Below are 112331 nucleotides of genomic sequence, written 5' to 3'. Positions count from 1 at the left end.
GGAGGGATGCTTCGACGGCTTGGCCTGGGCGCCCGGCTTGCCTTGGTTCTTCCCTGCTTCGCGGCTTTGTTCGTCTTCGTCGGCGCCGGGGTGGCCTCGTCGGCCAGTGCCGTCAACTGGGCACAGTAGGCCGCCACATGCTCTTCGCTGCTCGCAGCCCTGACGAGACCCTGCCATGCCGCGGAGTCCAGGGCGTGGCCACGATTCCTGGTCAGAGCGGGCTGCCGGTCGAGGAGCAAGCCGAGCTGCTGTGTACGAGGAGACGGAGCAGCTCAAGCAGGCCTTGTGGCCCGCAGCGTGCTGATGGCGACATGGTCGTGCGGCGAGGAAGAGGCTCGGCAGATCCTTAGTACGGATGTCCCAGCACTCCAACACCAAGCTCCACAACGTGGCGGAAGCCGTGGTGGCGACCACGCAGCAGGAGCCGATGCCGACACATCTTCAAGACCATCTGGCGGCGGCATTGGCCGTATGGCGCGCTCGCCGAGCCCGAGGCGCGTAGGGCGCAGGCCCTTGGGTAGACGTTCCGGGCTGGCGGGAGGCGGCGCAGCGCCTGGGGAGGTCCGCGCCGTCTCCCGCCCGCGAACCGGCGTGACGGAGAAGAGATGGAGATCCGGATTGCGGCCGGTGTGGCTGGGGCGAGCGATCGTCGCGCGGCACGCGCCGACTGTTCCCCGCTTCGGGTCCGTGCGGGGCTTTGCACGTCGGTGGTGGGTTCAGCCTGGCCAGGTGCCGGTGAGGCGGCGGGTCGCTGCGGCGCCGCCTCGGTCGACCACGGCTTTGACTCCGGCGAAGATCGCTCCTTGCAGGACGGCCGCCGACAGCACCTCGCGCCAGGTGCGCTCCTCGTCGGTGGCGTCGGGGGCCTCCTGTTCGTGTCCGAGCTTCTTCCAGACCTGCTTGAACAGTCCACCGGCCAGCACGCCGCTGACAGCCCCCAAGGCCAGGCCGACCGGCTTGTAGGCGATCTTCGCGGCTTTCATGGCCGCCTCCTGGCGCGACGTACGAGCAGCATCGCGATCAGCGCGCCTGCCGCGGCGAACAACGGTGTGCGGTTGGCCCGGGCCATCCGCATGCCCTGGCCGGCCTTCTCGCGCAGCGGCTCGGGAGCCTTCTCGTGGGCCAGCTCCGAGACGTGCGCGGCCTTTTCGCGGACCTGTCCGCCGGCTGCGGCGGCTTTGGCGCGTACCGGCTGAGGGGTCTTGTCCTGCACCGCCTCGGCGGCATGTGTCGCCTTGTCCCTCAGCTGGGCCGTGACCTGGGTGGTCTTCTCCGCGAGCTGCCGCTTCACGGCGGTCGTCTTGTCATGGGCACGGGTCTTCACATCGGTCCTCGCCGCGAGAGCCTCGACGGTCTGGCCGAGTTCCTCACGGGTCGCCTCGACCTGCTCTCGCAGGTCCTGCGGGGACGGTGTCGGCTCTTCGCCAGTAGGCGGTTTGTCCTGGGTCATCGCTGTGCCTTCTCCCTGATCTCGGCCACGTCGGCCTTCACGCTGTCCACCGTCTGCTCCGGCGTCGGCGGGGACGCCTTGCTGATCTGCTTCTTGCCGAGCGCTGCCATCAGGGCGGTGATGACGGCGAGGGCCGCGGTGACGATCAGCGCCGCCAGCCACACATCCATGACGAGCGACAGTGCGGCGATCACGGTGGCCACCAGGGCCTGCAGGGTGAGGACACCCACCAAGCCGGCGCCGCCGAACAGGCCGCCGCCCTTACCGAACCGCTTGCCCTTCTCGGTCATCTCGGCCTGCGCCAGCCGCATCTCGTCCTTGACCAGCTGGGAGAGCTGCTGCGTCGCGCGCTGGACCAGTTCACCCACCGCTTCCTGCCCTGTTTCGCCGGTGCGGGGGGAGCCGTCTGCTGTCATTGGTGCTCACCTTCCTTCGTCGGTGCCTTGCGGCTTGTGCGGCAGCTTCCTCGGAGGTTCCATCAGCCGATGGCGTGCGTTGGGAGATCTTGCCTTCCGCCATCCGGCCGGAGGCCCGAGTACCCCGCCATGGCGCATCACCGCCCTTGACCCTTCAGAGCGCGTGCCGTCGCAGCAAGTACGGCGCGGCACGGACCAGCCCGGCCGCAGCCAGTCCGATCAGACCGCCGACGGCCACGTCGGTGGGATAGTGCGCGCCGCTGTGCACCCGCTGCGCGGCCACCATGAGCGCCGCAGCCCCGGATACGGCGCCGGCGGCCGGCCAGAGCGGTGCGGCGGCCGCGGCGAAACCGAAGGCGGCAGCCGCGTGCCCGGAGGGAAAGGAAGAGCTGTCCGGCCGGTCCTGGAGATCGTCCGGTGGCACCCATTCGGGGGGCGGGCGGCGCCGCCGGTACAGCCGCTTGGCGACGCAGCTGGACAGCAACTCAGCCGTCGCCATCGCGGTCACCCCGGCCGCAGCAGCCGTACGGCCCCGCAACCGGCCGGCGGCGGCCATCACACCTGCGACCGCCCACCACAGCTTGGTGTGCTCAGCCGCTTCCTCGACCGCGGGCGCGATCTGCCGCACCCAGACCGGTCCCGACGCGATCGCCCGCCTCGCCAGCCGACGATCCCGGTCGCGCAGGCCCGCTCTCACTCCCATGACCAGCTGACTCCCGTCGATCCCCGCTCACACCGACGCCGTGGCAGACGGTGGTCCACCGCCTTCAGGATTCGAGGCGGCGGCGGTCCTCCTCGTCCCACTTGCTGGTGTCGCGCGGCTGGACGTACGGCTCGTCGTCGGCCGGGTGGCCACCCGCGACGGCCCGCTGGCGGACCAGCTCGGCGTCGAACTCCAGGCCCAGCAGGACCGCGAGGTTGGTGATCCACAGCCACACCAGGAAAATGATCACGCCGGCGAGAGCGCCGTAGGTCTTGTTGTACGAGGCGAAGTTCGCCACGTACAGCGCGAACCCGGCGGAGGCGATCATCCATATCAGCAGTGCCAGGAAACTGCCCGGCGTGATCCAGCGGAATCCGCGGACCCTCGCGTTCGGAGTCGCCCAGTACAGGACCGCGATCATGGTCGTGACCAGGACCACGAGCACCGGCCACTTCGCGAACGACCACACGGTCAAAGCGGTGTCACCGACTCCGAGAGCCGTGCCCACCTGCCGTGCGAGCGCGCCGGTGAACACGACGATCAGCGCGCTGATCACGGCCATGATCATCAAGGCCACGGTCACGCCGACCCGCACCGGCAGCACCTTCCACACCGGACGGCCCTCAGGGACGTCGTATACGGCGTTGGCGCTGCGGATGAACGCGGCGACATAGCCGGAGGCCGACCACACCGCCAGCACCAGACCCACGATCGCCATGAGCGAGCCGAGCCCGGCGTTGCCCTGCATCTGCTGCACCGCGCTGCGCAGGATGTCCTGCGCCGCACCCGGAGCGAGCTTCTGGATGTTGTCCAACACCGCCTGCGTCGCCGACTGCCCGACGATGCCCAGCAGCGATACGAGTGCCAGCAGCGCCGGGAACAGCGCCAAAATGCTGTAGTAGGTCAGCGCGGCCGCCCGGTCGGCCAGCTCGTCCTTCTTGAACTCCTTCAGGGTGCCTTTCAGCACCGCCCCCCAGGAGCGCTTGGGCAGGTCCGTGGGACTGTCCGGCGCTCGCTGCTCCACTTGCTCATCCGGCCCGGCGTCCGGAGCCTGCACGGTTTCGGCCTCACGGCCGGCCGCGGAACGCTCGCCGTGCCGTCCATGCTGTTTCAGTGTCCGCACCATTCCGCACGTGTATCCGATACATCAGCACCTATACATAAATTGGCGGAATGTGCGATTTCATCCTGAATATCCATACACTGCTGTGGAAGTGGATGATCGCGAAGCGAGGATCAGCCCCGTTTCGGGCGCTGGCTGTCGCTGTGGTGCCGGAGACCGTCGGTGTGGCGGGTGAGGGCACCGACGCGCGCGGTGAGGCCGGAGCGGCCCGCGTTCTCGACCTCGTGATCGGCTCTGCCTCACGAGAAGGTCTGTTTCCTACCGGCGCCAGTCGCACGGCGGGACTCAGAAGGTATTCCTGAACTTCCCGTTCGTGATCAGCTTCGTGATCAGCGGAAGCACCATCCACTAGAGCGATGCGTGGGCCGTGACTGGCGCTGAGGTGGAGCACCACCGGGGAGCGGTCTGACGAATCGGTCGATGCCGTGCGCCTGGGCGAGTGGTCAGCGACGCCTGGAGGCGGCCATGTCCCAGACACAGACAGCCCAAATTATGGATGGCGTTGGGCTTGCCCGACGCATCCTCGAGACGGCATCGGGCGGGGCGGCAGAACTTTCGCGGCAGGTCGGCGTGACGCCTTGCCTGGCAACGGTGCTGGTGGGTGAAGACCCGGCTTCGGTGACGTATGTCCGGATGAAGCGGGCCCGTTGCGCGAAGGCGGGCATCGAATCCCGGCTCGTCAGCCTGCCCGCCACCACAACCACCGCCGAGCTGGTGGAGACCCTCCAGTCGCTCTCGCAGGACGCAGCCGTGCACGGCATCCTGCTTCAACATCCCGTGGGCCGTCACATCGATGAGCGGGCGGCATTCGAAGCCATCGCGCCGGAGAAGGACGTCGACGGGGTCACCATGAGTTCCTTCGCAGCGATGAGCTTCGGACTGCCTGGTTTCGCATCGTGCACCCCGGGCGGGATCATGCGGCTCTTGGACGAGTACGACGTCGAACTCGCAGGCCAGCATGCCGTGGTCGTGGTCGAAGCGCCATCCTCGGCAAGCCCGTCGGAATGCTCTTGCTGGCCCGGGACGCCACTGTCACCTACTGCCACTCCCGTACGGCCGACCTGGCCGCAACCTTGCGAGACGCGGACGTTGTTGTGGCGGCTGTTGGAAAGCCTCGGCTCATTCGCGGCCAACACATCAAGCCGGGGGCTGTCGTTATCGACGCCGGATACAGCCCCGGCAACATCGGCGATGTCGACTTCGACACCGCCCGCACGCGCGCCCGCCTGATCACACCGGTGCCCGGCGGAGTCGGCCCCATGACCATCGCAACTCTGCTGGCACAGACAGTCGACGCTGCTATCAACCAACTCAGGCCGGCCAGTCAGTGAGGAGACCACCAGTCCGGGGATCGACGACGAGCATGTCGGTCAGCTCCGATCCGAGCTCGACGGCATGCCCGCCCCCGTCCGCCGCCCGGTGTGGATCCACGCCACCGCCCTGAAGTCCTTGGCCTCGACGTGTATTTCGGCGCGGTCGAAGCCTTCGCCCGACAGCCCTTCGTAACCCGTGGCGACGAGATCCTTGTAGAGCGTGTCGGAGAAGGCGACCACCAGTTGTGTGGAGGGGGTCCTGGCGAGCGCCTGGCGTACCGGGCCGGAGTCGAGGACGCGGAAGAGGGCGACCACGGCCGATCCCGCGTAGCCGCTGTCCGCCTCGTGCACGATGCCCTGGTGCAGGCTGGCCCGCATGCGGATGTCGAGGGGGGTGGTGGTGCCCGGGGTCGGCGCTGCGGAAGGGTAACGGGGTGCGGCGTTCGCGGCATTGGCCTTTGCCAGCCCTTCGGCGAGTCCCTCCAGCAGCATGGGGACGACCCTGGCCTCGTCGATGCCTGGCTCCATCACCAGCAGATAGCCGTCTCCCTGGGCCTGGCGACCGCACCGCTCCCAGTCGACGCCCGCCTTTGCACAAGCCGTCCGCAAGGTCCGCAGCAGGACACGTTGCAGCCGGACCATGTCGGCGTTGCCGCGGATGCTGTACTTCTCGATGTCGACGGCGAGGCATAACCGCCGTACACCCGGGGGCAGTTCCTCGCCGCTGCCGGGGCCGCCGTGGCTGTCGCCTTCGGTGATGTCGCCGTGGAGCGCGCCGCCGCTCTCGTCGTCGCCGTCAGGTGCAGCGCCGACCTCGTTTCCGGCGAGTGCCCACGCTCCGGGGAGAGTCCCGTCGTGCGCGAGGGGCGCGGCGGACCGCCAGGCGTCGGCCCGCTTGACGGAAAACCGTGTGTCGTACGGGGTTTCCGCCTCCCTGCGCACGAACGTCCCTCCGAGCAGCGGCTGCACGGTCACCGTGGCCAGGCTCAGTCGGCCGGACACCTCCGCCGCGGTCCTCGGCACACGGACTACAGCCTGAGCCCAGCGGCCGTCGGGACGTAGCGTGCCGCCACGGCCCGGGGCGCGGAAGGTCCAGCGGAGTCGGTTCTGGCCGAGCCCGAACGCGGCGACCCGCGCTCCGTCGCTCGTGGTCGTGCCGGGCCCGGGTTGCAGGGTCAGCGCGTGTGTCTCGTCGTCGAGTCGCACGCCGAGGGTCACCTGCTGGTATCCGCGGCCGTCCGGCAGTTCCTCCAGGTCGAAGGGGAAGCAGAGCAGCATGTCACAGTGGCCCGAGGCCTCTGCCTCGCTGCCGCCGTTCGTTCTGGGCAGTACGTAGACGAGGGGCCGGCCCAGGGAGGCTCCCGCGACGCGGTCGCGCACGGGGTGCCCTCCCCCTTTGGGCACCACGCCGTCGAGGGCGACCAGGTCTGTGGTCGCCAGTACGTCGTCGTGGTCCTCGTGGCCCTCGTGGTCGTCGTTATCGTCGTGGTCGTGACGCCCTTCGTCAGGATCGCCTCTTCGGCCCAACTGATGCGCCCCGTCGTGCTCGTAGTCCCCCATGTCCCGCTCCCCCAAGCCCCGGTCCTCCATGTCCCGCTCCCCCATGTCCCCCTCCTCCACCTCCCGCTCCCCCGCGTCCCCCCTCATTGGTCCGGCCCCGTCAGCCGAGCCGCATCCCGCAGACCGGCAAGGGAGACGACAGTGACTCGGCTGTACCCGACCTGGATGATTCCCCGCTCCGCCAGCGCGCCGAGAACGTGGTGGACCCGCCGTTCCTTCGCACCGACCAACCCCGCGATCTCCGCCTGGGTGAGACGTGGCCCGATCAGGACCCGGCCGCGCCACTGCTGCCCGTAGTCCTCGACCAGGTCGACAAGCACCCTGGCGACCCGCGTGGCCACCGGGCAACCGCTGAAGTCGCCCCGACGCCGCACCGACCACCGGTTCTTGCGTACGAGCATCCGGCTGACCGCCAGCGCGGCCACGGGATAACGGTCGAGGCAGGCGAGGAAGTCCCGTTGGCCGATGCGCCGGGCCGTAACTCTGCCCGCGGCCGTGACCGTCGCCGAGCGGGGTCTGTTGTCGAACGCCGCGAACTCGCCGATGAGATCCCCGCCTATCCGGACGGCCAGCAGCGCGGTGTCGCCGTTCTCCATGAGGGCCGTCACCTTGGTGACACCCTCAAGCAGCAACAGGACGAACGTCTCGTTCAGCCCTTCGGCCAGCAGCGTCTCGCCTGCCTCGTACGACCGCGGAGTCCCCAGTGAGAGCAGGGTCTTCACGGCCTCCGAGGAACCGGTCAGCTCTCCCAGGAGGGTGCCGTGCGGCCAGCGCTCGGCGGAGTGCTTGCCTTCCGTGTACCCCTCAGGCATCACGGTACCTCCCCGACTTCTCGGGCTTCTCGGGCATCGGTGACGTACGGCATCGTAGTCGCTGGGCCCGGGCGAACAGCCGCTCTCCTGCGGTCAGTTGGCACGCCGCCACGATATTCCGCACTGCTGCGGGGACGTGGTCGCCGCGAGTGCCGCACAGTGGTGGGCACGGGGAGCAGTGCGGGGGCCTGGCGGCGGTCGGTGGCCAGGCCCCCGTCGCTCTCTGCCTCTCGGGCCTCATCCATGGGCGCACTCACCCTCGCGCCGCCGGGGCGAGCCGGGAATCGGCGGAGCCCAGCAGGCTGAACCCGGCCCAGTCCTCCAGTCGCGGGTGCTGCCGCCTGGCCTCGCGCATGGCGCGGCCCAACGCCTCCCCCGTGTTCGCCCCGGTGACGAGGTGCCGGTGGAAGTCGGTCATGAGGTCGGCGGTCGCCCTGTCGTCTACGGACCACAGGGCGACCACCACGGAGTTCACCCCGGCGGCCAGGAAAGCCCGGGCCAGGCCCAGATTGCCCTCCGGTGAGGGCCTGCCCCAGCCGGTCTCGCAGGCGCTGAGCACCACCAGTGGGCAGCCCGAGAGGTCGAGCGGCTCGATGTCGTCGGCCCGCAGGTACGAACCGTCCGCGTCCTCTGGGTACTTCTCGCCGGCAGAGCCGGTCGGGGGGCTCGGGGCGAGGCACAGTGCGCCCGGGATGCGCAGGACGTCCTCGCCGGCGAGGGCGTGCGTCGCGAAGTGCGCGAACCGGGCTCGCGGCAGCCGGGCGAGGACGGCCTCGCGGGTGGCTTCCGCGCCGATGAGGGCGCGGGCTCCGTACAACGCGGCGACGGTCCGTGCCTCGTGTTCGGCCGCGGGCAGGGGCCGTAGGACGGGAGCGGGCAGTCCGGGCAGCAGGGGTTGTGTCGGCGGGTCCGGGTTTCCCACCACCAGTGCCTCGGAGGGTGAGACGGTGGCCGGGCGGGTGCCAGCCGTCGCCCGGGGGTTCGTCCTGGCGGACGGCGCCACGGCCACGGTGTACACGTCCGCCAGCGGAGTGGTGTCCTTCAGGGGCAGCGCGTTGAACGGGACGTGGTGCAGGAACCCGTCGGGTACGACCACCAGCCGCCGCGTCCCGGCCGCCGTCAGGTCGTCCTCCACCGGCCGCAGGAACGCGTCGGCGAGCAGGCGCAGCTCCGCGTCGGTGATCCGGCCGAGGTCCGGGCCGGCGAGCGGGGCGCTGTCGCGGGAGTTTGCGACCGGGACCGGGACCGGGGCCACGGCGCCCTGGGACAGGGCTCTCAGGAGCCTGGTCTCGGGAGGCTCGGCGGTTGCGGTTGCGCCGGGACCCCCGGCGGTCGTGGCACCGTCCGCCGCCACCGCGCTCGGCATCGCCGCGCGCACGGCGGAGAGGTCGACGTCGTGGTGCCGGCGTGTGCCGTCGGGAGCTATCACCCAGATGTAGGCGGTGGTGGCGCCGCTGCGGACGCTGGGGCGGGCGGGCCCGAGCAGGCTGTACACCAGTGTGACCGTGTTGTTCCGCGCGGCCTGTTCGGACAGTTGCCGCGCCGTCCTCGGCACCGGACTCGCGGCGGAACCGGCGGAGCGTCCTGCGAGCAGCCGCTGTTCCAGGAGCAGGCCGCGGACTCGCTCCGCCGCCTCCAGCGCGCCGTCGGTGTCGCCGCCGGCGACTCGGCAGCGCTGCAGGGCCCGGTACACCTGGGCCTGTTCACCGAGCAGATCGATGTGCTCGACCTCGCTGCGTGTCGTGGCCCGTAGCTGCTCCCACAGCGTGACCGCTTCCAGCAGACGGCTCTCGGCGCGTGCGTGCTCCTCACGTGCATGCAGCACGGTCCCCAGGTTCAGGAGGGCTGCGGCGACCATGTGTGGCCCCTGTCCGGCGCGCCTTGCCGCGTCCACGGATCGCTCCGCCCAGGCCAGCGCTTCGTCCAAGGAGTCCGACACCGCGTGGGCGCCTGCGAGGTTGGCTGCCGACGAGACGATGAGGAGGGCGTCGTCGCGCTCGACCGCCTCCGTGTGGTTGAGCCGGAGCAGCCCGATGGCCTCGGCGGCCTTCTCCGGCTCGTCGCAGGAGAGCAGGCAGGTCGCCAGGCGCTCCCGGGACTGTGCGAGTACGGCTACGTCCTGCCGGCCGACGGGACCGGTCAGCAGCGACAGGGACTCACGTGCGTGCGACACGGCCTCCTCGTCGCGCCGTTCGCGCCGCATGACCAGCGCCTGGAAGCTGAGGGCGGAGGCCAGCACCGTGGTGCGTTGTCGATCGGTCGATGTCCGGGCCAGACGTTCGGCCTCGGCCGCGCAGTCGCGGGCGGTCGGGTCGTCGCCCACCATCGCGGCGGCGACGCCGAGACTCACCAGTTCCTGGGCGATCTCGAGACCTGATCCGCCGGCCCGTGCGGTCTCGGCGGCGCGGGCGAAGGCCGTGAGTGCGCCACCGATCTCGCCTTGGAGAAGGAGGGCCTGTCCGAGCCGGTGGAAGGACTCGGCGGTGAAGTCGGGGTCCGAACCGGCGGCCAGGTCGTAGACCCGCCGGGCGACCTCCGCCCCGCCGGTGAGATCACCGGTGCGATACAGCGATTCGGCCAGGGCCAGCAGCGCCCTTATCCGCGTTCTGCGTACCAGAGGCGTGTTGAGCACCGAGTCCTGCAGGAGCGAGAGACTGCGCCTGCTGCACTCGGCCTGCTCCGAGTAGCGTCCGAGCCGGCCGGCCATCCCTGCGGCGTCCTGCCAGCAGGCCGCGGCCAGCACCCGCTCGGGGTAGGCGCTCGCCGCCGCACGGTACAGGTCGTACGCTTCCGCCCAGCGCTGCTGCTTGACCATGCGGTCCGCCTGTATGCGGCGCACCATCGGGGGCAGGGGGATCATGCGCGGGGCCCCTCCGGGTCGGTGGACGGCAGCTCCGGCTCGGTGGAAGGCAGCGCGTCCGCGTGCACGGTCCACAGGCGGTAGCGGAACTCCTGGCCCACGTCGAGCATTTGGTCACGGGTGCCCTCCCAGACCTCCTGCAGCAGCGCCTGCACGGTGGGGCCGGCGGTGCGCACGGACCGCTTGCAGGCCTCACGCGAGGCGAGTCCGCCGAGGTCCATGGCCCGGTCGCCGACAAGGACGTGGATGGTCTCCGGGCGGGGGCCCTGCTCGGGAACGTCGGACGGCCAGTAGATCGTGACGGCCGGGGTCGTGCGTGTGCCGTAGTGCTCGTCCCCGTAGGGTTCGAGACGGTAGCCACTGGGCTGGTCGTTGGTCACCAGGGCGGTGCGACCGCTCAGCCCGACGCCGATCACCCAGAAGTACAGCGGCACACCGGAGTGGTTCGTGACCGTGACCCGGTAGTGGTCGCCGTCGTAGAGCTGTTCGCCCGCTGTGCTGAGCTCGCGCCAGTCACCTCCTGGGGCGGGATGCCGGGCCTCGATCCGCACGTCCAGGTCCGCCGCGAGGCGGCTCGGCCCCTCCGGGTCGCGCAGCAGCCGTACGCGTTCGCCGCGGGCCAGCTCTTCCAGCAGAGCGATCAACTGGGAGGGGACGGCTTGTGCCGTTACGGACGGGGCCCGGAAGGGCAGTCCGTCCGGGTTCAGTACCTCGCAGGTGCCGTTCTGTGCGCGGACGGTGGCGAACGCGTCCTGCGCGTCTTCGGTCACCGCCAGCCGTGGGCAGCGGGCGATTTCCTTGCGCAGCGCGTCGGCGAAGGGAGCGTCGGCCTCGATGAGCACATGTCGGCGGTCGTGCACGCGTACCGCCAGCGCGTATGCGCCGAGGGGCAGCTCTACGGTGTGCAGGTCGTCGGCGGAAGGGCGGGCATCAGCAGGTGGCGTCGGGCGCAGCAGGGCGTCCCCGGCCTTCATCTCGTCCACGGTCGCGGGTATGGAGGTCTCTGCGCCCCGGTGCGTCGCGCTGCCGCCGGGGAACACCATGCTGACCCGGTCCGCGGCGCCGAGACCGAAGACGGCGCCGCCCGGGACGACGAACCGGCCGTTCCGCCGTACCAGCGGGAGCCGTTCGAGGCCGTCGGGCTCGTCGAGGGAGAACGGCAGCCGCCCCGAAGGCCCGCCCGCGTCGGGCCACTGCCGTACCTGTTGCTGCTTGATGCGGTCGCGGACCCGGGCGATCAGCACCGACCAGGGCACGCCGGGGCGCGTGTTCGGGCCGAGCAGCTCGGCCAGGGCCGCGGTGAAGACGCCCTGCCGCCCCTTGCCGGGGCGCAGTACGGCCTCATACGCCGAATCATGCTGCTGACTTGCCGTCAGCCGGACGACGCCGGGGACGAGCGGGTCGCCGGGCCGGGCGAGCACTGCCGCCCGGGCGCGTCCCGCGTCCTGAGCGACGGCCCGCGACTCGACCGACTTCAGGACCCATCGGCCTGACTGGTACGCCACCTCTCGCACGGCTCCACCGGAGTGGCAGCAGTCGAGGATCACGGTGAGGTTCGGCGTACGCTGCCTCAACTCACGGACCGCTGCGGTGAGTTCCTCGGCCAGATAGCCGCGGAAGTCGGTGGGGGTGGTGTCGTCCAAGTCGACGGGGACGAGGTACTGCAGGTCGCCCAGGAGTGCGCCGTGCCCGGAGTAGTACACCACCACGCCGTCACCCGGCCGGGTCTCCGTTCGCAGGCGGCTCATCGCCTCGGTGATGCCCCCGTACGTGGCGTCGCCTTCGGTGCACGTCCGCAGGTCGGTGAAGCCCCTGGTCCCGAGGACGTCCGCCATGAGTGCCACATCGGCGTGCACACCGCTCAGGCCGTAGGTCTGGGCGCCGATCAGCAGCGCTCGCAACGTCATCTCAAACCCCCACGTGGATGAAAGGCGCCCAGTGGTACGGGTGCCGGTCCTCTGCGTCCGGGCGCAGCGGTTCGCTGTCCCTCGCCGCCGCCCAGGAGCGGGCCCGGGACGGCGGTCCCGGACGGGTTCCGGCCCGGTGGGCCAGCGCGTCGAACTCCTCGTCCCGGTCTGCGCCGGACAGGTCGCGCACGGCGCGCTGGGCGCGTGCCAGCGCCGCACCGACGCCGGCGGTGGGGTCCTCGAGGAGGTACTGGTAGGTCTTGGTGATGACCAGGCAGCCCGTACGGTCGCGGACCGGCCACAGCGATACGACGGCATGGCGGGCCCCCGTGATCAGGGCGGCGCGGGTCAGCCCCAGGACGTCGCCGCCGGCGGTGGCGGTGCCGCGGCCGGTGTCGCAGGCGGAGAGCACCAGCAGTTGCGGCTCCTGGGCGACGCGCAGGAGGTCGGCGATGCCGAGCACGTCATCACCGGCGAGGGGCAGCCGGCTGCGGTTGGGAGCGAGTTCGTCGACGAGCCCGTGGGTGGCGAGGTGGAGTACCTGGCAGTCGGGGGCGGCCTCCAGCACACGGGCCCGGGTGGCGTCGGTCCCGGTCAGCAGATGGTGGCGGGGTAACAGGCGGGCGAGTTCCGCGGTTTCGGCCACCGTTCCCGGCAGCTTCCGCAGACCGTGGCGGGGATCGGCCGCGGGATCGCCCACCAGGAGGGCGTTCAGCTCCGCCCACGGCCTGTCCTGCGTGCCGTGGAGGCGGGTGAGCAGGGACGCCGAGGGGAGGTACGACACCTCGTGGCGGGCGCCGAGGACGTCCCCGTCCCAGGGAAGGGCGTGGAAGGGCAGGAGGGAGAGCAGGGCCGGGGGAACCACCAGCACGCGCCGGTGGTCGCGCAGCGGCTCGGCGAAGGGCCGCAGCAGCAGTTCGGCCAGCTCCGGTCCGTCGGCTTCGCCGTGGCTCCCGGCGTCCGCCATGGCGCACCAGCCGTGGAAGCGGCGCACGGCCGCCACCACGGAGTGCGCCCACCCGGTGTGGCGGTCGCTGAGCAGCGTCCGGCGGGTCATCGCCCAGCCGACGAGGGTGTCGTCGTAGAGGTGGTAGGTGAGCAGCACGGTGTCCGGGGGCAGGGCCTCGGACAAGGTCGCGGCGTCCGGCAGCGTGCCCCTGCCGGATGCGGTGAGCGCGGCCGGGACGAGCCTTCGTACCTCGGCCTCGGCGGCGTCCAGGGCCTGCTCGGCCTCCGCGATGCGCGCGCGTCGGCCGTCGCGGCGCGCCTGGGCCGTGCGTCCCGGCGTTGGGGAGGCGCCCGGCGCCGGTTGTTCTGAGACCACCGGGAGGGACCCTCCCATCGGTTGTTCTGAGACCGCCGGGACGGGCCCTCCCACCGGTTGTTCTGAGACCGCCGGGACGGGCCCTCCCGGTGCGAGGATCGGCGGCTGCCCTGAATCGGGCAGGGACGCGCGGCCGCCGAGGCCGGCCGCGTGGTCCTCGAACTCCGCCGACCAGCGGACCTCCGCGGCCAGCCAGCCCCGCACGGCCCTGCGGGCGGCCGGGTCCGTGCCGGCGGTGTCAAGCGCGTGGAGGGCGTGGAGGAATCCGGCCCGGCCGCGCTCCGCCTGGGCGAAGGCGGTGGCCGCCGCGCCGGGGCCGCCGAGGCCGAGGGTGGAGAGCACCGCCGCGTGGTAGAGGCCGGCGACCACGGGGTCATCGGCGAAGGAGGCCCGCAGCGCGTCGCGGGCCAGTCTGACCTGGTGCGCCTCGTAGGCGTCGAGCCCCTGCCGGGCGAGGTCTGCGGCATCGCCGTAATGGCCCCTGGCCAGGGCCAGGTCCGCCCGGATCGCGGCCCGTTCCCAGAGGTGATCCTGGTCCGGGCCGCCGAGGGCTGCGTCGATGAACGGCTCGTGCGCCGCAGCGCGTTCGGGCCTGCCCAGTCGCAGCCACAGAGCGGCGGCCTGGAGTGCGGAAAGGCGCGGTTCGACCGCCTCCATCTCGGCCCTGGCCCGGGCCCATTGGCGCAGATCGACGTGGGCCGCGCAGCGCAGGACGCTCCGGAAGGTCTCGTCCGGGATCAGCTCGGTCTCGGACAGGGCCTGGCGTGCGAGGCGGTCGGCCTCCGTCTCGAGGCCGGCCGCACGGGACCTGCGGGAGCGGAAGAACGTCTCCTGGGCGGGGCAGGACGCGAGGTCGGAGGCCAGCACGGCGAAGACGTCCTTCAGGGGCTCGACGTCCTTCAGGAGGTCGGTGCCCACTCGGAGAGCGACTTCGATGCGGGCGCGGGCGGCCGCCATCACATCGGGGTCCCGCAGTGCGGAGGCCTGGTCGTGGAGGGTCTTGGCGGTCTGGATGAGTCCCAGGCAGTCCGCCAGGTCGAGGGGCTCGCCCTTTTCGGTGCTTCCCTCCACGCGCTCGAGGTGGTCCTGCTGCTCGAGGTCGGTCAGGACGATGCTCGCCAGACGGTGACGGGCCCGCAGATAGATGCCCGTGGCGGGGAAAGGCGGGCGCGGCGGCGGCTGGCGCTGCTGGCGATGGCTCGCCGCGACCGCCGATGGATCGGTCGCCGCGCTGTCGCCCGTTCCGGGCCCCGGCAGCAGCCGCTGAGCGAGATGGGCGGCCCTTCTGGCGCGGACCACATCACCCTGCGCGCTCCAGAACTCCGCCCGCTCCAGGACGAGTTGCCGCAGGCCCTCCAGCCATGACGTGCTGCCGACGCTCGTAGCCCAGGCAACGACTTCCTCCGCGGCCTCGGTCCCCGCCTCCGCCTGCCCCTGGGGCGTGGGGTCGGCCTGGATCAGGTCGAGGCTCTGATGGATGCGGAGCAGCGCGGCACATGCGCCGTCGCCGGCCGCGACCGCCAGTTCCCTCGCCCGGCAGGCGGTTTCCCGGCCCTCCTCAAGGCTGCCGCGCAGCCGTTGGACGTGGGCGAGGCGCAGGAGCGCCGCGGCGCGGCCACGCCCCGAGTGGGCGGCGCCGTACTCCGCGTCGGCCCGCTCGTAGTGGTGCTCCGCGCGGGAGAGCGCCCGTGCGGGGGGTGCGGTGGCCGGGATGGCGCACTGCTCCGCGGTTCCCGGTGGGCCCAGCTCCCAGTCACCGGCGAGCAGCGCGGCGAGGCCCGCGGTCGCGTGGCTACGGGAAGCGAACCGCAGTCCGTGCCGTAGCAGCGGCTGGGCCGCCTGCACGTCGCCGACTCGGACGCGGAGGTCCGCGGCGAGCAGCAGATGACAGGCCGCGGCCGCCTCGTGCCGGGTGGCGGCGATCTCCTCGTACAGGCCGTCGAACCAGGCGAGTGGCTCCCTCAGACCGGCCGACAGATCGTGATCGTCCCAGTCGACGCGCATTCCGTACGCGGCGGTGCGTTCCTTGGCCGCCATCGCCTTCACGGCGTGTCCGAGGGTCGTACGGGAAGAGAGGAGGACGGGGATGACGCGTCCCGCGAGGTGGGTGCAGAGCCGCAGACCCGGGTCGGCGACCGACGCGAGGGCGTCCTCGATTCCCGCACCGGCGGTGAACTGCGCCCGCTGGGCGCCTGGCTGGCGGTCGACCGGAGAGGTGCCCGGTTGCCAGTTGCCGTCCATAACGATCGCCGCTGTCCGCAGCGCTTGTGACAAGAGGGACAGGGAGGGATCGTCGGGCCGCGGCTGGTCGAGCAGGGCCAGTGCCTTCTTGGGCTCTCCTCCTGCCAGTGCGGCCGCCGGGGCGAGCCAAGGGCCCAAGGGTGTGCCGCCCGCCACCTCCGACCCGCCCGGCGGGATGGCGGCACGGGGATCACTGCCGCGCTGTTCGATCAGCAACAGCTCCGTCAGTCGGGCGAGGCATTCCCCGTTCGCACCGTCCCCACCGCCCTCTCCCGGCATGGGTGGACCCATGGCCTTCCCCCCTCCCCCGCCCGCCGGCCTGACGGGGCGCCGATCGCCGACCCTAGCCGTCATTCCACTGAGCGGAAATGTCTGTGGATCCAACCGACCGCCCCTGACATATTTCGATCAACAGAGCGGTCAAACAACGACACTTTCAGAACCGAAAAAGAGCCGAGCAAATGCATTTCTGACAGCACTCATCACGCCCGTCACCTGCGGACTCTCTATTCCCACGAGATCCCGTCATTCACACAGACGTGCCCACCCATGGATATCGCGGGCCCCCCGAACCAATTCCGCAATACGACTGGTTGCGCCCCGCTGTCCGGTGGCATATTTCAGTCCGGTCCAGGCCCGGCGGGGGGAGCAATATGGGGCGGCTGGAGACGTGGGGCAGATCATGGGCGCGCGCTCACGGCGGTAAGCCCGTGGAGTTCGACGGGGGCCCCGCACCGAGCCCGACCCACCATGAACCCGAGCGCCTCGCCGCCGAGTTGCGCGATCTGGCCGGGCATCCTCGCTGCGCTGTGCATGCCGGGGCGCTGAGCCGGCTCGCCGACGCCGTGGAGGCCGGAAGCGAGGACGAGCTGCGGGTGTGGGCGGGCGGCGGGCTGGTCGCCGCCTACTGCGGTCCGCACGCGCTCTCCGCTCCGCCATCGGCCGCGACAAGCCGCAAGCGACGGCTGCTCTCCGCGCTGCCTTCGGTACTCGTCTTCGCCCCGCTGCTGGTCACCTGGGCGGGGCTGGGAACCGCGGCCTACGCGTACCAGCAGATGCGGGACTCCGGCACCGACGGGCAGGACGGCACCGGCCCGACCGGCTCGTTCCTGACCCTGTGGCAGCAGGGCTTCGACGGCCACCTCTGGCCGGTGCTGCACTTCGACATGATGGTCGTCTACACCGTCGTCGCCCTGCTGGCGTTGATGGGCACGACCGTTGTGGGCCGCCTCAGGGAAGCGGCGGAGGAGACCGAGCGGCAGCGGCTCGTCTCCCGTCTCTCCGGCGCTCTCGCCCAGGTCGAGGCGCTGGCCGCGCGCAGCACCCAGGCCTCCCCTCTGCGTTTCGCCGAGGAACTCCAGGGCGCGGCCTCGGGCCTGCGGGATCTGCTGTCCGAGGCGGCCCGCGTCCAGGAGCGCGCGCATGGCCTGCTGAGCGGGGCCAGTACCGCCACGGAGCACCATCTGGCCGCCGTCAAGGCCCTGGAGTCCGCCGTCGCCGAACTGCGGGCGGGCACCGCCGACATCAGGGCGTCGGTGGGCTCGGCCACCCGGGCCGCCGGCGAGGTCGCGGCCGGCACCCGTCAGCTGGCCGAAGACCTGGCGACGTCGGGCTCCGCGATGGCGCAGGGTCTGGACAAGGCCGGCCGTCTCGCCGCCGAACGCCTCGGTTCCGCGGGCGAATCGGCCGCCGTACGGATCGGCTCCGCCGGCGACCTGACCGCCGAACGGATCGACCGGGCCGCGCGCGAGGCACGGGAGCGGGAGGAGGCGGCGAGCGAGCGCACCGCGCTGTGGATGCGCCAAGCCGTACAGGAGGTGGCGGGGGCCCTCACCGCCGTGCGCGCCTCCACGGCCGAGTCGACCCAGGTCCTCGCCGCCACCCTGGACGGTCTGGGCAGCACCTTGACGGAGCTTCCGGCCGCCCTTGAGAAAGCTGCGGCCGAGGGCGCCGAACGGATCGGCGCCGCCTACGACCTGGCGGTGGCCGCCGTTGCCGTCTCCCTGCGCGACGAGGTGCGCACGGTCACGACCGAACTGGCCGCCCGCATCGCGGAACTGCGGGCAGCGGGCCTCGCCCACCGGGAGGACCAGAGCCAGGCGCGGGACCGGCTCCTGGAAACCGTCACGCAGTTGCACGGCGCCCTGCGGTCCCTCACGGAAGCGCCGCCCAAGGACCATCCCGCGCCCTCGGCGTCCCAGGCGTCGCCGGTGCCCTCCGCGCGGCAGGGCTCCAGCCTCACCTCCGCCCAGGAGTCCTCACCGCCGACGGTCGCCCTGACCCGGCCGGCCCCCGCGGACGATCCGCGGGCCCACCGGCCCGTCGCCGAGGGGGAGCGATGAGGTCGCCCAGACTGTCGGGAGTGCAGATGGCGGGGTGGCTCTTCGCCGATCTGCTCCTGGTCCTGGTGGTCGTCGTCCTGGGCGGCGAGACGCCGGCGAACCGCCCCACACAGCCAGGTCCCCAGGACACACAGACGCCTCCCGGACCAACGCTCCCCGGCCCGTCCACCTCCCCGCCGACCACTCCGCCGCCGGCCGGCGGGCTCGACCCCCACACCCGGTCGATCACGGTGCGCGTGAACCCGGAGGCTCTCATCGGCGGCTCGGAGCGGGCCACCGCGAGCCTTCGCGAGCAAGTGGCCCGCAAGTCCCGGCAGTTCCCGGGCGAGCGGGTGGCCTTCGTCATGGTCTTCGGCAACGCCGGGCGGCTCCCGGGCGGCGCGGTCGACACCGGCACCAGTACGGCCTTCGCCAAAGCCGTGGCCCGGCTCCTGCCCTCCGCGGCGCCGGAGTTCTTCCCGCGCTACCACAAGGAGATCATTCGCGGCTACCACAACACCGACCCCCGTATCCCGTCCGGCACCGCCGAGATCGAGTTGTTCTTCCTCCTCCACTGACCCACCGGCAGCTCAGGGCACCGGGGAAGCGCATTCCCCGCTCCCTGACGCGCGATCAGACACATCGCCTCACCGACCGACCGTCTTTCCGCCGCACACACCGCGGAGTCGCCGTGCCCAACACATCCGCCCCAGCCGCCGCAACTCCAGCGGCTTCGCCCACCGCCCTGGCAGATCTGCGGCAGTACGCCCAAGACGCCCAGGCCATGCTCCAGGACCAGGAGATACCCGACACCCCCGAATGCCACGCCGCCCGGGCGCGCGTCGGGGAGACCGCACAGGAACTGCTGGAACGGGTCGACTCACCGGTCACCATCGGCGTGGTCGGGGAGTACAGCGTCGGCAAGTCCCTGCTCCTGGGCACCCTCCTCGGCTGTCCGGATCTCCTGCCGGTCGAGGAACGCCCGACCACCGGCAACATCACCGTGCTGCACCTGACCGCGGGCGAGCGCGGCAGCCCTACCCGGGCGGCGGACACCACCGAGATCCGCTATCTGAGCGAACCCCAGCTCAGCCGCTGCGTCGAGGACATCCTCTCGACCCTGATCAGCAAACTCGACCGCAGGCACCCCGAGCTGGGCACCGGCGCCGCGCTCGCGGGATACGACCCGGTGACCGATCCGCGCGGCTGGGCGCCCTTCGACAGCTGGTACCCGTGTCTGTGGCCGGCACCGGCCGGCGGGGCCCCGCGCCCGGTCCCGCCCGAACTCATCGACGACGCCCACCGGGACACCGTGGTCGAACTGTGCCGGATCCGGGACGCCCTGATCAGCCAGCGCGGCCGGTACAGCGTGCTGGGCCACCGCGCCCACGTGGACCGGAAGATCGTCAACGAGGCGCTGAAACTGCCCCCGGCCAAGGTCACGCCCAAGACGCCACCCAAGCTCACCCTCCAGCCCTTCAACAGCGAGAACATCGAGAGCGACAAGGACGCGCTCAGCCGCAGCTTCCCGCTGATCGAACGCGTGATCCAGAAGGTCACCGTCTCGCCGGACCACTGGGCCCTGGGCGGGCTGCTGGCCGAACACCCCGTTCAACTGCTCGACTTTCCCGGCATCGGGGCGGCCGGCTCGTACGGCAGGGACAAGTCCCTGAGCCGGCGCGCCCTGGTCGACGTGCACACCATCCTGCTGGTCGTGCTCTCCTCCCGACCGGAGTCCAAGGGCGCTTCGGAGTTCTGGGACATGCTGCTGGAGGACGGCCGCACCCCGGCGGCCCTGGGGCAGGCGGCGCTGGTCGCCGCCAACGTATTCGACAAGACGCATCTTCCGTCCCTCGCCGCCGTCCCGGGCCCCGCTCTGCCGGTGCCCGAACTGCTGCGGCACGCCGACGAACTCAACGGAATCCACGTCTACGGCAGCAAGTTCGTCCGGGGGCGCCAGGACGGCATCGTGGTGACCTCGGCGATTCCCGCGATCCGCGCCTACGAGTTGTCGTACACCCATCTCTCCGACGAAACCCGCGAGCGGGTTCGCGCCGCCATGGGCAAGTTGCCCTCGCCCGGTCAGCGCCTGTGGGAGCCGGTCGCCGCTCGCCTGGAGAGCGCCGACGCCGGCAACCCGTGGACGCCGCGCCTGCGGTCGTACGACGACGACGGCGGGATCCGCCATCTGCGCGACCTGATCGAGGACCATGTGCGCAGGAACGGTGTGGCGCAGAAGCTGGAACGCGCCGAGCGTTCACGGCGGAAGCTGGACGCCGCTGTGCTGACGCTCCGGCGCCAGGTGTACCGCTCGGCGGTCGGCGAGAACGCCGCGTACCGGGAGATCGAGGAGACCTTCGCCGAGCTGCGCTACCTGCTGGACCGGCGGGTACGCCCGGCCCTGCACGCGCTGCGCCGCCCCGACCGCGACAGTGTCGGCGACGAGGCGGCGGTGTCCGGCGAGAGCGAGGGCTCGGCGGCGCCGACGCTGCCGCCGGGGCTCGCCGCGTCGGCGGCAGCGGTGCACCGTGCCGTGTTCCAGTGGAAGGAGTGGCACCACCTGCTGGAGCGGGCCGACCGGGATGATCAGCACCTGGTCAGCAAGAGCAGGCCGCCCACGTCCGATGCGGGCCTCCTGACCGACTACCCCGGATTCGAGGCGGAACCGGATACCGGCGGCGCCGACGGCTTCCTGGGGGACGCGGACCCGGCGGAGGACTCCTCCGATGCCTTCATCGAGCACTTCCAGCACACCGTTCGGGAGTGGAGCGCGAACGGCACGGACCAGCTACGGGAGTGGTGCCAGGACTGGGCCGCGCACTGGCAGCAGGAGTTCGCGCCGCTGCGCGAGTGGTTCGCCGAGCCCGGCACGAGCCGGCTGTTGATCGAGCTGTACTCGCGACGCCGCGGCGGAACCGCGAATGCGCGACGCCAGCTGGCCGCCCTGTGGACCTGCCTCAACACCGAGCAGGCCATGGAGAAGGCCCTCGAGAAGCACATGCCCGCTCCGGACCACCAGGAGTGGGACAAGGCGGAGCTGGAGGGACGCTTTCCCGCACGGGCCCAGCATGCCCTGGCCTGGCACCACCTGATGCGGGACCTCGAGGAGCACATCGAGGAGCGGGAACGGCACCCCCTGCGGATCGTCGAGCTGCGCCAGCACACGGCGGTCGCCGCGGCCCGGACCGTCACCGACAACCTGGACGCGCTGCGCCGCGCGGTCACCGACACGCTCGTCCCTCTTTACGACCTGGCCTCGGCAGCACTGCTCGACGAGAACGACATCGTGCCGCCCCGTCAGAGTTCGCCGGACGACGACGGCGACGCCGACAGCCCGTCCGGGGGGCCGTCCGGAGACTCACCGGACGACGGAGCCCCCGGCACCCACGTCGAACTGCCGATCGACCGTCTCGTCAGGACCTGGAGCATCGACTGACCATGAGCGCACTGGAGATCACCTTCCGCGTCCCCGATCCGGCGGGCGCACATGCCCCTTCCGGTGTCGTCGCGCTCGGCCGCCGGCACTTCCGTGTCTACGCCGACCAGTCGGGCTTCCCGCTGCCGGAGGTCCTGGTGGAGCGCGAGCCCGGCAGCCCCGGCTACGTCACCGTCCATCTGCCGCCTCGCGTAGAGGTCCGTGCCGAGTCCGGCGTACTCATACCCGCACAGCTCGCCCATGCACTGGAAACCATCTGGGTGCCCCAGGACTACTCCGCGGCGAGTGTCGACGGACTGCGCATCCTTTCCCTGGACTCCAGGCTGCCGGTGAGTCTGGTGTACGGCGATCCGCGCGTGGCCGACGTCTTCGGCTCCGGTCACCCCACTAAGTTGCGCGTCGACGTCCACTGGTCGCTGGAGTACACGGGCTCGGCCGGCGCCGACACCGCGTCGGGCAGCGTCACGCTCGAGTTCGCCCCGCCCGGCGAGCAGCCTCCGGCCGCGCATGAGCAAGCCGGTCTGGCCGCCGAGGACGACGAGTTCCTGAGGCTGCGCTCCTGGCAGCCCGCCGGGGAGAACCTGCAGCAGTTCGTCGCGGTCGACCTCGGTTCCACCGCGTCGACCGCGACCCTGTGGGACCTCGGCGCCATCACCCAGCGGCTGGTGGATCCCGACCAGACGGCGTCCTTGGGAAAGCTGCTGAGCGACCTGCTGAGCCCTCCCGCCGACGCCCCTCCCGAGTGGCGGAAGGCTGTCGAGTCGATCACGGCGGGAGAGCTGGTGCTGGGCCGCCGGGGCGGGCTGCGGATCAGCGGCCGGCAGGCGCTGTCCCGGCTGGACGACGCCGATGTCGTCGACGCCCTGATGGTGAAGGTGGAGCAGAGCCTGCACCAGGACGGCCGGTCCGCACTGTGGGAGTGGCTGGTGCCCCGCCTGTTCGAGGGCTACGCCCGCGTGATGAACACGCCGGCGCTCGACCGGCACAAGCTGCGGCCCGTGGACTACCCGAATGTGAGTGGCGAGCGCAACGTGGCTCCGGCCAGCGCGCTGATCGAGCGGGCGCCGCTCGGCGACAGCGGGCTGCCCCCCGGGCATCCGTCGGGGCCGGACGGCACCACCGTTCCCCACTCCGGTCCGCGGCCGGAGGAGCGGCGCTTCGAACTTCCTGGTGAGACCGCCGACCAAGCCGGTGCCAGCGTGATCACCGGTATCAAGCGGGCCGTGCTCCAGCAGCAGCCACCGGCCGTGAACGGCACGGACATGAGCGCCGTCCACCTCGCCCAGCACCTGTATCTGCGGCTGGTGGAACGCGCCGAGGAGCTGATGCTCCGCCAGCCGGGGGGCGAGCGGCCCACCGTACGCACCGCTGTGGTCACCTATCCCACGACCATCCTCCCGGAGATCAAGCTGCGGCTGGAGAAGCTCGTGCGCTGCGGCCTCGGCATTCCCCAGGTGGTCATGGACTACGACGAAGGCCTGGCCGCCTGCCTGTTCTTCGTGATGCGGGAACTGTCCGACAACCAGAACCTCGGCCTGGAGGCGCTGCGTTCGCGTTCGCGCCACGTCAGTGACGACCCGCCGACCTGGCACCGCATCCTGCTGGCCATCGACATCGGCGGCTGCACGACCGACATCGCCCTGCTGCGGCTCGCCCTGGTGGACACCACGCCGCATCTGACGCCGGAGCAGGAGTTCGTCTCCGGCCGTGACTACCGGTTGGAACCCCTGCTCCTGGGCTCGACCGGACACGGGCAGCTGGGCGGCGATCTGCTCACGCTACAGGTCTTCTACTGGATCAAGGCGTGTCTGGTGGACCAGTTGCGGCCCGCGTCGGCGTCCGCAGCCGCCAGTCCTGGTGGGCCGGCCGGTGATCAGGAGGTGCGCAGTCTGTCCACCAGAGTCGCGGAGCAGGCCTCCGAGATGCTGGGAACGATCGTCGCCCCGGACGTGCGGGAGGTCCTCGACCACTGCCTTCCGACGGGCTGGGACGGCGTCCTGAACGAGGAGGAACGGACCCTTCGGCACATGCGCTTCGACCTGCTGTGGGAGCTGGCCGAGTCCACGAAGCGCAGTCTGGGCGGCGGTGAGCACGACAGCGTGTCCCGGGCGGCCACCATCGCCCAGGACGACGTCCAGACCATCCTCAACTCCGGCTCCCACCGGCTCGGCGCCGCCAAGGAGGTCACTCTCGACCCGGGCGACTTCCGCACGCTGATGGAACCGGTGCTCCGGCGTGCCGCGGAGATGGGCGCGGATCTCGTCCGTACGGTCTTCACCCGGATCCACGAGGACAACACCACGCGGGTCGCCAAGGGCCTGAAACCGCATCCCGTCCCCGTGCTCGACCAGGTGGTGCTCTCCGGGCGCAGCAGCGCGCTGGAACAGGTGGGCCAGACCGTGGTCGGCGTCCTCACCCAGGCCGACGCGGGTTCCCAGGTACGACTCGGCTGGAATCCCACGGCGCTGTCCGTCGAGAAGGGGCCCATCGCCAAACAGGCGACGTCGATCGGCGCCGCCTGGGCCCATTCCACCCAGGCGCTCTCGGGCCACCTGGCGATGCGGAACGGGTTGTCCGCCACCGACCCGGTGATCCGCCTGAGCGAGCTGGACATCCGGACGCAGGACCTGTTCTCCAGCCTGCCCGGCGATTTCGGGACGGTGGCGGCCGGCGAGGCCCGGGTGCTCACCGTGCTGCGGGCGGGGACACCGTTCGCAGAGCTCGACGCGCGGGGCAGCCGCGGCGTCCGTACGGGCTGGAAACCGCTGACAGAGGTGGTGATGCTGCACCGGGCCACCTCTTCGAAGGACCAGATCCAGTGGGGCAGCTTCAACCTCGTGCTGTCCGCGCGTGCCGAGTCCCTGCCCGCGCCACTGGACGAGGTGTGGCGCAGGAAGGACGGCACCGGTGTCAACTACCAGCTGGAGATGGACCAGCAGTTGTTCCCCTACATCCTGCTGTGCCGGGGCATGCCCCATCTGCTCGTCACCGGGCAGGCCCTGGAGCTGGACGGAGCCCGGCAGGACGTGCGCTTCGACGCCGGGCTCAACACGTTCTCGCTGCCTGGCAGCATCTGCGTCTCGCTGAAGGAACCGCACGGGGGCGCGCCGGAGTTGGTGGAGGTGTTCCCGGCGCCCAGGCCCGACGAGACGTATCTGAGGGAGCTCTTCCACGACACCACCGACTCGGAACAGCAACCGGTGCCGGGCCGCGCGGCGGTCCTCGACGTGCCGCCGGTTCACGGCAGTTACCACTTCTACCTGGTGCGCGAGGGGGGTGAGCCGGAAGACCTCGGCCGGCTCCCCGCTCCGGGTCTGGCCGACCACGCGGCGAGCCTGGACGCGCACGGGAGGCTGCGCGTCCATCGCGGAGCCGTGCCGTATCTGCCCGCCGAGACAATGCGGGAGGTGGAGCAGCGCCCCGGCCGGGTACTGCGCCGGCCCATGAGCAGTGGCCTGACCGAGTTCAACGAGTACTGGGACCCCACGACCGGGAGGCACTGATGGGAGAGATCGCCACCGCCTCGGCCGACACGCCCGCCGGACCGCGGGACGCCGTAGGGCACTGGCACGTGTTCGCGAAAGCCGTGGCCGATGTCCTCGGTTCGGGGCCCTCCGTGAGCCGGAGCACGGTGCTGCACGCCCTCGACGCGTGCCACAGGGAACTGAACAAGGTGCAGCCTCACCACCCCCCGTACGAGCGAGACCCGGCCGAGACGGCCGCCCGGGTCGCGCAGGCGTCCATCGCCCTCAGCTTGACCATCAGGGCGGGACACGCGGCGGACGAGCCCGAACGGGAGAGGGGAACCGAAGTCGAGCGGACCACCGCCACCCGACCTGAGCGGGACCCGGAGCCGGAGACCGAACCGGATTCGCCCACCGAGCCCGAGCCGGTCCTCACGACCGCAGGAGAACCTGAAGCGGCGGCCCCCGAGCCGGATCCCATGGATCAGTTGGCGCAGCGGCTGGGCGAACTGTGTGCGGAGCTCGGCAAGAAACACACCAGGCACCTCCGCGGCTGGCGCCATGCCCGGCCCAGGGCCCGTTTCGGGGCGGCGGAGCCTCCGGAGCCCGCGGTGGCCTGGAAGGCTCTGCACTTGGCACTGCTCCGGCTGCCGGACGCCGACTGTCGCGTCTGGCGGGAAGAGGCGGCGAAGGCCGCACAGGAGTGCCTCGGTGGCCCGTTGCCGGCGCACGAGGATCCGGCCGTGATCGTGCCCGCGCTGAGAGGACCCGAGGCCCGGAGCGGACCCGACGGACCGGACTTCATCGCCCGGGAGGTCGCCGTGCCCCTGGATCTCAGCGACGTCGAGGCCCTCAAGAAGGCGGCTGCAGGAGCGCCCTCCGACGTCCTCGACGCGGTCGGGGTCGTCGACGTCGATGCCCTTGAGCTCGGCGACCTCCGGCTGCTCTGGGCCGCGCGAGCGGGACAGGCACTGCATCTCGCCGGGATCGACCCTGAACTACAGGCCGTCATCCATCCCCAGAGCGATCGCGTCGTGCTTGCGGACCGGCGCCACCAGAGCACGTACCGGATCGCGCTGCTGACCCATCTGAAGGGCGCCGCCGAGGCGCACCGCGAGAAGCACGAGGACCGGAGCCAGCTTCGTTCCGCCCACAAACTCGACGGTGTACTGGGCGGTTTGCTGCACTGGCCGACCGCCGCGCCCGGCAGTTGGTGGTGGCAGTGGCGCCGCGAAGTGTCGCTGATCCTGGAGCCGCTGGCCCGTGCGGTGGACCACGAAGTCGTCTTCGATCAGACGTCGGAGTGGCAGAAGGCCGAGCTTGAGAACTGCACCACCATCAAATCGGGTCTGGGCGGCGAGCAAGGGCTGGACGAGCGGCTGGTGCAGTGGGTGTTCCTGACCCCCCTGCGCCGGATCGGTGTGGCGGAGCCGCAGACGGACTTCCCCGGCAGGGTGGTACGGCGCCCGGACCCGGCCGGCACGTGAACGGCGTCGCCATGACAGCGGCTGACCGGGCTGGGGGCCCCGTGGGGATCGACTCTTGGTGGGTACGGGCGTGTGCCGTGCTGAGCGCGTCGGGGGTGGGCCGTGCCGCGGGACTGTCGCCACAGCTCGCCGCCGACGCGGAGATGCTCGGCCGTCCGGACGGTGGCCGGGTACCCCTGCGGATCGTGGTGGCCCGCACAGCCGACGATCCCGGCCTGGTCCCGCTGTTGACGGGGGTACGCGTCGCCGATCCGCCGTTCGTCACTGACCTCCTGCCGGTCCGCGTCGTCCACTGCGCCACCGACCGGCCCGAGCTCCGGCTGCCGCCCGATCTCACGGCGGCGCTCGACCGGCTCGCCCGTCTGCTGACGACCCGGCGAACAGAGCGGCCGCCCGCGGCACTTCGTACCGTGCCCCGCACCGCGGCGTGGCTGGACGTCCGCGCTTCCGAAGCGCCCACCGGTCCGTTCTTCGGCACCGGCAGCGCGGGCGCGGACGCGGTCGCCCGTACCCTGCGCCGCTGCCACGACCTCACGGCGGCGGCACCCCTGGCGCCGCCGATGGACGCTGCGGTGGCGAGGCTGCTCCGCGACCAGGCGGCGATACGGGCGCACATGCGGGGCACTCCCCTGCCCTGGCCCGCACCTCGGCCCACGGCGGGCACCGTCAGGCCTCAGGACCTGCGCAACCGCCCGGCCGCCCTGGACAAGACCGCGCTGGCCACGCCCGGCCACGACGATCTGCACCTCGAGGTCGTCGACCTTCCCGTAGTACCTCCGGAGCGGACCGGCCCCGAGAGCGGGCGGACCCTGCGCCGGACGGCCCTGGAACTGCTGCACACCGCCCACCTCGTCCTCGCGGTCGTCGCGGCGGACGAGCTGGGCGGGAACGTGGCGCCCTCGCCCGCCGTCGCCGTACTGGCCAGGCTGCTGGACCGCACCCGGCGGGCACCGCACCCTCCGGCCGTGGTGCTCGTCGCGACGGTGGCCGGGCTGCGCGGGCCCGACGGCATGGCCGATCTGGGTAGCTGGCTGCGACAGCGCGCCGGACGAACCATCGGCCCCGCGGCCGAGGGACTGCCGGTGCGGGCACTGGCAATGTCCGAGGCCGGACGGGCGCTGCGGCTGCTGGACGGGGCGAAGCGGCGCCCCGGGTACGCCGTGCGGCAGGCCGAGGCGGACTACGCGGCCTCAGGGCTGGCAGCGCTGTGCGACGGCGTACTGCGGCCGCTCGTCGACGAAGCGCCGAACCGCGTCCCCGAGCTGACCGCTCAGCGAGTGCGGGCCGCTTGCCGGGACACCCGGCTCGGCTGCCTCGACCTCATGGCCCGCCACAAGAAACCCGCTGCCCCGGCCGAGGCGGCAGCCGGTTTCGGTTCCGGGGAGCTCGACGGAAGCTCGCTCTGGGACCGTCTCGAAGCCCTCGCCGTCTCCGCGCTCGCGGAACGAACCGTGCGGCGGCCGACCGTGGAAGGAGTTAAGTAGCGTGGAGGGAGTTCACTAGCGTGGAGATCGAACCGCTCGTTCTGGGCCTGCTGTGCGTCCTGCTGTTCGGGGCCGGCGTCCTGAGCGCGGTGCTCGGCTTGGGGCTCCGCCGCGGCTCGTACGGCCGGGGTGTCACGGCGGCGGCCGGGCCGCCTCGGGAAGTGGTCGCGGCCGAGGTGGACCGGACCCGTGGGCAGTACGAGGTCCAGCTCACCAGAGTCTCCGGGGAGCGGGACCAGGCGCTGGCGAACAGCCGGCACCTGCACGCCCGACTCACCCAACTGCAGGGAAGCCTGGAGGCCCGCGTGGCGGCGGAGGTGGACGGACGGCTGGCCGCCGAGCTGGAGGCGCGGGTGCAGGCCGGTGTGGAAGCACGGCTGGCCGCCGACGTGGAGGCACGGGTGCAAGCCGGTGTGGAAGCACGGCTGGCCGCCGTGCTGGAGGAGAGAGTGGAGGCAGGTGTGGCGGCCCGGCTCGCCGAGGCGCTGGGGAGGGCCGCGGCGCGGTTCGGCCCCCGTGACACCGTCGAGGCTCAGCAACCGCCAGGCCCGCCACCGCAGTCACCCGCCGTACCGCACCAACTTCCCCTGGGCCGCGACTGCGCCGCCGACAGCACCGTCGACGGCGCCGATCTCGGCCCGCTGATCGTCCGGGCGGCCTCCGTGCGGGGCCCCCGGCAGCGCGAGGGCGGTGAACACCGGCGGGACGCCGTGATGCTCGGGCTGGTGGAGGAGATGCCCTCACCGACCCTGCTCAGCGTGGTGGCGGCCGGCGCTCCGCGCGGGCTCTGGTCGCAGTCGGCCGCACAGCGGGCCTGCCGCAGCCTCGCCTCACAACTCGGCCGGTACGGCGAGCATCTCGGCACCGTGCTCGGCCCAGGCACCCATCAGGGTCTGCGTACCGATACGGTTCCGGCCGGTCATGCCACGAGCCCTGGTGAGGCGGAAGACAGCGAGCTGGGCGGGCTGCTGCGCTCCGCCCTGCAGGGTGTGGGCCGATCCGTCAGTCTGGTCGGCCTCAACGAGGGGGGCGGTACGAGCGTCGCTGCTACCGGGGGCGGTACCGAGGCCGACTCCGAGGTCAAGGTCGCCCTCACCGCGCTGCTCTCCCAGCTCGGTGACCACCAGCGGCGTCAGCACGTGGCCTTCGGCATCGGGGACAACCGCGTGCTGCGACTCAGGGACGGCACGTGGGAGACCGTCTTCACCGGCGTGCGCGAAGCACGTCTTCCCGCCGACGGTGGCGAGGTGCGCTGGGCCCGGTTCGAGACCCGCCCGGAGGATCTCGTGGCCGTGTGCAGCCCGCCCTTGGCGGAGCTGCTGCTCCGTGAGGATCTCGGTGAGTGGTTCGCGGACCGGTGGGTGGGCGGGCGTCCGCATCTGACGGAGTTCTTCTCCGATGTGAACGTCCGGGTGCGGTGTGCGGGTGGAGATCGGTCGGTGGTCTGCCTGTGGGACTTCGGGGAAGCCCGGCGGACGCCTACCCCGAACGCTTGACGGCCACGTCTCCGTGCCGGTCCCGCCAGGCCTCGCGGTGGGCGTGGGCCGCCGATTCGGCGTGCCGCAGTGCCTGGGGCGGGGACCGGCAGACGGCACAAGGCGTGCAGCAACGTCGAGCCCTCCGCAGGCTCCAGCAGTATGGCCCGGCCACGTCTGCCGATCTGGCCGCCGAGTTCAATGAGGACCGCGGCGCGACCAGCTATCACCTGCGGCAACTGGCCCGGTTCGGGTTCATCGAAGAGGACACAGCTCGTTCCTCCTGGTGTCGCAAGTACTGGCGGGCCATTCCCCAGGGCGTGCGGCTACCACACCATCCCCATCGCTGAGGCAATGAAATCAGGAGAGGTCGCCCTCCTCACAGATCAGACGGGCGACCTCGCGGAGTTTGATGTTGTTCTCCTGGGAGTAGCGGCGCAGCACGTCGAACGCCTGCTCCTCGGTGAGGCGGTGGCTGCCCATGAGGATGCCCATGGCCTCGCCGATGACGTGGCGGGTACCAACGGCCTCTTCCATCTGGGCGTGGGTGCGGGCGGCCGAGAAGGCGACCGCGGCGTGGGAGGCCAGCAGCCAGCCGGCCAGTTCGCTGCTCTCGGTGAACGCGCCGGGCTTGCGGGAGTAGAGGTTCAGTGCGCCGAAGTCCTGCTCGTCGGTGAACAGCAGGAACCCCATCATGCTGCCCACACCGAGGGCGTGGGCCTGGGGCGCGTAGGCGGGCCACCGCTGCTGCAGGCTGGTGAGGTCGGCGATGCGGAAGACCCGCTCGCCCACCGAACTGCGGGCGGCGTCGAAACACGGCCCCTCCCCCAGCCGCTCTTGCAACTGGTCGCTGTCGACGACCAGTTGGTGGGTGGGAGCGAGCGTTTCTACCCTCCGGTCGTGCAGAACGAGGATTCCGGCCGCGTCGCAGCCCTCCACCAGCTCGGTGGCGGAAGCGGTGATCCTCTCCAGGGTGCTGCTGACCGAATCCTGCGCCAGAAGATCCCGCGCCATGAAGGCCATCTGCTGCGCGAACCGACCCCAGTCCACGTCGTCCTCCGCTACTCGTCCCGCCTGGACAAGCTGCCGCATACCCAGCTTTCCACGACAGCCGCGCAGTGACATCGGCCACGGGTGCGGGGCCTCCCGGCCGACGCATCAGGCTGGGGTCCCGAGGTGCGGCAAGCTGGACATATGCCGGGCGGACGTGGGTGCCCGCGTTGGGAGCCTCAACGGCTTCGTCCATCCTCTGGGGGCAGCATTTGACGAGTTTTGGCAGCGTTGGTTGATCATCCGTCTTGGGATGTTCGCGAGAGTGACTGCGGTGCTGTGATGGGGAACGGCCCGATGCCTGTGATCAGCTCCAGTCGGCGGCCGATGGGGCCAAGCGGGTCGCAGGCACGGTCGCCGGCCAGCCTCGCCACAGGAAACGCTCACCTGTGAGCTCAAAGCCGTGGCATTGGCAGAACCGGATCGCCCGCTCGCGGGAGTCGGCGCCTCCACGCCTTCGGCGTCAAGGCCGTGCCCTAGGCAGCAACGCCGGAAAGCTGGCCCAGACGAATGGGCAAGGCGTGAGGAGCGGCATGCGTCGCAGCCGTGAAGCTAGGCGATCAGGGCGACCACCATGGCGATCAGCCCGATCGCCACCAGTGCCACCACCACCATGATCAGAATGAGCGGCATCGGTCCCCAGCCCTTGCGCAGCTCGGGCTGCGGATGGGAGATGCCTGCGGTACTGCCCGCCTCGGCGGGCGGGGTCTCACCGGGCGGGACACCGCTTCCGGGTTCGAGTCCCGGCGTTCGCCTCGGCTCGGGATCAGGGCTCGTCATGGCCATGCTCCTTTCGGCTTGGTGCGGCTACGCCTGGTTGCCCTTGGCTTTGCCGTACTGGTCAGGTGTTCCGTGAGGGGGCGGGTGAAGGGGCGGAGCCGCGGTTTGGGGAGTGACCTTGGACCCGCCTCGAGGAGACGCAGGCGGCACAGCCTCGCCGTGCCGCGCGGCCGACGGCTCGGCGCCGGAGCGAAGTTGATCTTGGCGGCTCTCCAGGATTTGCGTCACCGCGGTCCGGTTGGCGTGCTCACGCTCATAGGTCTTGAGCGTGTCCAGCTCACCGGAGTCCAGAGACCTGATCCGCTGCTCAAGCGTCCCGAGCGGCAACTGGTCGTAGTCGGCGATCGGAAGGTTGTCGTCTCGTGCTGTCATGGCCTGCGCCTTTCTGCCTGGCTGAGAGAGGTCTGATCGCTGTCGTTGCTGAGCGGAGACCTGGCGCGTCGGCAAGGCCGGTTCATCGGTTGGACTCCGCGGCACTTATATCGCCGAGGGCCGAGTCCGGATCCCGCTCGACGGCGAGGTCACCGATGGAGACGATGCCCACCGCGTGACGTCCTTCGTCGACAACAGGTACTCGTCGCACGGAACGCTCACGCATCACGTGCACCACGTGGGCCAGGACGTCGTCCGGTCCGACCGTGACCAAATCTTCGCTGCAGACATGGGCCACGGTCGTCCGGTCCGGATCGCCGCCCTCGGCAACCGCGCGAATCACGAGGTCACGGTCACTGACCAGCCCAGTCAGGCGGCCGCCTTCGGTGACCAGAACGGCGCCGATGTCCTCGTCTCGCATGATCCGGGCCACCGCCGTGACTGAGGTCTGCGGTTCGACGGTCGTCGGGTCGGTCGTCATGACGTCGCGGACATGCTGAGTCATGGGAACGTCCCTCCGTGGGGTGGGACGGCGCTTTCACCGTCGTGCAGCGGCCGAGTACCCCTGGGCGACCACCTTCACGACCACACCCGGCGTGACAAGGCACGGCATTTGCAGGCAGGCATAGTCTCAACAGCCCAGGGCACCTGGAGATCGCTCGACGCTGCTCTGCGTCGAGATGCGACGCGCGAAGGCAAACGTGCGGCCCATCCATGACGGTGGTGCCGGCCGTCGTGCCTTGCGACCAGCGAGGGGACGTCGTCATGATCCTTCCGGCGGAGAAGGAGCTGCGGGCCGTGCTGGCTCGGTTCGCTCAGGCGAGGATCGACCACGACGTGCTCCCCACCGCTCGCACCAGCTGCGCTCTTGAGGACGTCACGTACACGCTCTGTGTGATGACCGGGGCCCGTACCGCCAAGCAGGCCCTGCCTGCGGCAGATGCCCTGAAGGAGCGGTACCGCGCGGACCGTGAGGACGCCGGCCACGGGAACTGGACAGTGACCACATAGAGCTGGGACATGCGCCGCCGCCACGTCTCAGCGCACGTAGAGCCCCCGCCGGTTAGTGACCAGGGCGGCCACGCCGCTGGGACGTGAACGTGGAACGTGCTGACCCAGTCCCCCGCTCTGATGCGCTGGCCCAGTCCCCGCTCTGATGCCGAGGCGTCCAGAACGACGCCTGGCCCTCATGCCGCCGTGGTCAGCGCGGTCGCCGTCGCGATGGCCGTGTCGGCGCGGGCGTGGATGACCAGTCGGATGTCCCTTGTGTCGGCGGCGGCCGCGAGGAGGCGTCGTACAGGGGCGCTGTGGGAGGCCACGAACATCACAAGGTCGAGGTGGCTGCACAGGTGGTGGGCGCGGAGAACCACGCTGAGCGTCGTTTGGGAAGGCGAGGGCTGGTCCAGGACGATCACGACCGAAGCCGGCTTGTGGACGTGGACGAGATCGGTGATCTGAGCCAGCAGGGCGGCCCTCGTATCGGTGGCGGGGTCGTCGTGCATCGTGATGACGAGGACACGTTGCTCGAGTGTGTGAGACATCATCACGGTTCGGTCCTTTCCCTGCCAGTTCATGCCAGAGCGGCGCATATTCGGATTACCCCGTATCGGGTTTTCGATGCGGTACGTGGTCCATGCCCACAGGGAATCGGGTGAAGCCGGGCGTGCCGGGCGGCTCAACGGCTTGGTGGATGACGGCTTCTGGGTGCCTGGTTGGCGTGACTGGGTAGCGCTGCGGCTGCGGCGCCACAAGGAGTCGGGACCACGTTCCCTCTGGTTTCAAAGGCGGCTGAACCTTTCGATGTCCTCGGAGAAGTCCTTGATGGCTTGTGCGGTGAGAGTCGGCCGGACGTCGGCGATGGCGGTCAAGTAGTCCTCGGTGGTGGCGGGTCGGCCCCTTCGATCGGTGACCTCGCGCTCGAATGCTGCCTGCGCACCCTTCCGTGCCGCGAACTCGATGTCGGCCGGGGTGAACAACTCGCTGGCGTCGACCAGTCGGGTGAGGTCCACCGAGTGGGCGGAGGCTCTGACATAGCGCGCCCAGATCGCCGCGCGGGCGGTCGGGTCCGGTGGGCCGATGGGAATGACGTTGTCGAACCGGCCCGGCCGCAAGAAAGCCGGGTCGAGCGAGCGCACTGAGTTGGTGGCACAGGCCAGCAGCCGCGCGTCGTGCTCGCGGAAGACAGGAATCAGTTTGAGCAACTCGTTGGTCACCCCGTGCCCCGGATCGACCGCCATCCCGGACCGCACGCCGGCGATCTCCTCGACCTCGTCGATGAAGAGCAGCACCGAGTCCAGTTCCGCCAGGTCCGCGAAGGCTGCCCGCAGCGCCGCGGCCAGCCCCTCGCTCGTGTCGGCAGCGAGCCGTGACGGGAAGAGCTCGACGAACGGCCAGCTGAGCCGCGAGGCCACCGCTTTGGCGAAGCTGGTCTTCCCGGTGCCGGGAGGGCCGAACAGGATAACGGCCTTGGGAGGGACGACATCGTAACGGTCGGCCAGCGCAGGCTCCGTCAGCGGGAGCACGACACGGCGTTCGACGACCTGTTTCTCCCGCTCCATGCCGGCCATGGAGTCCCACAGCCCCTCGGGCAGCATGCGTCCGCCCAATGACGCGAGGACGTCGGCGTTGGCGGCCCCTGGCGGTTCGAGCTTTTCGTAGTAGGTCAGGTCGTCGCGGGCCCGGTAGCCGGAGTTCTCCAGCGCCTTGGTGCCCGCGGCACCGGCGGGCAGCAGTGCGCTGATGTGGCGCACGCCCAGTGCCCGCATTCGCCGTTCGAGCTCGGCGAGGAGAGCGCTGCCGATCCCGCGCTCGCGCCAGCGGGAGGCGAGTGCCACCAGGAGGATCCACCCCCGCGTGTCGGACGACTGCGCTACGGCCATGCCCACCAGTTCGTCGCCGACCACCGCGACCACCGCCGTCTGACCGGCCTTGGCTGCGGCCATCACCTCGGAGACAGAAAACACCCGGTCCTCGTCGGCCCGGCGGCTCTGGTCCCAGATCTGGATGGCCTGGTCGAGATCGTCATCGTGATAGTCGCGCAGATGCCATGGGGGCATCGTCACCACCTCACCTGCCCCGAGGGACTCTCATTGTCCCCTGCGAGAGCGCTGGGCGACGAGCGCAGCAGGCCCCTCGCCCCCGCCACGACCAGGATCATCCGAGACGGGAGGCGAGATCCGGTGCCGTAGGACCGTCGCATCCGTCGCGGGTCTGTCACCCCGGTGATGACGTTTGGGCGCCTCGGATCACCCGTGCGGCAGGTCGCCACCGTGTGGCACCGGTCTGCTGCGCCGCGGGCGCCGAGCCGTCACTCGACGGCCATGGCAACGCCAGGACACGCCGGTGCCCACGAGCATGTGCTGCCGTGTGGCCCCTGGGCCGGAGTCGGCTGCCGAGTGGAGCGGCCCGTTATCCGCTCAGGTGGGCAAGAAGCTCGTCTCCAATGGGGTAGGGGCGTTCCTGGGCAGCAGTCGGGCCGCGGAGTCCAGATCCCCACCGCTGACGAGGGCGTGGATCTCGTGGGCGAGTGGGCTCACGTCGCGGATGGCGACTGTCCACTCGTCGGCGAAGCGTCGTGTGGCTTCAGCGGAGAGGCCGAGTTGCAGGGACCGGTACGGCATGGGTCGCAGGTGCAGGTCCCGCTCCGGGTCCCACTGCACGCGGGTGGGCGCGCGCTTCAGCTGCCGCTGCCAGGCGGCGCGGTCGGGGTGGACCCTGCGGGTGTAGCTCGACAGACAGGCGTGGCGCAGCGCCCACTCGAAGCCATCTCGGGTGATCTCGACTGCGAGAACGGTCTCCTGCCCTTGCTTGGCGCCCCAGCCGCAGCGGTACATCATCCACAGGAACGACGGTTTGATCCACGTCATCCTGTCCCGCTTCCACGCGGCGGGGAAACGGCCGTCGCGGGCGGCCGGCAGACCGATTTCCGGGGAGTACGCCTGGTAGACCGTGATCGTGGATTCCGAGTGGGCCGCACGGATCCGGCGTTGCGGTTCTTCCATGGCGTACAGCGTGGAGTCGGCCGGCTCAGGCAGCCACTGATTTTCGACTCTCGTTCGCCGCGGCGGAGAGGGCCGGCGGCGCCACCGTGCGGATTGCCGGTGTGGCAGCTCTTCAGTACCTACCGCCTACTTGACCGTGGCCCCTGGCTCCGGAGCGGTACCCGTCGGTCAGGACGCCCCCAGTTCGTCCCGAACGGGGTACTTAGCTTGACCCCCGTCCCCCTCGGCGGAGCGTCGCCGCCCAGGAGCTGTCCGGCCGATCATGTGGGAGAGGCAGACGGAGAGGGCGGTCTCGGCCTGTTTGCTGAGGGGTTACAGCGGCGCCGACTCCACCCTGCCTGTGAACCGGCCACCGACTTGTTCGGCGAGCCAATGGACGCGGGCGATCTGGTCGCCCTCCCGGTTGCGGACGTGCACGTGGACGGTGTGATCCTGCGACGGCTCGTCCTGATAGAGGTCCCGGGAATTAACTGTCAGCGTGAAGTACGCGTACTTCTGCGAGATCGCCTCCAGTCCCGCTTCGGGAACCGCAGGCCATGCGTCCAGATCCCACCGAACAGCCGCGGGATCCGGCCCCAGAGCAGCGATGAAGGGCTCGGCGCGGTCCAGCGGACGGCACCAGTCGAACACTCGGATCGGCAGACAGTCTGCAGGGTCGTCATCGGCCTCCGACGAACCGTGCTCCTTGCCGGCCAATGCCCACCATTCGAGGTCGGGCAGTACGTGACGTACTTGCGCCAGGACATCCGGTGACCTGATCACGGCTTCGAAGTCGACCTCTCCCTGATCGATATCTGCCACGGCCAGCAAGGTGCGCACCGCACGTATCGCTTCAGACAGGTCGGTGGTGGTGAGGACAGCAGCCGCAGCAGAGTTACTCATCCCGGAACCATAAGACGGCACTCGCAGATCAGCCTGCGTGGGCTCTGACCTGTCTCGCATTGGTCAGGACCGGATCCCTACTGCAAGCGACGCTGCGGGGACGGTGCCGAGGAGGACGTAACCGCGCTTGTCGTACCGCGTGGCCACCCCCGCTCGGCAGTGCTTGGGAAGACGGCGCCGCCTGGTGGTCGGCGGTCACGGAGCGCGGCGAGAGGGCTGGACGAGACAGCGTGCCGCTGCGGATCGCCACCCCGACGGACTGAACTTTCGGTTGGCGCGCACGGACGCGTACAGGTCGGTCCGACCGACGAGGGCCATCGACGTCTAGTCCATGAGCGGCCTGCCCTCGGGACCTGCGCCAGCGCCCACCCGGCCTGCCTGTCAGGTATGGCGAGCGAGCTTGATCGCGGACAGGAGCAGGATCACGGCCGGCACCGGAATCACTGGCGCGGCCGTGTTCGATGTTCACGAGAAGCGACCGCACCGTCCGACCTGATGCCCGAGGCTCCCTGCGTCAGTTGCCTGCTCACCGGGTGCGGGTGGTCAGTCCGGGGGTGACGAGGGTGAGCCAGCGGGCGCGGGCCGCGGGTGGCTGGTCGGTGGGGGCGGTGGAGAACAGCAGGTAGATGTCGCTGACGGTGACGTCGGGATGAATGTCGCCGACGGCCTGGCCGGCTCGGATGAGGGCGGCGACAGCGGCACCGGCACGGTCCTCATCGGCGCGGTCACCCGGCTCCGCGCCCAGGGTCTGGGCAGCGGCCTTGACCGCGCGGTCGGTCACGGACGACTCAACGACGCGGCCGAGGAAAGCGGTCAGCTCGTCCACGGCACGGGCACCGGCCTCGACGCGGCCGAGCGCGGTCTCGGCGTCGTCGGCGACACGGGCGACGTATGCGGCGACGACCGCCGCGACCAGGTCCGTCTTGGTGGGGAAGTGCCGGTACAGGGTTCCCACGGCCACGCCCGCCGCGGCGGCGATCTCGTCCATGCCCACCTCGGGGCCGTGCGCGGTGATCTGTTCGCCTGCGGCGGCCAGGATCTTCTTCCGGTTGCGGACCGCGTCGGCGCGCGGCGCCCTGGCTGGGGTCACGAGAGGGCCTGCCCTTCCACTTGCATCAATATGAACCTTGGTTCAGTATAGATGGTGAACCGTCGTTCATCTTATTCCTGAGGACTCCGCCATGCCCACCAAGATCGCCCTCGTCACCGGTGCCTCCTCCGGCATCGGCGAGGCCACCGCCCTCAAGCTCCAGTCCCTGGGGTACACCGTCTACGGCGCCGCCCGCCGCACCGACCGCCTGCAGAAGCTGGCCGACCGCGGTATTCGTCCGCTGGCCATGGATGTCACCGACGACGAGTCCATGCACGCCGGCATCGACCGCATCGTCGCCGAGGCCGGCCGTATCGACGTGCTGGTCAACAACGCCGGCTACGGCTCCTACGGCGCCATCGAGGACGTACCGATGGACGAGGCCCGCCGCCAGTTCGAGGTCAATGTCTTCGGCGCCATGCGCCTGGCCCAGCTCACCCTGCCGCACATGCGCGCCCAGCAATCCGGCACGATCGTCAACATCACCTCGATGGGCGGCAAGATCTACACTCCGCTCGGCGGCTGGTACCACGGCACCAAGTTCGCCCTCGAAGCCCTCAGCGACTGCCTGCGCCTGGAGGCCAAGCCCTTCGGCATCGACGTCGTCGTCATCGAACCTGGCGGCATCGCCACCGAATGGGGCGGCATCGCCGCCGACCAGCTGGAGAAGTCCTCCACCGCCGGCGCCTACGCGCGGCAGGCCGAGGCCGTGGCCGCCGCCCTGCGCTCCGAGGCCAACGCCAAGCGCAACTCCCCGCCCCGGGTCATCGCCGACGCGATCGGCAAGGCCGTCACCGCCCGCCGCCCCAAGACCCGCTACGCCACAGGCTTCGGCGCCCGCCCGCTCATCGGCCTGCGCCGCATCGTGTCCGACCGCACCTTCGACACCGTCATCTCCCGCGCCGTCGGAACGCCCCGCTGAACCATCCGGGAGGCGCCGCGACGCGCAGGGTGCGGTCGAATCAGGTGAACTGCTCGATTCGCCGCGACAGCCCAGGTGCCTCCCGAACTCGCCTACCAGTGCTGCCGTAATCGGTGAACAAGGCCACGCCTGGTACGCCTACGGCTCCGCCCGCGACGAACGCCAGGGGTATGGAGTGCGTCCAGCGCTGGGGGGTCAGGTCGTTGTCGGCGGACGTACAGGAACGACTACTCCACGTTCGTGACGACAGCTGAGCTTCCGGCGTCAACTACGCGCCCGGACATGGCATTTAAGGTCCACTGAACAATCGCGACAGGCCGTAGTCCGGTCACCAGACGTCAGTCTCGGACAGTGTCTCCTCACGTGACGGCGGCGTGCATACCGTCCGGGAACCGAGGCGGGGTCGGTTGCACGGCCCGCGCATTCGAAAGCACACAATGGGAGGCGCAGTGGCGAGTGTGGAAGTGTCGTTGAAGGAAATGATGGCCGGGGTCGAGGGAGCCCTGGGAGCCGCCGTTGTGGACTACACCAGCGGAATGGCGCTGGGCACGCTCGGCGGCGGCAAGGACCTGGACCTGACCGTTGCTGCGGCCGGGAACACGGATGTCATCCGGGCCAAGGTCCGCACCATGGAGCAGTTGGGTCTCAAGGGCCAGATCGAGGACATCCTGATCACACTGGACCGTCAGTACCACCTGATCCGCCTGGTAACCGGTCGTACGGGCAACGGGCTGTTCCTGTACCTCGTCCTCGACAAGAACAATTCGAACCTGGCGATGGCCCGCCTCCAACTCAAGCGTCTGGAGGAGGCGATCGAGATCTAGACCGTCCGAGGATGTCGGCGGCCACGCATGCCCATGATGTGAAGACTTCTTCAAGTCACCACATCAGCATGGTGCCAATGTGCGTTCCCGCCGAACCCGCAACGTGAAGGATCGGTATCCGTAGGCGGCCTGTGGTGCGGCGGTGTCCTTCGACGCCGCCGCACCGCGGCAACCGCGACCCCGTCCACCCGATCAGGAGCGAGCATCCATGCAGGCCCCCCTCTACCAGGTCAAGGCGGAGTTCTTCCGCATGCTCGGCCACCCCGTGCGCATCAGGGTGCTGGAACTCCTCCAGCACGGACCGGTGTCCGTACGAGACCTGCTGGCCGACATCGACATCGAACCGTCCAACCTGTCGCAGCAACTGGCCGTGCTGCGGCGCTCCGGCATCATCGTGTCCATGCGAGAGGGCTCCACCGTCCGCTACGCACTCGCCGGAGGAGACGTCGCCGAACTCCTGCGTGCCGCCCGCCGGATCCTCACCGAGCTCCTGGCCGGCCAGAACCAGCTCCTGACCGAACTTCAGCAGGCCGACGCGCCCGCCACCTTGCACACCACCAGGTGACAACGGCGCCGCTCGCGCTCTCTCCTGCTGGGGGACGCGGTAGTCCAGAGCGCTGCAGTTGGACCCGCAACTCAGTGGGCCAGGTCAGCGCTCTAGATGACCCGCATGGCTACGTGCAGGCGGCGGGCATTGCCGAACCGCACAGGATCCGGCTTACGCCAGGGTTTTTGGGAAGGTGGCCGGGTTGCGCGCGAAAGGGTTGTCCGAGTTGTTCGAGCGGCGGCCTCTGCCGTCGGGTACGCCGATCCTGCTCGATGACCGATGCGGCCGAGTTCCAGCACCCTGATGCGCACGGGGTGGCCGAGCATGCGGAAGAACTCCGCCTTGACCTGGTAGAGGGGGGCTCGGTTAACCAGTTGCACGCCAGCGAGACGGCGTGTCTGATCCCGGCTATGACGATTGTGCTGAGGACGCCGACGGCCGACAGAGTGCGCGAGGCCGTTGCGGCGCTGCGGGAGTGGCAGCACGACGAAACGCCGATGCAGCTGCATCCCGGGGACATCGGCTGGAACTACCGGTTCGGAACGGATGAGACGGCCGCGGCAGTGCGGACCTGGAGCCGGAACGGACGGATCCTGGCCGTCGGGATGCTGGATACGCCGACGCTCGTGCGGATGACTGTCGCTCCCGACGCTTTCCATGACGAGGACTTGGCGCGGCGGCTCGTCGAGGACTTCTCGCTGCCCGAGCGCGGCGTGCTGCCGGAAGGAGCGGTGTCCATCGAGGCACCGCAGGGTCTGCTGCTCCACGACCTGTTGACCAAGGAGGGCTGGGGAGTCGACGAGCCCTGGACGCCGCTCTTCCGCGACCTCTCCGAAGTGGTGGAGGACCCGGGCGTACCGATCAAGGAGATCGGCCTGGAGCAGGCACAGGGCTTCGCCGACGTACTGCGGTCCGCGTTCAACACCACGAAGCCCACTCGCGAGTACCGGCACAAGATGTCCGCGGCACCGTTTTATGCCGACGCCCGCTGCCTGGGTGTTCACGACGGCCGGGGCAACCCCGCGGCGGTGGTGACGGTCTGGTCGGCCGGCCCGGGGAAACCAGGACTGGTCGAACCGATGGGCGTCCACGCGGACCACCGCGGCCGGGGCTATGGCCGGGCGATCACCGTCGCCGGGGCGGCCGCACTGCGGGAGATGGGCTCGTCAAGCGTGCGCGTGTGCACACCGAGCTCCAACGTCGGCGGCGTCGCCACGTACAAGGCGGCCGGGTTCGCGGCGAGGCCGGAGATCGCAGACCGGATCCGGAAGGTCTGACGTCGGCTCTGCGGGCCTTCTCACGATGCCGCAGCACCTCGTACGGCGGTCAAGCGCGCAGAGCCTCGTGCGGCAGGCGCACCAGGCTCCGCTCTCGGCTCGATACGTCGTCCTGCAAACGCCCATCATCGGCCGCGCAAAGGCAGTTCGAGCCGCCGCGCACCCCCGCACCTGCCGAGTCGCGTCCGGACGTACGAACTCTTGGAGGCAGCGCGACGGCAGCGCGACCACGACTCCACATCTCCGCGTTATTGATGACCTGTCCCCGACCCCGGAGCGAAACGCTTCGAAGACGCCGTGCCACGCCTTTCCGCCTCACGCCAGTGCACGAAGCGCGGTACCGGATCGAACTTCATGCCGTACGAGTCCAGCTCATTCAAGAGAACCCTGCGCAAGAACTCGACCATGCCACAGGGGATGACCGTGCAAGGCACCAGCAGCTCCTGACGATCGAAGAGCAGCACGGGCCACTGATCGGGGTCCGGGTCGGAGGTCAGCCAGCACAGGATGTCGGCGTGGGAGGTCTGACCCCAGGCGAGGATGTGCTCCGGGTTGATGTCGAGCCCTTCGTGGTCCTGGCCCTCCATTTCCCAGGTGTAGCGGGCGTTCCCCGTCTCCTCCTCGAGGTCACCGTGGGGCCACAGGGGGGACTCCGTGGGAAGCGGCGCGTCTATTCCGATGACGCCGATCGAGTTCTGTGACCCGATCTCGCCGACGCCATACACGGACAGGAAGGCCATGTAGTCCTGCGGAAACCTGGTCCCCCACCGTGCTTCGGCCGCCTGCCAGTCGATGTGCTCGTCCGCACCTAAGTCAGGAGGCAGGACCTGCCGCAACGCTGCCATCCCTGTCGGATCTTCCATGGCGTTCCCGTCCCTTCGATCAAGTCGGCGAGAGTCTAGAAGGCAGGACTGACACAGACGTGCCAGTGCCTGAGGAGTGGAGACAGGCCCGAATAGAGCAACCAATGGTTGCGCGTCCCGGGAGAATGCTCTAAGGTTACGTGCAACCAAAGGTTGCGAGAGGAGGAGTGGCGGGATGGAGTACGGAAGCATCGAGCGGGAGATCCACATCGAAGCTGCGCCCGAGGTGGTCTACGAGGTCGTCAGCAGGCCCGAACACCTGCGGGAGTGGTGGCCGGACGAAGCAGACCTCGAGCCGGTGCCCGGCGCCACCGGGGTCATCTCGTTCGGCGACGAGACCACGCCGGAGGCGCACGTCGCGCCACTCACGGTGGTGGAGGCGGACCCGCCCCGCCGGTTCTCCTTCCGGTGGGTGTACGACGATGCGGAGGCCGCGACGCCGGCCAACTCGCTCCTGGTGACCTTCGAGCTGGTCCCGTCGGGTACGGGCACTCTGCTGCGCTTCAGCGAGACAGGGTTCCGGGAGAAGGGGTGGGAGGCGGCCGTGCTCGAGGAGCAGTACCACGAGCACGTCAAGGGATGGGACTACTTCCTGCCCCGCCTCGTCACGTACGTCGCTCGGCTGGTGTCGACGCCATGAGCGAGCCCATGAGCGCCGCCATCGACGACGAGCTCTGGTCGGCGGTGGGGGATCCGACACGGCGGCGGATGCTCGACCTGCTGTTGACCGGCGGCGGGACGGCGACCACGCTCAGTGAGCAGCTGCCGGTCACGCGACAGGCAGTCGCGAAACACCTCGGCGTACTCCAGCGGGTCGGACTGGTCCACGTCACACCGTCCGGACGCGAGCGCCTCTACGAGGTGGACGAAGCCCAACTCGCCCGCGCGGTCGCACAGCTGTCGTCGGTCGGGGCCAGCTGGGACGCCCGGCTGCATCGCATCAAGCGCATCGCCGAAGCAATCCAGCGCAGCCAAGAGGGCTGACCCCTCACGAACGAACGTCGCCGCGTCGGCGGCGGCTCCGAGGAACCGCCCGGATCACGGGCGCTTACACGAGAGGGATGCATCGAGATGGTGGACATCCTGCACAGGATCGGAATCACGTCGTCTCCCGACGCTGTCTACGCGGCCCTGACCACGATCGATGGGCTGGCAGGCTGGTGGACGCAGGACACGGACGGCGACACCGACATCGGCGGAGTGATCAGGTTCCGCTTCGAGCCCGGCGGGTTCGACATGAAGGTCCTGGAGGCACAGCCCGCCGAACGCGTGCTCTGGGAAGTCGTCGACGGTCCCGCGGAGTGGATCGGCACACGAATTCACTTCGACCTCAAGCAGGAAGACGGCTTCACGATCGTGCTGTTCCGGCACGAAGGCTGGAAGGAGCCGGTGGAGTTCATGTACCACTGCAGCACCAAGTGGGCGACCTTCCTGATGAGCCTCAAGACTCTGCTCGAAACCGGCAAGGGCGAACCCGCGCCGCACGACGTCAAGATCAGTAACTGGCACTAGGACGGACCGGGAGGTGACCTCCCCCTTCCCATCCATGGGATGGGCCAGCGCCGCGGACACCCTCACCGGTGGACCGTGGCGCTCCCGCGAGCTCCGTGTCCCTGACAGCCCGACGGCCTCCGCAGCCCTGTGCACCCCCTACTTCGACTGCGGCTTCTTTTGCGCCTGCCGCCGGTCGAGCAAGCCCAGCAATCCCTCAGCCTGGTAGCGACGGCGCAGGTTGCCGACCGTGCTCATGCCGACCGGGTAGCCGTCTTCCGTCAACTCTCTCGCCTCTCTCGCTTTGGCCAGCTCGCGTCTGGTCAGTGAATGGCGGGCCGGATCGTATTCGGGCCGTGGGCGGGCTTCGGCGTCTGCCCCGGGGGCAACCCCGTGGAGGACCTCCACGAGGTGCACTTCCCACCAGAGGGCTCTTTCTCTTGCCTGTTCCGGAATCGCCTCCAGCAGGGACTCATCCGGCAACGGCGCCCGCAGTCCGTTGCCGAGCACGGCGAAGCCCGGGTCACCCAGCAGTATCTCGAACCGTACGTCGCGCGGGGAGCCGTCCTGGTCGGTCATCCGGACCGACTCGTCGGACACGGCAGGCACCGTCCGCACCTGTCCGGCGAACCGCACCCAAGCGCCCACACGGACCGATGAAGGTCGTGACGACTTGCGCATTTGAATCGGATTCCGCGGCGCGTCAGCAGCTGGCGCGAATGCGGTGGATCGAGTCGAGGGTTCGGGGGCCGGCCGCCGCCTTGTCGACGACGTAGGCGGTGCCGCGGACGACCGTGACGTGGTCGGTGTTCGCGCCGGTGGGCAGGTCGGCGATTGCGGTGCCCGCGCTCGGGTCCACGACGCTCGTCGTGCCGGCGTCCTTGTTGGCCACGAAGATCCGGCCGGTGCGGGCATCGGTCGCCACGGCGAGGGTCCCGGCGCAGGTCTTGATCTCGTTGGTGACGTCACCCGTGGCCAGGTCGATCACGGAGACGGAACCGGCGGCCTGGTTCGCGGTGTAGGCGGTGCGGCCGTCGACGGAAAGGGCCACGTCGATGGTGCCTTGCCCGGCGGGGATCAGCCGCGGCCCGTCGGAGCCGGGGCACACCTCGATCAGCCGGCTCTTGGCCAGGTCGGCGGCGTAGACCTTGCCGGTGAGCGGGTCGACGGACAAGCCCGCGTGCCAGGCACCGTCGACGGTGACCCTCTTGCGCTCCTCGTGTGTCCGCAGGTCGAAGGCGACGGTCGCGGGAACGAGCCACAAGCACCACGTCATACCCCCGGCCGGCCAGTTGGGAGTCGAACTCGGTACCCAGCCCGGAGGACGCGCCGGTGACGAGGGCGGTGGTCGGGGCAGTGCTCATGGCTGTTCCCTTTCGGCAGGACGGCTGAGACCTCGCGGGCATCGGCGAGGCGTGGCCGACGCGTCCCACCTCGTTCCGGTCCGTCCGCCGCCGCCTGCTGCCGCCCCCTCCGTCCGAGACGTCCGCAGTCACGCCCTACTCCGCGGCGAACAGAACCCAGACGCTTCGGCCACGCCCGCCCGGCCACGCTAGTGAAGCGACTCACGCCCCGGCTCGCGCGCTGACAGGGCCTGACATTTCGGCTGGGCGCGGAGCTGAGCCATCCTCAACGACCGGGTGACCAAGCCCTACTCGGCCTCGACGGAGCTCGCCCACACGGATACGCCCGGGCTCTCCGCTTGCTGCACCGCCGTCGGCCAGGCCCCGTCGGCCTTCGATCACGACGCCGCGGAAGGATGTGCCGATGGCCGGCGGTGAGCAGGTGTGTCTCGCACGACCGTCGCGGCCCCCTGGTCAGGCCCCGAATCTGTCTGCATCGGGTCCTGTACAGTCGTCGATCGCTCTCTAGGACATACGCTCGACCGAGGCAAGGCGAACCCACCACCATGCACCTTCAGCCGATCGGCTCCCGCACCTGGTCCACCGCCGTTGTCGGGTACGGCAAGTGAGCGACCCGAGAGCCGACATCGCCGTCGCGGAGGCCTGGTTCCGACGCCGGGGACTCCCCTGGTTCATCGACACGGTGGACGAGCGGGTGCGCAGACTGCTCCGCCGCCGCTGGCTCTGGCTCCTGCTCGTCGGCGTGGCCGTGCTCTCCGCGGCCGCCGGCTACTTCACGGAGCAGTTGGTGGGCAACTGGCCGTCGGCGGTGCTGACCGGCGTCGTGGTGGCCCTGGTTCTCCTGCTGGCCTATGCGGGCAAGCCGCTGCGGGTGTCGGTGATCGCCAGATGGGCGGCCCGGCGAGCCGGCGCGGAGCTGGATCTGCTCCTGCCACTGATCACCCGTGCCCTCCCCCTGCTGATGCTGTTCATGCTCGCGCTGTTCATCAACACCGAGGTCTGGCAGGTGGCTTCGACCCTGCACCGTCCCAGCCTCTACGCCACCGTGCTCGTCTTCGCCGGCGCCGGCCTGGCGTTCCTGCTCACCAAGCTTCCCGAAGAAGTCCGTCGGGTACGGCGCACAGCCGCGACCGAGGGGTTCGCGCGCGCCTGCCGCGGCACGCCGCTGGAGGACCGGGCACGTCTGCTGGCGGAGGCGGGCGACGACGTCACCCACCTCGGCGAGCCGGTCGACGGGGACCCGGCCGACGACACCCTCACCCGCACCCAGAAAGCGAACCTGCTCCTCGTCCTGCTGATGATGCAGGCGATCCAGGTCCTCTTCCTGGTCGTCGCCGTGTTCCTCTTCTTCATCGTCTTCGGGATGCTGGCAATCCAGCCCGCGGTCGTGGAGGGATGGGTGGGCCACCCTCCCACCCCCATCACCTGGGACCTCGACTTCGTGGTCCTGCACCTGCCGGTCAGCTCCGAGCTGTACCAGGTGTCGGTGTTCCTGTCCGTCTTCACCGGCCTGTACTTCACCGTGTACGCGGTCAGCGACGCCCAGTACCGTGAGCAGTTCTTCGGGGAAGTGTCCCGCGGGCTGGAACAGGCGATCGGAGTGCGGGAGGTCTACCGGATTCTCCTCAGAACGACCCAGGACGACTCTCCGTCCGGAAGTCCGACCTCCGGGACGGTGTAGCCACGCCGCGTCACCGTCACCGTCACCGCAGGTCCCGGTTCACCTCTCCGGCCTGAACCCGCGAACACCGCGGAGCCTCTCAGTCGGCGGGCGGTTCCGAGGAGATGAGGCCGGCGGCGCGGGCCTTGTTGAGTGCGGTGACTCGGTCGTGCGCACGGAGCTTCTTGTAGAGGTTCTCCTTGTGCTTGACGACGGTCTTTTCCGCGATCTGGAGCCTGCTGCCGATGGCGTAGGCGGTCAGGCCTCGGTTCAGCAGGGCCAGGACTGCCATTTCCCGCGGGGTGATCCCGTACTCCGCGGGATCACCAAGTCGCGGAAGGCTGAGCATCACCCCTTCGTGCGCGGACACCGTGTCGAGCAGAGAGCGTGCCAACTCGGCGTACTCCAGGTCGCGGTCGCTGAAGCCGTGCCCGCTGCGGCTCATGATGACGCCCCGCACCTGTCCGGCACCGGCACTCAGGGGCAGCGCCAGTTGGCGGTCGATGCCGATGGCGCACTTGCCGGCGCGATAGGCCTCGCTCTTCCACCAGCGGTCGTCAGCGACCTCGTCGAGTGTCAGCGGGGTTCGGTCCGCCGTGTGCGCGTAGTGGCGCAGCAGTGGATGGACCCGCATGTGCGCGTTGATCAGGGCATCCAGTGGCGCCTGGTGCAGCCAGTCGGGCTTTCCGGTCAGGGCATGACCGGTGCCGACGTCCCAGTCCAGATCGACGAGGACGGCCAGATCTGCCGGCAGGTCGGTAGTCAGTCGTTCCATGAGCAGTGGCCACACCCGCACCGGTTCGGGCTCGGTGAGAATCGCCTTCGCCAGGTCGTGGATGAGCTTGGCGTCGCGCCCGGACAAAGCAGTCACATACGCAGTGTGTCTGATCGATTACCGCATCACCGGACAAAACAACAAAGATCTTGAGCGATGTCCCCGCTGCCGAACTCGACGGCCCGTCGAGGCTCCGTCGAGGGCTTCGCTTCGCCCAACACACCTTCGGCGATACGGAGTTGTCCGTATTCACTGCGTCCCCCGCCGGAACCCAACCTGGTGAGCAAGAGAGTGGGCCCTGCCGTCCGCCCACGTCGCCGTTCCGGAGGTCGAACGTGATTCGTGTCCGTACCTTGCTCGCACTCGGAGCCGCCCTGCTGGTCAGTGCGTCAACCGCCGTCGCGGCACAGCCCGCCCACGCCGTCGACGGGCACTGGGCCAACCTGGTCACCTACTACCACTGGGGCCAGGAAGACAACTTCTCCGCGGTCACGTCCAACGACCACTACAACGCCCGCCGTCTGGGATACGAGTGGATCCGCACGAAGGAGGCGTGGGTTCTCGTGGAGCCCACCGACGCCAATCGGCAGAAACCGCTGATCCTCTTATACAACAGCGCACGGGGCGACTACATGAGCACCGCCACAGCCGCCGGCATCGAATCGGCTCTCAGCGCGGGCTACGTGCGCAAGGGGGTCCAGGGATACATCTGGAAGGACCGCCAGCCGGGCACCGTGCCGCTCCTCCAGTACTGGAACCAGGACCGCGAGGACAACTTCGCGGCGGCCTCGCCCGAGGGAACCGCATCGGCCGAGAGCGCGAACTACCAGCGGATCCGTGTCGAGGGCTACGTGCTCCCCGGGACGGCGTTCTAGCCGTGGCGTCTCAGCAGGCCTTGCGGAGCCTGCCCCCCTCAACAGCAAAGGAAGGATCAGTATGACGCGCCCTCTTCACTCACCGCGGTTTCGCTTCCTGCTCGCCGCGCTCCTGCTCACCGCAACAGCGCTCACCGGTGTGAGCCTTCAGGCGCCGCCGGCCCACGCCGTGGTCTTCCAGCCCCTGCGCAGCTGGTGGAACCACGACCGCGGTGACAACTTCACCACCGGAACTCCAGACCAGGAGGCCGACGCCCGGTCAGGAAACTACCGCTCGCTGCGCATCGAGGCATGGCTGTGGCCGGATGACGGAGGGAACACGCGGTCGGAGCTCTACCTCTTCTGGCACCCCGGCCGACAGGACTACTTCAGTACCGCCACCCGCCAGGGGATCGACTCCGCGGTGAGCGCCGGATACGAGTACGTGGGCGTCCAGGGCTACGTCCAGGGCAGGTACAAGCCCCACACCGTCGCACTCCGCCAGTACTGGAGCGCCGACCGCCAGGACAACTTCCTCACCGCCACATCGGAGGGCATCCGCGACGCACGCGCGGCCGGCTACACGTTCGTCCGTGTCGAGGGCTACGTGTACCCCTATCCGTGACCGGCGCAGGCTCCGGCGTGCGGAGACGCCCGTCACGATGGCGTCCTCCACGGCGCAATGCAGGCCTCGCGGTGCTCCTCCGGGGCGCCGCGACCTCCACTACTCACACCGGATGCTGGGGGCAGACAACTCCCGGCCCATCACGCAGCAGAGGACGGCACACTCATGCCTGACCTTTCCGCTCCGCGCCCGCTGACGGCCGACGACCCCCAGTCCCTCCCCTCGGACGACCTGAGGCGGTCGGCACCCGTGCCGCGCATTCGACCTCGCACCGGGGAGGACAGGCCACCCACCTTCGTGATCAATCTCGACCGGGATCACGAACGCTTGGCCGCCATTGCCTCTCACTTGGGCGCTTGGGGGGTGGAGTTCATCCGATGGCCGGCCACGGACGGAAACGCCCTCGTGGACGGGCCGCACCAGCCAGGTACGGTCGAGCATGACGGGGTCGTGCTGCGGGGCTTCGACCGTTTCGCACTGCCGGAGGCCGCGTGCGGGATCAGCCACATCCGGCTGTGGCGCACGATCGTCGAGCGTCGGATTCCGTGGGCTCTCGTCTTGGAGGATGACGCGAGGCTGACCCGTCGGCCGCCGTCCGGGATCGGGGATTGGCAGCTGCCGCAGGACGCGGACATCGTGCTGCTCAACAGCCGCGCCACCCCGGGGACCACGCGGCATGAAGCGTCTTCGGTGATCTCCTACGCCGACGTTGTCGGAGGAGCGGGCACCGAAGGCTACCTCGTTTCCTGGGAGGGAGCGCGGCAACTGCTCACCGCGACGCGACCGCTGCTGAACCCGCTCGATTTTCAGATGTACGCGCACTTCGCGTCCGTGCAACGCGCAGATACCTTCCCCTATTTCTGGTCACTGCCTCGTAACGAGAGAGCCCACGAGGTCGCGTTGAACGCCTACCGCCTCGCCCCGCCACTGGTCGACCACGCGAACACCCCGTCGAGTATTGGCAACGGCCGGCACCGCAGGGCTCGTTTCCTGTGCCGGGCTCTCCTTGGCCTGAACTTCGACGTCGACGGCTACTACCCGTACCAGCCGAAGACCGCGACGCCCCGGGACGCGGCGGTCCCACCCCACTCCGCTCCCGCGCCCGACGACCTCACAGAAGCCGACTTCATCAGCGGCGCCGATCTGTCTCATTGCCCTGACGGAAGGGCGGCCCAGGTAGCCAGGACGCTCGCTGATCACGGCGTCACCACGGCCAGAATCAGCCTCTGGGTCTCCGACGAGAGCACCATGAATCTCGCCCGGACACTGCGGCTGGCCACGGCGGCGACCCGAGCCGGTCTGGGGATCCACCTCGTCCTGCACTACTCCGATACCTGGGCCGATCCCGGACGCCAGAACAAGCCGGCGGCGTGGCGCGACCTGGGTATCGGCGCCCTCAAATCCAAGGTCCGGACCTACACCTCGGCGGTCCTCACGGAACTCGCGGACAGTGGAACCCCACCCACGATCGTGCAACTCGGCAACGAAATCACCAACGGCCTGCTCTGGGCCGAGAAGGACCAGGACGAGCGCGCCGGTGGACGGCTGCACCCACCCGAATCCGGTCCCCACCCGTATTGGGAGAGCGACGACCAATGGGTGATCGTCGCCGACCTGCTGAACGCGGGCGCGGCCGGTGTCCGCGCGGTACTGCCACGAGAGTGCCGCACCATGGTCCACCTCGACCGTGGAGCCGACATCGACGGGGCACGGTGGTGGCTGGAGCATGCGGCACGGCACGAAATCGACTTCGACCTCATCGGCCTCTCGTTCCATGCCCTCTGGCACAACGGCGCGACGCTCGCCCGACTAGGCCGGATCGCCGACCTGCATACCGCTTTCCCCGGTAAACCAGTCGTCATCACCGAGACATCCCATCCGCACCGCAGGTTCCGCCACGACGGAGCGATCCGACACGCAGGCCCGGAATTCCCCTTCACCCCGGATGGGCAGGCCGCGTTCCTCGCTGGGGTGCTCCGCACCGTCCGCGACGCGCCCAACGGGGGCGGGGTGATGTGGTGGGGCACCTGCTTCACCGACAACCAGGTCGAAGAGGGAGTCGATTCCTTCTACGCCCAAGCCCTCTTCGACGAAGCAGGCTCCCCACTGCCCGCCCTCGCCGCCTTCCGGTCCACCCACCAACCCGCTGCCAACTGAATCCACGGAGGGCCCGCAGTTGTGACAGCCACGGCTACACACCCTGCTCGGTGCTCAGCGCCTCTCCTCAGCCTCTTCCGGCAGCAGACCTCCGCTCGGGCGCCGGCTGTGGTGTGCCGGTCAGTCGGCGGTAAGCGGCCCGTGCCTGGACAAGGCTCACGATGGTGTACAGGATCTCGACGGTCCAGCCGAGCGGTCCGACGTCCGCGAAGGCGACCCAACAGGCGGTGGCGGCGAGCGTGAGTGCGGAGGCCCCCAGGCAAACGGCTGACAGCGAGGCGGGGACAGCCCCCTGTGACTCGGTCTTGCCGGCGCGGCGCAACGACAGCGCGCTCCCCAACGTGAACACGATGGCACTGAGGAACGTCACGAAGGTCGAGAGTCCCCGCGGTTCGGGGGTGCGGTAAATCAGGATCAGCAGGGCTGCCGCGAACTGCAGCTGCGCGACGCCATTGACCGTGAACAGGATCCTTCCCGCGACGGGTGGACGGGGCAGGGAAGGCCCGAACCACCCGGTCAGCGCCAGGAATCCGCCCATGAACGCCACCGCGTTCACAAGCCCGGACCAGGTGGCCGCGGGCAGGGTCAGTACGGTGATGGCGGCCGTGGAGAGGGACAGCAGTGCGCAGGCGCCGTACGGCCAGGCCACCGCCCCCGCCGGGAAGGTTCGTACGCCGCGGGCGGCGAAGACCAACCAGCTCACCACAAGGGCGATTGCCGGAGCGGCGGCGACGGGCAGGGCGAGGCCGAGGAGCCCGTGTCCTGCAGCCAGCCCACAGGACACGAGGAAGACGACGGCACCCACTGCCCTGGCCACTTGTGCGCTGCGGGCCGAATGACGGGCCGACGGTTGCCCGTCGGCGTCGAGGCTGAGGCGGTTGGCATTCCAGGGGTCGTCCGTGAGGCCCTTGTCGAACGCTTCGTCCGCCGCCTTGAAGCGGTCCTGCCCTTCCCTGCGTCTATCCTCCGCGTCCTGGCGGGCCTGGTCGGCGGTGGGACGGCGTGCGGTGGTGGGGCTGCCCGGGGTGACCGGGGGTGTCTGGCGCGCCGGTGCCTCCGCACCCCAGTCGAAGACCTGAGCGAAGTAGCCAAGGGCGACGAAGGCGACTGCGGCCAGGGTGAGTACGGCCGAGTACGGCGTGTCGGGCCACGGCCAGTGCTGCCCGAGGATGCCGACGGGCACGGACGAGGCCGCATCGGCGCGCGACTGCAGCCACCACACGGCGCCCGCGACCCCGAGCAGCGGGATGAACGCAACGCCGCTGAACACCCATGCGTTGGCCCGGGCCCCAAGTCGACCGCCGAATCCGATGCCGGCCGCCGCACCGACGACGAGTGCAGCACCGAGACCTCCCTCGGCCTCGGCCCAGCCCCAGGCTTCGGCCTTCGCCTCGCGCTTCTTCTCCGCCCGGATCTCCTCGTAGGTCCCCGTAACACCGGCGCCGGTGCCGAAGGCGATGCAGGAGTCGCCGGGCCTCATCAACTGGCCGTCACAGACGGGCGTTCCGGTGTACTCGGCGGACGCGGCGTCGTACCCGGCGCGCAGTGCCAGCGCCACCAGCAGCCAGCCGAGTGCCAGCAGGATGGCTCCCGCGCCGATGGCGGTACCTCGGTTGACATGCACCTGTCCGGTCATGACCGACTCCCCGTCCTTTCGGCTCCTCGGCGGCGCGCGAGAAGCCCTTTCAGTAGCAGGACAACGCAGAAGCCGCCCAGGGCGGCGAGCGGCAGCCAGCCGAGGTTGCCGGAGGAGCCGCTGCCTTGATCGGCCGCGTCCGAGGCGTGCGTGGATTGTCCTGTGTCGCCGGAGCCCTTCCCGGTGGAGCCGCCGGGCTGCCGAGGGGACGGCGGGCTGGTGGGCTCCTCGACGTACGGGGTGTTGTCGCCGCCCAACCAGATCTGGGGTCGACTCGTCTCCGCCACCACCGTCTTGGTGGCCCTTTCGGTGTTCTGCGTCATGTCGGACCAGCGGCCGCTGAACGCCGAGGCCGAGCTCAACCGCTGCAACTCCAGTCCGGTGAAGTCGACCCCGCCGAAGATGTACGTCCTGGTCTGGATGTAGTCGCCGTCCCGGGTCTTCCGGGTGACGTCGAACTCGCCGTCACGGTAGGAGCGTACGTACTGGTCGAAGGTCTCCCTGGGTTTCCAGTCGGTCTCGGTGACCCAGTCGTCCACGTCGCCCCGGTCGATCAGGTCGCCATACGTTGTCGAGGCGTCGTCGGTCCGTTCGCGGTACCACTCGGCGGCCACCCTGCTGAGGTAGACCCGGCGCAACTCGGCGTACGCGGGGTCGTCGTTCACCGCCTTCTCGATCTGCGGCAGGATCAGATCGCGGAACACCTCCTCGTTCCACGCCTCGGCGGACGCGCTCTGCTTGCCGCAGGACGCCGCGCTTCCGCCGGAGCCGCGCCCATCAAGGTACTGAGACTCCATCTGCACCCCGAGCGGAGCGTCGAGGATGTACAACTCGTCGTCGAGGTCGACGACTTCGGCCGGCCCCGGGACAATCCATGTACGAAACGACATGCATGTGCCGGAGATCTTGTTCCAGAACCGCTGTCCCAGCGAGCGGTCCGGATGGATCAGCCGGGCCGTCGTCTTCTTCAGCTGCAGGTCGGCCTGGAGCAGGATCCGGCCCACGTCCGTGCGGCCCAGGTCGGAATCGACGATCCGATCGGGCTCGTTGGGGTTGAGGTTCACCCAGAACGTGGATCTCGGTAGCGTCAGCCACACGAAGAACGCGTCGGATGCCTCACGGGCAGTCCGTAGGCCGGTCGCGGACCGCCGTGCGGCGCCGGTTCCGCCGGCTTCCGTGCCGAAGGCGTACCGCAAGCCGTTGCCCGGAACGGAGAGGTAGCGCAGTTCCAGGGTGGTGAAGTCGATCCCTCCAGGCGCTGCGCCGGGATCTGCCAGCGCGCCCACCAGGCCACTGGTCTGTCGCTCCTCCCCGCAGTCGGGGACGGCGTCGCGGGCCCGCGTGCGCGCGGTGGTGAGAGCTGCCTGGTTGACTGTGCCGCCGGCGGACGTGGGGCAGGGAGACGGCTGTTGCGTCGCCATGACGTCGGATGCGGCCTCCTGGTAGGAGCGGATCTTCTTCTCTTCCTCCGCGGCCGTCTCGTAAGCGCGGCGAAAGTCCTCTTGTGCCTGCCCGAAGTTGGCCTTCGCTCTCTCCTTCCCTCTTCCGAGGCCCAGGCCGGCCTCTTGGCCCCGGAGCCACCTGCGTGACTCGTACTTGCCGTTGATCGACTTCTTTTCGGCGGCTCGTCGGCCGGCCGGCAGCCTCTCGGCGGACTTGAGTTCTTGCTTCCACTCGGCGAGTTCCGTCTCGGTGAGCGAGAAGTCGTAGGCGTGATAACGCCGGGCGTCCGGATCGATGAGATTCCTGCATAGATCGCAGTAGTAACGCTCCGAGGCCCAGGTCAGCTGCTTCAGTGAGGCTTCCGGGTGCTCCGCACGCAGGATCTCCAGAGCGTCCAGAGCAAGTTCCTCGGAGTGGCGACCGGTCTTTTCGTCCTTCGCCTCGTGCTTCTTCTTCCCTTCCCCCGGGAAACTCATGGCGCCGATCATCAGCAGAAACCGGGTGCCACCTTGGTAGAGCCGGTCGTACTCCGCCTCGGGCAAGCAGTGCTCGACGTATTCGAGCGGAACCTTCCGGTACACAACGACGGGCCCGCTGCGGACCGGCTCACGCTCCTCCAGCTTGTGGAGATCGGCGTCCGACAGACCATCGCCCTCGACCAGGACCATGGCCGCGTTGGACCACTCGTTCCACGCTTTCCACTTCTGAGAATGGCTCACGCGCTCGCGGGCCCCGTAGAGCATGAGCATCAGCCGGTCCGTGGCGTAGTCGACCTTCCCGCTCTCCGAGGAGCAGTGGCTTCCGAAGGAGGAAGCCGCCGGCCGGGCTACGGCCGCCCCGCCGCTCGCACTCAAGGAGGTGAAGGCGAGGGCAGCGGCCAGCAGGCACCCCCATAAGCGCGGCAGACCAACAGAATCCGTGATCGAGGAGATGCGGTTCATGGCGTCCTTGGTCTTCCGGAGGGGGGCGCTGGTCGCGCACTCAGCGTGACATGTCGTGCCCCCGTCACCATGGGACATGTCCATCACTTCACGTGAACTCCACGTTCTGGCATGGGAGTTGGCAACCTGAGCCGATCAGGCCACGGCCGATGCTGACCTCGATGTTGCATTGGTTCAGTGCCGCTCCACGCGGCGAGCGTTCCATGGCACGAGGGCCCCGCCAGCTCGCTGGCGGGGCCCTCAACGCACAGGAGCCCGGAGAAGCGGCGATGTGCCCTGACACATGTCAGGAGCGCCGGCCGACTCCCGCGGGAACGTCAGTAGACGCGCTGGCAGCCGCGCGGCGACCGGTCGGGGTAGTAGTCGCAGACGTTGATCTGCACGCCCTGGACGTTGTGCAGCGTAGTGTTGTACGTCCCGTTCGTCTTCACGCGCTGCATGGACTTCCAGCTCCAGACGCCCCCGCTGTACTTGCGGTAGCTCAGATAGAGGGACCCCGCCCAACCGTCTCCGGAGCAGTTGTCTCGCACGGTGATGTCGAAGTAGGCGTCGTACGTGTCGTACGTCGCCGTCTCACCCGTCTTCTCGTAGGTGTAGACACCGGAGGCGGTCGAGCACCCGGTCGAGCTGGAGCCGCCTACGGGAGCCGCCTCCGCAGGTGCCACGGCGGCCATGGCCAGCGCGGTGCCGGCAACGGCGGTGGTAAGGGCATGACGAAGTCGCATGAAGCCTCTCCTTTGGTGGGTTGACGTCCACGACCCTGCTGACCGCCGGCGGGTCGCAGCAACGACCTCCGGCTGTCCCGGACAGACGCGGGGTGTCCGGGCTGGTCAGAGCCTTGTCCGGATCCCGCCCCGGACAGCGGGCATGACCGAATCCACCGTTGCCCCAGGTGTGATCACCGCAGCAGCATGACGTTCATGGGGAACCGGGGGGAGTTGTCGCCGCACGAGGCGCGGGACGCGGCCGGCCTCGTCGCGTCGATGCAGCGGCTCAAGGAGCGTTCGGGGCTGACCTACCGCGAACTGGAGCAGCGGGCCGCCCGCAGCGGTGACGTCTTGGCGCGCAGCACGCTGGCCGACACCCTGCGACGGCGGACACTGCCGCGGCCCGATGTGTTGGCCGCGTTCGTTCGCGCCTGCGGGGACGGTCAGCAGGTCGGCGCCTGGCTGGACGCCAGGAACCGGATCGCCTCAGATGCCGCCGCGCCCGACCGCGAGGCCGGAGAGGTCCAACCGGAGCCCGAGGAAAACACAGACGCGCGGCCACGCCGGGCCAAAGGCCGCACGGTCGCGCCGGCAGCCTCGCTCATGATCCCGCTGCTCGCCCTGGCCGCCTGGGGATTGCTTCCCGACAGGTCCGACGATCAGGTCCTGGCTCCTCCTGACGGCTGGGTCACCATCCGCCCTGCCCGTTCGCCCGACCTCTGCCTGACCGACGGCCGCGACCGGGACGGCGCCTACGCCAGCGCCGTCGCCGTCCAACTCCCCTGCGCCCAGGCCACCGTGCCACGCACCTATCTTGAACCGGTCGGCGAGGGCCTCTTCCGCATCCAGTGGCATCACCCCCAAGAGGGGAAGGGATGCCTGACCCTCATGACCGCCGGCCCGGCGCAGGGCATGCTCGAACCCCGGAACAACTGTGCTCCGGCCACCCTGTTTCGTTTGGAAGCCACCACTGCCGGCAGCACTGAGGGATTCCGGCTGCGTCTGGCCAACAGCAGCCAATGCATCGGCATCTCCGACACCGGCGAGGGAGCCGAGGCTACGGAGCGACGATGCGGCGAAGAGGCCGGCCAGCGGTTCCTCATTCAGGAGGACTGACCAGCCGCCACTGCGGCTCCTGGACGTCACGCCGACGGCAGAGCCTCGCGCAAGCGAGTCGGTAACGCACATCACGCACCCGAACTGCGGATTGACGGCACGCCAGGTAGCTACGTCGCCTCGTCAGCCCCATGCGCAGCAATGTGTGCCGCGTCACGCGCATCAAGAGTGATCCAAGTTGCCCAGATCACAGCGCAAATGTCCATTTAGCGTCCATCCTCGAACCGGACCTCGACGCCCGAAATAGAGCCGACAGCCATCGACTTGGATGCACCGTGCCGGAGTGGTGCATGACACAGCATTCGGGACGCTCTCCCCCATCCCTCCGTAGAAAGGTGCCAACCATGGCCGCATACCTGTGCCCGCCTGCCGTGATACACGGAGCTCACCCCGTGAAGACCAGCGAGATCGTGGACGAAGTGCGCGGTCGGCACCCGGACGCGGCGTGGGCGCCGCGGATTGACGGCATCGCGGCCAGCACGGGCATCGAGGCGCGCGGGTGGATGCTGCCACTGGAGACCGCCGTCGCGCCCGGCAGCGGGAACGGACTGCCGGCCGCCGGTGTCGGGGCGACCCGGGAGGCGCTGGCCGGAAACGGGTTCAGCGGACAGGACGTGGATCGCGTGATCGCGGCCCTCGAGGCGATACCCGCGCCGCAGACCGTCCAGGAACGCACCGCGCCGGCCTGGGCGGCCGTGCAGTCCTACGGCGAGCACGCGGCGCGCGGGGCCCTGCAGATCGCCGGGCTGGACGCGGCGGACGTCGACTGCCTGATCACCAGCCACTCCACCACCCCTGCGCTGCCCGGCCTGGACGTCTCCCTGGCCAACAAGCTCCCGCTCCGCAGCGACGTGCTGCTGCTGCCGGCCACGCAGTGGGCCTGCATCGCCGGGACCCGCTCCCTGGCGCTGGCCGCGGATCTCGTGGCCGCGGACCCCGACCGGGTGGTCCTGGTCGTGATCGCGGAGGCGCTGAGCACCACCTATCAGCCCGCGGACGACACTCTGGAGTCCTTGATCGTCCGGCTGCTGTTCGCGGACACCGCGGTCGCCATGGTCGTCACGGGCCGTCCGAGGCCCGAGTCGGTGCTGCGGCTCGACGCCGCCTGGAACCACACTCTGCACGGCACCCAGGACCTGCACCGCCTGGAGACGAGGGCGGACGGCACCCACTTCGTGATGGACCGGCGTGGTCCGCGCGCCGTGCAGGAGACGGTCACCGCCATGTGGGAGTGGTTGCGCACCCGCTACCAGGACGACCCCGACTCCTGGCACCCCGATGTCCTGCTCGCGCACCCCGGCGGGACGCGCGTGCTGGAGTACATGGAGCAGACGATGCCCGAAGGCTGGCCGTCGGGGCTGCTGGACTACAGCCGGGACAGCTACACCAGCGGCAACCGCGGCGGCGCCGCCGTCTTCGACATCATGCGCAGGGCGCACGACGCCGGGCAGGAACCGGGCACTCGTGCCGTCCTGTACGCGGCGGCGCCGGGCCTCACGGCCACCGCGCTGGAAGGCGAGTGGTTGTAGGCGCGTGGCAGCGGTCGGGCATCCGTACCGGCGGTGGCTTCGCCCGCTGACGGCTGCACACCGCCCGCTTCACTCTCGCCGCCTCACTTCGCGACCGACGCCCAGACCACCTTGCCGGTGTCCGTCCACCGCACCCCCCACCGGGTGGTGAGTCCATGGACTACGTGCAGGCCACGGCCACCGTCGTCGAGGAGGCCGCCCCGGCCCAGCCGCGGCCTGCCGTTGCCGGTGTCGCCCACCTCGCACAGCAGGCCGTCACTGGTCCTGATGAGCCGCAGCGTGATGGGTCCGGTGGCGAAGCGGACCGCGTTGTCGACAAGCTCGCTGACGACCAGCAGCACACTGTCCCGGGTGTCCTCTCTGGTGCCCCATTGCCGCAGCAGCGCGGCGACCAGCGTGCGGGACCGCGCGGCCGCGTCGCCGCGGGCGGGCAGACGCCAGGTCGCGGTGTCCTCCTTGCGGTAGCCGATCATGCGTGCGAGGAGCAGGGTCACGTCGTCGCGCCGGCGCGCCGGCGCGAGCGCGGAGACCAGTTCCCGCGCGGCCTCCGGCAGGGCATCCCAGGGATGCACCTTGGACACGGCATCCGCCAGCCTGCCGATTCCCTCGTCGATCGGCAGGGCGGGATCCTCCACCAGACCGTCGGTGTAGAGGGCCAGCAGCGAACCCGGGGGCGCGGCGAACACGTGCACCTCGAACGGCTCCCGCAGCGCGAATTCGGCGCCCAGCCCGGGGTGAGGGGGTACCGCGACCGGCTTGCCGGGGCCTTCCGGGGGCACCAGCACCGGGGGGAGGTGGCCCGCACTGGACAGTGCTACTTGGTGGCTGACCGGGTCGTACACGGCAATGCAGCAGGTCGAGCCGAGGGCGCTGTACCCGGCCGCCAGCCCGGACTCCGCGTCGTCCAGCAGCGTCACGGTCTCGTCCAGGTGCTCCAGCACCTCGTCGGGTGCCAGCCCCGCGGACAGCAGCGCGCGGGCCTCCATGCTGAGCTGACTCATGGTCGCGGCGGCTCCCAGGCCGTGCCCGACGACGTCACCGACGACCAGCGCGGTACGGCCGTCCGACAGCGGAAAGCTGTTCACCCAGTCACCGCCGACGCCCGCGCTGTCGGGGGTCGCCGGCTGGTAGATGCTGGCGGTCTCGATGGTGTCGCCGCCCGACCGCGGGAGCAGTCGGCGCTGCAGTGCCAGTACCTGCGTGTGCTCGCGCTGGTGCTGACGTGCCAGGTCCACGTGATGAGAGGTCCTGGCCACCAGTTCCTGCAGGTCGAGCAGCTCGCTGTCGTGGAAGGGCCGGTCCGCCCGCCGCCACACCTCCGCCACACCCAGAACGACGGGCGGTGAGCCGTCCAGGACCAGCGGTATGTACGCCACGCCCGCCGCCCGGTCGCTGGGCACCAGGGCACGTACCAGTCGCGCGCTGCCGAGAACCCGCTCGATCGCCGCCCGGTCGGGAATGACGATGGCCCGCGCGGCATCGTCACGCCGTATCGCCTGGGACAGCAGACGGCTCGCGTCGCTGGGAAGATCGTCACCCGGAGTCACGTAGCCGTCGGGCCATGCCCGGTCCGGCACCAGGGCCGCTCGCCGCAGCCGGATACGCCGGTGCGGCTGCTCGGTGACCACCTCGCCCGTCCACACGGCGAGGTCGAGGTCGATGGCCGCCACGTCTCCCCAGGCCAGCAGTGAGTCCGCCAGCGACTGCGCGGTCTCGCCGATGTCCAGCGATGTGCCGATCGCGGTCTCGGCTGCGTACAGGTGCAGCCGCTTGGCCATCGCGATCAGCGAGACGGTCAGGCCCTCCTGGGGCGGCGCGGCGGCCAGGATGCTCATCGAGACCACCAGCTCCGACCCGTCTCCGCGCCGCAGGCGCTGGACCCGGGCGACGTGCGGCTCACCGGTCTCGAGGACCTGCCGCAACCGCCGGGTGACCGTGGGTACGTCCCAGGGAGGCAGCAGATCGACGAACGCGCTCCCGGTGGCGGCCTCGATCCCCGCGAAAACGGGGGCGTTCAGGTTGCTGCGGGTGATTCTCAGATCCTGGTCCAGATTGACCGCGCCGAGTATTTGCTCCTGGCTGCCGGGGGTGGGGGTGGCCCGTTCCTGTGGGGGGTCGCCGCTGTCGCCCTGCGTGCCGGCCGTACCGGCGGCCGCTGCCGTCGCGCCCCTTGGGATGTACCGCCCCAATGCGCTGCTGACCATGTGGAACGGCGACGCGGACGGGGGGGTGGGGGTGGAGTCCATGCGGCTCTCTCAGCTCGCTCGCCGACCCCGGCACAACGCCGGGGCCGTACCAGAACCCGGGCGACAGGGTCCCGAGGTTCCTGACCGCACCCCTCATTCAATAACACCCGGGGCTGCTTCGCCTACGCCAGCGGAACCGGGGCCTGGCAGACTCACATCTGGGACCTGAGCACGTCGACCTCACAGCCCGGCTCGAACGGGTCGAAACCGTGCTCCGACAGCCAGCGAACCACCAGCAGGCTGCGCACGGACCACCATGCGCGGATCAGGTCGAGGTCGATGTCGGCGCCGTAGCCGGCGACGACGTCGCCGAGGTGCTCCTCGTGTCCGAGCGTCAGGGTGGCGAGGTCGAACAGGGCATCGCCATGGCCCGCCTCGGACCAGTCGATGATGCCGGTGATCTCGTCGCCGTCGACGAACACGTGGGCGATCTGCAGGTCGCCGTGCGTGAACACCGGAGTCCGCGGCCGGAGCGCGGCTTCCGCGATCCGGCGGTTGTGTGTGACGAGGTCGGCGGGCAGGACGCCGTTCCTCACGAGCCACTCGCACTCGGTGTCGAGTTCCGCAGCCACCTCGTCGACGGGTCGGCCGGCTCGGCCCCGCCGGGGCGGCACCGGCGCGTCATGCAGCTTCCGGACCGCGGCACCCGCGGAGGCCCACGCCGCCGGGGACGCGGTCGACGGCTCGCCCAGGCGGCCCAGCGCCGTCCCCGGGACCGCGGCGATCGCGAGTACGGGCGGCTTGCGCCACAGGACCTTCGGGGTCGGGACCGGCACCATGGCCATCGCCTCGACCTCGACGTCGATGCGCGCCTGATCGCAGTCCACCTTCAGGAACACGTCGCCGACGCGCAGGGTCGCGCGCTCGGAATGGGCGACGACGACCTCGACCTCATCCATGGCGACCAGTGTCCCGGGGGCGATCGCCGATGTCGCCGGGTTTTGTCGCGTGCGATTGCGCGGCTTTGCCGACCGCCATCGTGGCCCCGCTGATCGCTACTACCGCGCCACGGGCCGCACGCCGCTGCGTACCCTTGCGCCATGCGCATGCGCCCCACTCTCGTCTGGACCCCACCCCAGGACTGGCCATCGGGCACCACGGATCTGGAGCCGGTCGCCGACGCGCTGCGCGCCGGCGGTGTGCTGGTCCTGAGCGGGGCGGGGATCTCCACGGAGTCGGGCATCCCCGACTACCGGGGCGAAGGCGGGAGCCTGAGCCGGCACACACCGATGACGTACCAGGAGTTCACCGACAGTGCCCAGGCCCGGCGTCGGTACTGGGCACGCAGCCACCTCGGCTGGCGCACGTTCGGTCGCGCCCGCCCCAATGCCGGACACCGAGCCGTGGCCGCGTTCGAGCGGCACGGGCTGCTGGCCGCCGTGATCACCCAGAACGTCGACGGCCTCCACCAGGCCGCGGGCAGCAAGGACGTCGTGGAGCTCCACGGAAGCCTGGGGAGGGTCGTCTGCCTCTCCTGCGGCACCTTCAGTCCTCGCGGGGAGCTGGCAGAGCGCCTGGAGGAGGCGAACGCGGGCTTCGATCCGGTGGCCGCGGCCATCAACCCGGACGGCGACGCCGACCTCACCGACGCGCAGGTGGGGGACTTCCGAGTCGTGCCCTGCACGCTCTGCGGCGGCATTCTCAAACCGGACGTGGTGTTCTTCGGCGAAAACGTCCCTCCGCAGCGGGTCGAGCGCTGCCGCAGGCTCGTCCGGGAGGCGTCCTCGCTGCTGGTCCTGGGCTCCTCACTGACGGTGATGTCCGGGCTCCGGTTCGTCCGCCAGGCGGTCGAGAGCGGCAAACCGGTGCTGATCATCAACCGGGATCCGACCCGGGGCGACAGCCATGCCGTCACCCGCGTCGCCCTCCCGCTCGGTACAGCCCTCACCACCATGGCCGATCGACTGGACATCCCGGTCGATTGAGGCGACGTGGCCGAGGATGTCGAGAACGGCCCGTCGGCTCCGTCTCAGGGGCACAAGCGGCCACCGTTGCCGCGCCACACGAAGGAGGCCCGGCATGGCGATCCAGCGGCTGGACAACGTCCTCATCGTCGTCGACGACCTTGAGGCTGTCATCGCGTTCTTCGTCAACCTCGGCATGGAACTCGAGGGCAAGGGGCCGCTCGACTGGCGCGGGGCGGAACGTGTCATCGGCCTCGAGGACGTGCAGCAGGACGTCGCCATGCTGCGGGTCCCGAACGGCCCCGGGCGGGTGGAGCTGGCGAAGTTCCACAGGCCGAAGGCCATCACCCCCGAGCCGGAGGAACCGCCGGCGAACACGCTCGGCCTTCGCCGCGTCATGTTCGCCGTCGACGACATCGAGGACAGCGTTGCCCGCCTGCGGGCCCACGGCGGCGAACTCGTCGGCGAGATCGAGCAGTACGAGAGCGTCTATCGACTTTGCTACGTCCGCGGGCCCGAGGGCATCGTCGTCGGACTCGCCGAGCAGCTCAGCTGAGAGCCACCGCGGTCCTGCTGACTCACCGCGGTGACGAGGGTGGAGGAGACGTGGGCCAGGGCGGGGTCCGCAGGGATGAAGAACGTTTCGACTCCGGCCAGTTCGTGGTTCATGCGGGCCATCGGCAGTTCGTACTCCAGGTCGGACGCGCCACGCACTCCGCGAATGACGACGTCGATTCCGACTCGGCGGCAGTAGTCGACCAGCAGGCCGCCGGTGTGGGAGTCGACCGTGACGTTGCTCAAGCCGGCTGCCGCCGCGCGGAGCCGGTCCAGCCGTTCCGCGATGGGCAGGCGGCCGGCCTTGTGCGCATTGAACATCACGCACACCACGACCTCGTCGAACAGGAGGGCAGCGCGCCGGAGTACGTCCTCGTGCCCTTGCGTGACCGGGTCGAAGGATCCTGGGAAGAGGGCTCGCATGATCGGAAAGAGTAACAAGCGGTCGCCCTCCAGATGGTGAAGTGCCGGGGCAGCGAGACCATCAGCTTCCCGGCCCATCGGATTCCGGTGCACCGTACGATTCCCTTGTCGTGACTCCTCCCCCGGCTGAGGCCGGGGGCTTCTCGCTAACCCTGGCGGGCCTTGCGACGGGCCAGCCCGGCCCGTAGAACGTTCAGGGCGCCCACCGTGTCCGCGTGCGCCTGGTGGCCGCACGAAACGCAGTGGAACTTCTCCTGGGTGGGCCGGTTCTCCGCTGAGACATGCCCGCATTCGGGGCAGGTGCGGGAGGTGTTGCGGGGGTCCACGGCGATCACTTCTCGTCCGGCGCTTTCAGCCTTGGCGTGCAGGATCGTCAGGAACACCCCCCATCCGGCATCCGAGATCGAGTGGTTGAGTCCGGCCTTCGCCGCCGCCCCGTTGGGAAGGAAGTCGCCCGGCTGTTCGGGGTCGTCCTTGGGCGAGGGGGCGCGGAGCATGTTGCGGATCTTGAGGTCTTCGTGTGCGATGAAATCATGCTGTCGCACGAGGTCAAGAGCGGTCTTGTGTGCGTGGTCCAGGCGCTGACGGCGGACCTTGCGGTGCAGGCCGGCGACCTTGTGGACGGCCTTGCGTCTGCGGTTGCTGCGCCGCTTGCACCGGCTCAGTGCCCGCTGCGCGGCTTCCAGCTTCGCGGCGGCCTTGCGCCCGTGACGCGGGTGGGGCAGGAACTCGCCGCCTGAGTCGGCGAGGTAGTTGGCTAGGCCCATGTCGATGCCGACCACGCTGCCCGTCCTGGGAAGCGGCTCGGGCTCGGGCTGCTCGGCAGTCAGGATGACGTACCAGCGTTTGCCCTCACGCTTGACGGACACCGTCTTGACCTTCCCGAGCACCGGCCGGTGCTGGTTGACCTTGACGTGCCCAACACCCTGCAGCCGAACGCGGGTGACGGGGTCGTGCGGAGTGGAGTCCCAGCGGCAGCCGTCGCCGTCCTTGGGGAAGTCCACCGTGTCGAACCAGTTCACGCCCCGAAAGCGCGGGTAGCCCGGCCTATCGCCGGACACGACCCGGCGGAAGAACGCGGCGAACGCCTTGTCCAGACGGCGCAAGGTGGCCTGCTGACTGGAGAAAGACCACCGGCCTTGACGCTGCGGGTCGAACGCCCGGATCTCCTTGAGCTGCGCCGACTGCTGCCCGTACTTGATGCTCGTCTTCGACACATGCCGGTAGGCGTCACGGCGTTCTTGCAAGGCGCCGTTGTAGAGAGAGCAGTGATCGCGCAGCATCTCGCCGAGCGCAATCGTCTGGCCCACGGTGGGCCGCATGAGGAACTTGTACGCACGGATCACCCGGCCCACCCCCCTTTCGGCTCATGTGATCAACATAGTGCAGGCCACTGACAACGCAGCGAACTCCGCCGCTGCGCGGCTCCGCGCCAAGGATGCAGCCAGTGCTCGACGAGTGTCCCGGCGCGTGCGGTGTCGCCGGGCGGCACCTCCTGGACGAGCTCGGCCAGCAGGCGCGACTCGCGGCGGAACACCTGGTGGATCATCGCCATCTCGCGGGTGTAGGGGTGGGCGGTGGAACCGGACGTGTTGCCCGACGTGTTGCTCGAAGTCATGGCAACCAGTCTTCTGAGCCCGATTGCAAGGGACTTGCAGCCGACTTGCTTCGCCCGGCGCCGGCGGATGCGGGGTCTCGCGATGGTCCTCTTCGGCACCCTGCCCGACCGTAGAGCTGCGGGCCGTCGGTGGCGCATGATGGAGGCGCCCGTCCCGTCAGAAGCGAGGTGCCCCCTTTGCCGATGAGCCGCAGGACCAAAGCCCTCCTGGCGGGCCTGGCCTCCGTGGGCGGGGCCGTCGCCGGGGCCGGCATGCTGCACAACCGCCGCCCTGATCGCAGAGAACACCTTCACGTCACGGTCTTCAGCGAGCCCGGCTACCGGGGCCGCAACGAGACGCTGACCTGGACCGGCCGCGAGCGCGAGGTCGTACCGCTCGCCCGGGTACCGCTGCCGCGCATCGGCTCGATCCGGCTGGAGCGGCTCGTGTACCGATTCCAGCCCGAGGTACGGCTACCGAACATGCGCTTCCTGTGGCATGCCCTCACCGAGCGCCCGGACCCCACGGACCCCGAGGAGGGCTTGGCCGGTTTCATCGCCATGCACGAGCTTGCCGGCATGTTCTCGGTGGGCTGGTGGGAGCCCGTTCGCGAGTCCGAGGCGCGTTCGGGGGTACGGCTGTGGGCCGGGCGCCCCGGCCAACCACTGCCCGCGCACGACGCGGGGAACCGTTCCGGTACGGCGGCTGTGGGCAGGGCTGCGGCTTTCGGCACCGAGTCCTGGCACGACATCCGGGCCAACACGCCCGACCTCGGCTCCTGGAGCACTCGCACGCGCTACCTCGAACTCGGCTACCACAAGGCCGGCATCCTGCCGCGTCAGTGATCGGGGACGGGGCGGCGGCAGGCTCTAGTAGTACCCCTTCGTCCCGTCGAGCAGCTCCCGCACGATGTCCGCGTGCCCGGCGTGCCGTCCGGTCTCCTCGATGAGGTGGATGAGCATCCAGCGGAGGTTGGCCTTGGCGGAGCGGTAGCCGGGATGGCGGCCGATGTCGTCGAGGGAGGCCGCGGCCACGATCGCGTTGCTTCGGGCGCACTGGGCCTCGTAGTCGGCGAGCAGTTGCTTCAGCGTGAGGCCGTCGGTGCGCCAGTCGGCGTCCTCGTCCGTCGTGTCGGCGGACGGGTTCTGCGTCTCGTCCCCACCGAGGAAGAGCACGTCCAGCCAGATGTGCTCGACCCACCTCATGTGGCTGATGAGCCCGGCCATCGTCATCGCCGGGGAAGTCGGGATGACGGAACGGTGGGCATCCGCCTCGCTGAGGCCCTCGCACTTCCATCGCAGGATCTGTCGTTGGAGATCCAGCCAGCCGACGAGCGCGGTCCGTTCGTCGGCCTGAAACGGCGGACGTTCAAGTGAAGGAGACATGTCTTCGGACGGTAGCCCGCCCGTCTTCGACTGTCGCCGGATTTTCCGCGACGTACGCGGGCCCGACGCGGATCCGGCCTGTCCCCTCAAGTGCGGGGGCAGGCCGGAGAGTTCACCGGTGCCGGACGACGGTCATCGTCGTCCGGTCACCTCACGGAGCGAGCCGATAGGCGTTCGTGATCGTCTCGCGTACGGTGTTGCCGCTCTTGTCCTTCAGGTCCACCCGGAAGGACACGGCCTTGGCGGTCGCCGGGTGCTTCACGCTCACCGAGCGCGCCCCGTTCGCGGCGGTCGTCACGGTGAGCGGCTTCCAGGTCCGGCCGCCGTCGAAGGAGACGTTCACGGTCAGCGCGGCGACCTGCCCGGCCGCGGCGGCCGCGCCGCTCAGCTTCAGCGGTACCGTCAGCGTGCTGCCCGCCGGAGCCGTCCCGCGCAGGCTCAGCTTCGGCGCGAGTCGCACCGTCGACAGGGGCAGCCTGGCCGTGCCGTCCGACGCCGGCCGGGCCGAGGTGAACGTCCACACGCCGGCCACCTTCGTGCTGATGGAGGTGTCCTCGGCGGAGCGGCTCGCCTCGACCGTCAGACGGTAGGGGGCCAAGGCGGCGGGGACCTCGGCGCCCACCCAGTCCGTGGGCGGGCTCTCGGCGAGGATGCGCCCGCCGGATTCCAGCCGGGCGAAGCCGCCGGTGACGGTCGAGGACCCCGGGTTGCCGCTGCCGTCGTTGAAAAGCGGGATCCAGGCGCTGAGGTAGTCACCGGTCCGTTCGGCACCCTGCTGCTCCGGGCTCCCCGCCGCGAGATCGGGGCCGACGACACCGGTGTTGAACTTCAGCGTGTGGCTGGAGCCCGGCCGGTAGGCCACCCAGCCCTTCGTGTAGGTCATGCGCACCTCGCCGCCCGCGTTGAGCTGGTTGGCCGTCCAGGACCAGCGCACGCCGTCCGTGCTGAGGTAGTGCGTGGTGGCCTGCGGCAGGTTCTGCGCCTGCGGTTCCGTGATGCCGACGGTCGACCCGCCCTCGTCCATCGGAATGATCTCGACCACGCCCTTGGCTCCGGTGACGGACGCGCCGAAGCCGAGCTTCACCTCGGCGACGTCGGCCCGGGTGAGGGTGCGGTTCAGGCCGGTGAAGAAGCTGCCCTTGCGGTTGAAGGCGAGCCGGTAGTCGACGTTGCGGCCTGCCGCGCCGGGTGTCTTCCACACTCCGTTGAACTGGGCCCGCAGCGTGTCGGAGGCCGGGCCGAGGGCGGCGGTGCGCATCGGCGGAACGCCGTTGCTGGACCAGGTGTTGGACACGCCCGTGGCGTCGTCGCTGTAGCCGACGGTGGAGTTGACGAGCTTCGCGGCCGGATCGGGGGCCTTCACGACGAACGGCTTCGCCTTGCGGGAGTCGAGGGTGACCGTCACGTCGCGGGTCACGTCCAGGACCGGCTGGACGAAGAAGCCCACCTCGTTGTCCTCGGCGAAGACGAGGCTTTCCAACTGGTAGGAGCCCTTCGGCAGCCGCTGGACGACCGTGCCGTTCTCGCTGTCCGGGGCTTCCACGCGTTCGCCGGGCCCGCCGCTGCGGGTGAGCGTCGTCGCGTAGGTGGCCGGGGCCGCGCCGTCGGCGCCGATGTGCCGCAGAGTGACGTCGTACGACTCCACCTCCCGCTCGACCACCAGACCGGTGCGCACCTGCTGCCCGTCTCCCGACGCCAGCACGGTGCCGCCGAAGGCGCCGTCGACGGTGCCCTTGCGGGTGTCGACGGTGACGGTGGTCTTCGCGGTGCCGCCGGCCGGAACGGTGAGCTGGGTGTCCTTGACGGTGAACATGCCTTCCGGGGCGGGGTTGCCCGAGGGGTCGGTCCCGGAGGCGCTGAGCCGCAGCGTGATGGGCTGGGTGCCGTGGTTGCGGTAGGTGAGGGTCTTGGCGGCCGGCTTGTCGTCGGCGTGCGGCCAGGCGTGCGTGCCGAAGCCGAGGGAACCGGGCTCGGAGACCACCGAGGCCGTGGCGGCGCGCGCCAGGTCCACGCGGCCCGAGCCCTGCTGATGGGCGTTCAGCCGCGGGTTGGGTGTGGCCGAACCGGTCAGGAGCGCCTTCAGCCGGGCTCCGCTCCAGTCCGGGTGCTGCTGGAGCACCAGGGCGGCGGCGCCCGCGACGTGCGGGGAGGCCATCGACGTGCCGGACTGCGCTATGTAGTCCTCGCCCGAAGGCTCCTCGCTCTGGGTGGTGCGGGCGGCGGTGATGTCCACGCCGGGGCCGGTGAGGTCCGGCTTGGGCGTGCCGTCGAGATTCGGGCCGCGGCTGGAGAAGTCGGCGATCGCCTCCGCCTTGTCCACGGCGCCGACGGTGAGCGCCTCGGGAGCGCTGCCGGGCGACCAGATCGTGCGGGGCCCCTCGCCCGAGTTGCCCGCGGCCACCACGAACAGGGCCTTGCCGGACAGCCGGGCGACGGCCTCCTCCTTCGGGTCGACACCCGGCGAGTCGAGAGCGCCCAGGCTCATGTTGACGACCTTGGCCCCCTGGTCGACGGCCCATTGCATGCCGGCGATGATGCCCGAGGTGTCTCCCATGTTGTCGTCGCCGAGAACCTTGCCGTCCAGCAGCTTCACGCCGGGCGCCACGCCCTTGTAGCGGCCGTCGGACTTCGCCCCGCTCCCGGCGATGATGGAGGCGACGTGCGTACCGTGCCCGAAGCGGTCCTTGACGTCGGGGGACGAGCTGAAGTTCTTCTGCGCTACCTCGACGCCCCTGAGGTCCGGGTGGGTCTCGTCCACGCCCGAGTCCAGGACCGCCACCTTGACGCCCTTGCCGGTGTAGCCCGAATTCCACATGGTCGGCGCACCGATCTGCGGCACGCTCTCGGCCAGGCTGGCCCGGACCCTGGCGTCCAGCCAGACATGGGCGACGGGCCGCGCGGAGGCGGCCGTACCGCCAGACGCACGGGCCGAGGAGCGGCTCGTCACGGCTTCCCACAGCGCCGGTGCGCCGGTCTTGGGTGCCTCGAAGGCTTCGCCGCCGACCGCGGGCAGCGCCTGGCGCTCGCGGACGGCGACGCCCGCGAACGGGTCGGAGGCCCTTGCTCCGGTGCCGCCCTGCCGGTAGCCGACGATCAGCGGCAGCGTGGTGCGGTGCGCGTCGTCGTACCCGTCCTTGACCAGTTGCGCGACGTCGAAGAGCCGCCGGTCGAGTACGCCGTCGGCGACCAGGCGCAGGGCGTCCTGCGGGATGACGTAGGTGTGGCCTGCTTCGCGCCGCACCGAGAAGCCGATGCCCTCACGGCTCTTGCCGCGCACGAGCCGAACCGGCCGGCCGTCGGATCCGACGTCGACCCGGTCGCCGGAGATCAGCGTGACGGCCGCCGGTGGCTTCGCCTTCGCCGGAACCCTCTTCCCGTCCTGCGCGGCGGTGCCGGCGGCTTGCGCCGACTGGCCCCCGGCCGATACCGCCCCGGTGACCAGCGCCCCGACCACCACGGCGGTCAGTGCCGCCGTTCTCGCGCGTGCTGTGGATCCCACTCGCGTATCCCCCGCCTCGTGAGCATGCCAATGCGTACTCCGCTATCACGCGCGTGGTTGGCGTACGGTTCTCGGCTTTGCTCTCAAATCGGCGAGAGGGAGGGAGAGTTGGCGTGAAACCGCTGCTGCGCTCACGTGCCGCTCTTCGGGCGTCTCACTCCAGACACTCGAAGATCTCGTCCCAGAACTCGGAGTCGTCCACGCACGCGTCGTGGGCGATCATGCGCCGGCGAAGCTCGGTGGCTGCGGCGGCGCGTAGGCCGTCGTCCTCCGTGTTCAGGGCGGTGCTCGACTCGGCGATCAGCGCGAGCAGCACGGCCAGGTTGGGGAGTGAGTCGGCGGCGGGCCCCTTCCATCCGTCGCCGTGGTCCCAGCCGTTGGGGTCGTAGTGGGTGATCCCTCCGTCCGCCGCGTCCAGCATCAGGTGCTGATCTCCCCAGAGGGCCATGGTGAAGCTGAAGTTCTTGGGCGGGGAGTCGTCGTCGGGGTAGCGGTTGCCGTAGATCTCGTCGGAGTCGAGGGGTCTCGGCTCGTCCGATTCCAGCAGGTGCCTGGTGTCGATTCCCACGATGTCGAGGTCCACGGCGGGGAAGCCGACCGTGAGCAGGAACTCCCTCGACTCGGCGTCGGTGAGCTCGGCCGGCAGGCAAGCCTCGTCCGGCCGCCAGAGCGAGCCTTCTCCCAGCCGCTCCTCCAGCCATTGCGCGTCCGGTGTCCGTGGAGTGTCGTTGCTCGTCACCGCGTGTTCCCCCATGAGTTGCGCGTCGCCCGGTCATCGCCGGACGCCCAGTCAATCGCATGGCGGGGCAGCGCTTTCGAGGGGGTTCGGCTCGCGAGCGGGGCCGGGCCGCCGGCCAACCGGGCCACCCCGCTTGCGCCGCATCCTCGCTTCACGGTTGACCGGGCGCGTGCGTGGTGGAGGACACGTGGCCGGTGTGATTGCCGTGCGGCCGCCGAAGGGAAGTCATTCAGGCGCCCGATCACCACGAAAGGACCACCTAGTGACGCTCGTTGAGCCTCCCCCCATACCTCGGGCGGCGGGATCGCTCCCGCTGTTCGGACATCTCTTCCGGCTCTTCCCCGACCCCCTCCCCTTCATCGCGTCGCTCCGCCATCGGTACGGCCCCATGGTGGAGATCACACTCCAGCCGGGCACCCGCACACTGGTAGTCCAGGATCCCGCCCTGATCCACGCGATGCTTCGTGACCCGATCGCCAGCACCCTCGACAAGGGCCACTTCTTCGACGAGATGCGCGAACTGCTCGGCGACAGCGTCGTCACCGTCGCCGGAGAGGAGCACAGCGCCAAGCGGCGGCAGATGTACCCCGCCTTCGCCCGCCCGGAGCTCGGGCGGTATGTCGAGATCATGCGGACCGTGACTCAAGCCGAGCTCGACACCTGGGAGTCCGGCCGGCGCATGGACGTACGCGAGACCATGATCAGTCTGTCCCTGGACATGCTCACGAAAACGATCTTCTCCGATCGCCTGGATGCAGGAACGTTCCGCGAGCTGCGTCAGAACATGGCCGCCGTGATGGACAGCATCGGTTTGCGGATCATGATCCCGGGCTGGGCGAAACGCCTGCCGCTTCCGCTCAACAGGCGTTTCGACACGGCTCGCACCGCCATCCGGGCCACCATCTCCGAGGCGGTCACGGAGCTGCGCACCTCCGGCCAGGACCTCGACGGCGGCGACATGCTGTCCGTGCTCATGACCGTGCACGACGAGCAGACCGGCCGTCCGCTGACGGATGAGCAGATCTCCAATGAGATCTTGACGTTGGCTCTGGCCGGGACCGAGAACACGGCCACGGTGTTGGCCTGGGTGCTTTATGAACTGGCCCGTCATCCCGCCATCGAGGCCGACGTACTGGGCGAGTTGGAGGAAGTGCTCGGCGACCGGCCGATCACCTTCGCGAACGCGGGCCGACTGCCGGTCCTGGACCGGGTCATCAAGGAAGTGCTCCGCCTCCACGTCACCGGCTTCCTCCTGACACGCCGCACCCTCACCGAGACCAAGCTCGGGCCGTGGACCCTGCCCGCCGGCACCAACCTGGCCTACTGCCAGCACGCCCTGCACCGTGACCCCGACCTGTATCCCGACCCGCTGCGGTTCGATCCCGACCGCTGGCTGGACAGCGCGCAGAAGCCCCCGCAGGGGGCTCTTCTGCCGTGGGGCGCGGGCAAGCACAGGTGCATCGGGGACCGGTTCGCGATGCTGGAACTGATCGTCGGCCTCGCCACGATTCTGCGGCAGGCGCGATTCACGCTGGCGCCTGGTCAGACGGTACGTCCTGTGGCCCGGGTAACCGTCCGCCCCGGGAAGATGATGATGACCGTCGAGTCCCGCTGAGCGAGCGCCACGGTCGCCGCACTCACCCCGGACACCGCGGTCACCATCTGCGCTCCCAGCCGCTACCGGGAGCGCAGAGCGCCGTGCAGGCTTGCCGCCGCGGAGGAAAACTCCTCACATGTTCACCCTGTCTGAGCCGACCTGGCCACGCTGCGGACGCGCCGATCTCGTCACCGGCCTCGGCGACTGCGGCGGCATCCACGTTCCCGGTCACACTGCCTGCCTGGCCCACCTCAGCACTACCGAACGCAGCGCATACCTTGCCGCATTGAACCCGGGTGACAACGTCGACCACCGAGGCACCCCGTTCACCGAAGCCCTGATCTCGCTCCTGCTCAATGCGCTCCGCGACCCGGACACCGAAGAACCCCATTTCGGCACCGCCAACTTCAGCCGGGCCCGATTCGCCGACGAGGCCGACTTCGGCGAAGCGCGGTTCGCGGGAGCGGCCTGGTTCGTCGGAGCGCAGTTCTCCGACGAGGCGAATTTCGGCGCGGCTCGCTTCTCCAGGGAAGCCATGTTCGGCAACGCCGAGTTCTCCCAAGGTGGGTGGTTCCACTTTGCCGAGTTCTCCGACGAGGCAAACTTCCACGGGGCTCGATTCTCCGACCACGCCTCGTTCCACAGGGCGCAGTTCGCCGACCGTGCCGAGTTCGCTACCGCCGTGTTCTTGGACGAGGCCGACTTCGGCGAAGCACGGTTCACCGCGGCGCCCGAGCTAGGGCCACTCGTATGCGCGGACGCAGTTGATCTCTCCGGGGCGCTGTTCGAGACGCCCGTGAGCATTCAGATAGCGGCACCCTCGCTGGTCTGCGAGAGAACGAGGTGGGAAGCCACCGCGACCCTGCGCCTGCGGTATTCGGTCGTGGATCTCAGTCACGCGGTGCTGTCCACCCCGATGGCGATCACTGCTCATCCGACCCCGTTCACGTACGGAAGAACCTCGCTGGCTGAGGAACCGCTGGCCGGCCAGTGGAGCGGGGTGGTCATGCACTCCGTGCAGGGCGTGGACGCCGCGCACCTGGTCCTGACGGACACCGACCTCAGCTTCTGCCTGTTCTCCGGCGCCTTCCACCTGGATCAGCTCCGCCTGGAAGGCCGCTGCGCCTTCGCGGCCACGCCCACCGGCCTCCATCTCCGCCACGGCGTGTGGCCCTACCGCTGGACCCGCAGACGCGCCCTGGCCGAAGAACACCACTGGCGTGCCCAGACAGCCGGCCAGCCCGCCCCGCCGCCGGGTCACAGCTCCCGCCGTCTCTGGCACACGGGACGCCACCACCCCACCGTCGAACTCACCCCTGACCCAGAAGACGTAGCCGTGATCTACCGGCAGCTGCGCAAGGCATTCGAGGACGGCAAGAACGAGCCCGGCGCGGCGGACTTCTACTACGGCGAGATGGAGATGCGGCGTCACGACCGCAGCAGTACCCCGCCCGGCGAACGCGGGCTGTTGTGGTGCTACTGGCTGCTCTCCGGCTACGGCTTGCGCGCCTCCCGCGCCGTGGCCTGGTTGCTGGCTGCCATGGCGGCGACCGTCCTGCTCGTCATGGGGCTCGGCCTGCCGGACTCAGCACCCCGGCAAACCGCCACCGGCGCCGTCCCTGCCGGAGGCGGGCGCGTAACGCTGACCTTGGACAAGCCGGACCCTCGACTGACCCTGCCCGTCGGGGAGCGTTTCACAACGGAACGCTTCGACAAGGCTTTTCAGGTGGTCCTGAACTCGGTCGTGTTTCGCTCGAGCGGCCAGGACCTCACCACCTGGGGCACCTACACGGAAATGATCTGCCGTTTCACCGAGCCGGCCCTCCTCGCACTGGCCGTCCTCGCCATGCGCAACCGCATCAAACGGTGAGGCAGGCCTTCTGCTCTTCACCGGCTGTCCGCGGGAACGGGGTGCTCAGCTACCCAGTGTTGAAGCTCGCGGTGGCGGAATTGATAGGCCGGGCCGGACTTTCGCAGTATTCCGGCCCTGGTGGCCCAGTCCAGGAATGTGCGCAAGCGCAGAGGTGTCTTGGCGCGGAGGCGAGAGCAGATCACAAATGCCAGATAACGCTGTCCCGGCCGGGCTCCGCTCATCGACAGGCCCACAGTTCCCCATACGGCGATGACCAGGGCGGCCACCGTTCCCGCGGCGGGGCCGTCGGTCAGCCCGAAGGCGGTGCCGGAGGCGGCGCCCAAAAGCAGGGCGAAGGCCAGGGACCACAGGAAGTCGTCACGGAGCACCTCCCCGGGCCGCGCTGCGGGCGACGGTGGTCCGTCGACGGTCGCGTACAGCCCCATCGCGAGGCCGCCGAAGACGCCGTAGCCCAGGGTGGGGGCTATCTGTCCGCCGAGCCCGCCGACCGTCCCGCCCAGGGCTCCGCCCGCGAAGCCACCCAGGTACGTTCCGATGAGAGCGTTGATCGCGGTGACGACACCGCTCAGGACCATCCCGAGGCCGAGGAACTGGACGATGCGCCGGCCCCTGAGCTGTTGCCAGTTGGGCCGCCGAGGTGGCCGCACGTCGGATGATGCCGCGCCGAGTGCCACTTCCAGGGCCGCTGCCACGACAAGGCCGATCAGCGAGGCGGGAACACGGAGCATCATCGCCGGCCCGGCACAGGCCACGAGAAAGAGGCCGGTGGTGAGGACGGTGTGCAGGGTGCGGACCTGTCGCGCGCCCGCGAGGGGCCAGAGGCGGTGAAGGATCAGGTCGGTTCCGGGCCCGCCGCTCGTTCCTGTCGCGCCGTTGTCCGGCGTCGGATCCGCGCCCTGTGCCGCTAGGTGGGTGGCGAGGTGGTGCAGCCAGCCGTGGACCTCTTCGGGAGCGTAACCCGGGGAGGGACAGCGTTTCGTGGCGGCAGCGATGTAGCGAGCGAGGAGGTGCTGGTCGAGGCTGTCCGGGGAGGGGTGGGCGAGGAGGTCGGCCGGATCGCCCTCCTCGGCGTAGACGGTCGCGGCGAGGCAGAGTCTCCAGGGAGTGCTGAGCGACCGGCTGAGGACACCGTGCGGGTGGTTGCTGAGGGTGTCGAGGAGGGGTTGCCACCGGGTGGGGTCGGCGGTGCGGGCGGCGAGGTAGCTCTGGGCATCGGCGGCTTCGACGGGTTCGATGGCGATGTGGGCGGCCTTGACCAGGTGTGTGGCGTGGCCGAGGGCGTCGTAGTGACCGGTTCGGCACGTGAGGACGAGCGGTGCGGCATCGCGGCCGTCCTGGTAGCGGTTGAGGGCTTGGAGTGCGGCCCGCGCGCGGACGGCCTCGGGGTCGGGGCTGCCATTGGGAAGCGTGGGGTCCATCTCGTCCAGGCCGTCGAGGACCGGCAACACCAGGCGCTGCCCCACCAGTTGGGCCGCCATGCCTCTGGACCACTGGTAGGCACGGACCAGATACGCGGTGAGGTGGTCCTCCAAGGAGACGGCGGTGTCCCATTCGCCGACAGACAGGCGCACAGGTACGGGGTCGTCGAGCTCGCGCTCCTCGATCAGCGCCAGCATCAACTCCATGGCCAGCGTGGTCTTTCCGGCGCCTGCCTCGCCGGTGACCACGAGTCTGCGAGGTCTGGTGCTGCGGTAGTACGTGGCTATGTCCAGCATCGACGCGCCGTCGTCGTCACCGTTGAGCAGGTGGCCACCGCCGGCCGGTGTCCGTGCCGGGCGCGGGCCGCCGACCAGGGTGTACCGGAGATTGATGCGCTCGGTGTCGTCGCCCAACAGCAGACGCAGTTGGGGCCCTTCCGCCGCCAGAATCTGGGCCGCCAGTGTCGTGGCCGCCGCCCTGGCCTGGTCGGCCAGGTCGTCAACAGGCGGCCTCCGCAAGCCCAGCACCACAGCGAGAACGCCCAGCGGAACACCGATCACGGCCGCCACGTCCGCGGGCCCCAACGCACCGCGGGCAAGGTGGAATCCGCTCCACAGCAAGCTCGCCACCACGGCCACGACACCTGCCGCCACCATCGCGCGCCGTCGGCCACGCCCCCCGAAACCGGCCATTTCCCCAGTGTGACGGGCACGCCGTCGCGACATAAGTACTCGGACGGGAGCATCGGGATTGGCCTATACCAAAGGCTTGACAGGAGTTTTCCAGCACCCCTTAACTCATGAAGTGAAATAACCCTTGCTCGTCACGCGCCTCGCTCGCCGCAGACCTTATTGTCATGCCCACACCCACAGTGCACACCCACCCTGCTTCGCTCCCCCACACATGCCGCATCACCGGCGCAGGAGTACACATGCTTCGAACCACACCGGCCGGGTCACCCGCGAGACGGCTGCTGGCGCGGCTGCTGACCGGGCTGGCGCTCCTCCTGGGACTGACGGCCGCCCCGGCCCCCCTCACCCACGACGCGTCCGCCGCGGCGCAGGCCGCCGCCTTCAAGGTCATCGCCTTCTACAGCGGCACCTGGGACGCCGCGCACATCGACTTCGTCAAGGAAGCCAACGAGTGGTTTCCGCGCACCGCCGCCCAGAACAACTTCACCTACACCTCGACGACCAACTGGGATCTGCTCGCGAACGGCGGTGTGAACGACTACCAGGTCGTCCTCTTCCTCGACGACGCACCGCACACCGCCGCCCAGCGGGCCGGTTTCGAGCGGTACATGCGGGCCGGGGGCGGCTGGATGGGCTTCCACGTCTCGGCGTTCACCACCGATGCCGCCTCCTGGCCCTGGTACTACAACACGCTCCTCGGCAGCGGCAACTTCCGCTCCAACACATGGGGACCGACGACCGCCGTGCTGCGCACCGAGGACCGGACCCACCCGTCCACCACCAGCCTGCCCCAGACGTTCACCTCGGCGGTCAGCGAGTGGTACAGCTGGTCCAACGACCTGCGCACGAACCCGAACATCAAGATCCTGGCCTCGGTCGACCCGTCGAGCTTCCCCCTGGGCACCGACCCGAACCAGTCCTGGTACAGCGGCTACTACCCGATCCTGTGGACCAACACCCAGTACCGGATGCTGTACGCGAACTTCGGCCACAACGCCATGGACTACGCCTCCAACACACGGCTGTCGTCCACCTTCGCCAGCCCGACCCAGAACCGCTTCCTGATCGACGGGCTCAAGTGGCTCGCCGGCGCGGGCGACACCCCCGCACCCACCGACCCGATCTCCGAGACGGCCTGGTACTCACTGGCCAGCGCCGCGAACGGCACCTGCGTCGACGCCAGGGCGGCGGCCACCGCCAACGGCACCGCGATCCAGCAGTACACCTGCAACCAGACCACGGCGCAGCAGTTCCAGTTCCGCGCCACCGACAGCGGCTACACACGCATCGCGATCCGGGGCAATCCGCAGCAGGTCGTCGATGTCACCGGCGTCTCGACCGCCGACGGCGCGCCCTTGCAGCTGTGGTCCTACGGGGGTGGCGGCAACCAGCAGTGGCTCCCCGTCCGCGAGGCGTCCGGCGCCTACCACTTCGTCGCACGGCACAGCGGCAAGTGCCTGAGCGGTACGGGCAGTTCAGCGGACAGCGTGCAACTGGTGCAGCGTCCCTGCGACAACTCGGCCGCACAGACGTTCCGCCTGTCCGAACAGCCCTGACATGCGGTCCTCCGGAAGATCAGCACCGGCTCGCTCACCGTCGCACCACGGCCGCTGAAGCCGTACGGCGACCGATCGGGGCCGGTGCGGGCAGGGCACGCGAGTACCGGGGCGGGCCCGCCCCCCAGGTCTCGGAATCACGCATATGCGGCATGACAATGGAAACCCGGAGCTTTACCCCTTTGGCCCTTTGAACCCGCGGAGGGAGATCGATATGAGCCAGGTCAGGAGTAGTCAGCCAGATCTTCCTCAGCCCTTGCGGGCCGTCGGCTCCACGCTGCGCCGCCTGCCCGGCGCCGAGCAGGTGGGCAAGGTCGCCGACAGTGCGCTGGACTGGATCGGCGCGGTTTCGCCGCGCGGACGTCGGATCGCTGTGTACACCGGCGCGGGTGTGCTCGGCGTGGCCGGGGTGGTGGAGTGGCCCGTGGCGATCACCGGCGCTGCCATCGCTTGGCTGACTCAGCCGCATTCCCGGAAGGACATCCAGGAGGAGGCGGCGACGGACGACGGCGCCCGAGATCGTGAGCCCGGTACCGCGCGGAAAGGCGGGCAGTCGGCCGCCGACGCCCCGTCGGAGGCCCCCGGCCCCGGTGCCCGGCTGGAGCCCTCCCACTTCCGCCGTGACCACGAACATGATCGTGACCGTCCCGCGCACATGGCGCACGAGCAGCCGGCCAAGGTCGGCGACCGCGCCACGACCTCGGCGCTCAAGCAGGTCGCGGAAGCCTCCGCACACCACCACGAGTCTGCCTCAGGTGCGCGGTAGACGCGCTAGCTACCTGGCAAGGCCACCGGCGCCCCGGTCGATTCACGGCGCCGATGGCCTGGCCGGAGCACGCCGCGCACCGGTCAGTTGAAGGCATCGAGGGTGAGGTACGCCTGACGCGGGTTGCCGTCGTGGACCAGCGACTCGTGATGGCCCACGTCGTCGAAGGCGAAGGCGTAGGCCTTGCCGTCGGCCATCTGCGCGTGGATGGTGCGGGCGTAGTGATTGGTGACGCTGTCCTTGTAGAAGGCGTCGGCCGTGGGGTCGGGCTGGTTGGGGTTGGCCAGCAGCGTGGAGCGGTTGAAGCCGGCGCACAGCGTGCGTGAGATGGGGCCGCGCACCAGGTCGTTCGGGGCGTCGAGCCTGCGGTGGCAGCCGAAGACGGATGAGGCGTCGGGTTTCTGGAAGCTCGTGACGACGGCTCCGGCGCTGTTGGTGAAGTTCATGACGCCGCCGGAGACACGGCCGAAGTACTTGGTGCTGGGCTGGTCGGCGAAGGGCGTGACCGTCAGCGTCGAGGACGTGTACTTCTGCCAGACGCGGTTGATGTAGTCGTCCATGACCGTGGCGGGCAGCGCCCCGGTCTCCAGGCCGTACAGCGGCGACAGCGCCCGCAGGACGGTGCCGTCGGGCCGGGTCTGGATCAGGTTGGCCCAGCCTCCCGGTTGTTGCCTGAGGGCGCTGAAGACGCCGTTGTAGCCGCCGGGCTTCAGCCTGCCCGTGCTCGCGGTGCTGCCGTCGGCTCGCTGGACGCCCACCGCGTAGGGCGCGGAGAACATGTCGACCTGCGTGCTGTTGATCCACAGGCCCGAGTCGTTCAGCGTGTACTCCGACCAGTTGAAGAGGATGTTCCGGTTCGGGTCGGTCGGGTTCTGCACGGCGGGCTGTACCAGGCCGCCGGTGGTGAGCTTGAACACAAGTTTCTGGCCGTAGGAGAAGTACACCCGGCCCGAGAACTTCGGCATGCGGATCGTCGCCGAGCGCCCTGCGGCGGGCCCTGTGATCGCGGCGTCCGGCGCGGGGGTCGGCGGGTTTCCGCCGGCCGGCCAGGGGTGGAACGTGCCGTTCGCGTCGGCCCAGCCTTGCCGTCCGGTCGAGAGCTCCGTACCGAGGTTGTAGATGTAGACCTGCTCGCCCCGGGCCGAGTTGTTGGTGATCGTCAGCGGGATGGTCGCCGGGACGGCCGCCTGGGCCGGAGCCTCCGCCGCGGTCGCGAGCAACGTGCCGGCGAGGACCGTCGCGAGGGCCAACGCCGGGGCGGTGGCCCGGCGTTTGAGTGTCCTTAACACGCTCTGTCTCCGTTCGTCTGTGGCCGAAGCGAGGGATTCTTGAGAGCGCTCTCAGCGTTGCGCGTTGGTCTGGACCTGTCAATCAGTGGGACGTGGGTTGTGCCGACATCGACCAAGGTCGCGGCGGCCAGAGGGCGGAGCTCGAGTCCCGGGCGGGCTCAGGCGGGAGCGCGCAGTGCCAGGAGGGCGACGTCGTCGTCGTTGGAGGCGGGACGGACGCGGCGCAGGAGCTGGTCGGCGAAGACGGTGAGGGGACGGTGGGCCAGGGCGGCGGCGTGCTTGCGCAACCGGTTCAGACCCACGTCGAGGATGTCGCCGGGTGCCTCGACGAGGCCGTCGGTGTACATCACCAGCGTGGACCCGGGCCGCAGCACCGTTTCGGCGTCGGGCCGCGAGGCGCGTATCCCCGTGCCCAGGGCGACGCCGTGGCCGGCGTCGAGGTATCCGGCCACGCCGTCCCGGCTGATCAGGAGCGGCGGCGGGTGGCCCGCGTTGGTCCAGGAGACCTGCCAGTGGCCGTCGCCCGTCACTTCGATCCGGGCGAAGATCATGGTCGCCATCGTGACGTCGGTGATGTGCTCCATCGCCTCGTCGAGCCGCTCCACGATCCGGCTCGGAGGCTCTCGGTGCGACCACGCGTAGGCGCGCAGCATGTTGCGCAGTTGAGCCATCCCGGCCGCCGCCTCGAGGTCGTGGCCGACCACGTCCCCGATGGCCAGGGCGGTGGCTCCGTCGGACAGCGGGAAGGCGTCGTACCAGTCGCCGCCGACCTGGGAGGCATCGGGGGCGGGCAGGTAGCGCGCTGTCAGCTCAAGGCCGGGGACGACCGGCATCTGCGGCAGCAGATGGTTCTGCATGGTCTCGGCGACCTTGCGCTGGCGCTGGTAGAGGCGGGCGTTGTCCATGGCCAGTCCGACCCGGCGCGCGATGTCCTCGACCAAGGGGAGGTCCTCGACGGTGAAGGCGACCGGATGCTCGGCACGGCCCAGGGTCAGGGCGCCCAGGACTTCGCGGGTGCCGCGGACGGGGGCGATGGCCGCGGAGTGCATCCCGGTCGTGTCGAACAGGCGGCGCTGCTCGACCGCGATGCCGGAATCCGGTGCCCGGTGGTACGTCTCGGGCCCGGTCACCGTGGAGGCGACGCCGCGCAGGGCTCTGGACAGCGGCATCGGGGACTCCTCCAGGACCGGCGGCATCGGCCCCTCCAGGTCCTCGTGGTGCGTGACCGTGTCACCGTCCGCGTGGACGACGACGGCGCGCCACACCTCGTCCCGCTCGGTGATCAGGTCGACCACGACCCAGTCCGCGAGCCTCGGCACCACCAGGGCGGTGAGCCGACGCAGCGCCTCGTCGACATCGAGGGTCGACGTCAGCTGCGTGGTGGCCTCGGCCAGCAGCGCGAGCCGCTCCAGCTCCGGCAGGACGGCGGACGGCGGCTCCGACGGCGGGGCCGTGTCCTGCGACTTCGCGCGACTGTGGAAGACCACGAGCGTGCAGGCGTGGTGGTCGCCGATGTCGTACGGCGTGATGAGCCAGGAGATGGGCTGCAGGGAACCGTCGGCACGGGCGAAGTAGTCCTCGTCGGCCTGCGCGGGGCGCCCCGCGTGGAACGCCTGCCGCATGGCGCACTGGCTTCTCGGCAGCGGCTGGCCGTGCGGTCCGCGATGCAGCAGGTCGTGCGCGTCATGTCCGACGAGCTCGTCGGCTGACCTGTCGAGCAGGCTCTCGGCGCGGGCGTTGACGGCGATGATGCAGCCCCCCTCGTCCACCACGTATGCGGCGGCGCCGATCGACTCCAGTGCACGGGTCAGCTCCGCGGGCGGTGCCGGAACAGGCTTTCTTCGCCCCCTCTGCTCGATCCCCGCGTCATGCGGCCCTTCCACGTCCGGCCTCCCGGCTGATCAGGCCGGTGCCCCATCGGCGGCCGGCACGCCCACTCCCCCTCACGTGTGCCCCGGGACGGGAAAAATGCACGAGGTCGCCGAGCGTCGTCCTCGGCTAGTGCGGAGGCGACTGGCGCAGCGGGTTCATGGCCCAGCGGATGGTGCGGGTGAGTGCCTGGCCGGTCGGGCGTACGGCGAGGTCCTCGACCACCGGGAGCCGCGGCAGCCACAGCATGCCGCGGGCCCAGGGCGGGAGCAGCGCGACGGCGCTCGCGGCAAGACCTCCGTAGAAGGGCCGTACCGCGAGGGGCACGGGTGGCTGGAACAGCAGGAAGCGGGCGGCGGCGCGGGCCTCGGGGGTGGCGCGCAGCTCACCCCGGTAGGCCGTCAGGCGCTCGGACAGCTCACGGCGGTCCCGGGGTGGGTCGGTCACGCCCAGTGCCTCGGCGACGAGGGCGGTGTCGGCGACGTAGGCGTCGTAGCCGGCGGCGTCCAGCGGCCGCGCGCCATAGCGTTCGTGGGCCCGCAGGAAGCTGTCCGTCTCCGCCGCGTGCACCCAGCCGAGCAGGTGCGGATCGGCCGCGTGGTACGGCTCGCCCGCGGCCGTCGTGCCGCGAATCCGCTCGTGGATGCCGCGGACGTGGTCCACCGCCCGCTGGGCGTCCGCGGCCGTGCCGTAGGTCGTCACGGCCAGGAAGGCGCTGGTTCTCTGGAGCCTGCCCCACGGGTCCCCGCGGTAGCCGGAGTGCCCCGCCACCGCGGCCATGGCGAGCGGATGCAGCGACTGCAGCAGCAGCGCGCTCAGTCCGCCGATGAACATCGAGGCGTCACCGTGGACCGTGCGGATGGGGCGGTCCGGGCCGAACCAGCGCGGGCCCGGGGTGTGGTGGATGCGGGCACGCGTCGCGGCCCCGTCGGGACCGGCGACCCGGCGGAAAAGTGCCTGGCCCAGCTGTTCACGGACGGTCGGCATCGTCGGCCTCCCCTCTTCTGCTGCCCAGTGTCCGCGATGTCCGCCCGCGTACGGCGGTGGAGGCGCGGCTCACCGGTCGGTGGGCGTCAGGTGCGGCTCACGATCCGAGCTCGGCCATACGTAGGGAAGGTCCGCGGGCACCCCGGGGAACCGGCCGGCGTACGCCTCCCGGTCCTTGCGGAGCAGCGCCGAGCGGTGGCTGTCATGGAAGGCCTCGTCGCCGAGCCAGGGCGGCAGCTCACCGGCGGCCGCCAGTTCCGGCTGCTCGCGTACCTCGGCGCCCGGCCGGTGCCCGGCCAGCCCGGCGACCAGGGACGCGGCGCAGGTGTCCTGGTGTCCCTGCTCCCGCCAGACCCGGCAGATCTCCAGGCCGTACCGTACGAGTGCCTCCTCGTACCCCGTCCACATCCGCACCGCCGGATGCCGCCGCCACCCATACCCGGGCACGGTCAGACCACGCAGGACCTGCAAGGCCTCGACCCGCTGTTTGCCCAGCCGCCGCCGGTCCAGGAGCAGGGCCGTGCGCCGGAAGTCGGGGTCGGGAAGGAACGTCTGCATCGGTCACCGGCTCACTTCTCGCCGTACGCGGACGGCAGGCGGACCGTCGGTCAGGCCCCGGGTGCCCCGCGCACCACCGGTCCAACCAGCACCGCTGTCGTCCACGGGCCGAACGGCCTGGTCGGGCCGGCGGCCGTTCGACACTGCGCGACCGCGCGCATTGTCACGTGCGTATCTAGTTCACGGAGGCTTGTTGCCTCAAGGTGGTCCCTCCCATCCGCCCGAGGTGTCTGGAGGGATCCGGCAGTGAGACGAAGGCGATTTGTGGCAGGGGCGATCGGCACGCTGTCGGGGTTCGCGCTCGCCCCGGGTCCGTCACGGGCCGATGCGCCGACGCCTCGTACCCAGGGGTGGCAGCCCGTGCCGGCCCCCGGGAGCACCCCCGCCGCGCAACTGCGCCGCGTCACCGCCGCGGGGCCCCAACTGGCTTGGGCCGTGGGCGAGGAGGGGCTCGCCGGCCCGTCCTCGGGGCGGGCTCTGGCCATGATGTGGAACGGCGGCGTGTGGACGAAGACAGACCTGTCGCACCTGACCCACACGCGGTTGAGCGATGTCGCCGGTGTCTGCGCCGACGCCGCGTGGAGCGTGGGCCGACAGACCGGCGCCGCGAGCCCGCTGTTGCGCTGGGACGGAACGACCTGGCGGGAAGCCCCGTTCCCGGGCTTCGGCGAGCCGGACGTCCGGCTGAACGCCGTGGCGGTCGGCCCCGACCGCCGGGTGTGGGTCTGCGGCAGCCGAGGCGGTGCCGCCGGGCTGCTGTGCGGGGAGGGGCGACGATGGCGCTGGCTGGATCCGCTGCCGGTCGAGAGCGCGAATCTCTACCGGATCGTGCCGGGCTCGTCGGCGGGTGAGGTGTGGCTGTGCGGGGACCGGTCGAACGGCGGAGGCTGGTCAGGCCTCGTGGCCCACTGGGACGGGGCATGGACCGTGCTGCCCCCGGTCGCGGGCCTGCGTCTGGGCCTCGCCGGTCTCCACTCGGCCGGCCCGGACGACGTCTGGGCGGTGGGCACGGAGGCCGGCATCGGCGGACCGCCGGGCCGCCCCGGCAACCCCGCTCTGAGTCACTGGGACGGCACGGCCTGGACCCGTGTCGAGGCGGGCTTCACCCTCGGGTCGTTGACCGGAATCGCGGGAGACGCGCACGGCCGGGCCGCATGGATCACGGGCTGGAACTACCAGGACCAGACCCGGAGTACGTACTTACGTCGCGACGGCGACGGCTGGACCGTGGTGCGGGGCCCGGCCGGCCCGGCTCCTGCGCCGTACCTCAACGACGTGACGTCCGTGCCCGGAACCCCGGACTTCTGGTCGGTGGGCATGACGAGCCCGACCCCGGCTCCACCGACCGAGGCCTACGCGGAACGCCTCCAGGCCTGACGGCCGGCCCGCCGCGGACGACGAGATCAGCTCGCGTCCGCCGGGGATCGGTCAGCGGTGCTCGGGGTTGTCCGCACCGGGACGGCATCCGGCGTCCCACTGCGAGCGCTGGTTGCCGTGGGCAGGGATGCCGCCGGTGCGCTTGAGCAGGGCGGCGACGTGCATCAGGTTCCACGTCATGAACGACGTGTTCCGGTTGGTGAAGTCGTTCTCCGGACCGCCCGAGCCCGGGTCGAGATACGACGGTCCGGGCCCGGCCGCGCCGATCCAGCCGGCGTCGGCCTGCGGCGGGATGGTGTAGCCGAGGTGCTGGAGGCTGTAGAGGAGATTCATGGCGCAGTGCTTCACGCCGTCCTCGTTGCCGGTGATCAGACAGCCGCCGACGCGGCCGTAGTAGGCGTACTGGCCCTGGGAGTTGAGCAGCGAGGAGCAGGCGTACAGCCGCTCGACGACCTGCTTGGTGACCGAGCCGTTGTCGCCCAGCCAGATCGGGCCGGCCAGGATCAGGATGTCCGCCGCCAGCACTTTCTCGTACAGCCGCGGCCAGGCGTCGGTGGCGAAGCCGTGCTCCGTCATGTCCGGGTACACGCCAGGGGCGATGTCGTGGTCCACGGCGCGGATGAGATCCGTGCGCACGCCGGCCCCGTCCATGATGGACCGGCTCTTGTCGATCAGCCCCTGAGTGTGGCTGCGCTGTGGGGAGGGCTTGAGGGTGCAGTTGATGTAGAGGGCGGTCAGGTCGTCGAAGCGGTAGGGGGTGTCGGTGGAGGGTGACGTCGCCATGGCGGCAGCATCTCGCGTGACCGCCCGATTGTCCTGGTACGACGCACTTGCGGAAGACGTCCCGAGTCATGACGCGCTGGCTCTCCCCCGACGCCGACGGCGTGGCATGGCATGGCATGGCATGGCATGGCATGTCGACTGTCCGTGCCTTCGGCCCGGCACCGGCTGTGACCGCGGGTACCGGGCGACGATGTGCGGAGCGGCGGTCCGTCAGCCCTGGCGGGCCTTGAAGCGCGGTTCCTTCTTGTTGATCACGAAGGTCACGCCCCGTCGGCGCACCACCTGGGCGCCGGGCCTGGCCTTGAGCGAGCGCAGTGACTTGCGCACCTTCATCGTGTTCTCCTCTCGGGCGACTGGCGCGTCGGCCGTCATCGACCGGCGGCGGCCTTACGGCCGTAGCGCCGCTCGAATCGCTCCACACGTCCCGCGGTGTCCACGACCCGTGAGGTGCCCGTGTAGAACGGGTGGCTCGCCGAGGAGATCTCGACGTCCACCACCGGATAGGTCTTGCCGTCCTCCCATTCGACCGTCCGCTGCGAGTCGAGGGTGGAGCGGGTCAGCATGGCGAATCCCGACATACGGTCGCGGAAAATGACCGGACGGGAGACGGGATGGATACCGGGCCTCATGAAATGTCCTTTCGTCACGGGATTTGCCGAGGAACAGCGGCGCAGGCGTCAGCGTTCCTCGCGGAACAGGACGTGTGCGCCGGCGACCGGGTCGTACTTGCGCAGGACCAGCCGGTCGGGGTCGTTCAGACGGTTCTTCCGGGTCACGTAGGTGACGCCGGTGCCGGCCGTCGATGTCAGCCTCACGACGGGTCGTGCATTACTGCGTGCCATGGGGGGAATTCCTTCCGTCACCATGCGAGCCGATTGACTCGAGCATGTCAGACATGGGGCTCAACAACGTGCCCCCACGTTGCATTCCCAGTCCCTCACGGCCGCATCAAGGCCAGGTCAGCGCCCCATGCGTCGAGAACTGCGCCGTGCCCCGCCCGGCGGACTCGCGCCTCGACATGAGCGAAGAGGCGTCGCTGTGCGGACGTGTCACCCGTCCTCGAGATGTGGTCGACATCGTCGAGCAATACGCGGGTGTTCCAGCCGGGCAGAGGGAATCGGTGAAGCTCCCACTCGAGGTATTTGTTGTAGGGGCGGGGGCGGCAGTCGAGAGCGAACAGCAATTCCAGCAGAAACCGCACGCTGTCCACGGCATCGAGCCGGGCCGCGAGTGCGTGTCCGTCACGGTCGTTCTTGATCGAGCGGTAGAGGGAGTTCGCATAGGCGTCGAGCCATTCACCGGCATCCCGGAACGCCTCGTCGGCGCCCAGCCGCGCTTTGACCGCCAGGATCTCGGCGATACCTCCGTCAAGCCGGTCGAGAATGATCTGGGCGCGCGCGAGGGCGTAGCGCTCGAAGCCCGGCATTCCGGCCGCGCGGAACTCATCCAGGGTGAGGATGACGAGGTCCAGTTCTTGGGTGCGGTGGCCCCGCAGGCGGGTGAGAGTCGTTGCCGCGTCCTCGGCGAGGACCACGTACAAGTCGTGATCGGAGTGGTCGGTGGTCATGCCCTCATGAGCTTGGGAACCTTTGAGGACAAGCCCTACGACGGCTTGGTCAGCCTCGGCGTGTTCGACAAAAGCGTCATAGGTGAGCGGCTGCTGCTGCGCTGTCATTGCGTGATCTCCGGTGGCGTGACGACGGGTGTGCCGACCGGCGGCCCCGGCCGGCGAGGTCGCCGTGACCATCCGCGGCGGCGCTCGGCCGACGCCCAGGAGATCAACGCATGCGGGGACTGTATCCCAGGCCCCGTCCGCAGGAGGATCAGCTCAGCCCTCCTGGTCAGCCCCCGGATTCGCGCCAGGAATGTCATGGACGGGACGCCTCGACACGGCATACCGTGCCTCCGCACGCGATCTTCCGCGGGCCATTTCCCGTAACTACGCCCGTGGGGGGCTCACCGTCATGTCCGCACCCAGCGATCTGCGCCCGAGACCTTCGCTGCCCGGCAGAGTGCCGCTCGCCTCGCGCGGCCTCCTGGCCGCCGTCGCGACGCTGCTCGCCGTCGTCGCGCTGAGCGATCTGGCCGCCGCGTTCGTCGGCTTCCGCATCCACACCCTGACCGACCCCGACCGCGGTCTCACCACACTCCCGCCCGAACTGGCCGACGCCTACTCCCTGTACGAAACCGTCAGCCGCTACCAGGTCACCCTGTACCTGCCCTGCGCCATCCTCTTCATCGTCTGGTTCTTCCTCATGCGCCGTGCCACTGGGCTGCTGGCACCCGACCAGTTCCGCAGAGGACCGGGCTGGGCCATCGGCGCGTGGCTGATCCCGCTGGTGAACCTCTGGATGCCGTACCGCATCTCCGTCGACATGTGGGGCGCGAGCACCCTTCTGCCGACCGAAGGCCAGTCGCACCGTACGTCGATCTGGCCGGTGAACCTCTGGTGGGTCCTGTTCGTCTTCAGCGTCCTGTTCGGGCGGCTCGCCGCTTCGCGCTACGACAGCGCCGAGACCCTCGCGCAGATCCACAGCGCCGTCGCGCAGTACGTGGCGGCCGACCTCTCGCACGCCGCTGCCGGGGCAGCAGCGATCTACTTCGCCTTCCGGCTTACGACCATGCAGCGACGCAAGGTGACTGACGGGCCATATCAGGCTGGGCTGCCGGCATAAGCCCACGGCGGCCGCCCGATGTCTGCAGCGCCGGGCGATCTTGGCTGAGATGCCCTGCGCCTGACCTGATCGAACAGTCGGCGAAACCATGTACGCGGATTCGCCTTGCCCGGGGGTATTTCCATGACTGCGCAGTCCCGCGCGGTGCTCGGCATCGCGCTCACACCTGTCTTGGCCTTGGCGTCCGCGGCCATCGGCCAGACCCCAGCTCCAACCGCCGCAACTGCCGCTGCCGCTGCGGAGACACGGGCGCCGGGTCCGTGGGGCGCGCGCACCCTGCACGCCGCGAACCCCGATCCGGCCTCTGCCTCGGGTGGGCTGTACACCCTGGTCGCGGGCGGGCACGGGACTCTCGTCTCGCTCACCGGAGACGGGCTCTCCCGTTTCACCCGGGTCCGGCCCGTCGGCAGCACCGGCTGGCTCACCCCGCGGTCCTGGCCGGACGCCGGTGCGTACAACACCGAACTGGTCGCGGTCGGCGACGGCTCGGTGCGGCTGGTCTGGCGGGCCCGGCGCGCCGACGACTCTCAGCCAGAGAGCGGATCGAGGACTGCAAGCCGCCCTGGGTCGAATGCGGCGATTTAGACGGCGTCGCCCGTAGTCAGATGAACCGTCGCGCGACGGTAAGGGCCCGGCGTCCCGAAGCCGGGATGCCGGGCCCCCCTTACCCGGGCGCGATCAGGCGGGGCGGATGTTCTCAGCCTGCGGGCCCTTCTGGCCCTGCGTGACGTCGAACTCGACCTTCTGGCCCTCCTGCAGCTCGCGGTAGCCCTGGCTGGCGATGTTGGAGTAGTGGGCGAAGACGTCGGGGCCGCCGCCCTCCTGCTCGATGAAGCCGAAGCCCTTCTCGCTGTTGAACCACTTCACTGTGCCCTTGGCCATGACTGTCTCCTTTGCGGGAAACCGGGCACGCACCCTGCGCGACCGGGAGGTGATCGCCCTGGTCCGGAGAGGCGCTGAACAGCAAGAACGCCCGTGAGGCGATCACGGGCGAACGGAACTTCGGAACCACGACTGCTGATCACAACGCTATAACGGCAGGACGGAAGCCGCTAGCGAGAACGCGCCAGCATCCGGCCCGGAACGAACGGCTGGATCGCCCGTGAGGCTCAGCCGATGGTGATCAAGTAGCTTCGCGCCCTTCTTCTGCACAAGGCAGCGGCGAGGTATTACCGCCTCCCCGCCGCCGACTGTTCTCCGGGTGGGCCCCACCGATCACGCGTGACCGGCCCCTCCCCCACACGGCGTCACCTTGGACTTCCCGGAACCGGCTCGAGACCACGGACGAGCCGCCCCCGCGCGACCTCGTCGTCGAGTTCGATGGGGCACCACATCGGCTTCCTGCACGGCGGGCGGGAGCGGCAAGCGCTTCGGGGACACCGCCATCTGTCTGCCGGCGAAGGAGCTGCCTCGGGGCTGCCCTCTCAGCCCACTTGCTCCTGAGCGCCGAGGACACCCGAGTCTCGACTACTGAGAGTGGACCAGTGCCGAGGCCCGCCGGGAGGCAGCGAACGCCGGAAACACGACAGGGTGCACGAGATCTTCTCCAGCACCGGGCGAACAGTTCGGCCACGGAAGGCGGTACCGCTTTCACCGCTCCCTGTCCCCGGTCGCCGGCGTGATCCGATCCTGCCGAGGCACGCTGCGGGTGCCCCGCTCCGTCCGGAAAAGGAGATCGCACAGGCAATGGATCACCTGTCCCGCTCTCCGGGTACCGTCAGGGTATGAGCCATCCGCACCCCGAGCTGAAAGCCGCCCCGCCCCTTGCCGAAGGAGGGCTGCGGGTCATCGCCCTGGGCGGCCTGGGTGAGATCGGCCGCAACATGACCGTCTTCGAGCACGCGGGCAAGCTGCTCATCGTCGACTGCGGCGTGTTGTTCCCCGAGGAGACCCAGCCCGGCGTGGACGTGATCCTGCCGGACTTCACCTCGATCCGGGACCGGCTGGACGACATCGTGGCCGTGGTCCTCACCCATGGCCACGAGGACCACATCGGCGGCGTACCGTACCTGCTGCGCGAGCGGTCCGACATTCCCCTCGTCGGCTCCAAGCTGACGCTGGCGTTCTTGGAGGCCAAGCTCAAGGAACACGGCATCCGGCCGCGTACGGTGCGGGTACAGGAGGGCGACCGGCGTAAGCTCGGGCCCTTCGACTGCGAGTTCGTGGCGGTCAACCACTCCATCCCCGACAGCCTGGCGGTCGCGATCCGCACCCGGGCTGGGATGGTGCTGCACACCGGCGACTTCAAGATGGACCAGTTCCCTCTCGACGACCGCATCACCGATCTGCGTGCCTTCGCACGCCTCGGCGAGGAGGGCGTGGACCTGTTCCTCACCGACTCCACCAACGCCGAAGTGCCCGGCTTCACCACCTCCGAGCGGGAGCTGAACCCGGCGATCGAGCAGGTGATGCGCACCGCGCCGCGACGGGTCATCGTCTCCAGCTTCGCCAGCCACGTGCACCGCATCCAGCAGGTCCTGGACGCCGCCCACCAGCACGGCCGCAAGGTCGCCTTCGTCGGCCGGTCGATGGTACGCAACATGGGCATCGCGCGTGACCTGGGCTATCTGAAGGTCCCCTCCGGTCTGGTCGTGAGCACGAAGGAGCTGGAGAAGCTCCCGGACCACAAGATCACTCTGGTGTGCACCGGCTCCCAGGGCGAACCCATGGCCGCGCTGTCACGGATGGCCAACCGGGACCACATGATCCGGATCGGCAAGGGTGACACCGTGCTGCTCGCCAGCTCCCTCATCCCCGGCAACGAGAACGCCATCTACCGGGTGATCAACGGACTCACCCGGTGGGGCGCCCACGTGGTCCACAAGGGCAACGCCAAGGTGCACGTCTCCGGGCACGCCAGCGCCGGCGAACTCGTCTACTGCTACAACATCGTCAAACCCCGCAACGTCATGCCCGTGCACGGCGAATGGCGCCACCTGCGAGCCAACGCCGACCTCGCCATCCGTACCGGTGTCGACCCCGAACGGGTCGTCATCGCCGAGGACGGCGTCGTCGTCGACCTGGTCGACGGGCGGGCGTCCATCACCGGTAAGGTCCCCGCCGGCAACGTCTACGTGGACGGCATGGAAGTCGGCGGCGCCACCGAAGCGTCCCTCAAGGACCGCCTCACCCTCGCCGCCGAAGGCGTGGTCACGGTGGTGGCGATCGTCGACGCGGACACCGGCGCCCTCGCCGAGGCCCCCGACTTCCTGGCCCGCGGCTTCGTCCACGACGACACCACCTTCGAGCCGGTCATCCCCGTCATCGAGAAGACCCTGGCCAACGCGGCCGAGGAAGGCGTCGGGGACGCGCGCCAACTCGAACAGCTCCTCGCCCGCGCCGTCGCCAACTGGGCGTTCCGCACCCACCGTCGCAAGCCGCTCATCATCCCCGTCATCATCGACGCCTGAGCCGCGGCCCGGCAGCACGGTCCGTGGTGGTTCCGGCGGCGGCCCCGCGAGCATCGAGGTCGGGCACGCCCGGACCGGACGGTAGCGAAGCCGCCGGGCTCGACGAGGCGGATCGCCTCGCCGTGGGCGGCCGGCAGGTCCGCGAGGGAGTCGGTTTTGCGGGCGACGGCCCTGTCGCCGCGCTCCAGGGCCGCCTGCGCAAACTCGCGGCCGAAGCCGCGGGAGGAACCGGTGACATGGCGGCGGTGCACCCAGCTCAGATATTGCACAAGATCGGACAGCGTCCACTCGGGGCAGGCCGGCACCTGCACGTCGTGGCTGGGCACGGAGGCGACCGCTGCCCGGAACGCGACCGTCTGTGCGTCGTTCAGCCCCAGCAGGACGGGAAACGGTTGTCCTTGCCACGCGGATGTCTACCGTCACCCCGGACAACCGCAGTCGATTTTCACAGCGGTACAGGGGCACGCAAGGCGCGCAACACCGGCCGCGTACCCTCGGACAAGGCAGTGCCCTCATCCCGGAATTCCAGTTCGGCGGCGCCACCGACCCCAGCCAACCGCATCTGGGCCATTCCCCCAGGCGAGTCCCCGGATACGCCCCGCCCGCGACGCGCGCACGGGCATGCGCACGTCGCGGGCCACTGCACGGGACGCGCGAGTGGATAGCGCGAGTGCCGGTGAAGCGGTCAGATCGCGGGACTCATCGACTCAGCCGCCGCTCTTGCGCCTGAACGACCGCTGGCTCGCAGCCGGGCCGTGCGCCGAACGCACCTTTGATGCATCGGGCTTGGCGGCAACATCAGCGGCATCCGCCTGCGCAGCGCGCTTGCGCGCCAGGGCTTCGCGGAACTTGCGCTTGAGGTCGTAGTTGCCGTCGCTGTCCGGCTCCAGAGGGGACGTCTCAGGGGCAGCCGGCTCCGAACCTTCCGTAGATACGGGCTCTGCGGTCATGGTGACCTCCTGGGTTCGGGGGGTGGGCAAGCACAGCTTGTCATGCCGGGCGCAGTGCGAGGCGCCGGCAACATCATCCTGCTCCGTTTCCGCGGGCATCCCTCCCGCGGCCAAAGGAGTTGACTTCGTAGATGAGGCACACAGAACGGCTTCGGGCCGGGCCGAGGGTTGTCGACCCGTGGCCAGGCTGCCAGGGCAACGGCTCTCAGCCGTTGCGACGCACGAGGGCGGCCCTGCGGGCCTCGGCGAGCTTGCGGGCCTCGCCCGCCTTTCGGGACTTGCCGCCGGCGCCGCGGGAGGCGCCCTTGCTGGTGCCGAGGCCGCGGAAGGGAGCGTTGGTGTTCTTGGGTCGGGGGGCGGCGGGCCCGCCGTCGAGCGGGATCCCGGAGGGAGTCTTGGCGCCGGTGATCCGGCTCAGCTCCGCCTCGCCCGAGCGCACCTTGGTGACGGTCGGCTCGATGCCGGCCCCGGCCATCATGCGGCTCGTCTCGCGGCGCTGGCCCGCCAGCACGAGCGTGACCACGCTGCCGGACTCACCGGCGCGGGCGGTGCGGCCCGCCCGGTGCACATAGTCCTTGGCATCGGTGGGCGGGTCGACGTTGACCACGAGATCGAGGTCGTCGACGTGCAGGCCACGGGCCGCGACATTGGTCGCCACCAGAACGGTGATCTGGCTGTTCTTGAACTGCGCCAGGGTCCGTGTGCGCTGTGGCTGGGACTTGCCGCTGTGCAGGGCCCCGGCGTGCACCCCGCTGGCCCGCAGATGCCGGGTGAGCTGGTCGACGGCGTGCTTGGTGTCGAGGAACAGCAGCACGCGGCCGTCGCGGGCGGCGATTTCCGTGATGACGGCGTAGCGGTCAGGGCCGTGGACGACCAGAACGTGGTGCTCCATCGTCGTGACTGTGCCCGCGGCCGGGTCGACCGAGTGGACGATGGGGTCGTGGAGGTAGCGGCGGACCAGTTGATCGACGTCGCGATCGAGAGTGGCCGAGAAAAGCATCCGCTGACCTTCGGGGTGCACCTGGTCGAGCACGTCGGCAACCTGCGGCAGGAATCCCAAGTCGCACATCTGGTCGGCCTCGTCCAGCACGGTGATTCTCACCCGTCCCAGGCGGCAGGCGTTGCGCTCGATCAGGTCGTGCAGGCGCCCGGGGGTGGCGACGACCACCTCGGCTCCCTCGCGCAGCGCGGCGGCCTGCCGGCCGATCGACGTTCCGCCGACGACCGTGGCGATCCGCAGCCGCAGTGCCTCGGCGTACGGCGCCAGCGCCTGGGTGACCTGCTGGGCCAGCTCCCGGGTAGGCACCAGGATCAGAGCAAGGGGCTGCTTCGGTTCCGCGCGCCGCCCGGCCGTCCGTGCGAGCAGCGGCAGGCCGAAAGCGAGCGTCTTGCCTGATCCGGTGCGCCCGCGTCCCAGGATGTCGCGCCCCTCCAGGGCATCGGGCAGTGTGGCGGCCTGGATCGGAAAGGGTTCGCGCACCCCGAGTTCGCTCAGTGTCCGCAGCATCTCCGTCGGCAGTTCCAGACCGTCGAAGGTGACGGCCGGGAGCAGCGCCGGGGTCGTGGCCCCAGGCTGGGCGGGACTGCCGTGAGCGATACCGGAGTCATTGGGATGCTTCATAAACAGCCTTCCGCAAGGGAACTTACCGAGGAAGGCCCGGCAGGTCTGGACAGCCCACGCACAAGCCGAACGGACAGACAGAATCGCCCACCGCGACGACCACGCAAACGCGTGAGACTAACACACGGCATAACCTCGCGCCGCTGATACCGATCGCCCCTGCGTACGGGGTTGGCAGCGGGTCGGCCTGGAACAGTTCGACGGCCCGCCGCGGCAGGTCGAGCGGCCCACCGTCGAGGAGCTGCAGGACAGCATCCGGCGGGTGAGCGGAACCGACGTCACGATCACCACGATGTCGTCCGGCACCCGCTGGATCGGCACTGCGCGACAGGCGACCACGTACCGGGCCGGCCGGGTCCTGCTGGCCGGGGACGCGGCCCACGTGTACGCGCCGGTCGGCGGCCAGGCCCTCAACGTCGGTATCGGCGACCCGGCGAACCTCGGCCGGAAGCTCGCGGCCGTGGTATGCGGCTGGGTCGGCGAGGACATCCTCGACACGTACTCCACCGAACGGCATCCGGTCGCGGCGCGCCTGCTGCAGAACACCCGGGCCCAGATCGCCCTGATGCGACCTGACCCGCAGACGAGGGCGCTGTGGGAGAAGTTCTCCGACCTGATGGACCTCGGCGAAGCCCACCGGTACGTCGGCGACGTGCTCGCCGGCATGGACGTCCGGTACGACCTGGGCGACGACCACCGGTTCGTCGGCACCCTGTGCCCGGACATGAAGCTGACCCTGGAGCGGTCCGACCCTGACGTCGTCACTGCGGTGACCCGGTCGGCGGACCTGCTGCGTGAGGGGCGTGAGCTCCTGCTGGACCTCGTCGACCGCGCGGAGGGCCGCGGCGCCGCGGCCGCGTGGACCTGACGGGTCATCACCGTCCCTGCCCGCACGGACCGGGTGGACGTCGACGCGTTGCTCATCCGGCCCGACGGCTGTGTCGCCCGGGCCTTGCCCACCGGGCAGGATCTCGACGCCACCATGCTGGTGCGTGCGCTGGGCACATGGTTCGGCCAACCGGCCTGAGCAGCGCATTAAAAGACCGCTGAACTGCGCTGATGAGGCTTTTCGACCAGCGCGCGATCGATGCCCGATGGGCCTTTCCGTCACAGATCCGCTGTGCTGCGATCTTCGTTTCCCTGTCCTCAACGGAATTCGGGGCAGCGTCGCTCTAGTCGTCCAGGCTGCCCATGGTCAGGTTGACGGTTGTTCCGGTCATCCCGCTGGCCTTGTCGGAGGCCAGGAAGACCGCCATGTTCGCCGTCTCCTCGAGCGTCATGAGCCGGCGTGCGTGGGTCCTGCCGGCCAGCGCTTGTTGCCACTGTTCCCAGGTCATTCCCGATGCCTTGGCTCTGGGCTCGAAGGCTTCCCTGATCGTGTGTGTCTCCGGCATGGCCTGGGGCCGCAGACCGACCACGCGAACGCCCTGAGGTGCGAGTTCGGCGGACAGGTCGCGAGTGAGCGCCTCCTTCGCGGCCATCGCCGGACCGTAGCCTCCCACCAGGGGGATACCCGTCCGCGAGTGCAGCGCGGTGACGGTCATGATCACCCCTGATCTGTTTGGAACCATGCGCCTCGCGGCCAGGCGCGCGGTCAGAAGGTAGGACCTCGTGTAGGCCGTGATCGGCAGGGAGAACTGCTCGACATCGATCACGGTCAGAGGCACACCCAGGATCCTCGCGTTCGGGATCCCGACCGCGTTGAACGAGATGTCGACGCGTCCGGCTTTGTCGATCACGGACTGCAGATGCTTGTCCACAGCGTGCTCGTCGAGCGCGTCCACTTCGGCAGCCTCGGCGGATCCGCCGGCGGAAACGATGTCCTTGGCGACGGATTCCACGGGTTCCAGGTGGCGCCCGGTGAGAAAGACAGTGGCCCCCTCGGAGGCAAAGGCGCGTGCGACAGCGCCGCCGATCGCACCCCCGGCTCCGTAGATCACTGCAACTCGGTCCTTCAGAATCATCTCTGGATCCTTTCCGCCTCATCTGCGTAAGGCTGCATTCCGAAATTCCGCCCACGGCCCGACCCCACCAGCCGTCGATGATGCAGACACCGCCACGTCCGCAAAGTGGGCGTCCGCCAACCGCCCGGTTCGCCGCTCGCCCGGTGTCTACGCAGCATGGAACAGCGACCGGGTGCGGGAGAGACGGGAGGCGAGGTGGCGTGGTGACAACCGAGCTGATCACCAGGGCGCGGGCCGGGGACGGCGAGGCGTTCCGGGAGCTGACCGAGCCGTACCGTCGGGAGCTGCACGTGCACTGCTACCGGATGCTCGGTTCGCTGCAGGACGCCGAGGACGCCCTGCAGGACACACTGCTGGCCGCCTGGCAGGGCCTCGGCGGGTTCGAGGGACGCGCCTCGATCCGCTCATGGCTCTACCGGATCGCCACCAACAGATGCCTCAACGCGCGTCGGTCGGCGAGCAGGCGCCGAGCCCGAGAATGGGATATGCCCGGTGTTGAACCGCCGGAGCCGACCCGGCTCGGCAAGGTCGTTTGGCTCGAGCCGTATCCCGACGCCCTGCTCGAAGGGGCGATCGACACGCCGCTCGGCCCGGAGGCCCGGTACGAACAGACCGAAGCCATCTCCCTCGCCTTCGTGACCGCTCTGCAGGTACTGCCGCCTCGCCAGCTCGCCGTGCTCATCCTCCGCGACGTCCTCGGATTCCACGCGACCGAGGTCGCCGACATGCTCGACTCGACCGTCGCGTCGGTGCACAGTGCCGTCAAACGGGCCCGCGCGAGCCTCAAGCGCGGGCAACCACCCTCCCACGAGCCCGAACCGGCTCCCGCCCCCGGCGGGGCCTCCGAGCAGGCGCTCGTGGCCGAGTTCGTCCGCGCCTACGAGTCCGGGGATCTGGACGCGCTGCTCGCCCTGCTCACCGACGACGCCTTCATCTCGATGCCACCGATTCCCCTTGAATACCAGGGCCGCGACGTCGTGGCGCGTCTCTTCACCGGCATCTTCAGCTCGGGCAGGAGGGTCGACCTCGTGCCCACGCGGGCCAACGGCCAGCCGGCGTTCGGGGCCTACCTTCGCTCCTCCACCGGCATCCGCCAGGGGAGCGGCCTGTTCGTCCTCACCCTCACCGGCGACCGGATCTGTGCCTTCACCCGCTTCGACAACAGCGTGCTTCCATGGTTCGGGCTGCCGCGAGCGCTTCCCGGCCGACAGGCATAAGCCGCGGCCGACCCGACCGGCGTCGGCGCTCGCCACCACGACACCTCCGCTCCACGAGTGCCGGGAACTGCCCCCCCCACTCGACGCGTCGGAAATCCTTGACGCGTCGGAAATCTCCGACCTATGGTGGCGGCCATGCCCTCGGACGTCTTCAGCGCACTCGCCAACCCCGTACGGCGCCGGCTGCTCGATGCCCTGCGGGAAGGGCCGCGTGCGGTCAATGACCTCGCCGGCCGTTTCGAACTGAGCCGGCCGGCGATCTCCGAGCATCTCCAGGTGCTCCGCCAGGCCCGGCTCGTCCGGGAGGAGCCGCGCGGGCGGCAGCGCTTCTACCACCTGGAACCGACGCCGCTGGCGGAAGTCAGCGAGTGGCTGCACCCCTTCGAGCACTACTGGCGTGCACGCATGCGCTCGCTGCGCGACCTCCTCGACGAGGAAGAGCTCGCGGAGCAGGGGCTCGACGCGAACCAGACCGACCAGATCAGCAAGGACACCCCGCCATGACCTCCGCACCCGCCGACGGCGCTCCCGTCATCCACTGCGACCAGTTCCTGCCCCACTCCCCGGCCACGGTCTGGAAGGCACTGACCGACCCCGAACTGCACGCCCGCTGGTGGGCGGCCGGCGACGTACGCCCCGTTGTCGGCCACCGCTTCACCCTCGACATGGGCCCCTGGGGCGAGCAGCCCTGCCAGGTCCTCGCGGTCGACCCGGAGCGTCTGCTCCGCTACAGCTTCGCCGAGGGTCACATCGACACCACCGTCACCTGGCGCCTGGAACCCGAGGGCCAGGGAACCCGACTCTTCCTCACCCACGAGGGCTTCGACCTCGACTCCCCGCTCGGCAAGGCCGCCTTCGACGGCATGGGGCACGGCTGGCCGGGCGTACTCGACCACCTCGCCGACCTGCTCGCGAGCCCCGCGGCACCGTAACGCCGACACCCGACGGCTCTGTCGGTCGGGCACGGCGGGCCGTTGCCAGCGGCCGCCGTCGTCGGCCGTGCCGAAGGTAGCGACGTTCTCGGGCCACAGCGCCACCGGATGCGGCACAGTCACTGATCCGTGCGCCAAAGCGCTCGGTGGATTCAGCCGCCGTAATGCGGCGCTGGATCACGAACCGGCAGGGCGATGACCGTGGGTCGAGTGGTGCCCGTGACGGTGCGGCAGGTGTGCGGAGTCGCCGTTGCCTCGGGACCGTTCCGAGGGGTCGGCGGGGTCGGGGCGCACCCCTGTGAGAGTAACCGTGACGAGCCGGTGGACCGCGGCCACGGACGGCAGATCACCGGCCGCGGTCAGGGCGTGCAGGCAGTAGCCGGCGAGTTCGCTGGGGGCGATGTCGTCCCGGACCTCACCGGTCCGGGCGCCCTCGGCCAGCAGGTCTTGGACCATGCCGTGGAGTCGCTGCTGAGCCTCCGTGACCTGCCGGTCCCGGTGCAGGAAAGCCGAGAGGTCGCTGTCCTGGTGCCCACGCGACTCGTGGGAGACGAATGCGAACGCGCGCAGCACGGCCTCGAGCCGCTCACCGGCGCCCTCGGCGCGGTCCCGGACCTCGGCGAGATGGTCCAGGTGCCGGGAGATCTGGCGCTCGTGCCAAGCGAGCAGAATCGACTCGAGGTCCGGAAAGTACTTGTACAGCGTCGCGCGGCCGATTCCGGAGTCCTTGGCGATCCGCGACATCGTCACCGACGTCAGCCCGTGCTCGGCGACCAGCACCGCGGTGGTCTCCAGGACCGCATCACGTACGGCGGCGCGGTGTGCGTCGATCGTCTCGGTCCACAGCTTGGGCACGGGATTCAGTATACGGTCCGGCGCGGCAGTGACAGAATGGATTGACATAGACAATCTGTCTCGATAAAGCTGAAGCAGTTGCAGAGGACCTTGACGACCCGCCTGAGGGAGGGCACGACCATGACTGGCTCGACCAGCCACCCCGAGCCCGGCACCACGGCAGGGCACAGGGCCGAGGACCTGTATGCCACCCGGCCGCCCTGGGACATCGACCGCCCCCAACCGGCCTTCTCGGCCCTCGCCGAGGCCGGCGTACTCCGGGGCCACGTCCTGGACGTCGGCTGCGGAACGGGCGAGCACGCGATCATGGCGTCGGGGCTCGGCCTTGTTGCGACCGGCGTCGACCTCGCAGAAAACGCCCTGACCACGGCAGCGGAGAAGGCGCGTGCCCGAGGCCGTACGGTGCGCTTCCTCCGCCACGACGCCCGGCGGTTGGCCGAACTCGGCGAGTTTTTCGACACCGTGCTCGACTGCGGACTCTTCCACGTCTTCGACGGCGCCGACCGCGCCGCTTACGTCGACGCTCTGCGTTTCGCCGTACCGCCCGGTGGCCGCTACTTCATGCTCGGCTTCAGCGACTCACAGCCGGGCGAGTGGGGACCGCACAGGCTGACACGAGCGGAGATTGAAGCCGCGTTCGCCGACGGATGGCGGATCGACTCCATCGAACCGTCCACGATCGACATCACCACGGACCCGGACGGCATTCGGGCGTGGCTGGTGGCCCTCACCCGCACCTGACCCCACCGGACCGTGAAGGAACGTCATGCCCGCCACCGAAGCCCGCGTCGAGACCGAGCGCCCCAGTCGCTATCTGGTCCAGCTCTGCAAGCACTTCTCCCACAAGGGACGCCACCTCGGCCGGAGGATGCACACCCACCAGGGCGGTGACGCGCAGGCGCTCCGCGAGATGCGGACGGTGGCGGAGCAGGCGCAGGTGACCTGGTCCGAGACGGAAGGGGAAGTCATCCTTCCCTGGGGCGGGATCACGCTGCGGGCCGCAGCGCATGCCCTGATCTTGCGAGTGGAGGCCACCGGGGAGAAGGAACTGAGGCTGCTTCAGGACCTCGTCGCCGGTCACATTGAGAGGTTCGGCCGCCGTGACGGGTTGCAGGTGCACTGGCAGCGATCAGAGACTCCCGCCATAGCGGACAAAGACGAAACCGTCGGTGCGGCCGGGGCACGGGCAGAGGAACCGGCGCCGCGCCGGAGGCACCTCGAGGTGATAGGGATCGGGACGATCGTCGTGCTCCTCGCAGCGCACCTGGGCCTTGGCGGTGCCATGCTGTCGACCTGGCAGTGGACCGGCTGGGCCGTCGGCGGCGTACTGGCGGTCCTCCTCCTCAAGGTAGTTGTCCTGGGTGGATTTGCCGTCCACCGTGGATTTGCCGTCCACCGCCGCCGAGCCTCGAAGAGCCGCTGAATCGGCGCTGCTGGGCGTGCGAAGGTCGCGTGCGCTGTCGCCACGGCTGCCTCGATCCCCAGCCGACGTGACCGATCTGCTGGCCGCGCTGGAGGAACGCTCCGACTTCCGCACCACCCGGCGGACCTGGTCGAGCGGCCCGCTCATCGCGTAGTGGACCTGGCGGCCGTTCGGGCAGGGCGAAGGCCCGCTGCCCGGCGCGTTCCCGGTGGCCGCCACCGCCCTGGCACTCCTCGAACAGGCTGCCCGCCGACGGCCGTTGCTGGTCGTCCTCGACGACCTGCAGTGGGTGGACTCCTCCAGTGCCGAGGTCTTCGGCTTCCTCCGGCGCCGGATCGCCGCACTGCGCGCGGTGTTGCTGAGCGCCGTACGCACTATGGAGGGGAAGCCGTGCGACACGGCCGGGGCTCGGGTACCCCTCCAGCCGCTCGCCGAGCGGCAGCACCGAGGGCAGGGCGGCCAGCGCCCGGCGCTGCTGCTGAAGTGACTGGGGCTGCTGAACCCGCAGCGGGCGGAGACCGCCGCGATGGTGAGGCGGTCGTAGCGGGCCGAGGCCAGCATGCCCCGGGCCTTCTCCAGCCGCTCGGTGATCAGCCACTGCTCAAGGCTGATGCCGGCCTGGTTGAGGAGCAGATAGAGCCGGCGCACGGAGATCGCGTGCTCCTTCGCCAGCCGCTCGGGAGTCAGATCAGGGTCGGCGAGGTGGCGGCGCGCGTAGGCGATCACGCGGGTCAGGAGCGTGTCGTCCATCACCCCTCTGGTGACAGGCGTCCGCTCGTCGTGCAGGGCGGACAGCAGCAGCCCGCGGACCAGCTCCGTGGTGGCGTTCGCCAGGACCTGCGCGCCCGGATCGGCCTCCAGCTGCGCGGCGTTGGGCCACAACCCGTCCAGGTGCTGCCGCGTATCAGGTCGTACAGCGGACTCGCGCGCAACTGGAACGAGGCCTTCAGCACATGGTCCACCGGCATTCCGATCCGCTCCATGTCGATCAGCAGGGTGTCCCAGGCACCGTCGCCCGACCATCCGAAGGTCCGAGACGACAGCTCATGGAAGGAGAAGTGGTCGCCCGTCTCGGCCGCCAGTTCGCCGGCCTCGCGGGCCTCGGTCCGTATGAGGTCCCACTCCCCCGTCCACACCCGGCAGAAGTCGCCGGCGCCGAGCGTGCGCGAGAGCAGCGCCAGCTGTACCGACGCCCGGCAGGCGGCGGCCGTACTGACGTACGCGGAGGCCCGGTGGTAGTCGCCGAGTACGACCGTGACGCTGCACAGGAAGCGCAGCGCCTGCGCGTCCGTCCGCTCGGCGGTGAGCCGGCCGATGCGGGTGAGCACCTCCTGGCCGTGGACCTCGGGCAGCGCGAAGCCGAGGATGGCCAGCCGGCGCGGATCGTCGGGGTCCAACTCCAACGGCCGTACGGCGTCGGCCACGGCCTGCCGTACCGGGTCGGACAGGCATGCCCACCAGCACCGGGAGGCCGCCCGCCACAGCAGGTTGACGGCCAGGGTGACGTCGCCCGCCTCGCGTGCCTCGCCGGCCCGCTCGACGAGGGTGCGGACCCGGTCCTCGTCCCGCAGATCGCCGGGTGCGGTGATCTCGTGCACGGCCGCCAGCCGCCCGCGCTCCACCGGACCGAGGGCCTGCGGGTCGGCCCGCGCGGCGAGGTCGGCGGCCACGCTGCGCTGCCCGACCTCGCAGGCCAGTTCGGCGGCGTAGAGGAAGAGCGCGGTACGGCGCGGCGTGCTCTCGGCGAGCCCGGCGGCCCGGCGCACCGCGGCGACCGCGGCCATCAGCGCGCCCCGCTTGCGGGAGCGGGTCGCATACGCCTCCAGCTCGGCGGCCACGGCCTCGTCGGTGCCCAGGACGGCGGCGGCCCGGTGCCACAGCCGCCGGTCCGGGGAGTCCACCAACTGCTCGGCCGGGGCGGTGTGCACGGCGAGGCTTAGCGCGAGCGGCGACTGTGAGTAGATGGCCGAGCGCATCAGCGGGTGGCGGAACCGCAGCTGGGGTCCGGCGAGTTCGACCAGACCGGCCTCGATCACCTGCTGCACGGCCAGGGTCCCGGTGCGCTGCGGGCCAACAGCTGTGCAGACCAGGGGACCCGCACAGCGGGCTGCCCGATCAGGGTTGTGACACGGCACATCACAGGTACGCGACCCTCCCCTGCCAAGGAAGGTGCCCATGGAAGTCACGGTGAACGGAACCACGCATCGGCTCGGGAGCGAGCCGGACGTCACAACCGTCCACCTCCTGCGCGAGAACCTGGACCTCACGGGAACGAAGCTGGTGTGCGGGGCGGGGGTGTGCGGGGCGTGCACGGCCCACGTCGACGGGGTGCCCAGGGTGGCGTGCCTGACCCCGGTGACGGCGTGGGAGGGCACGTCCGTCACAACGGTGGAAGGTCTGCGCGGCGAGCATCCGGTACAGCGGGCGTTCGCCGCCCATGACGCCCTGCAGTGCGGTTACTGCACGCCCGGGTTCTTTATGGAGGCCGCGAGTTTCGTGGACCGGTGGCGGGCGGGGCACGGGGACACCGCCCCGTCCCGGGCCGAGATCGGCGCCGCGCTGGCGGGGCATCTGTGCCGCTGCGGCGCGTACGAGGGGATCTACGCGGCCGTCGCCGCAGCGTGCACCCGGGGCCCACGATGCCGATGAAGCCGCGCCGGTCCACGTGGACGCCATGGAGAAGATCACCGGCGCGGCCCGGTACACCACGGACATCCGCCCGCCCGGTCTGCTGCACGGCGTCATCGTCCGCTCCCGGCACGCCTTCGCGCGCGTCCGGTCGGTGTCCGGCGAGCGGAAGCTGGTCGACCTGCTGCCGGCCGACCGTACGGTGCGCTACGTCGGCCAGCCGATCGCCGCCGTCGCCGCCGAGACGTCCGACGCGGCGCAGGCGGCGGCCGAACAGGTCCGGGTGGACTACGAGATCCTGCCCGCCGTCATCGACGTACGCGAGGCCGTGGAGCCGGAGGCGCCGGTCCTCTATCCCACCAAGCGAGAGTCGAGGAACGCGCCCAGCTCGGCCGAGGGTCCGCTGATCCCAGCCGGCTGGGACGCGAACGTACGCGGGCCGGTGGAACTGCACTGGCGCGGCGGGACCGCCGACCGCCGGATCGCCGAGGCCGCGCCGCAGTCGGCGAAGGCGTCCGCGCTGCGCAGGTGTTCGAGAAGCGGGCCGAGCCAGCCGTCGATGTCATGGTCGTTCCAGTCGGCGACGGGCCCTTCGGGGAGGTAGGCGACGTACTTGCGGGTGCCGGGGACCTGCCGCAGCGGCACCAGGGCCACGCCCATCAGCAAGGAGCATCCTCCCCGACCCGATCCACACGTCTTGAGCACGGCTCCGTGGCTGTGCAGGCAGATGCGGCCGGTGGCGAGCACCAGGTACCCAAAGGGGCTGCGCGGCCCCCTGATGAACGCCTCCGCTGACGTCCGGTGATCCCGCTCGCCCCCTACGTACCCCTCCGGACCGGGTGGTTGGCTGAGCGAAGCCTGCACAGGGCGAACTGCACGAAAGGGCAAGGCCGACGCCCAAATCCCCATCCAGAGATGAGTATGCGTACTTACGGCCGGGCTGCCCCGCGCGGCGATCATTGATGCAGCGGCGCAGCCGAAGGCGCCGCTCAAGTTGACGCAATCACGGGGAGAACTGTCATGTCTCGACGCATCATCCTGGGCTCGGCCGCCGCACTCGTCGTCCTCGGCGGCGCCGGAGCGTTCGTCCTGGCCTACGCCGGGGAGCAACCGCCCGCCCTGGAGAACAGCACCGCCCGCTACACGGCCCCCGCCGGGGACCGCGAGGGATCCCTCACCTTCACCACCGAAGTCACTGCGGCCTCCGGCGTCAAGAGTCTCAAGGTACTGGCCTGGCCGGCCGACGGCCCCTTCGCGAAGAACGGGCTGACCGAGAAGGAACTGGCCGCCGCGGAGTCGGCCACATGCAATCCCGCCGGTGAGGACACCGCCCGCTGCACCTACAAGGTCACGGTGAACGCTGCCGATGCCTCGGAGTCCGAGCACGGCCGCTGGCACGTCGCCACCCTCGCCACGGCGGAGAGCGGCAACACCGCCTTCGACGACAAGACGGCGACCTTCACGATCGGCTGAGCGACGCCCGTCCAGCGGACTGACGCTCATGGAACAGCGCATTCGCCGGTGGTTCATCACAGTTGACGGGGACCGGTTCGACGTAAGGGAGAATGGACCGGGCTCCTACGACTTCACTTGGCTCACCGGCCCGAACCCCGGATACGGCTTCGGAATCCTGGTGCACGGGGGCGTATCACTGAGCGTGTCAGAACTGGAGCAGGAGGCACGGGAGTTCCTCGCCCTTGTGGACGCGGAGACGGGGTACATCGAGTAACAGGTGGGCCCTGCTCTGCAACTGACGCCTCCCACGACCATGGGCCGTCTGCCTCATCGGCTGGTGCGGGAAACGGCCCCGTCCCCCTCAGCACGAACGTTTCGGCCGGGGCTGCCGGTTGTCAGCAGGTCTCGGTGGAGCTCGGCTGCTTCTCGGGGGCGGTGGAAGCCATGTCGAAGTGGGCAGCGCTCACGCGGCGCGGTTCGTCGGCCTCGTCGCGGACCGCGTCGGGCCTGACCTGCAACATGCTCACTCGCTCGCGGCGTCGAACCCGTACACCACTTCCCTGGACGCACCCGGATCTGCCCCTCCTTCGGCACTGGGCTGCGCGAATTCCTGGCCCCTTGGCTCTGGGCACGCTGAGCCATTCGGTCGATGTTGGTGGTTGGTCATATCCGCGCGGGCCCGGGAGCGTCAGTGGCAGTGCAGCATTCGCATCGCGAGGAGGCGAGGGACCACGCCTCCTCGCGTTCCGCCGTCCCGCCCACCGCCGGTCGTCCGACGGCCGGAGTCGGCGGTTTGTCGCCCACGAACCCCGCGGTCCTGCCTGTCCTCCAGCGATTGGCCGGCAATGCCGCTGTCGCGCAGACGATCCGCACGGTCCGTGCGGCAGGCGCGGGGACGGCGCGGATGTCCGTCCAGCGGACAGTGCAGAGTGTGCTGCGTGCCCCTGGGCAGCCGCTCGACCCCGCCACCCGCACCGACATGGAAGCCCGTCTCGGGGCGGACTTCTCCGACGTACGGCTGCACACCGGGCCGGCCGCCCAGCGTTCGGCGGCCGACGTGGGGGCCCGCGCATACACCTCCGGCAACCACATCGTCATCGGTTCCGGCGGTGCGGACCGGCACACCCTGGCCCATGAGCTGACGCACGTCATCCAACAGCGTCAGGGACCGGTCGCGGGGACCGACAACGGCTCCGGACTCAGCGTCTCGGACCCCTCCGACCGCTTCGAGCGCGCCGCGGAGGAGAACGCCCGCCGTGTCATGTCCGGTCCCGCACCCACCGAGGCGGCGCCCGTGCAGCGGATCACGACCACTCCGGCAACCACCGACGAGGAGTTCACGGCGCAGCCCGTGCGGCGCGGAGCAGGTGCTGTCGTGCCCGCTGCCGCTCAGGTCGTCCAGCGGGTGCCCGACTGGGCCGACGCGGCCGCGGCCGCGGCCCGACAGCGCGTTGCGCCACCGCCTGGCTGGGAGTGGAACGAGGAGGGGGAGCTCAGCAGAATCCGGGTGCCGGCGACCGGGGAGTTGGCAGCTGGACCCACGACGGAGGCTGCGCAGCAGGAGCAGGTGGCCGGGGACGACCCCATCACGCTGCGCATTCTGGTGCGGAAGAGTGCCAGTTTCCGTGACGAGAACTACCTTCAGCGGGTCGGTCACTCCTGGGTGGCGTTCTACAAGGACAACAAGTTCGAGTCCTCTGCAGGCTTTTATCCCAAGGGCGGACAGATCAATCAGGATGCGCCGCACCAGAGCGTGCCCGGGGAAGTAAGGATGAACTATGACGATCCGAGCAACGCGACCACCGAACTGTCAGTCCCCCTCACGCAGAAGCAGTTCTCGAAAGCCCAGAAGTACATTCAGGAGAATCTGAACCGGGAATACAACCTGCTGCGCTACAACTGCACCGACTTCGCGATCGGGGTGCACAAGGCCGCCACCGGGCACAGCCCGCCCGGCCGAAACCTGTTGCTGCCGAACAACCCCAATGACCTGCACTCCGGTATCAAGAAGCACAACAAGAGAAACACGTAGGGAGCCGGTGACGGAGTCCTACCAGGCGCCGTGTGGCTTGCGCTGGGCCCCTTCCTCCCGACCGCCGTGTTCGTCGGAGCGGCGCTGCCTGGAGTGTCTTGCAGATCGACTGGTAGAAATGGAGAGCCGACTCGCCCTCGAACGCGAACTGCCGCAGCGCCTGCTGACGCTCCTCCTGCTCACCCGTGATGGCCGTGCTCGGCGCCTTGCCCCCACGAACCCCGCGGCCCCGCCCGACCTCCAGTGGTCGGTCGGCAATGCCGCCGTCCTGCAGACGATCCGAACGGAGCGTGCGGCAGACGCGGAAGCGGCGAGCACGTCCAGAGGACTGTGCGGAGCGTGCTCCGTACTCCGGGGCAGCCGCTCGCCCCCGCCAACCGCACCGACATCGAAGCCCGTCTCCGGGCGGACTTCTCCGACGTACGGCTGCACACCGAGCCGGCCGCCCAGCGTTCGGCGGCCGACGTGGGAGCCCGCGCCTACACCTCCGGCAACCACATCGTCATCGGTTCCGGAGGTGCGGACCAGCACACCCTGGCCATGAGCTGACGCACGTCATCCAACAGCGTCAGGGACCGGTCGCGGGGACCGCCGCCGCGTCCTGGCCGGGCCCGAACGCACCGAGGTGCCGGCCCCCGTGTCCGCGGAGGACGTCATTCGTCGCCCATGCTCTTGCGGAAGGCTTCCTGGAACTGGCGCATGTACATGGTGGTGCCGCCGACCGTCCTCTGCAGGCGCGCACGGGTCTGTACATCCACGTCGATCGCGATCTGCGTGCCCCTCGTCGGGTTCGCCTTGTGCTGCGCCAGCCAGTACTCCCGCTCCAACTCGGCGATCTTCTCGTGTGCCTCCTTCGAGCGCGGGTCGCTGTTGCGGATCGCGTACAGCTCCGCCAGTTCGGGCTGCGTGAACACGGTGTGGATATCCCGGGACCCGTGCTCACCCGCCACCGTCCTGATGCCGTCAATGGCATCGGCAACGCTTGAGCCCACCGTGTCCTCACCCTCGAGCCCTCGCGCCTTCAGCACATCGCGGATGTGCTGGGCGGCCTTCTGGCGGGGGGCGCCGGTGGCCACCTCGTCTCTGCGGAGCCCGAAGAGGCTTACTGCGGCGCTGAATTGCTTCTTGATCGCCTCCATCCGCTGCACCTGCGGCGCCGCGTCGGCTCGCGTCGGCGAGGCGTCGGCCCGCTGCACCGCACGGCTCACCGGCGCGCTCCCGGACAGGGCACGGATGGCGTTCGCCTCGGCCTCACGTTCGAAGCGGTCGGACGGATCGCTCACGCGCAGTCCGTCGCCGCGGTCCGTGCCGCCCACGGGGCCCGAGCGCTGCTGGATGACGTGGGTCAGCTCATGGGCCAGGGTGTGCTTGTCCGCGCCGCCGGCCCCGATGACCACGTGGTTGCCGGAGGTGTAGGCACGGGCACCCAGCTCCGCCGCGGACGCCTGGGCGGCGCCGCCGGTGTGGATACGGACGTCGGAAAAGTCGGCGTCGAGCCGTGCTTCCATGTCGCTGCGGGTGGCGTCGTCCAGGGGGCGGCCGCCCTCGCGCAGGACATCGTGGACGGCGGCGCGCTGGATCTGGGACTGCGCTGTCCGGTGGCCGCAACCGACCCCGTGCCGGTGGGGATTCTGCCCTTGGGCGCCGCCGGATCGGCGGAGGAACTGGACGACCGCGGCGTTGCCCGCACTGCGCTGCAGCGCGTGGAGCGGCGATCTGCCGTCCAGAGTCTCGGGCCGGCGGTTGGGGACGCCCCTGGGTGCGGCCTCGGCGGTGTTCTTGTCTCTGTCTGTTGCGTGCATATGCCTTCCTCGGGTGACCGGTCGACTCACTGTGGACGCAAGGTGCGGCCGAGGGCCAGGTATCCGCGGGCAGGGTTCAGCGGCCGTACGGACACAACGTGGCAGCGGTAGGGAACGGGCGTCCATGAACGTCACCCGCAGTCGCATCGGATGCCTCACCCGCCAAGGCTTCCGCACCCGAACCGAACGAGGCCGCGACAGGAGACCGACGGAACGCCCTCTCAGGGGCGCCGGTTCTTGAACTCGACGTCCGCGCGTGAAAAGGGGACCGTTTTCTGCGACATCGCCTGTGGCCGGATGAAGTCCTTGAGCAGCACGTTGATCAGCTCGTCGCCCGACATGGCGCGGAGCCGGGCGCCCACGGGTGGCTGCTGGCGTCGGATGCGGGCGATCTCGACGACGCAGCGCTGGGCCAGTCCCGGGATGATGTCGCCGCCGACGAGCACGTTCGCCCAAGCGGGGTTCGGCCGGGGGGCCCGCGGTGGACGACGGAAGGTCCGGGCGGGCAGATCAGGGTGCCGTGTGGTGGATCGAACGGTCCTCACGAAAGGGCAGCGGGCCCGGTACGCCCGCCGAGTCAAGCTGCTCTCCTCCGCGTGAGAGGCCGGGGAGTCCCACGACGGGTGCGCGCATACCAGGTCGGACCGAGAACTGCCCTTTGGGGCACTGAGCTTGGCCGCAAGGTCCTGTCATGGCACGGCGCTTGATCCCTAGGCTCGGAGCGTGGCGGAAGGCACTCCCCTCGTCAAGGAACAGGACGCGGACAAACCAGCGGCTGGCAAAGGCGCGTTGAGTCGTCCCGATCGTGCCGATCGGCGCCCGCGCCGACATGGCCCCGGTCTCTTCACGCTCGTCGTCATGCCGAGTCTGGTCGCGGTGGCCGGAGTGTCGACGTTCTTGGCTCTGCGGAGCGATCACCTGTCTCCGGGGCCGTCCGGTGGGTCCAGCGTCACGGATACGGTGGGTGCCAAGGTCAACGGCTCCTACGTCCCCTGGCTGCGCGAGGCGACCCGCGACTGCCCGGTTGTCACGCCCGCGGTTCTCGCCGCCCAGATCGACCAGCTCTCCGGGTGGAACGACGACACCCCGAGCGTGTCGCGGCAGGGCATCGCGCGCTTCACCGACGCCCAGTGGAAGAAGTGGGGCCGCGACGACAACGGCAGCGGACGTTCCTCGCCGCGCGATCCGGTGGACGCGATCATGGCACTGGGCCGACAGGACTGCTCGCTCGCGCGGGAGGTGACCGTCCTCAGGACCCGCGGCACCGTCAACGGGGACCTCGTCGACCTGACCCTCGCCGCTCACACCGTGGGTACGGACGCGGTGGCCCGAGCGGGCCGGGTTCCGGCCGCCGCCCGTGACGTCCTCGACGAGGTCGAGGCGCGGCTTGCGCAGTACGAGTCGCTCGTGCGGCAGAACCCCGAAGCGACCGAGGGCCCGACCGCGTCGGCGCTCATGTCCGCTCCCATCCGCACCCCCACTGTCACCTCAGCCTTCGGGAGACGCGAACACCCGCTCACCGGAGTGACCAAGCTGCACACGGGCGTGGATTTCGGTGGGCCCCAAGGTGCGCTGGTGTCCGTCGCGCGCTCGGGCCGGGTGGAGTTCGCCGGAGTGACGCCCGCGTACGGAAATCGCGTGGTGATCTACCACGGAACCATCGCGGGCAAGCGGTTGGAGACGACCTACAGCCACCTGTCCGCGATCCGGGTCGTCCAGGGCCAGTCGGTGTCGGTGGGCTCCCCGGTCGGCCGGGTCGGTTCCACCGGCCTGTCCACGGGCCCCCACCTGCACTTCGAGGTCCTCCTGGACGGACAGTACGTGGACCCGATGCCCTGGCTGCGGGCACCGACCGGGTAGGACCCGGGCCGCTGTCAGGGCAGCCGTACCGTGAACACGGTGCCGTGGGCGGGGGCGCTGGTGACGGTCAGCGTGCCTCCGTGTGCCTCGGTGAGTTTGCGTGCGATCGCCAGGCCGAGGCCGCTGCCGCCGGTGCTGCGGTTGCGGGACTTGTCCGCGCGCCAGAAGCGGTCGAAGACGTACGGCAGGTGCTCCGGAGCGATCCCGGAACCGGTGTCCGCCACGTCGACGGTCACCAAGGGGCCCTCGCGCCGGGCGCTCAGCGTGATGGTGTCGCCGGCCGTGGTGTGACGGACCGCGTTGGAGACGAGGTTGCCGAGTATCTGGCGCAGTCGCACAGGGTCCGCGGACACGTCGAGCGCGTCCCGTGCGGTGACCGTGACCGTGACGCCCGAGCCTTCGGCGGCGGTGCGGTGGACCGCGGCGACGTGGTCGAGGACGCCGCGCACGTCGACGGATTCCGGACGCAGCCGCAGCGTGCCCGCGTCGGCGGCGGCGAGGTCCTGGAGGTCCTCGATGATGTGCTGGAGCAGCAGGGTCTCCTCCAGCAGGGACGCCGTGAGCCGCCCGTCGACCGGTATCACGCCGTCCTGGCCCGCTTCGAGAGTGCTGCGCATCGTGCTCAGGGGGGTGCGCAGCTCGTGGGCGATGTCGCCGACCAGAGCCCGGCGCTGCTGTTCGGTGCGCACCCGCAGCGCCGTCAGTTCGTTGAAGGCGGTGGTCAGGCGGCCGATCTCGTCCCGCCCGCGCGGCCGTACCGGTGTGTCGGCGCCCTCCCGGACCGCACGGGTCAGGGCCCGCAGCGGGCCGGTCAGACGGGTACCGTTCAGCACTGTCACGACGATCGCGAGCAGCAGGACCGTAGCGGTGACGCCGATGATGCGCAGGACGTTGGCCCGCGAGAGGTCGAACCCGTCGGGCGTGGTGCCGGGACCGGTGACGTACAGCATCATGGCGGGCGCCACATGCGGGGCGAGCTGCTCGCGCCGGGCGGACTCGACGCAGGCGCGTCCCGCTGAGGTGCGGGCCGTGGCGGAGGCGGAGGTGGGCTGGAAGTCCAGGCCGACGCGGAAGGCAAGCAGGCCCTGGCGCGTGAGGCAGGAACCGAGGAGTGAGTTGAGCGCGGTGAGGGCATCGCGTTCACCGGGGGTGGGCCGGTCCAGCTCGGGGACACCGCAGTTGTCCGCGACCTTCGCCCGGAACCCGTCGGTTCCGTCTATCCGAGACTGGAGTCCGGGCTCCTCGACCGGCGCGATGCGGGGACGGCCGTTGGGGCCGAGTGACCGTGTGTGGGCGACACCCGCCGACTCCAGGCATCGGGCCACGCCGTCGGCTCGCTCGGCCAGTCGCAGTCGTTCACCGGCGGAGAGGCGGTACGGGCCCAGGGCCTCCGGATGGATTCCGCCTTCCTCCGCCGAAGTGGACGGAGTTGACGGCGTGGACGCCACCCGCAACGGGTCGATGACGGCGAACGGCGTCCCGGGGTCGGTCGTACCGGGCGGCCACGTGGTGACGGCCCGGCGCGTACCGTCCTGGGGCATCAGCGTGATGCGGTAGCCGGTGCGGTTGGCCAGATCGCGCACCACAGGATCCACATCGCTCCAGTCGGGGTGCGTGGCCGCGTAGGACACCATGGCCCGGTAGATCGAGGTGTCGTCCCTGAGCACCTGCCCCTGCTGCTGCCGTACGGCGCTCGTGGTGCTCCTGACGGCGAGCCACGCGGTCGCCGCGACGGCGCAGATGACGATGAGCAGGGAGGAGGCGACCAGTCGGAACAGCAGGCTGTGGTGGGGCCGTCGCCCGGCGGCGGGCCGGTCAGCGGGCATCGCGGACCGCTTCTCCTGTCACGCTCTCCTCCGCGGGTCGGTCGTTGAGCTTGTAGCCCACTTTGAACACGGTGAGCAGGTGAACGGGCCGGCTCGGGTCCGGTTCGATCTTCTTGCGCAGGTTCAGGACGTGTACGTCGATGGTGCGCTCGGTGATGAAGGCGGCGGAGCCGTGGCCGATCTCCAGCAGCCGACGGCGGCTGAAGACCTGTCCGGGGGCGGCCGCCATGGTGGCCAGAATCGCGAACTCACCTGCGGTGCAGGTCACTTGACGGCCGTCCACG

General features: G+C 70.0%; 104 protein-coding genes, 4 pseudogenes and 1 riboswitch (2 of these 109 only partly in view). Of the genes and pseudogenes, 52 read left to right on the top strand and 56 right to left on the bottom strand.

The window, feature by feature from the left end:
• Positions 1–129, top strand: the final stretch of a protein-coding gene (locus ACIRD7_RS09355; protein ID WP_403451557.1) for a hypothetical protein. It extends 225 nt beyond the left edge of the window; 129 of the gene's 354 nt are visible here — the last part of the coding sequence; its start codon lies beyond the left edge, outside the window; the stop codon is at positions 127–129.
• Positions 130–716: 587 nt separating this feature from the next.
• Here the strand turns inward: ACIRD7_RS09355 and ACIRD7_RS09350 are convergent.
• From ACIRD7_RS09350 to ACIRD7_RS09330, 5 genes are all read right to left on the bottom strand, one after another.
• Positions 717–983, bottom strand: coding sequence for a DUF4235 domain-containing protein (locus tag ACIRD7_RS09350; RefSeq protein ID WP_403451555.1), 267 nt, complete (start codon positions 981–983; stop codon positions 717–719).
• A complete protein-coding gene (locus ACIRD7_RS09345; protein WP_403451554.1) occupies positions 980–1450 on the bottom strand; it encodes a DUF3618 domain-containing protein in 471 nt (156 codons plus the stop codon). Before ACIRD7_RS09345 ends, ACIRD7_RS09350 begins: the two co-directional genes overlap by 4 nt.
• Complete coding sequence (locus ACIRD7_RS09340) at positions 1447–1866, bottom strand: phage holin family protein (RefSeq protein ID WP_403451552.1); 420 nt, start codon at positions 1864–1866, stop codon at positions 1447–1449. Before ACIRD7_RS09340 ends, ACIRD7_RS09345 begins: the two co-directional genes overlap by 4 nt.
• Before the next feature lie 154 nt (positions 1867–2020).
• A complete protein-coding gene (locus tag ACIRD7_RS09335; protein WP_403451550.1) occupies positions 2021–2569 on the bottom strand; it encodes a phosphatase PAP2 family protein in 549 nt (182 codons plus the stop codon).
• A gap of 64 nt (positions 2570–2633) precedes the next feature.
• The gene (locus ACIRD7_RS09330) at positions 2634–3695 is read right to left on the bottom strand and encodes a YihY/virulence factor BrkB family protein (protein ID WP_403451548.1); all 1062 of its coding nucleotides are present in this window, start codon (positions 3693–3695) and stop codon (positions 2634–2636) included.
• 47 nt (positions 3696–3742) lie between these two features.
• On the opposite strand from ACIRD7_RS09330, the gene ACIRD7_RS09325 reads away from it, so the two are divergent.
• Together ACIRD7_RS09325 and ACIRD7_RS09320 are read left to right on the top strand one after the other, a co-directional pair.
• Positions 3743–3994 carry a hypothetical protein gene (locus ACIRD7_RS09325; protein ID WP_403451546.1) on the top strand — a complete coding sequence of 84 codons (252 nt, stop codon included), beginning with the start codon at positions 3743–3745 and terminating at the stop codon, positions 3992–3994.
• 55 nt (positions 3995–4049) lie between these two features.
• Positions 4050–4136, top strand: a riboswitch (ZMP/ZTP riboswitch).
• Positions 4137–4157: 21 nt separating this feature from the next.
• Positions 4158–5023, top strand: a pseudogene (locus ACIRD7_RS09320) (bifunctional 5,10-methylenetetrahydrofolate dehydrogenase/5,10-methenyltetrahydrofolate cyclohydrolase).
• 39 nt (positions 5024–5062) lie between these two features.
• On the opposite strand, the gene ACIRD7_RS09315 reads toward ACIRD7_RS09320, so the two are convergent.
• From ACIRD7_RS09315 to ACIRD7_RS09295, 5 genes are all read right to left on the bottom strand, one after another.
• Positions 5063–6610, bottom strand: a complete 1548-nt coding sequence (locus ACIRD7_RS09315; protein WP_403451545.1) for a hypothetical protein — start codon at positions 6608–6610, stop codon at positions 5063–5065.
• Positions 6611–6648: 38 nt separating this feature from the next.
• Complete coding sequence (locus ACIRD7_RS09310) at positions 6649–7377, bottom strand: Crp/Fnr family transcriptional regulator (protein ID WP_403451543.1); 729 nt, start codon at positions 7375–7377, stop codon at positions 6649–6651.
• Positions 7378–7630: 253 nt separating this feature from the next.
• Positions 7631–10237, bottom strand: coding sequence for a CHAT domain-containing protein (locus ACIRD7_RS09305; RefSeq protein ID WP_403451541.1), 2607 nt, complete (start codon positions 10235–10237; stop codon positions 7631–7633).
• A complete protein-coding gene (locus ACIRD7_RS09300) occupies positions 10234–12144 on the bottom strand; it encodes a caspase family protein (protein ID WP_403451540.1) in 1911 nt (636 codons plus the stop codon). Before ACIRD7_RS09300 ends, ACIRD7_RS09305 begins: the two co-directional genes overlap by 4 nt.
• A gap of 1 nt (position 12145) precedes the next feature.
• Positions 12146–16000: a CHAT domain-containing protein gene (locus ACIRD7_RS09295; RefSeq protein WP_403451538.1), complete on the bottom strand. Its 3855-nt coding sequence runs from the start codon at positions 15998–16000 to the stop codon at positions 12146–12148.
• Between the two features lie 419 nt (positions 16001–16419).
• Between ACIRD7_RS09295 and ACIRD7_RS09290 the strand changes: the two genes are divergently transcribed.
• The 8 genes from ACIRD7_RS09290 to ACIRD7_RS09255 all read left to right on the top strand — a co-directional run bounded on the left by ACIRD7_RS09290 (position 16420) and on the right by ACIRD7_RS09255 (position 29726).
• Positions 16420–18051 carry a hypothetical protein gene (locus ACIRD7_RS09290; RefSeq protein WP_403451537.1) on the top strand — a complete coding sequence of 544 codons (1632 nt, stop codon included), beginning with the start codon at positions 16420–16422 and terminating at the stop codon, positions 18049–18051.
• Positions 18048–18608 (top strand): hypothetical protein, encoded by a 561-nt coding sequence (locus ACIRD7_RS09285; protein WP_403451536.1) that lies wholly within the window; start codon positions 18048–18050, stop codon positions 18606–18608. The genes ACIRD7_RS09290 and ACIRD7_RS09285 overlap by 4 nt, the downstream gene beginning before the upstream one ends.
• Before the next feature lie 113 nt (positions 18609–18721).
• A complete protein-coding gene (locus tag ACIRD7_RS09280; RefSeq protein WP_403451534.1) occupies positions 18722–21466 on the top strand; it encodes a hypothetical protein in 2745 nt (914 codons plus the stop codon).
• A gap of 2 nt (positions 21467–21468) precedes the next feature.
• Entirely contained in the window at positions 21469–24969 is a 3501-nt protein-coding gene (locus ACIRD7_RS09275; protein ID WP_403451532.1) for a hypothetical protein, read from the top strand.
• A complete protein-coding gene (locus ACIRD7_RS09270; protein WP_403451531.1) occupies positions 24969–26417 on the top strand; it encodes a hypothetical protein in 1449 nt (482 codons plus the stop codon). The genes ACIRD7_RS09275 and ACIRD7_RS09270 overlap by 1 nt, the downstream gene beginning before the upstream one ends.
• Before the next feature lie 41 nt (positions 26418–26458).
• Complete coding sequence (locus ACIRD7_RS09265; RefSeq protein WP_403451529.1) at positions 26459–27901, top strand: hypothetical protein; 1443 nt, start codon at positions 26459–26461, stop codon at positions 27899–27901.
• Between the two features lie 20 nt (positions 27902–27921).
• Positions 27922–29397 (top strand): hypothetical protein, encoded by a 1476-nt coding sequence (locus ACIRD7_RS09260; RefSeq protein ID WP_403451528.1) that lies wholly within the window; start codon positions 27922–27924, stop codon positions 29395–29397.
• Positions 29319–29726 (top strand): winged helix-turn-helix domain-containing protein, encoded by a 408-nt coding sequence (locus ACIRD7_RS09255; RefSeq protein ID WP_403451526.1) that lies wholly within the window; start codon positions 29319–29321, stop codon positions 29724–29726. The genes ACIRD7_RS09260 and ACIRD7_RS09255 overlap by 79 nt, the downstream gene beginning before the upstream one ends.
• Before the next feature lie 10 nt (positions 29727–29736).
• On the opposite strand, the gene ACIRD7_RS09250 is transcribed toward ACIRD7_RS09255, so the two are convergent.
• From ACIRD7_RS09250 to ACIRD7_RS09235, 4 genes are all read right to left on the bottom strand, one after another.
• Positions 29737–30468, bottom strand: a complete 732-nt coding sequence (locus ACIRD7_RS09250; RefSeq protein ID WP_403451525.1) for a GAF and ANTAR domain-containing protein — start codon at positions 30466–30468, stop codon at positions 29737–29739.
• Positions 30469–30978: 510 nt separating this feature from the next.
• Positions 30979–31206: a DUF6480 family protein gene (locus tag ACIRD7_RS09245; RefSeq protein WP_403451523.1), complete on the bottom strand. Its 228-nt coding sequence runs from the start codon at positions 31204–31206 to the stop codon at positions 30979–30981.
• 27 nt (positions 31207–31233) lie between these two features.
• Positions 31234–31578: a hypothetical protein gene (locus tag ACIRD7_RS09240; protein ID WP_403451521.1), complete on the bottom strand. Its 345-nt coding sequence runs from the start codon at positions 31576–31578 to the stop codon at positions 31234–31236.
• Positions 31579–31660: 82 nt separating this feature from the next.
• The gene (locus ACIRD7_RS09235; protein WP_403451520.1) at positions 31661–32083 is read right to left on the bottom strand and encodes a CBS domain-containing protein; all 423 of its coding nucleotides are present in this window, start codon (positions 32081–32083) and stop codon (positions 31661–31663) included.
• 260 nt (positions 32084–32343) lie between these two features.
• Between ACIRD7_RS09235 and ACIRD7_RS09230 the strand changes: the two genes are divergently transcribed.
• Positions 32344–32589: a DUF5133 domain-containing protein gene (locus tag ACIRD7_RS09230; protein ID WP_403451519.1), complete on the top strand. Its 246-nt coding sequence runs from the start codon at positions 32344–32346 to the stop codon at positions 32587–32589.
• A 176-nt stretch (positions 32590–32765) separates the two neighbouring features.
• Here the strand turns inward: ACIRD7_RS09230 and ACIRD7_RS09225 are convergent, their stop codons facing one another.
• From ACIRD7_RS09225 to ACIRD7_RS09205, 5 genes and pseudogenes are all read right to left on the bottom strand, one after another.
• On the bottom strand, positions 32766–33119 hold the full coding sequence (locus ACIRD7_RS09225) for a hypothetical protein (protein ID WP_403451517.1): 354 nt from the start codon (positions 33117–33119) through the stop codon (positions 32766–32768).
• Positions 33120–33356: 237 nt separating this feature from the next.
• The gene (locus ACIRD7_RS09220) at positions 33357–34643 is read right to left on the bottom strand and encodes an ATP-binding protein (protein WP_403451515.1); all 1287 of its coding nucleotides are present in this window, start codon (positions 34641–34643) and stop codon (positions 33357–33359) included.
• A gap of 343 nt (positions 34644–34986) precedes the next feature.
• Positions 34987–35579: pseudogene (locus tag ACIRD7_RS09215) on the bottom strand (DUF4291 domain-containing protein).
• 312 nt (positions 35580–35891) lie between these two features.
• Positions 35892–36461, bottom strand: coding sequence for a hypothetical protein (locus ACIRD7_RS09210; RefSeq protein ID WP_403451513.1), 570 nt, complete (start codon positions 36459–36461; stop codon positions 35892–35894).
• 526 nt (positions 36462–36987) lie between these two features.
• Entirely contained in the window at positions 36988–37551 is a 564-nt protein-coding gene (locus tag ACIRD7_RS09205; RefSeq protein WP_403451512.1) for a TetR/AcrR family transcriptional regulator, read from the bottom strand.
• 91 nt (positions 37552–37642) lie between these two features.
• Here ACIRD7_RS09205 and ACIRD7_RS09200 point away from each other — a divergent pair, with 91 nt between their 5' ends.
• The 4 genes from ACIRD7_RS09200 (at position 37643) to ACIRD7_RS09185 (ending at position 41121) form a co-directional block, all read left to right on the top strand.
• Positions 37643–38473 (top strand): oxidoreductase, encoded by an 831-nt coding sequence (locus tag ACIRD7_RS09200; RefSeq protein WP_403451510.1) that lies wholly within the window; start codon positions 37643–37645, stop codon positions 38471–38473.
• Between the two features lie 449 nt (positions 38474–38922).
• Positions 38923–39297 (top strand): hypothetical protein, encoded by a 375-nt coding sequence (locus ACIRD7_RS09195; RefSeq protein WP_403451508.1) that lies wholly within the window; start codon positions 38923–38925, stop codon positions 39295–39297.
• A gap of 208 nt (positions 39298–39505) precedes the next feature.
• Positions 39506–39862, top strand: coding sequence for an ArsR/SmtB family transcription factor (locus ACIRD7_RS09190; protein WP_403451506.1), 357 nt, complete (start codon positions 39506–39508; stop codon positions 39860–39862).
• Between the two features lie 392 nt (positions 39863–40254).
• Entirely contained in the window at positions 40255–41121 is an 867-nt protein-coding gene (locus tag ACIRD7_RS09185; RefSeq protein ID WP_403451505.1) for a GNAT family N-acetyltransferase, read from the top strand.
• Positions 41122–41369: 248 nt separating this feature from the next.
• Here ACIRD7_RS09185 and ACIRD7_RS09180 read toward each other — a convergent pair whose 3' ends face one another.
• Complete coding sequence (locus ACIRD7_RS09180) at positions 41370–41984, bottom strand: SMI1/KNR4 family protein (protein ID WP_403451503.1); 615 nt, start codon at positions 41982–41984, stop codon at positions 41370–41372.
• A 175-nt stretch (positions 41985–42159) separates the two neighbouring features.
• On the opposite strand from ACIRD7_RS09180, the gene ACIRD7_RS09175 reads away from it, so the two are divergent.
• The 3 genes from ACIRD7_RS09175 to ACIRD7_RS09165 all read left to right on the top strand — a co-directional run bounded on the left by ACIRD7_RS09175 (position 42160) and on the right by ACIRD7_RS09165 (position 43496).
• Complete coding sequence (locus ACIRD7_RS09175) at positions 42160–42624, top strand: SRPBCC family protein (RefSeq protein ID WP_403451501.1); 465 nt, start codon at positions 42160–42162, stop codon at positions 42622–42624.
• An 8-nt stretch (positions 42625–42632) separates the two neighbouring features.
• Positions 42633–42968 (top strand): ArsR/SmtB family transcription factor, encoded by a 336-nt coding sequence (locus ACIRD7_RS09170; protein WP_403451748.1) that lies wholly within the window; start codon positions 42633–42635, stop codon positions 42966–42968.
• Positions 42969–43055: 87 nt separating this feature from the next.
• Positions 43056–43496, top strand: a complete 441-nt coding sequence (locus tag ACIRD7_RS09165) for an SRPBCC domain-containing protein (protein WP_403451500.1) — start codon at positions 43056–43058, stop codon at positions 43494–43496.
• A gap of 138 nt (positions 43497–43634) precedes the next feature.
• Here the strand turns inward: ACIRD7_RS09165 and ACIRD7_RS09160 are convergent, their stop codons facing one another.
• Together ACIRD7_RS09160 and ACIRD7_RS09155 are read right to left on the bottom strand one after the other, a co-directional pair.
• A complete protein-coding gene (locus ACIRD7_RS09160) occupies positions 43635–44075 on the bottom strand; it encodes a hypothetical protein (RefSeq protein ID WP_403451499.1) in 441 nt (146 codons plus the stop codon).
• A 103-nt stretch (positions 44076–44178) separates the two neighbouring features.
• On the bottom strand, positions 44179–44739 hold the full coding sequence (locus ACIRD7_RS09155; RefSeq protein ID WP_403451497.1) for a YncE family protein: 561 nt from the start codon (positions 44737–44739) through the stop codon (positions 44179–44181).
• 704 nt (positions 44740–45443) lie between these two features.
• Here ACIRD7_RS09155 and ACIRD7_RS09150 point away from each other — a divergent pair.
• The gene (locus ACIRD7_RS09150; RefSeq protein ID WP_403451495.1) at positions 45444–46520 is read left to right on the top strand and encodes a hypothetical protein; all 1077 of its coding nucleotides are present in this window, start codon (positions 45444–45446) and stop codon (positions 46518–46520) included.
• Positions 46521–46599: 79 nt separating this feature from the next.
• Here the strand turns inward: ACIRD7_RS09150 and ACIRD7_RS09145 are convergent, their stop codons facing one another.
• Positions 46600–47370, bottom strand: coding sequence for a response regulator transcription factor (locus ACIRD7_RS09145; RefSeq protein WP_403451493.1), 771 nt, complete (start codon positions 47368–47370; stop codon positions 46600–46602).
• Positions 47371–47627: 257 nt separating this feature from the next.
• Here ACIRD7_RS09145 and ACIRD7_RS09140 point away from each other — a divergent pair, with 257 nt between their 5' ends.
• From ACIRD7_RS09140 to ACIRD7_RS09130, 3 genes are all read left to right on the top strand, one after another.
• On the top strand, positions 47628–48149 hold the full coding sequence (locus tag ACIRD7_RS09140) for a hypothetical protein (RefSeq protein WP_403451492.1): 522 nt from the start codon (positions 47628–47630) through the stop codon (positions 48147–48149).
• 61 nt (positions 48150–48210) lie between these two features.
• A complete protein-coding gene (locus tag ACIRD7_RS09135; RefSeq protein WP_403451490.1) occupies positions 48211–48753 on the top strand; it encodes a hypothetical protein in 543 nt (180 codons plus the stop codon).
• A 165-nt stretch (positions 48754–48918) separates the two neighbouring features.
• A complete protein-coding gene (locus ACIRD7_RS09130) occupies positions 48919–50910 on the top strand; it encodes a glycosyl hydrolase 53 family protein (protein ID WP_403451488.1) in 1992 nt (663 codons plus the stop codon).
• Positions 50911–50977: 67 nt separating this feature from the next.
• On the opposite strand, the gene ACIRD7_RS09125 is transcribed toward ACIRD7_RS09130, so the two are convergent.
• From ACIRD7_RS09125 to ACIRD7_RS09115, 3 genes are all read right to left on the bottom strand, one after another.
• Entirely contained in the window at positions 50978–52546 is a 1569-nt protein-coding gene (locus tag ACIRD7_RS09125; RefSeq protein WP_403451487.1) for a hypothetical protein, read from the bottom strand.
• Complete coding sequence (locus ACIRD7_RS09120; RefSeq protein ID WP_403451486.1) at positions 52543–54930, bottom strand: hypothetical protein; 2388 nt, start codon at positions 54928–54930, stop codon at positions 52543–52545. The genes ACIRD7_RS09125 and ACIRD7_RS09120 overlap by 4 nt, the downstream gene beginning before the upstream one ends.
• 317 nt (positions 54931–55247) lie before the next feature.
• Positions 55248–55655, bottom strand: coding sequence for a hypothetical protein (locus ACIRD7_RS09115; protein ID WP_403451485.1), 408 nt, complete (start codon positions 55653–55655; stop codon positions 55248–55250).
• A 186-nt stretch (positions 55656–55841) separates the two neighbouring features.
• Between ACIRD7_RS09115 and ACIRD7_RS09110 the strand changes: the two genes are divergently transcribed.
• Together ACIRD7_RS09110 and ACIRD7_RS09105 are read left to right on the top strand one after the other, a co-directional pair.
• On the top strand, positions 55842–56753 hold the full coding sequence (locus ACIRD7_RS09110; protein WP_403451484.1) for an XRE family transcriptional regulator: 912 nt from the start codon (positions 55842–55844) through the stop codon (positions 56751–56753).
• Between the two features lie 344 nt (positions 56754–57097).
• Complete coding sequence (locus ACIRD7_RS09105) at positions 57098–58282, top strand: type III polyketide synthase (protein ID WP_403451482.1); 1185 nt, start codon at positions 57098–57100, stop codon at positions 58280–58282.
• Between the two features lie 83 nt (positions 58283–58365).
• Here ACIRD7_RS09105 and ACIRD7_RS09100 read toward each other — a convergent pair whose 3' ends face one another.
• Both ACIRD7_RS09100 and ACIRD7_RS09095 read right to left on the bottom strand, forming a co-directional pair.
• Positions 58366–60528 carry a SpoIIE family protein phosphatase gene (locus ACIRD7_RS09100; RefSeq protein WP_403451481.1) on the bottom strand — a complete coding sequence of 721 codons (2163 nt, stop codon included), beginning with the start codon at positions 60526–60528 and terminating at the stop codon, positions 58366–58368.
• 152 nt (positions 60529–60680) lie between these two features.
• Complete coding sequence (locus ACIRD7_RS09095; RefSeq protein WP_403451479.1) at positions 60681–61427, bottom strand: phosphotransferase family protein; 747 nt, start codon at positions 61425–61427, stop codon at positions 60681–60683.
• A 141-nt stretch (positions 61428–61568) separates the two neighbouring features.
• Here ACIRD7_RS09095 and ACIRD7_RS09090 point away from each other — a divergent pair, with 141 nt between their 5' ends.
• Both ACIRD7_RS09090 and ACIRD7_RS09085 read left to right on the top strand, forming a co-directional pair.
• The gene (locus tag ACIRD7_RS09090; protein ID WP_403451477.1) at positions 61569–62453 is read left to right on the top strand and encodes an NAD-dependent protein deacetylase; all 885 of its coding nucleotides are present in this window, start codon (positions 61569–61571) and stop codon (positions 62451–62453) included.
• A 94-nt stretch (positions 62454–62547) separates the two neighbouring features.
• Positions 62548–62988 (top strand): VOC family protein, encoded by a 441-nt coding sequence (locus ACIRD7_RS09085; protein ID WP_403451476.1) that lies wholly within the window; start codon positions 62548–62550, stop codon positions 62986–62988.
• Here ACIRD7_RS09085 and coaD read toward each other — a convergent pair.
• The 3 genes from coaD to ACIRD7_RS09070 form a co-directional block, all read right to left on the bottom strand.
• Complete coding sequence (gene coaD, locus ACIRD7_RS09080; protein WP_403451475.1) at positions 62934–63410, bottom strand: pantetheine-phosphate adenylyltransferase; 477 nt, start codon at positions 63408–63410, stop codon at positions 62934–62936. The two genes, ACIRD7_RS09085 and coaD, sit on opposite strands and share 55 nt — an antisense overlap.
• A gap of 146 nt (positions 63411–63556) precedes the next feature.
• Positions 63557–64756 (bottom strand): RNA-guided endonuclease InsQ/TnpB family protein, encoded by a 1200-nt coding sequence (locus ACIRD7_RS09075; RefSeq protein ID WP_403451473.1) that lies wholly within the window; start codon positions 64754–64756, stop codon positions 63557–63559.
• 29 nt (positions 64757–64785) lie between these two features.
• Positions 64786–65028, bottom strand: coding sequence for a hypothetical protein (locus ACIRD7_RS09070; RefSeq protein ID WP_403451471.1), 243 nt, complete (start codon positions 65026–65028; stop codon positions 64786–64788).
• Positions 65029–65211: 183 nt separating this feature from the next.
• On the opposite strand from ACIRD7_RS09070, the gene ACIRD7_RS09065 reads away from it, so the two are divergent.
• Positions 65212–65853 (top strand): hypothetical protein, encoded by a 642-nt coding sequence (locus ACIRD7_RS09065; RefSeq protein ID WP_403451469.1) that lies wholly within the window; start codon positions 65212–65214, stop codon positions 65851–65853.
• A 24-nt stretch (positions 65854–65877) separates the two neighbouring features.
• Here ACIRD7_RS09065 and ACIRD7_RS09060 read toward each other — a convergent pair whose 3' ends face one another.
• The 3 genes from ACIRD7_RS09060 to ACIRD7_RS09050 form a co-directional block, all read right to left on the bottom strand.
• Positions 65878–66393, bottom strand: coding sequence for a DinB family protein (locus ACIRD7_RS09060; protein ID WP_403451468.1), 516 nt, complete (start codon positions 66391–66393; stop codon positions 65878–65880).
• Between the two features lie 151 nt (positions 66394–66544).
• On the bottom strand, positions 66545–69892 hold the full coding sequence (locus ACIRD7_RS09055; protein ID WP_403451467.1) for a S8 family peptidase: 3348 nt from the start codon (positions 69890–69892) through the stop codon (positions 66545–66547).
• Positions 69893–70046: 154 nt separating this feature from the next.
• Entirely contained in the window at positions 70047–70631 is a 585-nt protein-coding gene (locus tag ACIRD7_RS09050) for an SUKH-4 family immunity protein (RefSeq protein ID WP_403451465.1), read from the bottom strand.
• A 205-nt stretch (positions 70632–70836) separates the two neighbouring features.
• Here ACIRD7_RS09050 and ACIRD7_RS09045 point away from each other — a divergent pair, with 205 nt between their 5' ends.
• Entirely contained in the window at positions 70837–72246 is a 1410-nt protein-coding gene (locus ACIRD7_RS09045; RefSeq protein WP_403451746.1) for a cytochrome P450, read from the top strand.
• Positions 72247–72364: 118 nt separating this feature from the next.
• A complete protein-coding gene (locus ACIRD7_RS09040; RefSeq protein ID WP_403451463.1) occupies positions 72365–74098 on the top strand; it encodes a pentapeptide repeat-containing protein in 1734 nt (577 codons plus the stop codon).
• A gap of 17 nt (positions 74099–74115) precedes the next feature.
• Here the strand turns inward: ACIRD7_RS09040 and ACIRD7_RS09035 are convergent, their stop codons facing one another.
• Positions 74116–76212 (bottom strand): NACHT domain-containing protein, encoded by a 2097-nt coding sequence (locus tag ACIRD7_RS09035; RefSeq protein ID WP_403451461.1) that lies wholly within the window; start codon positions 76210–76212, stop codon positions 74116–74118.
• Between the two features lie 239 nt (positions 76213–76451).
• Here ACIRD7_RS09035 and ACIRD7_RS09030 point away from each other — a divergent pair, with 239 nt between their 5' ends.
• Both ACIRD7_RS09030 and ACIRD7_RS09025 read left to right on the top strand, forming a co-directional pair.
• On the top strand, positions 76452–77768 hold the full coding sequence (locus ACIRD7_RS09030; protein WP_403451460.1) for a ThuA domain-containing protein: 1317 nt from the start codon (positions 76452–76454) through the stop codon (positions 77766–77768).
• Positions 77769–77982: 214 nt separating this feature from the next.
• Positions 77983–78534: a hypothetical protein gene (locus ACIRD7_RS09025; protein WP_403451459.1), complete on the top strand. Its 552-nt coding sequence runs from the start codon at positions 77983–77985 to the stop codon at positions 78532–78534.
• A gap of 83 nt (positions 78535–78617) precedes the next feature.
• Here the strand turns inward: ACIRD7_RS09025 and ACIRD7_RS09020 are convergent, their stop codons facing one another.
• The 4 genes from ACIRD7_RS09020 to ACIRD7_RS09005 all read right to left on the bottom strand — a co-directional run bounded on the left by ACIRD7_RS09020 (position 78618) and on the right by ACIRD7_RS09005 (position 83237).
• Positions 78618–79823, bottom strand: coding sequence for a glycoside hydrolase family 64 protein (locus tag ACIRD7_RS09020; RefSeq protein ID WP_403451458.1), 1206 nt, complete (start codon positions 79821–79823; stop codon positions 78618–78620).
• Positions 79824–79981: 158 nt separating this feature from the next.
• The gene (locus ACIRD7_RS09015) at positions 79982–81682 is read right to left on the bottom strand and encodes a SpoIIE family protein phosphatase (RefSeq protein ID WP_403451745.1); all 1701 of its coding nucleotides are present in this window, start codon (positions 81680–81682) and stop codon (positions 79982–79984) included.
• A 139-nt stretch (positions 81683–81821) separates the two neighbouring features.
• A complete protein-coding gene (locus tag ACIRD7_RS09010; protein ID WP_403451457.1) occupies positions 81822–82679 on the bottom strand; it encodes an oxygenase MpaB family protein in 858 nt (285 codons plus the stop codon).
• A gap of 69 nt (positions 82680–82748) precedes the next feature.
• Positions 82749–83237, bottom strand: coding sequence for an MSMEG_6728 family protein (locus ACIRD7_RS09005; RefSeq protein WP_403451455.1), 489 nt, complete (start codon positions 83235–83237; stop codon positions 82749–82751).
• A gap of 360 nt (positions 83238–83597) precedes the next feature.
• Between ACIRD7_RS09005 and ACIRD7_RS09000 the strand changes: the two genes are divergently transcribed.
• On the top strand, positions 83598–84614 hold the full coding sequence (locus ACIRD7_RS09000) for a hypothetical protein (protein ID WP_403451453.1): 1017 nt from the start codon (positions 83598–83600) through the stop codon (positions 84612–84614).
• Positions 84615–84665: 51 nt separating this feature from the next.
• On the opposite strand, the gene ACIRD7_RS08995 is transcribed toward ACIRD7_RS09000, so the two are convergent.
• From ACIRD7_RS08995 to ACIRD7_RS08975, 5 genes are all read right to left on the bottom strand, one after another.
• On the bottom strand, positions 84666–85397 hold the full coding sequence (locus ACIRD7_RS08995) for a flavodoxin family protein (RefSeq protein WP_403451451.1): 732 nt from the start codon (positions 85395–85397) through the stop codon (positions 84666–84668).
• 210 nt (positions 85398–85607) lie between these two features.
• Complete coding sequence (ykgO, locus tag ACIRD7_RS08990) at positions 85608–85730, bottom strand: type B 50S ribosomal protein L36 (protein ID WP_055619862.1); 123 nt, start codon at positions 85728–85730, stop codon at positions 85608–85610.
• A 35-nt stretch (positions 85731–85765) separates the two neighbouring features.
• The gene (locus ACIRD7_RS08985) at positions 85766–86026 is read right to left on the bottom strand and encodes a type B 50S ribosomal protein L31 (protein ID WP_403451449.1); all 261 of its coding nucleotides are present in this window, start codon (positions 86024–86026) and stop codon (positions 85766–85768) included.
• Positions 86027–86074: 48 nt separating this feature from the next.
• Positions 86075–86239: a 50S ribosomal protein L33 gene (rpmG, locus tag ACIRD7_RS08980; RefSeq protein WP_403451447.1), complete on the bottom strand. Its 165-nt coding sequence runs from the start codon at positions 86237–86239 to the stop codon at positions 86075–86077.
• A 95-nt stretch (positions 86240–86334) separates the two neighbouring features.
• Positions 86335–87072 (bottom strand): hypothetical protein, encoded by a 738-nt coding sequence (locus tag ACIRD7_RS08975; RefSeq protein ID WP_403451445.1) that lies wholly within the window; start codon positions 87070–87072, stop codon positions 86335–86337.
• Positions 87073–87361: 289 nt separating this feature from the next.
• On the opposite strand from ACIRD7_RS08975, the gene ACIRD7_RS08970 reads away from it, so the two are divergent.
• A complete protein-coding gene (locus ACIRD7_RS08970; protein ID WP_403451444.1) occupies positions 87362–88072 on the top strand; it encodes a DUF4328 domain-containing protein in 711 nt (236 codons plus the stop codon).
• Positions 88073–88195: 123 nt separating this feature from the next.
• Positions 88196–88657, top strand: coding sequence for a hypothetical protein (locus tag ACIRD7_RS08965; protein WP_403451442.1), 462 nt, complete (start codon positions 88196–88198; stop codon positions 88655–88657).
• Positions 88658–88750: 93 nt separating this feature from the next.
• Here ACIRD7_RS08965 and ACIRD7_RS08960 read toward each other — a convergent pair whose 3' ends face one another.
• Positions 88751–88954, bottom strand: coding sequence for a cold-shock protein (locus ACIRD7_RS08960; RefSeq protein WP_014670069.1), 204 nt, complete (start codon positions 88952–88954; stop codon positions 88751–88753).
• A gap of 842 nt (positions 88955–89796) precedes the next feature.
• Here ACIRD7_RS08960 and ACIRD7_RS08955 point away from each other — a divergent pair.
• The gene (locus tag ACIRD7_RS08955; protein ID WP_403451440.1) at positions 89797–91482 is read left to right on the top strand and encodes a ribonuclease J; all 1686 of its coding nucleotides are present in this window, start codon (positions 89797–89799) and stop codon (positions 91480–91482) included.
• Positions 91483–92189: 707 nt separating this feature from the next.
• On the opposite strand, the gene ACIRD7_RS08950 is transcribed toward ACIRD7_RS08955, so the two are convergent.
• Positions 92190–92432, bottom strand: coding sequence for a DUF5302 domain-containing protein (locus tag ACIRD7_RS08950; RefSeq protein WP_403451438.1), 243 nt, complete (start codon positions 92430–92432; stop codon positions 92190–92192).
• 205 nt (positions 92433–92637) lie between these two features.
• Positions 92638–94053, bottom strand: a complete 1416-nt coding sequence (locus ACIRD7_RS08945) for a DEAD/DEAH box helicase (protein ID WP_403451436.1) — start codon at positions 94051–94053, stop codon at positions 92638–92640.
• Positions 94054–94240: 187 nt separating this feature from the next.
• Between ACIRD7_RS08945 and ACIRD7_RS08940 the strand changes: the two genes are divergently transcribed.
• Positions 94241–94921 carry an FAD-dependent monooxygenase gene (locus ACIRD7_RS08940; RefSeq protein ID WP_403451743.1) on the top strand — a complete coding sequence of 227 codons (681 nt, stop codon included), beginning with the start codon at positions 94241–94243 and terminating at the stop codon, positions 94919–94921.
• A gap of 33 nt (positions 94922–94954) precedes the next feature.
• Positions 94955–95080 (top strand): hypothetical protein, encoded by a 126-nt coding sequence (locus ACIRD7_RS08935; protein WP_403451435.1) that lies wholly within the window; start codon positions 94955–94957, stop codon positions 95078–95080.
• Between the two features lie 145 nt (positions 95081–95225).
• Here the strand turns inward: ACIRD7_RS08935 and ACIRD7_RS08930 are convergent, their stop codons facing one another.
• Complete coding sequence (locus ACIRD7_RS08930; protein WP_403451434.1) at positions 95226–96017, bottom strand: SDR family NAD(P)-dependent oxidoreductase; 792 nt, start codon at positions 96015–96017, stop codon at positions 95226–95228.
• A 203-nt stretch (positions 96018–96220) separates the two neighbouring features.
• On the opposite strand from ACIRD7_RS08930, the gene ACIRD7_RS08925 reads away from it, so the two are divergent.
• The 3 genes from ACIRD7_RS08925 (at position 96221) to ACIRD7_RS08915 (ending at position 98166) form a co-directional block, all read left to right on the top strand.
• Positions 96221–97234 carry an RNA polymerase subunit sigma-70 gene (locus ACIRD7_RS08925; RefSeq protein WP_403451432.1) on the top strand — a complete coding sequence of 338 codons (1014 nt, stop codon included), beginning with the start codon at positions 96221–96223 and terminating at the stop codon, positions 97232–97234.
• A 135-nt stretch (positions 97235–97369) separates the two neighbouring features.
• Entirely contained in the window at positions 97370–97738 is a 369-nt protein-coding gene (locus tag ACIRD7_RS08920; protein WP_403451430.1) for an ArsR/SmtB family transcription factor, read from the top strand.
• A complete protein-coding gene (locus ACIRD7_RS08915) occupies positions 97735–98166 on the top strand; it encodes an SRPBCC domain-containing protein (RefSeq protein ID WP_403451429.1) in 432 nt (143 codons plus the stop codon). Before ACIRD7_RS08920 ends, ACIRD7_RS08915 begins: the two co-directional genes overlap by 4 nt.
• 177 nt (positions 98167–98343) lie before the next feature.
• Here the strand turns inward: ACIRD7_RS08915 and ACIRD7_RS08910 are convergent, their stop codons facing one another.
• On the bottom strand, positions 98344–99021 hold the full coding sequence (locus ACIRD7_RS08910) for a TetR/AcrR family transcriptional regulator (RefSeq protein ID WP_403451428.1): 678 nt from the start codon (positions 99019–99021) through the stop codon (positions 98344–98346).
• Positions 99022–99141: 120 nt separating this feature from the next.
• On the opposite strand from ACIRD7_RS08910, the gene ACIRD7_RS08905 reads away from it, so the two are divergent.
• From ACIRD7_RS08905 to ACIRD7_RS08890, 4 genes are read left to right on the top strand one after another with little or no spacing between them, the layout of a single operon-like run.
• Positions 99142–99762, top strand: coding sequence for a class I SAM-dependent methyltransferase (locus ACIRD7_RS08905; RefSeq protein ID WP_403451426.1), 621 nt, complete (start codon positions 99142–99144; stop codon positions 99760–99762).
• Positions 99763–99787: 25 nt separating this feature from the next.
• Positions 99788–100444, top strand: coding sequence for a DUF2218 domain-containing protein (locus tag ACIRD7_RS08900; RefSeq protein ID WP_403451424.1), 657 nt, complete (start codon positions 99788–99790; stop codon positions 100442–100444).
• Positions 100445–100460: 16 nt separating this feature from the next.
• Positions 100461–100598: a hypothetical protein gene (locus ACIRD7_RS08895; RefSeq protein WP_403451758.1), complete on the top strand. Its 138-nt coding sequence runs from the start codon at positions 100461–100463 to the stop codon at positions 100596–100598.
• A gap of 54 nt (positions 100599–100652) precedes the next feature.
• A complete protein-coding gene (locus tag ACIRD7_RS08890; protein WP_403451756.1) occupies positions 100653–100931 on the top strand; it encodes a hypothetical protein in 279 nt (92 codons plus the stop codon).
• Between the two features lie 41 nt (positions 100932–100972).
• Here the strand turns inward: ACIRD7_RS08890 and ACIRD7_RS08885 are convergent.
• Positions 100973–101194: pseudogene (locus tag ACIRD7_RS08885) on the bottom strand (AraC family transcriptional regulator); the annotation flags it as partial.
• Positions 101194–102489, bottom strand: a complete 1296-nt coding sequence (locus ACIRD7_RS08880) for a hypothetical protein (RefSeq protein ID WP_403451422.1) — start codon at positions 102487–102489, stop codon at positions 101194–101196. The gene ACIRD7_RS08880 and the pseudogene ACIRD7_RS08885, both read right to left, overlap by 1 nt.
• 130 nt (positions 102490–102619) lie before the next feature.
• Here ACIRD7_RS08880 and ACIRD7_RS08875 point away from each other — a divergent pair, with 130 nt between their 5' ends.
• The 4 genes from ACIRD7_RS08875 to ACIRD7_RS08860 all read left to right on the top strand — a co-directional run bounded on the left by ACIRD7_RS08875 (position 102620) and on the right by ACIRD7_RS08860 (position 104801).
• Positions 102620–103093 (top strand): (2Fe-2S)-binding protein, encoded by a 474-nt coding sequence (locus ACIRD7_RS08875; RefSeq protein ID WP_403451421.1) that lies wholly within the window; start codon positions 102620–102622, stop codon positions 103091–103093.
• 25 nt (positions 103094–103118) lie between these two features.
• Positions 103119–103676 carry a hypothetical protein gene (locus ACIRD7_RS08870; protein ID WP_403451419.1) on the top strand — a complete coding sequence of 186 codons (558 nt, stop codon included), beginning with the start codon at positions 103119–103121 and terminating at the stop codon, positions 103674–103676.
• A gap of 416 nt (positions 103677–104092) precedes the next feature.
• Positions 104093–104545: a DUF5707 domain-containing protein gene (locus ACIRD7_RS08865; protein ID WP_403451418.1), complete on the top strand. Its 453-nt coding sequence runs from the start codon at positions 104093–104095 to the stop codon at positions 104543–104545.
• Positions 104546–104573: 28 nt separating this feature from the next.
• On the top strand, positions 104574–104801 hold the full coding sequence (locus tag ACIRD7_RS08860; RefSeq protein WP_403451416.1) for a hypothetical protein: 228 nt from the start codon (positions 104574–104576) through the stop codon (positions 104799–104801).
• Between the two features lie 121 nt (positions 104802–104922).
• On the opposite strand, the gene ACIRD7_RS08855 is transcribed toward ACIRD7_RS08860, so the two are convergent.
• Positions 104923–105048 (bottom strand): hypothetical protein, encoded by a 126-nt coding sequence (locus ACIRD7_RS08855; RefSeq protein ID WP_403451414.1) that lies wholly within the window; start codon positions 105046–105048, stop codon positions 104923–104925.
• Positions 105049–105362: 314 nt separating this feature from the next.
• Here ACIRD7_RS08855 and ACIRD7_RS08850 point away from each other — a divergent pair, with 314 nt between their 5' ends.
• Complete coding sequence (locus ACIRD7_RS08850) at positions 105363–106559, top strand: DUF4157 domain-containing protein (protein WP_403451413.1); 1197 nt, start codon at positions 105363–105365, stop codon at positions 106557–106559.
• A gap of 277 nt (positions 106560–106836) precedes the next feature.
• A pseudogene (locus tag ACIRD7_RS08845) lies at positions 106837–107149 on the top strand (DUF4157 domain-containing protein); the annotation flags it as partial.
• A 63-nt stretch (positions 107150–107212) separates the two neighbouring features.
• On the opposite strand, the gene ACIRD7_RS08840 reads toward ACIRD7_RS08845, so the two are convergent.
• Together ACIRD7_RS08840 and ACIRD7_RS08835 are read right to left on the bottom strand one after the other, a co-directional pair.
• Positions 107213–108361, bottom strand: a complete 1149-nt coding sequence (locus ACIRD7_RS08840) for a DUF4157 domain-containing protein (protein ID WP_403451411.1) — start codon at positions 108359–108361, stop codon at positions 107213–107215.
• Between the two features lie 221 nt (positions 108362–108582).
• Positions 108583–108807, bottom strand: a complete 225-nt coding sequence (locus tag ACIRD7_RS08835) for a hypothetical protein (RefSeq protein ID WP_403451410.1) — start codon at positions 108805–108807, stop codon at positions 108583–108585.
• A 421-nt stretch (positions 108808–109228) separates the two neighbouring features.
• Between ACIRD7_RS08835 and ACIRD7_RS08830 the strand changes: the two genes are divergently transcribed.
• Positions 109229–110221, top strand: coding sequence for a M23 family metallopeptidase (locus ACIRD7_RS08830; protein WP_403451741.1), 993 nt, complete (start codon positions 109229–109231; stop codon positions 110219–110221).
• A gap of 14 nt (positions 110222–110235) precedes the next feature.
• Here ACIRD7_RS08830 and ACIRD7_RS08825 read toward each other — a convergent pair whose 3' ends face one another.
• Both ACIRD7_RS08825 and ACIRD7_RS08820 read right to left on the bottom strand, forming a co-directional pair.
• Positions 110236–112047: a sensor histidine kinase gene (locus ACIRD7_RS08825; RefSeq protein ID WP_403451409.1), complete on the bottom strand. Its 1812-nt coding sequence runs from the start codon at positions 112045–112047 to the stop codon at positions 110236–110238.
• Positions 112037–112331, bottom strand: partial view of a response regulator transcription factor gene (locus ACIRD7_RS08820; RefSeq protein ID WP_403451407.1) — the end only. Its footprint extends 458 nt past the window's final position; 295 of the gene's 753 nt are visible here — the last part of the coding sequence; its start codon lies beyond the right edge, outside the window — the gene reads right to left on this strand; it ends in the stop codon at positions 112037–112039. The genes ACIRD7_RS08825 and ACIRD7_RS08820 overlap by 11 nt, the downstream gene beginning before the upstream one ends.

This window comes from Streptomyces sp. NPDC093568 (assembly GCF_044764945.1).
Classification (GTDB): Bacteria; Actinomycetota; Actinomycetes; order Streptomycetales; family Streptomycetaceae; genus Streptomyces.
The sequence above is the reverse complement of the archived record's forward strand: the minus strand, read 5'-3'. Positions and strand labels throughout refer to the sequence as shown.

Bases quoted from the DNA above. Each gene is read 5' to 3' on its own strand.
- ACIRD7_RS08900 (WP_403451424.1), top strand. From the start codon at position 99,788: ATGCCCGCCACCGAAGCCCGCGTCGAGACCGAGCGCCCCAGTCGCTAT.
- ACIRD7_RS09315 (WP_403451545.1), bottom strand. From the start codon at position 6,610: ATGGGGGAGCGGGACATGGAGGACCGGGGCTTGGGGGAGCGGGACATG.
- ACIRD7_RS09330 (WP_403451548.1), bottom strand. From the start codon at position 3,695: ATGGTGCGGACACTGAAACAGCATGGACGGCACGGCGAGCGTTCCGCG.
- ACIRD7_RS09270 (WP_403451531.1), top strand. From the start codon at position 24,969: ATGGGAGAGATCGCCACCGCCTCGGCCGACACGCCCGCCGGACCGCGG.
- ACIRD7_RS08855 (WP_403451414.1), bottom strand. From the start codon at position 105,048: ATGTTGCAGGTCAGGCCCGACGCGGTCCGCGACGAGGCCGACGAACCG.
- ACIRD7_RS09250 (WP_403451525.1), bottom strand. From the start codon at position 30,468: ATGCGGCAGCTTGTCCAGGCGGGACGAGTAGCGGAGGACGACGTGGAC.
- ACIRD7_RS09310 (WP_403451543.1), bottom strand. From the start codon at position 7,377: ATGCCTGAGGGGTACACGGAAGGCAAGCACTCCGCCGAGCGCTGGCCG.
- ACIRD7_RS09165 (WP_403451500.1), top strand. From the start codon at position 43,056: ATGGTGGACATCCTGCACAGGATCGGAATCACGTCGTCTCCCGACGCT.
- ACIRD7_RS09135 (WP_403451490.1), top strand. From the start codon at position 48,211: ATGACGCGCCCTCTTCACTCACCGCGGTTTCGCTTCCTGCTCGCCGCG.
- ACIRD7_RS09210 (WP_403451513.1), bottom strand. From the start codon at position 36,461: ATGAGTAACTCTGCTGCGGCTGCTGTCCTCACCACCACCGACCTGTCT.
- ACIRD7_RS09070 (WP_403451471.1), bottom strand. From the start codon at position 65,028: ATGACTTCGAGCAACACGTCGGGCAACACGTCCGGTTCCACCGCCCAC.
- ACIRD7_RS09130 (WP_403451488.1), top strand. From the start codon at position 48,919: ATGCCTGACCTTTCCGCTCCGCGCCCGCTGACGGCCGACGACCCCCAG.
- ACIRD7_RS09295 (WP_403451538.1), bottom strand. From the start codon at position 16,000: ATGGGTCCACCCATGCCGGGAGAGGGCGGTGGGGACGGTGCGAACGGG.
- ACIRD7_RS09035 (WP_403451461.1), bottom strand. From the start codon at position 76,212: ATGGCCGGTTTCGGGGGGCGTGGCCGACGGCGCGCGATGGTGGCGGCA.
- ACIRD7_RS08950 (WP_403451438.1), bottom strand. From the start codon at position 92,432: ATGACCGCAGAGCCCGTATCTACGGAAGGTTCGGAGCCGGCTGCCCCT.
- ACIRD7_RS09225 (WP_403451517.1), bottom strand. From the start codon at position 33,119: ATGTCTCACACACTCGAGCAACGTGTCCTCGTCATCACGATGCACGAC.
- ACIRD7_RS09190 (WP_403451506.1), top strand. From the start codon at position 39,506: ATGCAGGCCCCCCTCTACCAGGTCAAGGCGGAGTTCTTCCGCATGCTC.
- ykgO (WP_055619862.1), bottom strand. From the start codon at position 85,730: ATGAAGGTGCGCAAGTCACTGCGCTCGCTCAAGGCCAGGCCCGGCGCC.
- ACIRD7_RS09285 (WP_403451536.1), top strand. From the start codon at position 18,048: ATGAGGTCGCCCAGACTGTCGGGAGTGCAGATGGCGGGGTGGCTCTTC.
- ACIRD7_RS09230 (WP_403451519.1), top strand. From the start codon at position 32,344: ATGATCCTTCCGGCGGAGAAGGAGCTGCGGGCCGTGCTGGCTCGGTTC.
- ACIRD7_RS09115 (WP_403451485.1), bottom strand. From the start codon at position 55,655: ATGCGACTTCGTCATGCCCTTACCACCGCCGTTGCCGGCACCGCGCTG.
- ACIRD7_RS09040 (WP_403451463.1), top strand. From the start codon at position 72,365: ATGTTCACCCTGTCTGAGCCGACCTGGCCACGCTGCGGACGCGCCGAT.
- ACIRD7_RS09110 (WP_403451484.1), top strand. From the start codon at position 55,842: ATGACGTTCATGGGGAACCGGGGGGAGTTGTCGCCGCACGAGGCGCGG.
- ACIRD7_RS09350 (WP_403451555.1), bottom strand. From the start codon at position 983: ATGAAAGCCGCGAAGATCGCCTACAAGCCGGTCGGCCTGGCCTTGGGG.
- ACIRD7_RS08870 (WP_403451419.1), top strand. From the start codon at position 103,119: ATGGAGAAGATCACCGGCGCGGCCCGGTACACCACGGACATCCGCCCG.
- ACIRD7_RS08915 (WP_403451429.1), top strand. From the start codon at position 97,735: ATGACCTCCGCACCCGCCGACGGCGCTCCCGTCATCCACTGCGACCAG.
- ACIRD7_RS09005 (WP_403451455.1), bottom strand. From the start codon at position 83,237: ATGCAGACGTTCCTTCCCGACCCCGACTTCCGGCGCACGGCCCTGCTC.
- ACIRD7_RS09275 (WP_403451532.1), top strand. From the start codon at position 21,469: ATGAGCGCACTGGAGATCACCTTCCGCGTCCCCGATCCGGCGGGCGCA.
- ACIRD7_RS09125 (WP_403451487.1), bottom strand. From the start codon at position 52,546: ATGACCGGACAGGTGCATGTCAACCGAGGTACCGCCATCGGCGCGGGA.
- ACIRD7_RS08930 (WP_403451434.1), bottom strand. From the start codon at position 96,017: ATGATTCTGAAGGACCGAGTTGCAGTGATCTACGGAGCCGGGGGTGCG.
- ACIRD7_RS08875 (WP_403451421.1), top strand. From the start codon at position 102,620: ATGGAAGTCACGGTGAACGGAACCACGCATCGGCTCGGGAGCGAGCCG.
- ACIRD7_RS08825 (WP_403451409.1), bottom strand. From the start codon at position 112,047: ATGCCCGCTGACCGGCCCGCCGCCGGGCGACGGCCCCACCACAGCCTG.
- ACIRD7_RS09120 (WP_403451486.1), bottom strand. From the start codon at position 54,930: ATGAACCGCATCTCCTCGATCACGGATTCTGTTGGTCTGCCGCGCTTA.
- ACIRD7_RS09185 (WP_403451505.1), top strand. From the start codon at position 40,255: ATGACGATTGTGCTGAGGACGCCGACGGCCGACAGAGTGCGCGAGGCC.
- ACIRD7_RS09345 (WP_403451554.1), bottom strand. From the start codon at position 1,450: ATGACCCAGGACAAACCGCCTACTGGCGAAGAGCCGACACCGTCCCCG.
- ACIRD7_RS08995 (WP_403451451.1), bottom strand. From the start codon at position 85,397: ATGGCGACGTCACCCTCCACCGACACCCCCTACCGCTTCGACGACCTG.
- ACIRD7_RS08945 (WP_403451436.1), bottom strand. From the start codon at position 94,053: ATGAAGCATCCCAATGACTCCGGTATCGCTCACGGCAGTCCCGCCCAG.
- ACIRD7_RS09060 (WP_403451468.1), bottom strand. From the start codon at position 66,393: ATGTCTCCTTCACTTGAACGTCCGCCGTTTCAGGCCGACGAACGGACC.
- ACIRD7_RS09180 (WP_403451503.1), bottom strand. From the start codon at position 41,984: ATGGAAGATCCGACAGGGATGGCAGCGTTGCGGCAGGTCCTGCCTCCT.
- ACIRD7_RS08905 (WP_403451426.1), top strand. From the start codon at position 99,142: ATGACTGGCTCGACCAGCCACCCCGAGCCCGGCACCACGGCAGGGCAC.
- ACIRD7_RS09030 (WP_403451460.1), top strand. From the start codon at position 76,452: ATGCTTCGAACCACACCGGCCGGGTCACCCGCGAGACGGCTGCTGGCG.
- ACIRD7_RS08985 (WP_403451449.1), bottom strand. From the start codon at position 86,026: ATGAGGCCCGGTATCCATCCCGTCTCCCGTCCGGTCATTTTCCGCGAC.
- ACIRD7_RS08920 (WP_403451430.1), top strand. From the start codon at position 97,370: ATGCCCTCGGACGTCTTCAGCGCACTCGCCAACCCCGTACGGCGCCGG.
- ACIRD7_RS09095 (WP_403451479.1), bottom strand. From the start codon at position 61,427: ATGGATGAGGTCGAGGTCGTCGTCGCCCATTCCGAGCGCGCGACCCTG.
- ACIRD7_RS08960 (WP_014670069.1), bottom strand. From the start codon at position 88,954: ATGGCCAAGGGCACAGTGAAGTGGTTCAACAGCGAGAAGGGCTTCGGC.
- ACIRD7_RS09245 (WP_403451523.1), bottom strand. From the start codon at position 31,206: ATGACGAGCCCTGATCCCGAGCCGAGGCGAACGCCGGGACTCGAACCC.
- ACIRD7_RS08965 (WP_403451442.1), top strand. From the start codon at position 88,196: ATGACTGCGCAGTCCCGCGCGGTGCTCGGCATCGCGCTCACACCTGTC.
- ACIRD7_RS09085 (WP_403451476.1), top strand. From the start codon at position 62,548: ATGGCGATCCAGCGGCTGGACAACGTCCTCATCGTCGTCGACGACCTT.
- ACIRD7_RS09325 (WP_403451546.1), top strand. From the start codon at position 3,743: ATGTGCGATTTCATCCTGAATATCCATACACTGCTGTGGAAGTGGATG.
- ACIRD7_RS08955 (WP_403451440.1), top strand. From the start codon at position 89,797: ATGAGCCATCCGCACCCCGAGCTGAAAGCCGCCCCGCCCCTTGCCGAA.
- ACIRD7_RS09170 (WP_403451748.1), top strand. From the start codon at position 42,633: ATGAGCGCCGCCATCGACGACGAGCTCTGGTCGGCGGTGGGGGATCCG.
- ACIRD7_RS09305 (WP_403451541.1), bottom strand. From the start codon at position 10,237: ATGATCCCCCTGCCCCCGATGGTGCGCCGCATACAGGCGGACCGCATG.
- ACIRD7_RS08975 (WP_403451445.1), bottom strand. From the start codon at position 87,072: ATGACAGCGCAGCAGCAGCCGCTCACCTATGACGCTTTTGTCGAACAC.
- ACIRD7_RS09010 (WP_403451457.1), bottom strand. From the start codon at position 82,679: ATGCCGACCGTCCGTGAACAGCTGGGCCAGGCACTTTTCCGCCGGGTC.
- ACIRD7_RS08970 (WP_403451444.1), top strand. From the start codon at position 87,362: ATGTCCGCACCCAGCGATCTGCGCCCGAGACCTTCGCTGCCCGGCAGA.
- ACIRD7_RS09335 (WP_403451550.1), bottom strand. From the start codon at position 2,569: ATGGGAGTGAGAGCGGGCCTGCGCGACCGGGATCGTCGGCTGGCGAGG.
- ACIRD7_RS09065 (WP_403451469.1), top strand. From the start codon at position 65,212: ATGAGCCGCAGGACCAAAGCCCTCCTGGCGGGCCTGGCCTCCGTGGGC.
- ACIRD7_RS09105 (WP_403451482.1), top strand. From the start codon at position 57,098: ATGGCCGCATACCTGTGCCCGCCTGCCGTGATACACGGAGCTCACCCC.
- ACIRD7_RS08840 (WP_403451411.1), bottom strand. From the start codon at position 108,361: ATGCACGCAACAGACAGAGACAAGAACACCGCCGAGGCCGCACCCAGG.
- ACIRD7_RS08860 (WP_403451416.1), top strand. From the start codon at position 104,574: ATGGAACAGCGCATTCGCCGGTGGTTCATCACAGTTGACGGGGACCGG.
- ACIRD7_RS09025 (WP_403451459.1), top strand. From the start codon at position 77,983: ATGAGCCAGGTCAGGAGTAGTCAGCCAGATCTTCCTCAGCCCTTGCGG.
- ACIRD7_RS09175 (WP_403451501.1), top strand. From the start codon at position 42,160: ATGGAGTACGGAAGCATCGAGCGGGAGATCCACATCGAAGCTGCGCCC.
- ACIRD7_RS09340 (WP_403451552.1), bottom strand. From the start codon at position 1,866: ATGACAGCAGACGGCTCCCCCCGCACCGGCGAAACAGGGCAGGAAGCG.
- ACIRD7_RS09100 (WP_403451481.1), bottom strand. From the start codon at position 60,528: ATGGACTCCACCCCCACCCCCCCGTCCGCGTCGCCGTTCCACATGGTC.
- rpmG (WP_403451447.1), bottom strand. From the start codon at position 86,239: ATGGCACGCAGTAATGCACGACCCGTCGTGAGGCTGACATCGACGGCC.
- ACIRD7_RS08865 (WP_403451418.1), top strand. From the start codon at position 104,093: ATGTCTCGACGCATCATCCTGGGCTCGGCCGCCGCACTCGTCGTCCTC.
- ACIRD7_RS09235 (WP_403451520.1), bottom strand. From the start codon at position 32,083: ATGACTCAGCATGTCCGCGACGTCATGACGACCGACCCGACGACCGTC.
- coaD (WP_403451475.1), bottom strand. From the start codon at position 63,410: ATGCGAGCCCTCTTCCCAGGATCCTTCGACCCGGTCACGCAAGGGCAC.
- ACIRD7_RS09090 (WP_403451477.1), top strand. From the start codon at position 61,569: ATGCGCATGCGCCCCACTCTCGTCTGGACCCCACCCCAGGACTGGCCA.
- ACIRD7_RS09200 (WP_403451510.1), top strand. From the start codon at position 37,643: ATGCCCACCAAGATCGCCCTCGTCACCGGTGCCTCCTCCGGCATCGGC.
- ACIRD7_RS09300 (WP_403451540.1), bottom strand. From the start codon at position 12,144: ATGACGTTGCGAGCGCTGCTGATCGGCGCCCAGACCTACGGCCTGAGC.
- ACIRD7_RS09240 (WP_403451521.1), bottom strand. From the start codon at position 31,578: ATGACAGCACGAGACGACAACCTTCCGATCGCCGACTACGACCAGTTG.